General features: G+C 45.0%; 81 protein-coding genes and 1 pseudogene (2 of these 82 running past the window's edge). 50 read left to right on the top strand and 32 right to left on the bottom strand.

What is annotated here, in order from left to right; all coding sequences use genetic code 11:
- From dgoD to HUW51_RS08700, 9 genes are all read left to right on the top strand, one after another.
- Nucleotides 1-991 carry the 3' portion of a galactonate dehydratase gene (gene dgoD / locus HUW51_RS08740; RefSeq protein ID WP_185273590.1) on the top strand. Its footprint begins 248 nt before the window's first position, so 991 of the gene's 1,239 nt are visible here — the last part of the coding sequence; its start codon lies beyond the left edge, outside the window; its stop codon occupies nt 989-991.
- A gap of 648 nt (nt 992-1,639) precedes the next feature.
- Complete coding sequence (locus tag HUW51_RS08735; RefSeq protein WP_185273589.1) at nt 1,640-4,774, top strand: SusC/RagA family TonB-linked outer membrane protein; 3,135 nt, start codon at nt 1,640-1,642, stop codon at nt 4,772-4,774.
- 45 nt (nt 4,775-4,819) lie between these two features.
- Nucleotides 4,820-6,379, top strand: a complete 1,560-nt coding sequence (locus HUW51_RS08730; RefSeq protein WP_185273588.1) for a SusD/RagB family nutrient-binding outer membrane lipoprotein — start codon at nt 4,820-4,822, stop codon at nt 6,377-6,379.
- Nucleotides 6,380-6,455: 76 nt separating this feature from the next.
- Nucleotides 6,456-7,817: an enolase C-terminal domain-like protein gene (locus tag HUW51_RS08725; RefSeq protein WP_185273587.1), complete on the top strand. Its 1,362-nt coding sequence runs from the start codon at nt 6,456-6,458 to the stop codon at nt 7,815-7,817.
- Between the two features lie 162 nt (nt 7,818-7,979).
- Entirely contained in the window at nt 7,980-11,072 is a 3,093-nt protein-coding gene (locus HUW51_RS08720; RefSeq protein WP_185273586.1) for a SusC/RagA family TonB-linked outer membrane protein, read from the top strand.
- A gap of 21 nt (nt 11,073-11,093) precedes the next feature.
- Nucleotides 11,094-12,566 (top strand): RagB/SusD family nutrient uptake outer membrane protein, encoded by a 1,473-nt coding sequence (locus tag HUW51_RS08715; protein ID WP_185273585.1) that lies wholly within the window; start codon nt 11,094-11,096, stop codon nt 12,564-12,566.
- Nucleotides 12,567-12,668: 102 nt separating this feature from the next.
- Nucleotides 12,669-14,129: a glycoside hydrolase family 140 protein gene (locus HUW51_RS08710; protein WP_185273584.1), complete on the top strand. Its 1,461-nt coding sequence runs from the start codon at nt 12,669-12,671 to the stop codon at nt 14,127-14,129.
- Between the two features lie 580 nt (nt 14,130-14,709).
- Nucleotides 14,710-15,696 (top strand): hypothetical protein, encoded by a 987-nt coding sequence (locus HUW51_RS08705; protein WP_185273583.1) that lies wholly within the window; start codon nt 14,710-14,712, stop codon nt 15,694-15,696.
- A 3-nt stretch (nt 15,697-15,699) separates the two neighbouring features.
- Nucleotides 15,700-17,934 carry an outer membrane protein assembly factor BamB family protein gene (locus HUW51_RS08700; RefSeq protein ID WP_185273582.1) on the top strand — a complete coding sequence of 745 codons (2,235 nt, stop codon included), beginning with the start codon at nt 15,700-15,702 and terminating at the stop codon, nt 17,932-17,934.
- Between the two features lie 413 nt (nt 17,935-18,347).
- Here HUW51_RS08700 and HUW51_RS08695 read toward each other — a convergent pair whose 3' ends face one another.
- Both HUW51_RS08695 and HUW51_RS08690 read right to left on the bottom strand, forming a co-directional pair.
- Entirely contained in the window at nt 18,348-18,785 is a 438-nt protein-coding gene (locus tag HUW51_RS08695) for a nuclear transport factor 2 family protein (RefSeq protein WP_185273581.1), read from the bottom strand.
- A gap of 186 nt (nt 18,786-18,971) precedes the next feature.
- Nucleotides 18,972-19,748, bottom strand: coding sequence for a toast rack family protein (locus HUW51_RS08690; RefSeq protein ID WP_185273580.1), 777 nt, complete (start codon nt 19,746-19,748; stop codon nt 18,972-18,974).
- A 585-nt stretch (nt 19,749-20,333) separates the two neighbouring features.
- Here HUW51_RS08690 and HUW51_RS08685 point away from each other — a divergent pair.
- Nucleotides 20,334-21,068: a membrane or secreted protein gene (locus HUW51_RS08685; protein ID WP_185273579.1), complete on the top strand. Its 735-nt coding sequence runs from the start codon at nt 20,334-20,336 to the stop codon at nt 21,066-21,068.
- Nucleotides 21,069-21,532: 464 nt separating this feature from the next.
- On the opposite strand, the gene HUW51_RS08680 is transcribed toward HUW51_RS08685, so the two are convergent.
- From HUW51_RS08680 to HUW51_RS08660, 5 genes are all read right to left on the bottom strand, one after another.
- Complete coding sequence (locus tag HUW51_RS08680) at nt 21,533-23,905, bottom strand: ABC transporter permease (protein WP_185273578.1); 2,373 nt, start codon at nt 23,903-23,905, stop codon at nt 21,533-21,535.
- Between the two features lie 211 nt (nt 23,906-24,116).
- Nucleotides 24,117-26,519 (bottom strand): ABC transporter permease, encoded by a 2,403-nt coding sequence (locus HUW51_RS08675; protein WP_185273577.1) that lies wholly within the window; start codon nt 26,517-26,519, stop codon nt 24,117-24,119.
- Between the two features lie 55 nt (nt 26,520-26,574).
- Nucleotides 26,575-28,971, bottom strand: coding sequence for an ABC transporter permease (locus tag HUW51_RS08670; protein WP_185273576.1), 2,397 nt, complete (start codon nt 28,969-28,971; stop codon nt 26,575-26,577).
- A gap of 31 nt (nt 28,972-29,002) precedes the next feature.
- A complete protein-coding gene (locus HUW51_RS08665; protein ID WP_185273575.1) occupies nt 29,003-31,408 on the bottom strand; it encodes an ABC transporter permease in 2,406 nt (801 codons plus the stop codon).
- Between the two features lie 683 nt (nt 31,409-32,091).
- The gene (locus HUW51_RS08660; protein WP_185273574.1) at nt 32,092-32,382 is read right to left on the bottom strand and encodes a hypothetical protein; all 291 of its coding nucleotides are present in this window, start codon (nt 32,380-32,382) and stop codon (nt 32,092-32,094) included.
- 132 nt (nt 32,383-32,514) lie between these two features.
- On the opposite strand from HUW51_RS08660, the gene crtD reads away from it, so the two are divergent.
- The 9 genes from crtD (at nt 32,515) to chrA (ending at nt 46,332) form a co-directional block, all read left to right on the top strand.
- A complete protein-coding gene (gene crtD / locus HUW51_RS08655; protein WP_185273573.1) occupies nt 32,515-33,990 on the top strand; it encodes a 1-hydroxycarotenoid 3,4-desaturase CrtD in 1,476 nt (491 codons plus the stop codon).
- Nucleotides 33,991-34,137: 147 nt separating this feature from the next.
- Nucleotides 34,138-34,788, top strand: coding sequence for a carotenoid biosynthesis protein (locus tag HUW51_RS08650; protein WP_228466974.1), 651 nt, complete (start codon nt 34,138-34,140; stop codon nt 34,786-34,788).
- Between the two features lie 475 nt (nt 34,789-35,263).
- Entirely contained in the window at nt 35,264-38,656 is a 3,393-nt protein-coding gene (locus tag HUW51_RS08645; protein WP_185273572.1) for a SusC/RagA family TonB-linked outer membrane protein, read from the top strand.
- Between the two features lie 115 nt (nt 38,657-38,771).
- The gene (locus tag HUW51_RS08640) at nt 38,772-40,232 is read left to right on the top strand and encodes a RagB/SusD family nutrient uptake outer membrane protein (RefSeq protein ID WP_185273571.1); all 1,461 of its coding nucleotides are present in this window, start codon (nt 38,772-38,774) and stop codon (nt 40,230-40,232) included.
- Nucleotides 40,233-40,259: 27 nt separating this feature from the next.
- Nucleotides 40,260-41,144: a zinc-binding metallopeptidase gene (locus tag HUW51_RS08635; protein ID WP_185273570.1), complete on the top strand. Its 885-nt coding sequence runs from the start codon at nt 40,260-40,262 to the stop codon at nt 41,142-41,144.
- Between the two features lie 48 nt (nt 41,145-41,192).
- Nucleotides 41,193-42,527: a DUF4302 domain-containing protein gene (locus HUW51_RS08630; protein WP_185273569.1), complete on the top strand. Its 1,335-nt coding sequence runs from the start codon at nt 41,193-41,195 to the stop codon at nt 42,525-42,527.
- A 355-nt stretch (nt 42,528-42,882) separates the two neighbouring features.
- The gene (locus HUW51_RS08625) at nt 42,883-43,584 is read left to right on the top strand and encodes a superoxide dismutase (RefSeq protein WP_185273568.1); all 702 of its coding nucleotides are present in this window, start codon (nt 42,883-42,885) and stop codon (nt 43,582-43,584) included.
- 293 nt (nt 43,585-43,877) lie between these two features.
- Nucleotides 43,878-44,852 carry an isopenicillin N synthase family dioxygenase gene (locus HUW51_RS08620; protein WP_185274470.1) on the top strand — a complete coding sequence of 325 codons (975 nt, stop codon included), beginning with the start codon at nt 43,878-43,880 and terminating at the stop codon, nt 44,850-44,852.
- Nucleotides 44,853-45,126: 274 nt separating this feature from the next.
- The gene (gene chrA, locus HUW51_RS08615) at nt 45,127-46,332 is read left to right on the top strand and encodes a chromate efflux transporter (protein WP_185274469.1); all 1,206 of its coding nucleotides are present in this window, start codon (nt 45,127-45,129) and stop codon (nt 46,330-46,332) included.
- Between the two features lie 29 nt (nt 46,333-46,361).
- Here the strand turns inward: chrA and HUW51_RS08610 are convergent, their stop codons facing one another.
- The 3 genes from HUW51_RS08610 to prfA all read right to left on the bottom strand — a co-directional run bounded on the left by HUW51_RS08610 (nt 46,362) and on the right by prfA (nt 49,804).
- Nucleotides 46,362-46,784 carry a secondary thiamine-phosphate synthase enzyme YjbQ gene (locus HUW51_RS08610; RefSeq protein ID WP_185273567.1) on the bottom strand — a complete coding sequence of 141 codons (423 nt, stop codon included), beginning with the start codon at nt 46,782-46,784 and terminating at the stop codon, nt 46,362-46,364.
- On the bottom strand, nt 46,781-48,262 hold the full coding sequence (locus HUW51_RS08605; RefSeq protein ID WP_185273566.1) for a hypothetical protein: 1,482 nt from the start codon (nt 48,260-48,262) through the stop codon (nt 46,781-46,783). The genes HUW51_RS08610 and HUW51_RS08605 overlap by 4 nt, the downstream gene beginning before the upstream one ends.
- A gap of 471 nt (nt 48,263-48,733) precedes the next feature.
- On the bottom strand, nt 48,734-49,804 hold the full coding sequence (prfA, locus tag HUW51_RS08600; RefSeq protein ID WP_185273565.1) for a peptide chain release factor 1: 1,071 nt from the start codon (nt 49,802-49,804) through the stop codon (nt 48,734-48,736).
- A gap of 189 nt (nt 49,805-49,993) precedes the next feature.
- Here prfA and HUW51_RS08595 point away from each other — a divergent pair, with 189 nt between their 5' ends.
- Nucleotides 49,994-50,746, top strand: coding sequence for a c-type heme family protein (locus tag HUW51_RS08595; RefSeq protein WP_185273564.1), 753 nt, complete (start codon nt 49,994-49,996; stop codon nt 50,744-50,746).
- A gap of 96 nt (nt 50,747-50,842) precedes the next feature.
- Here HUW51_RS08595 and HUW51_RS08590 read toward each other — a convergent pair whose 3' ends face one another.
- The 8 genes from HUW51_RS08590 to gpmI all read right to left on the bottom strand — a co-directional run bounded on the left by HUW51_RS08590 (nt 50,843) and on the right by gpmI (nt 62,998).
- A complete protein-coding gene (locus HUW51_RS08590; RefSeq protein ID WP_185273563.1) occupies nt 50,843-51,748 on the bottom strand; it encodes a PhzF family phenazine biosynthesis protein in 906 nt (301 codons plus the stop codon).
- On the bottom strand, nt 51,745-52,917 hold the full coding sequence (locus tag HUW51_RS08585; RefSeq protein WP_185273562.1) for an O-succinylhomoserine sulfhydrylase: 1,173 nt from the start codon (nt 52,915-52,917) through the stop codon (nt 51,745-51,747). Before HUW51_RS08585 ends, HUW51_RS08590 begins: the two co-directional genes overlap by 4 nt.
- 268 nt (nt 52,918-53,185) lie before the next feature.
- On the bottom strand, nt 53,186-54,733 hold the full coding sequence (locus HUW51_RS24865) for a TSUP family transporter (protein ID WP_185273561.1): 1,548 nt from the start codon (nt 54,731-54,733) through the stop codon (nt 53,186-53,188).
- Between the two features lie 223 nt (nt 54,734-54,956).
- Nucleotides 54,957-57,089, bottom strand: coding sequence for a HEPN domain-containing protein (locus HUW51_RS08575; RefSeq protein WP_185273560.1), 2,133 nt, complete (start codon nt 57,087-57,089; stop codon nt 54,957-54,959).
- Nucleotides 57,090-57,650: 561 nt separating this feature from the next.
- Nucleotides 57,651-59,156 carry a M43 family zinc metalloprotease gene (locus HUW51_RS08570; RefSeq protein ID WP_185273559.1) on the bottom strand — a complete coding sequence of 502 codons (1,506 nt, stop codon included), beginning with the start codon at nt 59,154-59,156 and terminating at the stop codon, nt 57,651-57,653.
- A gap of 200 nt (nt 59,157-59,356) precedes the next feature.
- On the bottom strand, nt 59,357-60,652 hold the full coding sequence (locus HUW51_RS08565) for a sugar MFS transporter (protein WP_185273558.1): 1,296 nt from the start codon (nt 60,650-60,652) through the stop codon (nt 59,357-59,359).
- A gap of 210 nt (nt 60,653-60,862) precedes the next feature.
- Entirely contained in the window at nt 60,863-61,459 is a 597-nt protein-coding gene (locus HUW51_RS08560; protein WP_185273557.1) for a hypothetical protein, read from the bottom strand.
- An 18-nt stretch (nt 61,460-61,477) separates the two neighbouring features.
- Entirely contained in the window at nt 61,478-62,998 is a 1,521-nt protein-coding gene (gene gpmI, locus HUW51_RS08555; RefSeq protein ID WP_185273556.1) for a 2,3-bisphosphoglycerate-independent phosphoglycerate mutase, read from the bottom strand.
- A 138-nt stretch (nt 62,999-63,136) separates the two neighbouring features.
- Between gpmI and HUW51_RS08550 the strand changes: the two genes are divergently transcribed.
- The 7 genes from HUW51_RS08550 (at nt 63,137) to HUW51_RS08520 (ending at nt 67,820) form a co-directional block, all read left to right on the top strand.
- Nucleotides 63,137-63,544 (top strand): DUF4783 domain-containing protein, encoded by a 408-nt coding sequence (locus HUW51_RS08550; protein ID WP_185273555.1) that lies wholly within the window; start codon nt 63,137-63,139, stop codon nt 63,542-63,544.
- A gap of 249 nt (nt 63,545-63,793) precedes the next feature.
- Complete coding sequence (gene nadC, locus HUW51_RS08545; protein WP_185273554.1) at nt 63,794-64,654, top strand: carboxylating nicotinate-nucleotide diphosphorylase; 861 nt, start codon at nt 63,794-63,796, stop codon at nt 64,652-64,654.
- Between the two features lie 164 nt (nt 64,655-64,818).
- Nucleotides 64,819-65,292, top strand: a complete 474-nt coding sequence (locus tag HUW51_RS08540) for a YcxB family protein (protein ID WP_185273553.1) — start codon at nt 64,819-64,821, stop codon at nt 65,290-65,292.
- A 117-nt stretch (nt 65,293-65,409) separates the two neighbouring features.
- Nucleotides 65,410-65,709, top strand: coding sequence for a hypothetical protein (locus tag HUW51_RS08535; protein WP_185273552.1), 300 nt, complete (start codon nt 65,410-65,412; stop codon nt 65,707-65,709).
- Between the two features lie 56 nt (nt 65,710-65,765).
- Nucleotides 65,766-66,053 carry a heavy metal-binding domain-containing protein gene (locus HUW51_RS08530; RefSeq protein WP_185274669.1) on the top strand — a complete coding sequence of 96 codons (288 nt, stop codon included), beginning with the start codon at nt 65,766-65,768 and terminating at the stop codon, nt 66,051-66,053.
- Between the two features lie 263 nt (nt 66,054-66,316).
- The gene (locus HUW51_RS08525) at nt 66,317-67,054 is read left to right on the top strand and encodes a class I SAM-dependent methyltransferase (protein ID WP_185273551.1); all 738 of its coding nucleotides are present in this window, start codon (nt 66,317-66,319) and stop codon (nt 67,052-67,054) included.
- 13 nt (nt 67,055-67,067) lie between these two features.
- A complete protein-coding gene (locus tag HUW51_RS08520) occupies nt 67,068-67,820 on the top strand; it encodes a ZIP family metal transporter (RefSeq protein WP_185273550.1) in 753 nt (250 codons plus the stop codon).
- Between the two features lie 170 nt (nt 67,821-67,990).
- Here the strand turns inward: HUW51_RS08520 and HUW51_RS08515 are convergent, their stop codons facing one another.
- From HUW51_RS08515 to HUW51_RS08495, 5 genes are all read right to left on the bottom strand, one after another.
- Nucleotides 67,991-71,773, bottom strand: a complete 3,783-nt coding sequence (locus HUW51_RS08515; RefSeq protein ID WP_185273549.1) for a DUF7948 domain-containing protein — start codon at nt 71,771-71,773, stop codon at nt 67,991-67,993.
- Between the two features lie 250 nt (nt 71,774-72,023).
- Entirely contained in the window at nt 72,024-72,425 is a 402-nt protein-coding gene (locus HUW51_RS08510) for a septal ring lytic transglycosylase RlpA family protein (RefSeq protein ID WP_185273548.1), read from the bottom strand.
- A gap of 8 nt (nt 72,426-72,433) precedes the next feature.
- Nucleotides 72,434-72,868, bottom strand: a complete 435-nt coding sequence (locus tag HUW51_RS08505; RefSeq protein ID WP_185273547.1) for a nucleoside deaminase — start codon at nt 72,866-72,868, stop codon at nt 72,434-72,436.
- A 163-nt stretch (nt 72,869-73,031) separates the two neighbouring features.
- Nucleotides 73,032-73,793, bottom strand: a complete 762-nt coding sequence (locus HUW51_RS08500) for a hypothetical protein (RefSeq protein WP_185273546.1) — start codon at nt 73,791-73,793, stop codon at nt 73,032-73,034.
- A gap of 184 nt (nt 73,794-73,977) precedes the next feature.
- On the bottom strand, nt 73,978-74,367 hold the full coding sequence (locus HUW51_RS08495; protein ID WP_185273545.1) for an Hsp20/alpha crystallin family protein: 390 nt from the start codon (nt 74,365-74,367) through the stop codon (nt 73,978-73,980).
- Nucleotides 74,368-74,782: 415 nt separating this feature from the next.
- On the opposite strand from HUW51_RS08495, the gene msrA reads away from it, so the two are divergent.
- Together msrA and HUW51_RS08485 are read left to right on the top strand one after the other, a co-directional pair.
- Nucleotides 74,783-75,469, top strand: coding sequence for a peptide-methionine (S)-S-oxide reductase MsrA (msrA, locus tag HUW51_RS08490; protein WP_185273544.1), 687 nt, complete (start codon nt 74,783-74,785; stop codon nt 75,467-75,469).
- 186 nt (nt 75,470-75,655) lie between these two features.
- Nucleotides 75,656-76,000, top strand: coding sequence for a hypothetical protein (locus tag HUW51_RS08485; RefSeq protein ID WP_185273543.1), 345 nt, complete (start codon nt 75,656-75,658; stop codon nt 75,998-76,000).
- A 44-nt stretch (nt 76,001-76,044) separates the two neighbouring features.
- Here HUW51_RS08485 and HUW51_RS08480 read toward each other — a convergent pair whose 3' ends face one another.
- Both HUW51_RS08480 and HUW51_RS08475 read right to left on the bottom strand, forming a co-directional pair.
- The gene (locus HUW51_RS08480) at nt 76,045-77,085 is read right to left on the bottom strand and encodes a ferredoxin--NADP reductase (RefSeq protein ID WP_228466973.1); all 1,041 of its coding nucleotides are present in this window, start codon (nt 77,083-77,085) and stop codon (nt 76,045-76,047) included.
- A 225-nt stretch (nt 77,086-77,310) separates the two neighbouring features.
- Nucleotides 77,311-78,711 (bottom strand): PQQ-dependent sugar dehydrogenase, encoded by a 1,401-nt coding sequence (locus HUW51_RS08475; protein WP_228466972.1) that lies wholly within the window; start codon nt 78,709-78,711, stop codon nt 77,311-77,313.
- A gap of 842 nt (nt 78,712-79,553) precedes the next feature.
- On the opposite strand from HUW51_RS08475, the gene HUW51_RS08470 reads away from it, so the two are divergent.
- The 4 genes from HUW51_RS08470 (at nt 79,554) to HUW51_RS08455 (ending at nt 81,551) form a co-directional block, all read left to right on the top strand.
- Nucleotides 79,554-79,748 carry a YwbE family protein gene (locus tag HUW51_RS08470; protein ID WP_185273540.1) on the top strand — a complete coding sequence of 65 codons (195 nt, stop codon included), beginning with the start codon at nt 79,554-79,556 and terminating at the stop codon, nt 79,746-79,748.
- Nucleotides 79,749-79,978: 230 nt separating this feature from the next.
- The gene (locus tag HUW51_RS08465; RefSeq protein ID WP_228466971.1) at nt 79,979-80,374 is read left to right on the top strand and encodes a DUF983 domain-containing protein; all 396 of its coding nucleotides are present in this window, start codon (nt 79,979-79,981) and stop codon (nt 80,372-80,374) included.
- Nucleotides 80,375-80,587: 213 nt separating this feature from the next.
- A complete protein-coding gene (locus HUW51_RS08460; RefSeq protein ID WP_228466970.1) occupies nt 80,588-81,031 on the top strand; it encodes an Hsp20/alpha crystallin family protein in 444 nt (147 codons plus the stop codon).
- Nucleotides 81,032-81,257: 226 nt separating this feature from the next.
- A complete protein-coding gene (locus HUW51_RS08455; protein WP_185273538.1) occupies nt 81,258-81,551 on the top strand; it encodes a hypothetical protein in 294 nt (97 codons plus the stop codon).
- Between the two features lie 260 nt (nt 81,552-81,811).
- On the opposite strand, the gene HUW51_RS08450 is transcribed toward HUW51_RS08455, so the two are convergent.
- The 4 genes from HUW51_RS08450 to HUW51_RS08435 form a co-directional block, all read right to left on the bottom strand.
- Nucleotides 81,812-82,342 (bottom strand): REP-associated tyrosine transposase, encoded by a 531-nt coding sequence (locus HUW51_RS08450; RefSeq protein ID WP_185273537.1) that lies wholly within the window; start codon nt 82,340-82,342, stop codon nt 81,812-81,814.
- A gap of 210 nt (nt 82,343-82,552) precedes the next feature.
- Nucleotides 82,553-84,718, bottom strand: a complete 2,166-nt coding sequence (locus HUW51_RS08445; RefSeq protein WP_185273536.1) for an RNA-directed DNA polymerase — start codon at nt 84,716-84,718, stop codon at nt 82,553-82,555.
- A 115-nt stretch (nt 84,719-84,833) separates the two neighbouring features.
- Entirely contained in the window at nt 84,834-87,212 is a 2,379-nt protein-coding gene (locus tag HUW51_RS08440) for a ribonucleoside-diphosphate reductase subunit alpha (RefSeq protein WP_185273535.1), read from the bottom strand.
- Between the two features lie 196 nt (nt 87,213-87,408).
- Nucleotides 87,409-88,368, bottom strand: a complete 960-nt coding sequence (locus tag HUW51_RS08435) for a ribonucleoside-diphosphate reductase small subunit (protein WP_185273534.1) — start codon at nt 88,366-88,368, stop codon at nt 87,409-87,411.
- A 378-nt stretch (nt 88,369-88,746) separates the two neighbouring features.
- Between HUW51_RS08435 and rplU the strand changes: the two genes are divergently transcribed.
- The 3 genes from rplU (at nt 88,747) to HUW51_RS08420 (ending at nt 91,304) form a co-directional block, all read left to right on the top strand.
- Complete coding sequence (rplU, locus tag HUW51_RS08430; protein WP_185273533.1) at nt 88,747-89,055, top strand: 50S ribosomal protein L21; 309 nt, start codon at nt 88,747-88,749, stop codon at nt 89,053-89,055.
- 77 nt (nt 89,056-89,132) lie between these two features.
- Nucleotides 89,133-89,417 carry a 50S ribosomal protein L27 gene (gene rpmA / locus HUW51_RS08425; RefSeq protein ID WP_185273532.1) on the top strand — a complete coding sequence of 95 codons (285 nt, stop codon included), beginning with the start codon at nt 89,133-89,135 and terminating at the stop codon, nt 89,415-89,417.
- 786 nt (nt 89,418-90,203) lie between these two features.
- A complete protein-coding gene (locus tag HUW51_RS08420; protein WP_185273531.1) occupies nt 90,204-91,304 on the top strand; it encodes an amidohydrolase family protein in 1,101 nt (366 codons plus the stop codon).
- A gap of 167 nt (nt 91,305-91,471) precedes the next feature.
- Here HUW51_RS08420 and HUW51_RS08415 read toward each other — a convergent pair whose 3' ends face one another.
- On the bottom strand, nt 91,472-91,720 hold the full coding sequence (locus HUW51_RS08415) for a 4a-hydroxytetrahydrobiopterin dehydratase (RefSeq protein WP_185273530.1): 249 nt from the start codon (nt 91,718-91,720) through the stop codon (nt 91,472-91,474).
- A 308-nt stretch (nt 91,721-92,028) separates the two neighbouring features.
- Between HUW51_RS08415 and HUW51_RS08410 the strand changes: the two genes are divergently transcribed.
- The 4 genes from HUW51_RS08410 to HUW51_RS08395 all read left to right on the top strand — a co-directional run bounded on the left by HUW51_RS08410 (nt 92,029) and on the right by HUW51_RS08395 (nt 94,684).
- Complete coding sequence (locus tag HUW51_RS08410; RefSeq protein ID WP_185273529.1) at nt 92,029-92,886, top strand: SDR family oxidoreductase; 858 nt, start codon at nt 92,029-92,031, stop codon at nt 92,884-92,886.
- A 114-nt stretch (nt 92,887-93,000) separates the two neighbouring features.
- Nucleotides 93,001-93,480, top strand: coding sequence for a hypothetical protein (locus HUW51_RS08405; protein ID WP_185273528.1), 480 nt, complete (start codon nt 93,001-93,003; stop codon nt 93,478-93,480).
- Nucleotides 93,481-93,677: 197 nt separating this feature from the next.
- Nucleotides 93,678-93,914, top strand: coding sequence for a hypothetical protein (locus HUW51_RS08400; protein WP_185273527.1), 237 nt, complete (start codon nt 93,678-93,680; stop codon nt 93,912-93,914).
- Between the two features lie 287 nt (nt 93,915-94,201).
- On the top strand, nt 94,202-94,684 hold the full coding sequence (locus HUW51_RS08395) for a hypothetical protein (RefSeq protein ID WP_185273526.1): 483 nt from the start codon (nt 94,202-94,204) through the stop codon (nt 94,682-94,684).
- 78 nt (nt 94,685-94,762) lie between these two features.
- On the opposite strand, the gene HUW51_RS08390 is transcribed toward HUW51_RS08395, so the two are convergent.
- The gene (locus tag HUW51_RS08390) at nt 94,763-95,188 is read right to left on the bottom strand and encodes a hypothetical protein (protein WP_185273525.1); all 426 of its coding nucleotides are present in this window, start codon (nt 95,186-95,188) and stop codon (nt 94,763-94,765) included.
- A 361-nt stretch (nt 95,189-95,549) separates the two neighbouring features.
- Between HUW51_RS08390 and HUW51_RS08385 the strand changes: the two genes are divergently transcribed.
- On the top strand, nt 95,550-96,476 hold the full coding sequence (locus HUW51_RS08385) for a hypothetical protein (protein ID WP_185273524.1): 927 nt from the start codon (nt 95,550-95,552) through the stop codon (nt 96,474-96,476).
- Nucleotides 96,477-96,491: 15 nt separating this feature from the next.
- Here the strand turns inward: HUW51_RS08385 and HUW51_RS08380 are convergent, their stop codons facing one another.
- The gene (locus tag HUW51_RS08380; RefSeq protein ID WP_185273523.1) at nt 96,492-97,388 is read right to left on the bottom strand and encodes an AraC family transcriptional regulator; all 897 of its coding nucleotides are present in this window, start codon (nt 97,386-97,388) and stop codon (nt 96,492-96,494) included.
- Nucleotides 97,389-97,792: 404 nt separating this feature from the next.
- On the opposite strand from HUW51_RS08380, the gene HUW51_RS08375 reads away from it, so the two are divergent.
- From HUW51_RS08375 to HUW51_RS08335, 9 genes and pseudogenes are all read left to right on the top strand, one after another.
- Nucleotides 97,793-101,290, top strand: coding sequence for a PVC-type heme-binding CxxCH protein (locus HUW51_RS08375; RefSeq protein WP_185273522.1), 3,498 nt, complete (start codon nt 97,793-97,795; stop codon nt 101,288-101,290).
- A gap of 79 nt (nt 101,291-101,369) precedes the next feature.
- Nucleotides 101,370-102,281, top strand: a complete 912-nt coding sequence (locus HUW51_RS08370) for a sugar phosphate isomerase/epimerase family protein (protein WP_185273521.1) — start codon at nt 101,370-101,372, stop codon at nt 102,279-102,281.
- Nucleotides 102,282-102,975: 694 nt separating this feature from the next.
- Nucleotides 102,976-104,088 (top strand): Gfo/Idh/MocA family protein, encoded by a 1,113-nt coding sequence (locus tag HUW51_RS08365; RefSeq protein ID WP_185273520.1) that lies wholly within the window; start codon nt 102,976-102,978, stop codon nt 104,086-104,088.
- 249 nt (nt 104,089-104,337) lie between these two features.
- Nucleotides 104,338-105,588: a helix-turn-helix domain-containing protein gene (locus HUW51_RS08360; protein WP_185273519.1), complete on the top strand. Its 1,251-nt coding sequence runs from the start codon at nt 104,338-104,340 to the stop codon at nt 105,586-105,588.
- Between the two features lie 95 nt (nt 105,589-105,683).
- Complete coding sequence (locus HUW51_RS08355) at nt 105,684-107,201, top strand: S41 family peptidase (protein WP_185273518.1); 1,518 nt, start codon at nt 105,684-105,686, stop codon at nt 107,199-107,201.
- 107 nt (nt 107,202-107,308) lie between these two features.
- The gene (locus HUW51_RS08350) at nt 107,309-108,142 is read left to right on the top strand and encodes a hypothetical protein (protein WP_185273517.1); all 834 of its coding nucleotides are present in this window, start codon (nt 107,309-107,311) and stop codon (nt 108,140-108,142) included.
- 17 nt (nt 108,143-108,159) lie between these two features.
- The gene (locus HUW51_RS08345) at nt 108,160-109,191 is read left to right on the top strand and encodes a S41 family peptidase (protein ID WP_185273516.1); all 1,032 of its coding nucleotides are present in this window, start codon (nt 108,160-108,162) and stop codon (nt 109,189-109,191) included.
- A gap of 408 nt (nt 109,192-109,599) precedes the next feature.
- Nucleotides 109,600-114,333, top strand: coding sequence for a DUF3320 domain-containing protein (locus HUW51_RS08340; RefSeq protein ID WP_185273515.1), 4,734 nt, complete (start codon nt 109,600-109,602; stop codon nt 114,331-114,333).
- Nucleotides 114,334-114,359: 26 nt separating this feature from the next.
- A pseudogene (locus HUW51_RS08335) lies at nt 114,360-115,343 on the top strand (sigma-54-dependent transcriptional regulator) (it continues 360 nt past the right edge of the window).

Here is a 115,343-nt window from a genome sequence, read left to right as displayed (position 1 = left end):
TACCATTCAAACGGCCATCAAAGAGATTGAACCTTACTTAATTGGCAAAGACCCGCGGCAGGTGGTGCACCATTGGCAAGCCATTTACCGTCACGCATTTTACCGCGGTGGTCCTATTTTAACCAGCGCTTTAAGCGGCATTGACCATGCTTTGTGGGATATTAAAGGCAAACTACTCAATGTGCCGGTGTACGAACTGTTTGGCGGCCCTACCCGCGACCGGGTGCGGGTTTACGGCCGCGCCAGCAACGCCGACGACATGAAGAAAAGAGTAGCAGAAGGGTATAAAACCATTAAAACCGGGGTAGCCAAAGAAAACCCCGCTCGTATGGTCGAAAACCCCAAATTTATTCAGTACGCTGCCGATAATTTTGCCTCTTTGCGCCAGGCCGGCGGCAAAGACATGGACATTGCCATTGACTTCCACGGAGCCATTTCGCCGCAAACCGCCAAGGTTTTAATTAAAGAACTGGAGCCGTATCAGCCGATGTTCGTGGAGGAGCCTTGCCAGGCGCAAAATGTAGATACTTTAGCCGAGATTGCTCACGGTACGCATTTGCCCATTGCGGCCGGCGAACGAATATTTACTAAATGGGGCTTCCGCGAAATCCTGGAGAAAAAAGCCGCCAGCATTTTACAACCCGATTTATGTCACGCCGGCGGTATTACCGAAGGCCGCATTATTGCCGGGATGGCCGAAGCCTACTACATTCCGATTGCGCCGCATAACCCCATGGGCCCGATTTCTTTAGCCGCTGGTTTGCAGTTGGCCGCCAGCATTCCTAATTTTTTGGTGCAGGAGCAGGTTTCGTTGGGCGAAGGCTATTTAAAAAAACCTTTTAAGCTGGAAAAAGACGGTAACGTGCTCATCCCCACCGGGCCCGGTTTAGGAGTTGAACTCGACGAAGACAAGATAAAAGATAAAATTGGCCACGACTGGAAAAACCCCGAATCGTACGATCCGCGCGACGGCTCGGTAGTAGATTGGTAAAAGCCCGGCCTGGATTTTAAAAATTTAAAAAATTGCCTAGAGCTGTTGATTGGGTTTTCTTCTCTGGCTGTAGGCTCCCAAAGTATAAATTTTTAAAAATTGAGGGCTTACAACAAATCTAAAAATGGCGCACCAATCTACGTCAGGTAGCCGAAACAGGCTTTCGTGAAAGAAAAACAGGATCATTCAACGAAAATTTTAAATTTTTAACCTGAATAGAATTTAAACTCCAGGTAAAATCAATGAAGAATTTTAATGAATCCTGCGCTTTTGTAGTGAATTAGCAAATTGAAGTAGTACTGACGTACTGGTGAAGTAATAAAGCGATACCTGAATTTATTTTTTATCCGATTCTTAAGCCTATCCTTGATTAAGATCTGGTGCTTTTATATAAATGAAGTACCGGTTCATTGCTCCTTCCGGGGGTCTTACAGGGTAGCTTAATCTGGATTTATCGAATTAAGAAATGAAAGCAATGACACCCTTACACGCCCCACGATGGAGCTTTTTGTAGCTGGTACCAGCCCGGAATATTTTAAAAATTTAAAAAATTGATATTCTAAAACTGGTTATTCTGTCCATCCTGCCTCTTACGAGGAGAAATTACTGCTTGTTTTGAATTTGTATTACTTTTTAACGAAGCCATTTATGTTGAAAAAAGCTTTACAATTAATTCTCCTGCTTCTGATTTTATGTCAGGTGCCGGTATTAGCACAGGATGACCGGATTACCGGAAAAGTGACCGGTTCGGAAAATGAAGGCCTTCCGGGAGTAAGCATCCAGGTTAGCGGCACCAACCAAGGTACCGTTACTGATGCGGAAGGTAACTTTACTATAAATGCTCCCGGCAATGCCACGCTTATTTTTTCTTACATTGGGTATACCAACCAAACCGTAAACGTCAACAACCGCTCCGTAATTAATGTTACTATGTCCACGGATACCAAAGCCCTGGACGAGGTAGTAGTTACCGCGCTGGGTATTAAACGGGAAGCCAAAACTTTGGGCTATGCCACCGCCACCGTTAACGCCGACCAGATTGCCGTAAACCGCACACCTAACGTGATGAGTGGCTTGCAAGGTAAAATGGCGGGCGTTAATATTTCTACCATGGCCACCGGTCCGGGTGGTTCGAGTAAAATCCGGATTCGGGGTCAATCTTCTTTTGCCGGCCAGAACAGTCCGCTTATTGTAATTAACGGCGTGCCAGTAGATAACTCTAACTACGCTTTAGGTGGCAACTACGGCAACCGGGTAGCCAACAACTCCGACGGCGGCGACGGTCTGCAAAGCATTAACCCCGATGATATTGAATCTATGACCGTGTTGAAAGGCGCTACGGCGGCGGCTCTTTACGGCTCCCGGGCTAAAGACGGAGTGGTCATGATTACTACTAAAAGCCGGGGCGAAGGAAAAGGTTTAGGCGTAGAATACAACACCAACTTAACCACCGAAACACCATTAGATTTCTCCGATTTCCAATACGAGTACGGCCAAGGCGAAGGCGGTGTACGGCCACAAGCTCCCAATCCTTTATCGGGCGTGTGGAGTTTCGGCGAAAAATTTCAGCCCGGCATGACGCAGATTTTATTCGATGGTGAAACCTGGCCCTACGAACCGGTACGCAACCGCATCCGCAAGTTTTACAACGTGGGCACCAACTTTACCAACACCGTGCGGGTATCCAATAACGGCGAAAACGGCGGTTTTAGCCTTTCTTTTGCCAACCTCGACAGCAAAAGCATTGTGCCGAATTCCAAGTTCAACCGCAAAACCATCAACTTAGGCTTCAACCAAAATATTTCTAAAAAACTTTCTACTTCGGGTAATTTAAACTACTCCAACGAGTACAATAAAAATCCGCCCCAAATTAACGGACAAGAGTTTGCTACACCAACCGTGGTAATGACTTTGGCCAACTCCATGCCTTTTGAAGCGCTGGAACAAAACCAGTTATTGCCCAACGGTTACGAGTTTCCGTTTGCCCGCTTTTTGGTACGCAACAACCCGTATTACGCCGTTAACCAGCATTTCGAGAATATCCGCCGCGACCGGCTGTTCGGAAACATTGCCTTAAAATACCAGTTCACCGATTGGCTGTACTTGCAAGGCCGCATTGCTCAGGATTTTTACACCCGCGACCAGGATTATAACGTGCCCAATGGTTACGCTGCTATTGCCCCGGCTCCGGTTGGCTTTATTAACGGCAGCTACACCCAGGATGTACGCCGGTTCCGGGAACGCAACTACGACTTTATCTTGGGCGCGAACCGCACTTTCGGCGATTTTGGCGTGGATGTAACGCTGGGCGGTAATACCCGCTACGTGCGCATGGATTATAACAGCGTAACCGTGCAGGACTTTATTCAGCCGGGCTTGTACACCGTAATGAACGGCCGGGTGAAAAACCCATTCTACAGCTTATCCGAACGCAAAGTAAATTCTTTGTACGGCGCCGCTACCTTGTCTTTCCGGGAGTATTTGTACCTGAACGTTACCGCCCGCAACGACTGGTTCTCGACCTTAGCGCCGCAAAACCGCAGCATTTTGTACCCATCAGTTACTGGTAGCTTTGTGTTCTCGCAAGCGTTTGAGAGTATGCCGGCCTGGCTTTCTTTTGGTAAGTTACGGGCCGCTTACGCCGAGGTGGGTGACGATAATGTAGCGCCGTATTCCAACGCCTTATATTACAGCGTAAACAACAACTTATTCCCGAACCCATCGGGCCAGGTAGTACCGGTAGGTGGTATTAACGCCTCTACCATCCCGAACCCGAATTTAAAACCCTTGCGCGTTGCCGAAGCCGAAGTAGGTTTAGAATTAAAGTTGTTTAACAATTTCTTAGGGTTTGATATTGCTTACTACCGCAAAATAACCAACGACCAGATTCTGGCGGCTCAGGTTTCCGATGCTTCGTCGTACACCAACCGCTTAATTAACGTGGGTAAAAGCATGAACAAAGGCGTGGAAATGTTAATCTCCGCGGCGCCAGTGAACACGCCTGCTTTCCGGTGGGATGTAAGCTTTAACGCTTCTTACAATACTTCGGAAGTACTTACCCTGGGCTTAAACGCCGCCGATACCATGATTGTAGTGGGAGGTTCCGGCGGAACGACGCTGCGCCAGGTTGTTGGTCAGCCAATTGGCCAGTTATACACCTTTAGCTACCTCCGCGACGACCAGGGTCGGCAAGTATTTAATAAAACCAGCGGTACGCCTTTGCGGGGTGGTTTAGTAAACGTAGGCAGCGCTTTACCAAGGTACTTTGGCGGTATTACCAACACGTTTACTTATAAAGGAGTGAGCCTTTCTACCCTCATCGACTTTAAACTAGGTCATAAAATGATTGGCGGCTCCAACATGAACTACCTGCGCCATGGCTTGCACAAAAGAACCTTGGTGGGCCGCGAAGAAGGTTACGTGATTGGCCAGGGCGTAAACCCCGACGGCGAAGTAAATACCACCCGGGCACCCGTGCAGCCTTTTTACGAGTGGCCCAACGCCAACGGCGTGTTCGAAGATTTTGTGTACAACGCCGGTTTCTGGAAGTTACGCCAGATTACCCTGAGCTACGACTTTACCAAGATGTTGCCCCAGAAGTTTTTCATTAAAGGTTTGAAATTTAGTGCGGTAGCCAACAACGTGGCCGTGCTGAAGAAATGGACCGAAAACATGGACCCCGAGCAGGTAAATAATGCCTCCGATAACCAGACCGGTTTAGATTTCTGGCCGAGTTTGCCTTTAACCCGCAGCTTAGGATTTAACCTGAATGTTAAATTTTAAAATTTTAGGCTAAAAAGATTAATGAACAGCAAAATATCTGGAATCATGAAAAATTTTAAAATTTATATAATGGGAATGCTCCTGGTTTTCGGGAGCCTTACCAGTTGCGACGAAGGGTTTGATGAACTCAACACGAACAAAGTAGACCCTACTACCCTCACGCCTTCTTTCCTGATGAACAACGCTATTATTAATACGTCGTTTCAGGATGGTTTTGGCACGCTGGTGCACTTGTCGTATACCTTCCCGATTGTGCAGCAGATTGTAACGCCTTTCGGCAGCTCGCTTTCCGGGGGTAATTACAACCAGAACAACGTAGATAATACGGCCCGCATCTGGACTACTTATTACCGCACCGTAGTGCGCGATATTGTGGATGTGGTGCAGAAAACCAAAGACGTAGAAGCCAGTGTTAACACCTATCACTCTGCCCGCATCTGGAAAGCCTACGTTTTTCAAATGTTAACCGATACGTACGGCGATATCCCGTATTTCGAGGCTGGTAAAGGTTTTTCGGAAAATATAATTACTCCGAAATACGATGCGCAGGAAGTTGTTTATAAAGATATTTTAAAAGAACTCGACGAAGCTACCGCCGCCCTGGATGCAAGCAAGGCTGCCGACCCAACCGATATTTTGTATGGCGGCAACGTAGTTAAATGGAAACGTTTTGGCTACTCGCTAATGCTGCGGGCTGCCATGCGCTTAACCAAAGTAGACCCCACGCTGGCCCAAACCTACGTAGCCAAAGCCGTAGCCGGCGGCGTGATGCAATCCAATGCCGATAATGCCGCTACCCGCCACACTGCCCTGTACGTAAACTGGCTCGCCGACCATTTAGGCGCCCGCGAGAAAGCCAATTATTACCTGGCCGCTCCTTTTATCAATTATTTAAGAGAAAACAGCGACCCGCGGTTAAAAGCCATAGCCGTGCGCTACGTAGGCGCCAAAAGTGGTTCAGAACAGGTAAACGACCGCGCTACCACCGACCCGGCTAAGCAAGTTGGTATGCCTATGGGCTACGATAACGTAACCATTGCCCAAACTTTTGCCGAATTGGGCGTAGCCAGTTTGTGGGATTTTTCGCAGGTAAATATTAATACGGTGCTTAACCGCACGGCTGCCCCCACTTACCACGTAACGCACTCGCAAACGCAATTGCTTTTGGCCGAAGCCGCGGTTAGAGGTTGGATTACCGGCGACCCGGCTACTTACTTTACCAACGGCATTACCGCCCACATGGAGCAATTTGCCGAGTACGGCCCTAATGCGGCCATTCCATCGGCAGATATTCAGGCGTATGTGCAGGCGCACCCGCTGGATGTTAGTACTCCCGAAAAAGCCCTGGAAGGGATAAACACGCAATACTGGGTTTCTTCTTTCTTAAATGGCTCCGAGTTGTTTGCCAATTTCCGGCGCAGCGGTTATCCGGCCTTAACGCCTAATCCTTATCCGGGCAAAGAAATCACCGAAGAAGATTTTATCCGGCGCTTAAATTACCCCGATAGCGAAATCGTGGTGAACCAGGCCAATATAAACGAAGCACTTACCCGGCAAGGCCCTAACAAGCTAGACACCCGCGTGTGGTGGGATAAGAAACTATAATGGAACCTCTTTCCGGAGCTTAGCTGCTAAGCTCCGGCTTTGATTTTTTAAATTTTTTAAAATAAACACCCTCTTAATGGAAAAATTAAACAAAGACGTACTGGAAAGCCGCCGCGATCATTTAAGAAAATTAGGTCTGGGAGCATCTGCTGGCCTATTAGGTTTATTTGGTACCCCGGAAAGCCGCGCCGAACAACGGGTTACGCCGGCTTACGCCAAAGGTATGAAGCCCGTTAAAATAAAAAGTGTAAAAGCCATTGGCACCGCACCGCAAGGCTCTAATTTAATTGTAGTAAAAGTAGAAACCACCGAACCGGGCTTATATGGCTACGGCTGCGCCACATTTACGCAGCGTGCCGAAGTAGTGGTTACCGCCATTAACAACTACCTGGACCCTTTATGCGCCGGCAAAGACGTAGATAATATCGAAGACGCCTGGCAATCGGCGTACGTGAGTTCATATTGGCGCAACGGGCCGGTATTAAACAATGCTTTAAGCGGATTAGACCAGGCTTTGTGGGATATTAAAGGCAAAAGAGCCGGTATGCCGGTGTACCAGTTATTGGGCGGCAAAGTACGTTTCGCGGTGCCCTGCTACACTCACGCTAACGGTAAAACCCCCGAAGAAACCGCTAATGATGCCAAACGCATCATGGACAGCGGCTTTAAATACGTGCGGGTGCAGCAAGGCGGCTACGGGGCTACCGCTATTTCGTCTAAACCTGATTTTAAAGATGCAGGTTTTGGGGGCGCCAACGACCAATACATGAATCAAACCGCCTACATGAAATCGGTGCCCAAATTATTCGAAGCTACCCGTAAAGTGTGCGGCGAAGAAGTAGAACTGCTACACGATATTCACGAGCGGCTGGACCCCATGGATTCCATTAACATGATTAAAGCGCTGGAAGATTACCGGCCTTTCTTCATCGAAGACCCTTTCTCCCCGGAAAACCCCAAGTGGTTCAAAATGCTCCGCCAAAGCACTACCGTACCCATTGCTATGGGCGAGTTGTTTAACAACCAAAACGAGTGGAAAGAAGCCATGATTAACCAATGGTTCGATTACATCCGGATTCACGTGTCGCAGATTGGCGGTATTACCCCAGCCATGAAGGTAGCCCGTTTAGGTGAGTGGTTCAACGTAAAAACCGCCTGGCACGGCCCCGGCGACGTGTCGCCGGTAGGTCATGCGGCCCAGTGCCACATGGACTTAGCTATCTGGAATTTTGGTATTCAGGAAGCCGTGAGCTTTAACGATAAAACCTTAGAAGTATTCCAGGGCTGCCCCACCATGAACAAAGGCTACATGTCGGTGAACGAAGCGCCGGGCATTGGCGTGGAAGTAAACGAAAAAGCGGCCGCCAAATACCCGATCTCCAACAAAGCCGGCAACTGGCAGGTGCGCAAATTCGACGGTACCATTATCCGGCCTTAGTAAATTTTAAATTTTTAAAAAATAAACTTCCGGCTACCACTGCTGTAACCACAAAGTTAAATTTTACCCTAGCGATTAACGTCTGCGGCAATTTTTGGCTTTGTGGTTCTTCTGTCAATCAAAATATTTTAAAATTTCACCCATAACAATGAAGTAAACTTTATGAAAATCCCTTACAATTTAGGAGCGGGCCGACCCTTGTTTTCGCGCTTGGCTTTAGTGCCCGCCTTAGTCCTGGCTTTAGCCCTGGACGCCAACGCTACACCAGAAAAAGTAGCGGCGGCAACTACCAAAAACATAGTAGCCGAAACCCTAACCGGTTCGGTGAAAGACACCAAAGGTGTAGCCCTGCCGGGAGTAACCGTTTTACTAAAAGGCTCCAGCACCGGTACTACTACTGATGCCAACGGTAACTTTACGTTACAAGTACCTTCTTTATCGGGAACTTTAGTTTTCTCTTTTATCGGCTATTCGGCCAAAGAAGTAGCCATTACGGGCACTGGTCCGTTTAATGTAACCTTAGAAGACAATGCCAAATCGCTGGAAGAAGTAGTGGTGGTGGGTTACGGTACGCAACGCAAAACCGACGTTACCGGCGCTTTAACCTCTATTTCCACGAAAGAATTTGCCCAGCAACCCGTTACCCGCGTAGACCAGGTTTTACAAGGCCGCGCGGCCGGCGTACAAGTAACCCAGGCCGGTGGCGCTCCGGGCGGTGAAGCCCGCGTACGTATCCGGGGAGCCAACTCCGTGTTGGGTAACAACGACCCTTTGTACGTGGTAGATGGTTTTGTAGGAGCCGATTTTACCACCGTTAACCCCAACGATATTGAGTCTATACAGGTATTGAAAGATGCGGCTTCTACGTCTATTTACGGTAGCCGGGGTGCCAACGGGGTAGTTATTATTACTACTAAAAAAGGCACCAAAGGCGGCTTTAACGTAACCTACGAAGGCCAGGCTTCTACCTCGGAAGTAATTAAAAAATGGGATGTGCTGGGAGCGGCTGATTTTGCCGAAATTACCAACCAGCGTTCCGCGGCTTTAGGCTCTTCGCCTATTTTCACGCAGGCCCAAATTGATGAGTACCGCGCGAATGGCGGCACCGACTGGCAAGACCTGGTATTCCGGCGCTCCTGGGGGCAACAACACCAATTAAGCGTATCGGGGGGTAACGATAAAACTACCTTCCTGTTATCTGCCAACTACCTGAACCAGGATGGCATTATTGAAAACACCGGCTACAAACGCTATATCGTTCGTTCCAACATCAACTCGCAACTAAATGACAAAATCTCATTACGCTTAAACATATCGGGTACCCGCATCCAGAACCACAATACCGGCTTAACCGGTGGTACCGCCAACCCGGTAGTACAAGCGCTGGCCTGGTCGCCGACAACCAAGCCGTACGACGCTAACGGTAAAATAATTGCTTCGGATCCGGTAGGTTCGGTGGCTACCAACCCGGTGGCTTTACTCTACGACCGGAACTCTGACGTAGACCGCAACATTGCCAATATTGTAGGCGGTGTTAATTTTAAATTACCGGTAAATGGTTTGGCTTTAGACCTGCAATACGCGGTTAATTACGCCAATACCCAAGGCAAATACTTTAACGGGGTAGATGTAACCCGGGGAAACCCCAATGCCAACCGTACTTCTAACGAGCAAATTAATTTACAAAGCACCAACTCGCTGACGTATACACGCAGCTTCAACGAAGTACATAACATTAATGCGGTAGCCGTATTTGAAGCGCAGCAATTTTCCGACAACGGTTTTTCTGCTACCGGTAACACCTTAACCTTCCCAACTTTAGGCTATTACAATCTGCCTTTAGCTAACTCGTACACCGTAGGCTCTGGCTTTACCAAATGGACTTTGCTCTCTTACCTGGGCCGGGTAAATTATTCTTTTAAAGATAAATACCTGTTGACTGCCTCCGTACGGCGCGATGGTTCTTCTAAGTTTGCGGAAAATAACCGGTACAGTGTATTCCCGTCGGTAGCTGTTGGTTATAATCTGGCCGAAGAAGATTTTTTAAAAAATACCAATTTGTTCAGCACCTTAAAAGTAAGAGGAAGCTGGGGTATGACGGGTAGCCAGGCGATTAACCCCTACGCTACTTTATCAACCTATAATACCAACGCCCCGGTTGCGTTTAATAATGGCAGGGTAGTTAGTGGTATTCAGTTAGGTAACCCCGGTAACTTAAACCTGAAATGGGAAACTACCAAGCAAACCGATGTGGGCGTGGAAATGGGCTTCCTGAATGGCCGGATTACTTTAGAAGCGGATTATTTTGTGAAGCATACCACTGATTTGTTGCTGAACCGGTCTTTGCCGGCCTACGTGGGTGGCGGAACCCAAACCATTAACGTGGGTGAAATAGAAAACAAAGGTTTCGAGTTTTCGTTGGGTGCTACCGTGCTGGAATCTGAAGGCTTAAACTGGACCAGTAACCTGAACATGTCGCTGGTTAAAAACCGGGTAGTTAGCTTGGGCGGAATTGCCGAACGCATTCCGCAGGGTACAGGCGTTGGAGCCGGTATGTCTACTACCAGTGAATTTATGTTAGTTCCGGGCCGTTCTTTAGGTTCTTACTGGGGTTATAAATACCTGGGCACCTGGAAACCAAACGAAGCCGAGGAAGCGAAGAGATACAAAGCCAATCCCGGCGATTCGCGGTACGAAGACGTAGATAACGATGGAGCCATTAACGCCAACGATTTCCAGATTATTGGTAGAGGTATTCCTACCACTACTGCCGGCTGGAACAACACCTTCACTTACAAGAATCTAACTTTAAACTTATTCTTCCAGGGCGTATTTGGCATTGATAAGTTAAACTATACCCGCGCAGCAGCCATGTCGGGTAGCGGCGATGCCCGCCAGTACATCTTGTCAGAAATTAAAGACCGTTACATTCCTGGGGTAAACGAAACTTCCGATATTCCGGCCTTTAGCTCTACCAACGTGGTGTTTACGCAATCGAGCCGGTTCATAGAAAACGGAAATTACATTCGCTTAAAGAACGTGAGTTTATCGTATAATCTGCCGGCTTCGGTAATTGGCAAAGGCAACATTAAAGTATTTGCCAGCGGCGTTAACTTATTAACGTTTACCAAATACAAAGGCATCGACCCGGAATCCAGCAACATTGGCGCTTCTACCGACACGGCCCAGGGCATCGACTACGGCGCTTATCCTAATTCCAAAACCTACACTGTGGGTTTAAACCTGTCTTTTTAATTATTAATCCATCAGAAGAAAATGAAAAAATTAAATATATTATTACTGGCGGCGATGCTGGCAACCGGCACCGGCTGTAAAGATTACCTCGATGAGGAAACTAACGGCGCCTTATTGGGTGCCCAGGCTTTAAGTTCGCAACAAGGCCTGGAAGCGGCTTTAACCGGCGCTTACAAAGGTTGGGCCAATACCTGGGGAACTGGTTTTATTCATGCTACGGCAGTAGCGGCCACCATGGGCGGCGACGATATTACCACGCACAAAGCCAGTAACAAAGCCGACTTCCGGGAGTTCGACCAATTTAACGTACCGGCTACCAACCAAAGAACCCAGGCGCTTTACAGCGGTTGCTATAAAGCCATTCAGGGAGCCAACAACGTTATTGCCAATTACAAAAACACCACCGGTGATGCCGCCATTATCAGTTCTATTGCCGGCGAAGCGCATTTTATCCGGGCAGTATCTTACTACTGGCTCACCCGCTTGTACGGCAGCATTCCGTTAATTACGCAAGCCGAGTTTTCGGATGATTTGTTAACCGTGGGCAAAACCGCTCCGGCGGAGATTTATAAATTAATTGAAGCCGATTTACTCGAAGCAGAAAAGTTAGTACCCGATGCCCGGCGTAACGGCGAACCAGGCCGGCCGAATAAAGGCACCGTAAAAGCTTATTTAGCCGATGTATACCTCACCGAAGCGGGCTACCCTCTAAAGCAAACCGAGAAATACGCCCTGGCCGCTGCGAAAGCCAAAGAAGTAATTGATAATAAAGCCACTTACGGCTTTGATTTATTACCAACTTACGCGGCCGTTTTCGAAAATGATCCGCTGAAAAACGGTAACGCCGAAACCGTATTCCAGATTTCAACTTTCCAAGGTAATGGTTCTACTACCAATGCCAATTACGGCTGGTCGGCCATGCCGGGTGAGGAAAGCGGTTGGGATGATTTCTTCGCCGAAATCAACTTTTTTAATAATTTCCCGGAAGGCCCCCGCAAAGACGTTACTTTCCGGACTACTTTTAAGAAAGCCGATGGCACTACCATTCCGTGGCAGCAAAGCCAAACCCAGCACCCGTATTATCAGAAATACTACATCAAAGGCGAAGTGAAAAACTGGGCCTCGTCGGTACCGGAATCTATGATGCGCTACGCCCACGTGCTCACCATTTACGCCGAAGCGCAAGCCCGCGCCACCGGCACTCCTGATGACTTGGCTTATACTTCCATTAACGCCATCCGTACGCGGGCAGGCTTAGAGCCTTTGCAAGGTTTATCCGGTGAGGCATTTGCCGCGGCAGTGGTGCAGGAACGCGCCTGGGAATTTGCCGCCGAAAGAACCCGCTGGTTTGACTTGGTACGTCTGGAAATGGTTGAAGCCGCTAACGCCAACAAACACCCCAACGATTTGCAACCTATCGGAAGCATCGCCAAGGAAGATTACGTATTCCCGCTGCCATTCTCCGAAACATCGGTTAACCCTAACTTAAAGTAATTCCGGGTTTGCCACTACTTTTTTAAAAAACATAGCTATCTTGCTGGGTTTATACCTGGTTGGGTAGCTATGTTTTCCTAATTTTTACTGCTACTTTTTATTATGAAGCAAAAGTTTCTTTTCATTGCTTTTATAAGCTGTTTTATTGCCAGCGCCATCCAGGCGCAAATTAAAGTAAGCCCGACTAATCAGTATTTAACTACCCGGGATGGGAAACCTTTCTTTTGGCTAGGCGATACCGATTGGGAAATATTTCACCGGCTCACCCGAGAAGAAGCCGAACAAGTATTAGAAACCCGCAAACAACAAGGTTTTAACGTAATCCAAGCCGTGGCTTTAGCCGAATTTAACGGCGTACGGGAACCTAACCGCTACGGCGATACCCCTTTACTAAACGACGACCCAACGAAACTAGCCATAACACCGGGCACCAACCCGAACAATCCCGACCAATACGATTACTGGGATAATGTAGATTTTGTAATTAAAAAAGCTGCCGAAAAAGGCATGTACATTGGTTTATTACCCACTTGGGGCGATAAAGTTACCCCGAAATGGGGCGACGGCCCGGTAATTTTCAATCCGGAAAACGCCGAAACCTACGGTAGCATCCTGGCCAATCGCTACAAAAACCAATGGAATATTATCTGGATTTTAGGCGGTGACCGCCCGGCAAAATATAAATCAGACCGAGAAGGTCAAATGAAAGAGTACGACCAGGTGCCTATTTGGCGGGCCATGGCCCGAGGCATTGAAAGTGTTATGGGGAAAGATGTTTTTATCACCTATCACCCGGGCGGCGGCCCCAATTCTACTTCGCAGCAAATTCATCAGGAAGATTGGCTCGACATGAATTCGTTTCAATCGGGTCACGGCAACCGCGAAGCCGAAGCCTGGGATTATGTAACCCGCGATTTAGCGCTTACACCCAAAAAGCCTACCCTGGACATGGAGCCTTGCTACGAAGAACACCCGGTAAACCCCTGGGACGGCAAATGGACTCGCCAAAGCCGCGGTTACTTTACCGCTTACGATGTTCGGGCGCGCATTTACCGGGGCGTATTTGCCGGCGCTTGCGGCGTTACTTACGGGCACCACAGTATCTGGCAATTTGTTAACCCCAAGCTGTACAAAACCATTAACCTCGGCGACACTTTAGTAACCTGGCAACAAGCCTTAAAAGCGCCGGCGGCCGGGCAAATGCAATTTTTAAAAAATCTGATGTTATCGCGGCCGTATTTAACCCGCGTGGCCGACCAAAGCCTGATTGTTTCGGATAAAGGCAGCACCTACGTAGATGTAATAACCGCCACCCGCGATGAGCAAAGCGCTTATGCTTTTATTTATTTACCGCAAAACAAACCCGTAACGGTTGATGTGGCTAAAATTACCGGTAAGACTAAAAATATTTGGTGGTATAATCCAAGCACCGGAAAAGCAACTGCCGAAAAAACGATCCAAGCAAATGATAAACAAACGTTTACTCCGCCATCCGAAGGCAAAGATTGGGTATTGGTCATTGATGATGCTTCTAAAAAATTCAAAATGCCGGGTAAATTGTGAGGATGAATGATAATTGGAGAAGAAATTTTTAAATTTTCACCGCTTCTGTTCCTCCCCCTACCCCCTCCAAAGGGGGACTTTTTACCTGCTATAAAGCAGATTTGGTAAGGAGGGATTTTATTAAATGAACCTATTCTGCTGTGTAGTTAAATAGGTTCCTCCTGAATGACACCGATGTATTGAATAGATGAAACTGTGAAAAAAATTTAAATTTTTTAAAATCTTGCTAGCCAGCGATGCAACAAGTAGTCGTTCCAGGTGCAGAAAACGACGCTAAACTGTTCGAGCGTTCAGCGAGTTTTTAGCGTCTTGACTTTTTTGGTTCTTTTTGTGTCAAGACAAAAAGAACAAGACCTAAACTATGAAACAGCTTCACTTAGAAATAAAGCTACTCAGCTAGCTATACGAACGAGAATAAACTTGCTTTAACTGGTAGGCATGGAAGTAAATCCGCGCCATAGTAGGGCGAACGATAATTAGTAGATTTTAGCTAAAGCATCAGCCCGGCCAGAGGCCTCCTAAATAGGTAAACACGAGCGAAGACGCTCGCGCCATAAATAACAAAACAAACAAGTAACGCATGAAGAAATTACTCTTATTAACCTGTACATTAATCAGCTTATCCAGTGCCATCTGGGTAGCCAATTTCCCGCAGGCCGACATTAAAAACGAATCCGTGAAAGCTACGCTGTATTTACCCGATGCGCAGCAAGGCTTTTACCAGGGCACCCGTTTTGATTGGTCGGGTGTGATTGCCAGCCTGGAGTACCAGGGGCACCAGTATTTTAGCCAGTGGTTCGAAAAATACGATCCTAAAGTGCACGAATCGGCCACTGGGCCGGTAGAAGAATTTACTGTATTGGGCTACGACGAAGCCAAACCCGGCGATACTTTTTTAAAAATTGGCGTGGGCGCTTTGCGCAAAGCCGACGACTCGAAATACGCCTTCGCGAAATACTACGACATCGTGGACCCTGGCAAATGGACGGTAAGCAAAAAAGCCGACCGCGTAGAATTTACTCATGAACTGAAAGATGCCGCTGGCTATTCCTACATCTACCGGAAAACAGTGCGGTTAATGAAAGACAAACCGCAACTGGTACTGGAACATAGCTTAAAAAACACCGGCAAAAAAGCCATAGCCACCAGCGTATACAATCACAACTTTTTCACCATCGATAATGAGCCTACCGGCCCCGGCATCGAAGTAAAGTTCCCGTTTAACGTGCAAGCCCAAGGCAAAGGCTTTGGCGACATTGTGCTGGCCGGCAACAATAAGCTCACTTACACCCGCCCTTTAAACAAAGGCGAGAGTGTATTTAGCAGCGGCTTAGAAGGCTTTGGCACCAGCGCTAAAGATTATGATTTTAGAATTGAGAATAAAAAAACCGGTGCCGGTGTGCGGATGACGAGCGACCAACCGATTTTAAAAATTGTGTATTGGGCCTGCGCCACTACCTCTTGCCCCGAACCTTACATTTCCATAAATGCTGCCCCCGGGCAAGAAATGAAATGGAAAATTAACTACGACTTTTACACTTTTCCTAAAACTGCATCAACGAATTAATAAATGAATCACCGATTAAAATTCCTGGCAGCGGGTCTGCTGCTTTTGGGAAGCTGCGTACAATCCGGACCCGAAAAAAACAAAACCAGCTTAGCCACCAATAACGAAGATTGGCGGGAATACGGCGGCAACAAAGCCGGTAACCGCTACTCGCCCTTAACCCAGATTAACACCGAAAATGTTAAAAATTTAACATTAGCCTGGTCCTACGACACCGGCGAAAACAACAACCCCAACGAGCGCGGCGGCGAAATTCAATGCCAGCCCATTGTGGTAAACGGCATTTTATACGGCACTACACCTCGCCTTAAACTTTTTGCCGTGCGGGCCGCTACTGGCGAGCAGCTTTGGAAATTCGATCCTTTTGCCGAACCCGGTAAAAAGCCCCGGTTTCACCCAATCCGGGGCGTATCTTACTGGGAAGACGGCAACGATAAACGCATTTTGTATGCGGCCGGGCCGTTTTTGTACGCTATTAATGCCTTAACCGGCGAGAAAGTAGCCAGCTTTGGAAATAACGGCGAAGTAGATTTACACGAAGGCCTCGGTGACCGCGAAACCTTTGACCACGATGTGAATAGTTTGTCCGTGGATATGACGACGCCCGGCGTAGTGTACAAAGATTTTTTAATTGTGGGCTCACGCGTATCGGAATACGGCGATGCCGCGCCGGGTTACATCCGGGCTTTTAACATCCGTTCGGGTAAACTCAAGTGGGTGTTCCATACCATCCCAAGGCCCGGCGAGTACGGCTACGAAACCTGGCCCAAAGATGCTTACAAAAATATGGGCGGCGCCAACGCCTGGAGCGGTTTAGTAGTCGACGAAAAGCGGGGAATTGTGTATACCGGAACCGGTTCGGCGGCGGTAGATTTTTACGGCGGTGCCCGCAAAGGCGACAATTTATTCGCGAACTCGGTACTGGCCTTAGATGCGCAAACCGGGAAACGGGTGTGGCATTTCCAAACGCAGCACCACGACCTTTGGGACCGCGACTTGCCTTGCCCACCGAACCTCGTAACGGTAAAACATAACGGGAAACTGGTAGATGCGGTGGTACAGGCCACCAAAGACGGGTTAATTTTTGTTTTCGACCGCGATACGGGTACGCCTTTGTTTCCGGTAAAAGAAGTGCCGGTACCTACCAGCCCGGCTTTGCCCGGCGAGCATCCCTCACCTACGCAACCTATTCCTACCAAGCCGGCGCCGTTTGCCCGGCAGGAACTCACCGAAGCCGACATTACCGACCGCACGCCGCAAGCCCGAGCTTACGTGCTGGATCGTTTCCAAAACAGCTTGCGCGGCAGCAAATACATGCCGCCCAGCATAGAAGGATCGTTGTTTTTTGGTTTTGGTGGAGGCGCCGAATGGGGCGGCAATGCGGCCGATCCGGATGGTATTTTGTATCAGAACTCCAACGAAATGCTGTGGTGGCTGAAAATGCGTGACATGCGTAACCAGGACCAAGGGGTTGTTTCTAAAGGAAAATCACTGTTTAACAGTACCTGTGCGGTTTGCCACGGCGTAGACGGTAAAGGCAGCGGCGGCGGCGACCAGGCTCAGGCTTACCCGGTATTAACTGACGTGGGCAAACGGCTAACCCGCGAGCAAATTGCCGCTACCATTCGGACCGGTCGCGGCCGCATGCCGTCGTTCCAGCATATTCCGGAGCAGGACCGCGAAGCCATCGTTAACTTTTTACTGAATACCGAAGCGAAACCTAATCCGGGCGCTACGGCTTCGGTGGCCACTGATTTTCATAATGCGGGACAAAATTTAAAAGCCGGCGAGAACAGCAATTTTCCGTACGTGCCGCCTTTTTTAAACAACGGCTACACGCAATTCCGGGATCAGGATAATTATCCGGCCATAAAACCGCCTTGGGGCACCATGAACGCCATTGACTTAAATACCGGCGAATATCTGTGGCGCGTACCACTGGGCGAATACCCCGAGTTAACCAAGAAAGGCATTCCGCCTACCGGCACCGAAAACCACGGTGGCCCCGTAGTAACTGCCGGTGGCTTGGTATTTATTGCTGCCACTTACGACGAAAAATTACGGGCTTTTGATAAAAAAACCGGTAAAGTAGTATGGGAATATCAATTACCAGCCGGTGGTTTTGCCACGCCCATTACCTATATGGTAGACGGGAAACAATACGTAGTAATCGCGGCCGGTGGTACCCGTTACCGATTAAAACCCGGAGGAACTTACGTGGCTTTCGCATTACCGTAAATTTTTAAATTTTTTATTTTTAAGAGAAATTACCATAGCAAAGCCCGGTAGAATCAACTACCGGGCTTTGCTATTAATATTTGCTGATGATCTATCAAACAAAAGTATTTCACCCAAGAGCACTTTAGCTATGCGTAGAGTTCGCGTTAGCGGTCTATACGCATTTTCCGGATAGCCAATCCCCTGATTGGCGTAACTATGCATTCAGATAAACACCAATCAGAGATTGGCCGCACAAAAGTACTTAGAGCGCTATGCTAACTCTAAGCACAACATAGGACAACTAGGAAAATCAAAACCATCTACTTAAAAGTTTGTTTTTCGTGTAAACAAAATAGCCTGGCCGTGAAGAACAGCCAGGCTATTTTGTTTAGTTATAATCCAAGGTACTATTTACCTGATTTTTTCAGATTTTAGGTTAGTTTAAAAGCTTGGCGGGCTACTAATTTCCATTTGCCTTGTTGCTTTTGCCACACTAACAATACCCCTAGCTTGGTGCTGCCGGGCGTACCGCCGTTATTAGTCTGAGCCGAAAAGTTATGGCGTACAATAGCGGTATTGCCTAATATTTTAATGGTTTGGTCGGTTACATCCATGGTCACAAAATCGTTTTCGCCGCTGGCTAACACGCTGATAAAAGTGGCTTTATCTTCTAGCTTGCCGTTAGAGTGACCGTAGGTTAAATCCGCAGACGTAACTTGGTCCAGCGCATTTTTGTCGCCATCGAGCATGCCTTGGCGCAGCTTCGCTACGGCAGCAGCTACTTCTTTTTCATCTTTCGATTGGGTTTGCGCCTGCGTGTTCAGGGCTAATACAAATAAGGTAAAAATTAAAAAAAAGCCTTTTTTCATGTGATTTAAAAGTAAGAATAAAGTGGTTTGCTAGAAATATCCGGATGATAAAGATAGGTTTTATTTCTATTTTCAGCCAACTCCATCTCTTAAAATTTACCGAAAAATAACCGGTTTTGGCTCGCACCTTAAACGTACTAACTTATAGTTCCGGCACCCAAAAATATTATTTTCCTGCCTGGAGGCTTAGTTTTCCAGGGCTAAGTCTACGCTGCCCAGGCCACCGTTAATGGTTATTTCCAGCGTATGTGGGGTTTTGCCGTAAGCTTCGTTTACGTAATAGCCGCCTTGTTTTTTAAGGCCGTTGCTATCGAGGCCACCCAAGCCGTTTACTTTTACCCGCACACCGGTTTGCCGCGGCAATATCAGGTTTAAGCTGCCGATACCGCCATTAATGCTGGCTTTTAAATCCGTGTTGCGTTTGCCCGATAAGTCCAGGTTTACTTCGCCTACGCCGGCGTTCACGTCTAGCTCACTTACCGAGGTATTAGCCAGGTTCACGTTAAATTCACCGGCTCCGGCATCCATTACTACCCGGGTCAGTCTGGCACCGCGCAGGTCTACGTTGCTTTCGCCGGCTCCCATGCGTAATTTCAGGCTGGTAGCTACACCTTGCGGTAAGATAATATTCCATTCATTCCGGTCTTTATCTTTCATGTTAGTGTTTTTCTCTTCGGGCTGTTTAATCGACAGTGAGCCTTTATCGGGTTCCCCGTTGTATTTTACCTGGGGTTTCCAGGCGTCTTTGCTGTAGGTAAACCGGGCATCAGCTTTAGAAGTATTTTGCGCCGTAAGTTTTAAAGTACCAGCATTAATCTGGATATCGGCTTGCAGCGTTTTTACATTTTTTAAATCCAAGCTCTGCGAAGTAGTATGCTGGGCCTGCACCGGGGAACAATCCGTAAGCATAAGCACTCCCGCGCCAAATAAAGATAAAATCGTAAGTGGAATAAAGTTTTTCATGATAATTAAAGGTAGTAGTTATTTACTTGTAAAGGCACGATGCACCCGTTATTCGTATTACACACGGCTACTTGTATTTTTAAAAACACTGGTTATAAATTACTAAAATAGATGTAATAAAAGTGCCAGAACGGCATATAACTTACTACCAGCATTTTACGCTGCGCCAGCAGATTCTGATGGGTAATAATTGTTCGTTTCCGATACAACTTTTGTCTGATTTTGGAACAAGCTTCTATTACCCGCGCGGCCTACAAACCTGTTTGCGCTGGCAAATTCTGAAGAAGATTATCCACGGGATATGTTGGGGGAAATTTTTAAAATTTAAAATGAACGTGCGTTAGAGTTCAGATAAGCATCTTAAAAAATGAGATAATCTTTTACTCTTTAAAATAACAAGTTTCACTGAAGCAAGTTACCTTTTTCAGATTCATCTACCAGGCACCGGCCAGCCTTGCTATTTGCAAAACCGGATACTGGCTACTAAGTGGCTAGCTTTTTTTAAAATTTTTCCGGAACTTCCAATAACACGATCGGCATCTCAACCTTTTAGTATGTTTGTAATTTTTTAATATACAAAGCGCTATGAACCTGAAACTTTGGAAATACAGCCCTTGGGGCGTAGCTATTTTTTTATGGTTAGTAACTTTGCCCGTTCACGCCATTACTACCCCGGAGCTGGTAGGGGCCTGGTCTTACGGGCCGGCTACGGCGCGTACGGTTATCATTCTTACCGACAACGTTATGGCGGTAGCTACTTATGACCTGCCCGGCAAGAAATTTATCAGTTCGTACGGCGGCACCTGGCGGATAGCGGGCAATACGCTGCATCTGAAACAAGAATGGAATTCGGCCCAGCCCGAGCAGGTAGGACAAGAAATGAGCCACCCGGTGCAACTGATTAAAAATAAATTAGTGCTGAAAAACCAAACCTGGAACCGCTTAGACGACGGCAAGCCCGGGGCTTTAAGGGGCGCCTGGGTAATTACGGGTAATTACAAGGATGACCAGGTAAGCAAACGGCCCAACCCGTTTTATCCCCGCCGAACCATGAAAGTACTATCGGGCACGCAGTTCCATTGGATTGCGTATAACGTAGAAACCAAACAATTTTTAAACGCTGGTGGCGGCACCTATACCACCGACCCTAACACTTATACCGAAACCATCGAATTCTTCACGAAAACGCCCGAAAGCGTGGGTAAAAAGGTTTCCTTCAACTACTCTTTCGTTAACGGCGACTGGCGGCACCGAGGCGAAAAATCCACGGGTGGCCCCCTGGACGAATGCTGGTCCAAACGGGAAACATTGGAACAATAACGGTTAATCCCGCGTCCACAATAAAAAGCAATCTAAATGTTGCTAGTAGTAGTGGAGAACTTCCTTCAAACCCTGGTCATCCAGAAACCTTGTTCTGTTTTAAGCGGCTTTTTTCCTCTCTTGCTTTATCCAACTATTAACACATGGTATTACTGGTTGGCTTATTAGTAAAGGTGCCTTTTGGTTGGGCGTAGATCGCTGAGCAGAACAAGGGGCCTGCTTGTTTCATGCCCTAAAAACAACCAAGATCCGCCTTTTAATTCCTTAGCCTAACGGCTATATGGCACTTAATCCAAGTCGGTGGATGATCAAAAATTTAAAAAAGTAAAACCACCCCGTTTCTGTTTTAAATTTCGAGTTTTGGTTAAAGGTAGCCGGGCCGCCGTTTGTGTCTTCACAAACGGCTTTATAGGTATTTTAGCAAAATTTTAAATTTTCAGGTAAAAGCGGAACGCGCTACTTTCTTACTCTTCTTTCAGGCAATGTACCGGGTTGATCCGGGCAGCTCGGGCGGCTTGCGCCGCTACGGTTAACCAGGCAACTACTAAAGCTAATAACCCGGCACCAATAAAGTACCAGGGGCTTAAGTTAATCTGGTAAGCAAATGTAGTTAGCCAGTGTTTTACGATTAAATAACTTGCCGGTAGCGCTATACAAATGGCGATAAGCACCAGTTTAGAAAACTCGCCCGATAACAGGTAGATAATATGCATTTCACTGGCGCCTAAAACTTTGCGCACGCCAATTTCTTTGCGCCGGCGTTCGGCGGTAAAACTTGCCAGGCCAAACAAGCCCAAACAGGATATCAGAATGGCTAAACCGGCAAAATACTGCGACAGCGCCGCTACCCGTTGCTCGGCTACGTACTGCGCCTGGTAATCGGTATCTAAAAATTGGTAATCGAAAACAAAGCCGGGGTTAAAGGTTTTATAAAATTGTTGCAGGCGGGCCAGCGTTTCTTGTTGCTGCGCAGCTTGTATCTTCACCAGAATAGTAGTGGCGGCTTCGGGTTCCAGGGTAAATACCAATGGCCTTACCGCTTCGTGCAGCGATTTATAATGAAAGTTTTTGATTACTCCCACAATTTCTATTTTCCGGTTTTTGCCCGATAGTACTTTCCCGATAGGTTCCTGCAAACCGAAAGCCTCGACAAAGGCTTGGTTCACTACTTTTTTATCGGGGTTGGGGCTAAATGCTTTCGTGAAAGTCCGGCCGGCCACTAAAGGTACTCCCATAGTTTCGATCAGGTTGTAATTTACCCGGATCTCATCTGCCGCAACTTGTTTACCTTCTAAAACCAGCGGTGCAACGCCCGAATCATTAAAACCGCCAATAAACTTATCTAACTTACTCGAAGCATTTACTACGCCTGGTATTTTTTTAATTTCGTTCAGAAAAGGCTCCAGGCTTTTTTCTACTTTTCCTTCTATCTCGAACGTGATAATCTGGTCTTTGTCGTAGCCTAAATTTTTATGTTGCACATACGCCATTTGTTTATACACCACCAGCACCGCCACTATAAATACCACCGATAAGGCAAACTGAAACACCACCAACCCCTTACGCGCCCAGGCCGCTCCGGCCGACCAATGCAGTTTACCTTTAAGTATGGCTACCGGGTTAAAACCCGACAGGTATAATGCCGGATAACTCCCCGCCAGCAACCCGGTAAATAAGGTAATACCCAACAAACTTAAAACCAGCGGACCATTAAACGAGAAAGTAAGGTGTTTGCCGGTGATCTGGTTAAATGCAGGGAGCAACCACACCACCAAAACCACTGCCAGCACCAGCGAAACACTCGCCAAAAAAAAGGCTTCGCCTAAATACTGAAAAATTAAAATTTTGCGGCTGGCGCCCAACGTTTTTTGAATACCTACTTCTTTCAGTCGTCGCGAGGCTCTGGCCGTGGCTAAATTCATGAAATTAATGCAGGCAATTACCAAAATAAACACCGCGATTAACGAAAACAGTTTTACGTACTCCAGACGCGTTGGAACAGGCACGCCGGTTTCGTACTTACTGTATAAATAATGGCGGGAGTAGGGCTCCAGAAACAAGGTGCGGTGTTGCGCTTTGATACTTTTAGTTTTTAAAAAATCAGCAATTTTCTGGTTAAATAATTCGGGGTTAGTGCCTTTTTTTAAAACGACGTAGGTGTTAAAAGGCTCCGGCATGTCCCAGTTTACGCCCATGTGCATTATATCTTGCTCAAATGCCTCGAACGACAAAATAAAATCAAATTCTTCGGATGAATTGGGCGGAATATTTTTAAAAATACCCGCAACCACTACGGTTTTCTTCGTGCCCATGGTTTCCCATTCTACCGTTTTGCCTAGCACATTTTTAGTAGTGCCAAACAGCCGTTGTGCCATTGCCTCCGAAATGACCAGCGCATTTTTATCAGTTAAAACCTGGTTTTTATTTCCTTGGGTAAGCGGAAAAGAAAAAATTTTAAAAAAATCTTTTCCGGCAAATTTACCGGTTGCCCGGAGGTGCTGGTTGTTATAGGTTAAAGTAAATTTCGGGAAGAAAGCCGGTGGAGTAACGGTAGTGGCGTATTCTACTTCGGGCATTTCGGCGACCAGGGCAGCGGCCAGTTGGTGCGGCGTTTCGGGCTTGGTAGTGATGCCGTTGCCATCGTGCCAGTTCTCCATTACCCGGAAAAGTTGCTTGTCCTTCTCGTGAAATTTATCGAAATGCAGTTCATCGTACACCCACAAATAAATAACAATAGCCCCAGCTAAACCCGTGGATAGCCCAACTAGGTTAATGAAGAAAGTACCCTTAAACCGAAGAAAATGGCGATAAATAAGGAGGAAGGTGTGCCGGATCATACGCGTAGCGTTTCGCTGAAAATAAGTACAGAAATCCCGATAAAGATTAGATGCACTTAGCCCCTACTTTCCATAATCTGAACCTGGATTTTGCGGATTGTAGGATTGCCTTGATGACACTTTAGAATAGTTTATGCGATTATTGATCATACAAAAGGATAAATTCTTAAATCCGGAAAATCCTGTTAATCCAACAAATCCTGGTTCTGACTTACTCACTCCGCAATGCATCAACCGGGTTGGCCACAGCGGCTTTAATGGCTTGAAAGCTGATGGTGGCTAAAGAAATAAGTATAGCCAAGGCGCCGCCGATGCCAAAAATCCACCAGGTAATGGAAGTGCGGTACTCAAAATTTTGCAGCCAGGTTTGCATGCCCCACCAAGCTACGGGCCAGGCAATTACATTGGCCCACAATACTAATTTTAAAAAATCACGGGATAGCAACGATACAATGCTGGTTACGGTAGCGCCCAGCACTTTGCGCACTCCAATTTCTTTGGTGCGTTGCTGCGCGGTAAAAGCCATTAAACCAAACAAACCCAAACAACTTATAAAAATAGCTACACCGGCAAAAGCTTTAAACAAACGCAGCATTTTTTCGTCTTGCTCGTAATACTGTGCTAATTTTTCGTCTACGAATTGGTAATCAAATACTTTGTCGGGGAAGGTTTGCTGCCATTGCTGTTTAATTAAATTAAGCGTTTGGGTAATATTTTGGGTGCTGATTTTTAAACTTAAGGTTTGGTACCTTTCCGTAAAAGTACTCATCACGATAGGCGAAATTTCGCTGTGCAGCGATTGATTATTAAAATCTTTAACCACGCCCACAATGGGTAAAGCAGGACCATCATAGAAACGAAGTGTTTTGCCAATGGCTTGCTCCGGGCTTTGAATACCCACTTTCCGCAGAAACGTTTCGTTTACTACTACTTCCCGCAGCGTATCGGCAGCTTGGTATTTTCGGCCGGCGAGTAATTGCAGGCCGTAAGTCCGGAAGTAAGCGGTATCGGCTAGTTTTACCTGGGGTTCCAGGTACGCCGGCAAGCTTTTGTTATCAACCTGTTGGATGCCCCAGCTCGAATTAAAATCGATATCCGAAGGTAAAGCCCGGCTATAACTTGCCTGCTGAATTTGTGGATTTTGCAGTAATTGTTCTTTAAAAGCCCGGTGTTTTAATCGGCTTAAACTGTCGGTGTCCATGCGCAGAAAAACCAAGGCGTCTTTTTGAAAACCTAAATCCTGGTTCTGTACAAAATTCATCTGATTAATAACCAGAATAGTCCCGACAATAAGTACTTGTGAAATACTAAACTGCACCACCACCAAAGCCTTACGCAACGAAACACCGCCCACCGTTTGCGTAATGCCTTTGCTTTTTAAAGCCAATACCGGCTGAAAACCCGATAATACCAGGGCCGGGTAAGTACCAGCCAGTAAGGTAACCAATGCCATCACGCCCAGCACAACAAACAATAACTCCCCGGAAAAAAGCGGCAAGCTTTCGGGTAATTTTAGCAATTGCTTTAACCACGGGAAGCTTTGGGAAGCCAGCCCAATGGCCAGTACCATGGCTACCAGAACCACTAAGCCCGTTTCGGTTAATAGTTGTCGGAACAATTGCCAACGGCTGCCTCCCAGCACTTTGCGCACGCCAATTTCTTTCGAACGCTTCGCGGCCAAAGCAGTAGCTAAGTTCACGAAGTTAACGCAGGCCATAATAATGAGAAAAACGCCAATGCCCGTAAATAACCACAAAGTCTGATGGGAAATATTGGTCCCGGTAAAAGAATCGTAATCCTGGTTAAAGTGAATATCCGTTAAGGGTTGAAGCTTAGGAAATGTAATTTTAGGAGGAGCTACGTTTTTATCATGCGCAGCCGTGAGTAGTTGCTGGAACCGGCTGACCAATAAGTTTTCCGGTAAAGCTACATACCCCTGAAAATCGCTGTCGATGCCATCCCAGCCTTTTTCTTTTAAGAAAGACTCCAGCGTAGTTAGCGACACCAGCACTTTTAAAGGGAAATTGGTATTAGCGGGTGGGTTTTGCAGAATGCCCGTTACCTGTAAGGTTTTATCATCTATTTGAATAAACTTACCCACGGCCGTTTGCCAGTTGCCGAAATATTGCTCGGCTGCTTTTTGGGTAAGCACTACTTGGTTAGGAGCCGAAAGAGTGGTTTTAGGGCTGCCCTGTAAAAACGAAAAATTAAAAATTTTAAAAAATTCCGGTTCCAGAAAAAATACACCCACCTCTTCCCGGAACATTTTAGGAGTAGCGTTCTTTTGCTCGTCCAGCACGGTTACCTGGCTACCCGCATAATGCGATAACTGCGTTACTTTTACTTCAGGAAAATCGGTGCGCAACACTTCCGGAAAAGGCACGTGCACGCCCGATTGATGGCCTATATGATCCTCGAACCGCAGTTCCGTTACTACCCGGTAAATACGCTCCGGATGAACATGAAACAAATCAAAGCTGCTTTCGAACCGCACGAAAACCCAAATGAGTAAGGCACACGCTAAACCTACGGCCAATCCTACCACGTTGAGCAAGGTATAATACCGGTGGCGAAGCAAGTTGCGGATTCCGACAAGAAAAGAGGTACTCAGCATATCTTTAACAATTACAAGGGTATAAGTTTATTTTTATTGCCAGATCGTTTTTATATTATTCCGTTCGTAAAGCTTTCACCGGATTAGCTACTGCGGCTTTTATCGCCTGGAAACTCACGGTAAGCAGAGCAATACAAACTGCCGTTAACCCGGCAATGGCAAATATCCACCAGCTTATTGTAATCCGGTAGGCAAAATCCTGTAACCACTGGTTCATAAAATACCAGGCTACCGGAGACGCGATAAGGAAGGCAATTAATACCAGTTTAATAAAGTCTTTCGATAGCAGAAAAGTGATTTCGTTCATACTGGCACCCAGTACCTTCCGGATACCAATTTCTTTCCGGCGGCGTTCGGCGGCGTAAGTGGCTAAACCAAACAAACCCAGGCAAGCCACAAAAATGGTAACCGAGGTAAAAATCCAAAGCAGCGATTTCAGGTTATCTTCTGCCTTGTACATGGTGGTAAAACTTTGATCCAGAAAGTTGTATTCTATCGGGTAATCCGGAGAAAACCGATTCCACACTGCTTCTATTTGGCTCACCGTGGTTCCGATAGCACTCGTTTTTATTTTTACAGCTACTTTCCAGTAAGCTTCCGGGTAAATCTGTAAGGCAGCCGGTTCTACTTTCTCGTATAAGCTTTTATAATGAAAATCTTTAACTACGCCTATAATCTGGCCTTTCTTGATAAGTTCGGGATTTCGCCAGGTAGGCCATTCAACGGTGTGCCCTAAGGCTTGCTCAGGAGTTTTAAAGCCTAATTGAGCAATGGCCGTTTCGTTGAGAATGTAGGCATCCTTATCGGTTTTAAATTTTTTAGAAAAATTCCGGCCAGCAATTAATTGCAATCCTAAGGTTTTTAGGTAATCATAATCTACCATTAGCTGCGTTGCTTTCAACGACTGCTGTTCTCCGTTGCGCTGCACCGTAATCATGCCATCACCAAACATATCGCCCGGGAAACCATAACCAATGGCAACCGCCGATACGCCGGGTACTTGTTGTAACTCCTGCTTAAAGGCTTCATAGTTTTTGGTCAGGTTATCGCCCCGCATCGGGAAGAACATAATTTCTTCTTTGTTAAAACCAAGGTCTTTCTGGTGGAGGTAGTTTACCTGGTTGATAACTACAATGGCACTGATTATTAACAAAACCGATAAGGCAAACTGAACTACTACCAATCCGTGCCGCAACCAGGGAATTTTGCCCGGCATACCAGCCGGCACGGCTACGCCTTTTAAAACCTTTACCGGCTGAAAACCAGCTAAAACCAAAGCCGGGTAAAAGCCCGCCAGAATACCTACTACCAAGGTTAAACACAATAAAAAGAGCAGAATTACCGGATTAGCAAAAAGATTAAACGAAATCTGCTTATGGGTGAAATCGTTGAGCCAGGGCAAGGCTAAAAAAGTAAAAAAGCCGGAGATAATAAGGCTAATAAAACTAAGCAGTAGCGCTTCGCCAATAAACTGACTTATCAACTGCCAGCGGCTAGCGCCAATGGTTTTACGTATTCCCACTTCTTTTGCCCGCCGCAACGATTTAGCAGTAGCCAGGTTAACAAAATTAAAGCAAGCAATAAGCAAAATGAAAATAGCAATAATAGTTAGTGCCTTTACGTAAGTGCTATTTCCTCTTTGAGCCATATCGTACTGAAAGGAAGAGGAATACAAATGGATAGCCTGCAAAGGTTGAAATTGGGGCAGGTAGGTTAAATGCGCGTCTTTTATAAACGGTTGCGTGTGTTTCTGAAATTTGGTTTCCAGTGAAGCTACATTTGTCTCTTTTTTGAGTTTTATATAATTATTATAACTATACACCTCCCAGGTTTGCAAATCCGCTTCGGAAACACCGGCAGTTAAAGGCAATATATAATTAATGGATAAATGAAATTTAGGGCTTGTTTGAAAAACCCCCGTTACCTGAAAAAGCGTTTTCTCTATTTTTATTTCTTTACCCAACGGGTTTTGCCCCTTAAAATATTTTTGAGCCAAGGACTGGGAAATAACAATAGATGTAGGGGATTCTAACGCCTTAGCGGCAGAACCATACAGAAGGGTAAGCGGGAAAAAATCAAAAAAACTTGGTTCTGCAAAAATACCTTCTTCTTCGTATAGGTGTTTATCGCCAACTTCAAAGAGGGTTTTGGATGGACTATTCAGAATTCGTAAAGTTTGTTCTACTTCCGGGAATTGTTGTAAAATCGTAGTAAACGTGGGCGGGGTAGTAGCAATATAGTTGGTTCCTTCCTTACCCGTAACTTGGTAGTAAATCCGGTACACCCGGTCGCCGGCAGGAATAAATTTATCAAACTGATTTTCATCCCACACGAATAAACCAATTAGTAAACAAGCTGTTAGGCCAAGAGTTAAACCGGCAATATTGATAAAGGAGAATCCTTTGTGGCGGATCAGGTTCCGAATGGAAGTCTTAAGATAGTTGCGGAACATAAGGATTGCATTTTTTTAGATAAAAATCTTTTTACTCGCTGCGCAACGCTTTCACCGGGTTAGATACTGCCGCTTTTAATGAATGCACGCTGATGGTAGCCAAAGCAATTGCTAAGGCGGCACCGGCCGCAGTACCAAAAATCCACCACGAAATATCAGTGCGGTACTCAAAATCTTGTAGCCACTGGCTCATGCCGTACCAGGCTACCGGCCAGGCTATCAGGTTAGCCAGCAATACCAGTTTCACGAAATCACGGGATAGCATTACCATAATATTGCTCACCGAAGCACCTAAAACTTTTCGGATACCAATTTCTTTGGTGCGCTGCTCGGTAGTAAAAGAAGCTAAGCCAAACAAACCTAAACAAGCAATAAAAATAGCCAAACCGGCAAACACCGCGAAGATACGGCCCAAGCGCAGTTCGGCCTGGTACTGGCTTTGCAAGCGCTCGTTCATAAATGTAAAATCAAAGGGATGTTTTGGATCGAAAGTGTTCCATTTTTGCTCCAGTTTGGCCAGCGTACCGGGCAAATCGGCGCTTTGTACTTTTACCACCAGAAACGTAGCGCGATTAGAGCTGGCATTAAATATCAAAGGCTCTACCTTTTGGTGCAACGACTGAAAATTAAAATTTTTGAGTACACCCACTACCACGCTGCCAATAGAATCCTGACCGCCATAACTAACCCGCTGCCCCAGAGCGTCTTCGGGTTTTTGCCAGCCAAAGCCTGCTACAGCCGCTTCGTTGAGCATAATAGCCCGGGCGGTGTCGGTAGCAAAACTTTTATCCAGAAAACGGCCCGCTTTTAATTCTAAATTAAACGTTTTTGCAAAATCAAAGTCGGCCGGTAATACAAACCCGATAATCGAATTTTCTTCGGAATTGCCTTTACCAATGGGACGCATGGGGGTACGCCACCAATTATCGTCGGCGGGAATAGAACCGGTAAGCGTGGCTTGTTTTACATCTGGTAATTGCAGCAAATCTTCTTTCAAAACCCGGGATTTTTTTAAATCCAGGTTGCCCGGTATGTTCACTACCAGCATCTGCTCCTGGTCAAAACCCAGACGCTTGTTCTGCACGTACTGCATTTGGTTATATACCACCGCCGTACCCACAATCATGGCAATAGAAATAGCAAACTGCAACACTACCAACCCTTTGCGCAAAGAAGCACCGTTGGTATTACCCCCAAACCTACCTTTTAAAACCTGCACCGGCCGGAACCCCGACAAGTAAAAGGCTGGGTATAAACCAGCTACTATACCGGCGAAAAATGTTAGGCCAATTAAACCCAGCCATAAACCGCCGTTTGCGCAGAAATTGATCGTAATAAATTTGCCGGATAACTGATTAAATAAAGGTATCGCCAGGTACACCATCGCAATGGCTAACACCAGCGCAAAACCCGAAATAATCAGCGATTCGCTTAAAAACTGCCGGATTAATTGCCCTCTGGTAGCGCCCACTACTTTCCGCACGCCTACTTCTTTGGAGCGGTTCTGCGAACGAGCCGTAGCCAGGTTCATGAAGTTAATGCAGGCCAGTAAAATAATAAACAGCGCTAATGCCGAGAACAAATACACATTCTTTATATCGCTTACCGGGGCTATTTGCCCCCCGTACTCCGCATTTAAGTGTACATCCAATAAAGGCTGAATGTGCAGCGATGGTGGGGGCGGATTACCGGGTTGGTTGGGTTGGTATTTTTTAGTAAAAGCGGGCAATTTTTGTTCAAAAGCAGCGGCATTAAAATGATCGTTTACCAGAATATAAGAGGCAAACCCATAAGCGTACCATTGGCTTAAAAAGCCGCTGCCTACCAAACGTATAGGCACCAGAAAATCCGGACGCACCTGGGTAGTACGAGGTATTTCGGCCAGAATACCGGTTACTTTTAAAGTGTTAGCCGATTGGGTTTCCAGTTCTATAATTTTACCCATCGGGTCTTCGGCACCGAAATACTTTTTGGCAAGTTCCTGGCTCAGTACAATGGAGTTGGGTTCGTTTAAAGCAGTTCTGGGGTTACCGGCAATTAAGGGATAATCGAATATTTGAAACACCGTAGAATCTACAAAATAGCCATTGGTTTCGTACAGCGCCTTATCGTTGTAGCGAATCAGAGCCTGATTACCGGTACTCAGGAAACGGACAAATTGCTTTACTTCCGGGTAGTCTTGTTTGAGTTGCGGCGCAATGGCAGGCGAAGTTATAGCGGCTTTTTCGATGGTACCGCTATTATCCACAGTAATCGTGAGCCGGTAGATGTTTTCGGCTTTGTTGTGAATTTTCTCGAAAGAAAGCTCGTCTTGCACAAACAATAAAATAAACGTGCAACAGGCAATACCCACCGCTAAACCGGCAATGTTAATAAAGGAATATCCTTTGTGGCGCAACAAATTGCGTAACGCGATTTTTAGATAATTTTTTAACATATTGCTCTAATTGATTTTTAGAATGGCCACTCTTGTTTGGCAGTACCCGTAAAGGCTGTTATCCCAATTTACCAGCATAACCTCCAGGGTGCCTCTTTCGGTTATAGTTTTCATAAGAAAAATGCCACATTTACAACAATATGACTTACAGCGAGTTGCCCACCACAATCAGGTGATTCCGGAGAAAAGCGTCCGCTTTTGATACAACTTTTTGTTCAGTTTTGTAACAGGTCAAACAGTCTAAAAACCAAGGCTTTCCGGTAAGATTAGACCTATTTAAAAGCATATTCTGGCCTTTTATCAGGCAGCAGAAAAAAGGTGGGAATTCAGACCCGCACACCCAACCAGCGCCAGTATGAAGCGCAACGTTACTGATGCACCAAGAACATAGCTCAGCCTGCCGACTGACGGATAAGATAATGCGGATTTAAAAAGCGGATTGCTTCAGTTGGTTCGGACTGGAAATCGTATTTTTTAAAAATTTCTAAAGCTGGGGCATAAGCGCGTACCCACCAACTGTAAAGTTTCGCCAGTCCGGACATTGGCCTTTGTTTGTAAGGCACAAACCCCGCTCCCCTAAGACTTGCGCCAGTTAGAGCACTCTACACATAGCAAGATGTGCTTCCATCAGTTAAATTTAAAAATTTAGCTGATGGAAGCACATCTTGTAAATTCTCCGGTGATTAAGCTTGTAATAACTCCTGCACGATACTCTCCCATTCTTGCTCCAAGGTAGCTTTGGGCATTTTACGACCGGCGCGTTGATACCAGTAGTTGGCGTTCCATTGATCGCCTTCTTTGCGGTGCAAATACGCGTGAATCCAGCAGTAATTAGGCGTGTTTTTTTCCTGGGCTATTTCGTGCGATTGGTGCCAGTCGCCTTTGCCGTCGTACCACAAAGCTTGGAGTTCCGGGCTTAGTTGGGTGGGTGGAGTATTTTGGGCCAGTGAAGTTTTAAATTCAGAAAAAGTCATTGATTGTGGTTTTTACTTTTTACGTAGCTAATTTACTCGCAATATCCGGATAGAGGCTAAAAACTAGCGAAAACATTTCGGGGTAGAAAGAGTTAAATGTCGGGAGTGTAAAACTAGATCACCGGAAAACACATGAATCAGGCGGTAGTTATTGGGGCTGGTATTGGCGGCATTGCGGCAAGCATTCGGCTGGCTGTGCAAGGATACGCCGTAACGGTGCTGGAAGCCAACGCTACCTTTGGGGGCAAAATGACTCAGTTTACCCTGAATGGTTACCGCTTCGATAAAGGGCCTTCGTTGTTTACCATGCCCCACCTGGTAGATGAGCTATTTACTTTAGCTGGTCGCAACCCGCAGGACTATTTTCGTTATCAGCGCTTAGATATTATTACGCAGTATTTCTTTGCCGATGGTACCCGTTTAACCGCTTACCGCGAACCCGAAAAGTTTGCCCGGGAAGTAGAGCAAAAATTTAAAATTCCGAAGGAAAAAGTAACAGCTTACCTGGCCAAAAGTGCCCGGATGTACGATGCCACGGCCGATACGTTTCTGCATAAATCGTTACACCAACTATCTACTTATTTCAGCGCGGATGTTTTAAAAACCATTCCGGTTTTGCCGGAATTGGGTTTAACCACCACCATGCACGCTGCCAATGCCAAACAGTTTAAAGATAAACGTTTGGTGCAACTCCTCGACCGTTTTGCTACCTACAACGGCTCCGATCCCTACCAGGCGCCGGCTACGCTTAATTTAATTCCGCACCTGGAGCATAATTTAGGCGCTTTTTACCCTGAAGGCGGCATTTACGCCATTGCGCAGAGTTTAGTAAAACTGGCTACGGAGTTGGGTGTAGTTTTTAGGTACCACGAAAAAGTAGAAGAAATTTTAATCCAAAGCAACCAGGTAATTGGCGTACGCACCGCCCAACAAGCCATAGTGCCTGCCGAGGTGGTAGTGAGTAACATGGACGTAGTACCCACTTACCGGAAGTTGTTGCCGCAGTTAAAAGCACCCGAAAAAACCTTACAGCAACCGCGTTCCAGCTCAGCTTTAATTTTTTACTGGGGCATTAACCGCGAGTTTCCGGAGTTGCACCTGCACAATATATTTTTTAGTAAAGATTATAAAAAGGAGTTCGAGCATATCTTTCAGCACAAAACCATTAGCCCCGACCCTACGGTTTACGTGAATATTACGTCTAAATTTTCGCCGGAAGACGCACCGGAAGCCAGCGAGAACTGGTTTGTAATGGTAAACGTGCCGCACAACAGCGGCCAGAATTGGGTTGATTTAGTTGAGGTTACACGTGAAACAGTTATCCGGAAACTAAGCCAAGCGCTGCACACCGACTTAAACGCCTACATTACCTGCGAGCAAGCCTGGGACCCGGTGGGCATCGAAGCCGACACGTCTTCGTTTGCGGGTGCTTTATATGGTAGCAGCTCTAATAACCGGTTAGCCGCCTTTCTGCGGCACCCCAATTTTTCAAGTAAAGTAAAAGGATTGTTTTTCTGCGGGGGCAGCGTGCATCCGGGCGGCGGCATTCCGTTGAGTTTATTGTCGGCGAAGATTGTGAGCAGCTTGGTGCCCCAACCCGGTACATAAAGAAACAAAAGTATTTAGCTATTAGATAGTAGATTTTTTTTACATCCATAATAGAACAGCCATGTATTTAAAATAGAATCCTGGATATCAGGTCTATCGAATTAGCTTCTCCCAAAATTTTAAAATTTTAAAAATTTAGACCAGCACTTGAACGCGACTACTCCAACCCATAAAAAAGAAATATTGGCCATTGTTATTCTCCTGATATTTTATGCCGTTGGTTTTTACGGTTTAATTTACAGTGCCTACCAATCTTATTTTTTAAAATTAGTACCATTTAATCTGCTGCTCACCAATTCTATTTTATTCTTTTTTCACCGCGATTATTCCCGGCCGTTTGGGCTATTTGCCCTGGTGGTATTTCTGGTGGGCTTTTTTGCCGAAGTTATTGGCATTCATACGGCTTTGCTTTTCGGGCATTATTCGTACGGCGCATCGTTGGGCTGGCAGCTATTTCGGGTGCCGGTTATTATTGGTTTAAACTGGTTGATGTTGGTTTATACTTCGGGCCATTTAGTAAATTATTTACCCCAACTTCCGTGGTGGCTTAGGTCTATATTGGCCGCTTTCTTAATGGTTGCCCTGGATTATTTTATCGAACCCGTTGCGGTGGCACTGGATTTCTGGTCGTGGCAATCCGGCGAAATCCCTGTATCTAATTTTACGGGTTGGTTTGGGGTAGCATTATTACTGCAAGGGTACTTTCAGAAATCAGATTTTTTAAAAAATAACACTTTAGCGCCTTTTGTTTTTCTGTTGCAGTTCTTGTTTTTTACGGCGCTTTACGCGGTTATTTGATTTAGTACCTTGGCGAAATAATCTCAAAGCAATGCTATTTTTACAAATGATTCAGAAATTTTCTAAATATCTAAACGAAAATTTAAGTAAAGTTTACCTGTAGCCCACACATGTAATTAAGCATTTATAATAGAGCCGTAAAGATTAATTTTTAAATTTCTGCTTCACCGGAAAACCGCCATATTTAATTTTAGCGTACCTCAAGAAAAAAGCTGTTTGTGTTCTTAATTTTCTACAATATTTAAACTCACTACGCGTATTTAGTAAGTATTCTATAATTATTCCGGTTTGATTATACGTCTTCTCCCCTTTTTACTATATTTTGCTTCTCTGCTTTACGCGGCGTTTATTAGCCCAAAATATAGCGTACCGGCATGCTTAGAAATCTACTTTAATTCTGTAAATTATAATTTGTAAAGACGCTATTAGGAACTGAAGAGAAACCACTACTTTTTGTTTACCAAAATTGGTTTATATGCATCAAAATAATTACTCAAAAAAGGCACGACGACTTTCTTTTTTATTCATTCTAAGTGCTTTAAGTTATTCAACTTTACCAGCCGCAGCGGCATCCCGCGAACGAATAGAAACGGTTTGGGAAGTTCCGGTTAGTGGTACCGTAAAAGTACAAAGCGCGCAAGGTACCGAAAACGGCGCCGGTATAACCGTAGTAGAACGCGGTACCAACAACGGCACCACTACCGATGCCAACGGCGATTTTAGATTAACAGTGAAAGACAACGCTGCGGTGCTGGTATTTTCGATGGTTGGTTATAAAAGCCAGGAAATACCGGTTGCGGGCAAAAGCACCTTTAACGTTACCTTAGTCGAAGATATTAGTACCTTAAACGAGGTAGTAGTTACGGGTTACCAAACCATCGATCGCAAGCTATTTACCGGCTCAGCGGCCTTGCTCAAAGCCGATGACTCGAAGCGTGAAGGCGTAAACGACGTGAGCCGCATGCTGGAAGGCCGGGTAGCCGGGGTATCGGTGCAGAACGTGTCGGGTACCTTTGGTGCTGCACCTAAAATACGCGTACGAGGCGCTACATCTATTACTGGCGAAAACAAACCGCTGTGGGTAGTAGATGGCATTCCCTTGGAAGATATCGTAAACGTGTCGAACGAGCAATTATCTACCGGCGACCCGTCTACGTTGGTGGGTTCTTCGGTAGCGGGCCTTAACCCCAACGACATTGAAAGTTTTCAGATTTTAAAAGATGCCTCGGCTACGGCTTTGTACGGCGCCCGCGCCATGAACGGCGTAATTGTTATTACCACCAAAAAAGGAAAAATTGGCAAACCCATTGTGTCGTATACCGGCAATTTTACTACTTACTTAAAGCCCACCTACAATAATTTTAACATTATGAACTCCGCCGATCAAATGTCGGTGTACACGGAGCTGGAGCGCAAAGGCTGGCTAAACCATTCGGACGCTTCGCGGCGGCAAGATGGGGGCGTATTTACTAAAATGTACGACGAAATAAACCGGTTCGATCCGGCAACGGGCCAGTTTGGTTTACAAAATACGCCGGAGGCGAGAGCTGCTTTCTTAGAGCCCTATGCCCGCGCCAATACCGATTGGTTTGATATTTTGTTCCGCAATTCGTTTATGCAGGAGCATTCCTTAAGCGTATCTTCGGGTACCGAAAAATCGCAGTTTTATATATCTACCAGTTATTTACAAGACAACGGCTGGACCGTAGCCGACCAGGTAAAACGTTTTACCGGTAACGTGCGGGCAAATTTTAATGTGTCGGATAAGATTTCGTTTGGCTTAATCACGCAAGGCTCTATCCGCGACCAACAGGCACCGGGCACTATTGGCCGGGTGAGCAACCCGGTAAGCGGCCAGTTTGACCGCGATTTTGATATTAATCCGTACAGCTACGCCCTGAACACCAGCCGTACGCTGCGGGCCTACGATGCTAATGGCAACCGGGAGTATTTCCGCCGCAACTTTGCCCCTTTTAATATCCTGGACGAGCTCGAAAATAATACCCTCGATATTTCTTTACTGGACTTAAAGCTGCAAGGCGAATTTTCTTATAAAATCCTGCCTAATTTGAAATACAGCTTTTTAGGGGCTTTGCGCTACGCCAGAACCGGCCAGGAACATAAAGTGCGCGAAAACTCCAATATGGCCAACGCTTACCGCGCAGCCGGTGATGCTACTATTCGGGGCCGAAATAAATTTTTGTACCGCGACCCGGATAACCCCGAAGCAGAACCGGTGGTGGTTTTACCGTACGGTGGCTTTTACAACACCAACGACGATAACCTGGTTAATTACAACTTCCGGAACCAGTTAGAGTGGGACAAAACTTTTAACGAAATCCATACGGTGCGGCTGTTTACCTCACAGGAGTTGCGCTACACCGACCGGCAGAATAAAACTTTTAACGGCTATGGCTACCAGTACGATAAAGGCGGCGTACCCTACGTAGATTACCGCTTAATTAAACAAAATATAGAAGGTAATTTTAATTACTACGGCATGACCATGCGGTACGAGCGTTTTCTGGCCTTTATGGCCAATGGTGCTTACTCATTCCGGGGCAAATACAACTTAAATGGCACCGTGCGTTACGATGGTTCTAATTTGCTGGGCCAGGCGCGCACCGCCCGCTGGCTGCCTACCTGGAACGTGAGCGGCTCCTGGAATGTAGATACCGAGCCTTTTATGCAGTCTTTCTTAGATAAAGTTAACCGTTTAACCTTGCGTGCTACCTACGGCCTAACCGCCAGCATGGGTAATGCCACCAACTCCAGCTTAGTTTTAAATAATATCAGTACCCGGCGGCCTTATTTATCCGAAGTAGAATCGGCGATTGGCATTCAGTACCTCGAAAACTCCGAACTTACCTGGGAAAAGCAATACGAAACCAATGTGGGGATGGACATTGGCTTGTTTAACGAGAAGTTGTCATTAACCATAGATGCTTATAAACGCAATGGGTTTGACCTGATTGGCAGCATCCGGACTTCGGGCATTGGCGGCGAAGAATATAAAGTAGCCAACTACGCCGATATGGAATCTAAAGGCTTGGAATTAACTTTGAGCAGCAACCTTATAAACGAAAAAGATTATGGTTTCCGGACGCAGCTTACCGGGGCTTACAACAAAGGCAAAATTACGGAGTTAAGAAACGACCCGGATATTTGGTCGTTGGTGGGCCCGAATGGGGGCGCACTGCAAGGTTATCCGTATAGGGGCTTGTTTTCCATCGATTTTCAGGGCCTCGACCCGCAAAATGGCTCCCCTGTCTTTATCAACGAAGACGGCGAAAAAAGTGGCGACGTATACCTGCAAAGCGACAAAATACAGCACTTAAAGTACGAAGGCTCCGTCGATCCGATTGTTACGGGTGGCTGGTTTAATTCGTTCCGCTATAAAAATTTCTCTTTATCTGCTTTGGTTACGTACAGCGCCGGCAATGTAATCCGCCTGAACCCCGCCTTTAAATCGAGCTATACGGATTTGGATGCGATGCCCAAGGAGTTCTTAAACCGCTGGACTTTGCCCGGCGACGAGAATACAACCACGATTCCATCTATTTTAGATCGCATCGAAGAATCGCAGTTAACGGGTTACCCTTATAACAATTACAACTACTCTACTGCCCGCGTAGCCGATGGCGATTTTGTACGCCTGAAACAAGCCACTCTTACTTATAACTTACCGGCAGCCCGTTTAAGTGGCATTGGATTTAATATGGTTTCGCTGAGTTTGGTAGCCAACAATATCTGGCTGATTTACGCCGATAAAAAATTAAATGGCCAGGATCCGGAATTCTTTGGCGCCGGCGGAGTAGCTACTCCTATTCCGCGCCAGTTTACTTTATCGCTGAAAGCCGGGTTTTGATTAGTTGAAAGATTGGAAATTTAAAAAGTTGATAAATTAATTTTTTAAAAAATCTCCTCTTTTAAACGCAGCAGGAATGATTTACGGACAACGCGCCAATTTTTAAAAATTTAAAATGAAGAATATATTTAAATATACCTTAATAGGAAGTATGGTGGCGCTTTCGGCTTGCCAGGATGATTACCTGGAACAGGCTGTAGACCAGCGTACGCAATTAAATACCGTAGAAAAAGTAAGTGAATTATTGGTGACGGCTTACCCCCAGGCCGATTACGCTACTTTTACAGAAGCCATGTCGGACCTGGCGGAAGATAAAGGCATTAATTCTGTTGTAACGGAAGATGTTAACCGCGACCCTTACTTTTTCCGTGATGTGGAGAGCAAGGCGCAAGGTTCTGCTGATAACTACTGGAATGCTAGCTACGCCGCTATTGCGGCGGCCAACCACGCCCTGGAAACCATTGCCAACGCCCCCAACCCGAATGATTACAGCGCTCAAAAAGGTGAAGCCTTAGTGGCCCGGGCTTATGCCCATTTTATGTTAGTAACCCTTTATTCCAAAGTTTACGATCCGGCCACGGCAGCTTCAGACCCCGGTATTCCGTACGTAACGGCTCCGGAAAAAGTAGTTTTGGGCAAGTACGAGCGCAAAACCGTAGCCTACGTGTACGAGCAAATAGAAAAAGACTTAACCGAAGGCTTACCCTTAATAGTTAATACCGCTTACCGGGTTCCCAAATACCACTTTAACACCGCCGCCGCTCACGCCTTTGCCACCCGTTTTTACTTATTTAAACAAGATTACCAGAAAGTAGTTGAGCATGCCAACCAGGTATTTCCGGGCGGGAATATTGGCGATAATTTGCGGCCCTGGGTAAATGTTTACAGTAATTTAACCGCTAACGAGGGGCTGGCTATATACACGCAAGCCACCGAAAATGCCAATCTGCTATTAGTAGAAACCCCATCTAACTGGGCCCGGAACAATGCGCGGTACCGTTACGGGTTATCTACTAACCTGGTTAACCAATTATTCCGGCAACCCAATGTAACCGGCGATACCTGGGTTTACCCCTTGTACACGCAAGGCGCCGATAACTGGCTGATTCTTAAATTCCGGGAGCATTTTGTCCGTACCGATTTAAATGCCACTACGGGGGTGCCATACACTATTTTCCCGTTGTTTACCGCCGAAGAAGTATTATTTAATCGTGCCGAAGCAAATCTGTTTTTGGGTAACGTAGAAGCTACCCGCGCCGATTTAAATTTATACGCCAGTACCCGCATTGCAGATTATAACCGGAGCACGCACAATATCAGCAATGCTAAACTTGCCAATTATTACGGCACGGGTTCTAACGTACGGCTAGGCATGCTCTATACCATTCTGGATTTTAAAGCCGCCGAGTTTGTGCAGCAAGGAATGCGCTGGTTCGATATTTTAAGACACCGGATTCCGGTAACGCATTATACTATCGATAGGCAGCCATTCCAGCTAAGTCCGGAAGATCCGCGCCGGTTGCTCCAATTGCCCCAGGAAGTTACCCTGGCCGGCGTAGAACGAAATCCCCGCTAAAGAAAAAATACTTATTAACGAGATAGTATGAAAACGCATTTTTTTAAAATTTTTCTATTTTTCTTCGCTCTCCCCTTTTTATCGGCCTGCTCCGAAGATGATGATCCGGATACGGTACTAACCGGATTAGGCGGGGAAACCTGGACCAAAGGCCCCCTGGACAGCTGGCTGCTCGACAACTTTGTAACGCCTTATAACATTGAAGTAAAATATCGCTTCGACCGCTACGAGCTTGCCCTGAATAAAACGTTGGTACCGCCCCAGGAAGATAAAATTACCCCGGTAATGGAAACCATTAAAAAAACCTGGATTACTCCTTACGAGCAAGCAGCCGGCCCTAACTTTATAAAACGGTTATCGCCCAAACAATTTGTGCTGGTAGGTAGCCCCGAGTATAATACCAACGGCACCATAACCCTGGGTACCGCTGAAGGTGGTCGCAAGATAGTATTGTACTTGATTAATTATTTTGAAAAGACCAACAAGCCCGTGGTAAAAGAAATGCTCCATACCATTCATCATGAGTTTGGCCATATTCTGCACCAGAACATTTTGTACCCCGAAGAATTTAAACGGATTACGACCAGCTACACAGCCAGCTGGAACGATTTTAGTTTAGCCGATGCGCGCTCCCGGGGGTTCATTACCGAATACGCCCGCAGTAACCCGGATGATGATTTCGTGGAAATGATTTCGATTATGCTGATAGAAGGCCGTACTAATTTTAATACCCTGGTTAATGGTATTGTGGTACGTGATCCGGCTGACCCTAGCAAAACAATCCCGAATACTACGGCGCAAGCGGCTTTACGGCAAAAAGAGCAAATAATCGTGCGTTATTTTAAAGAAGCCTGGAATATCGATTTTTATACCTTACAGGCCAATGCCGAAAATGCGATTAATTCTTTATAAATATTAAATCACTTTACCGCGCCCCGGTGCGGTAACTGCTACATCTACATGAAGAAAATATACCTTTTGGGCTTATTGCTGCTTACCCTGCTATCGGCCTGCCAGAAAGACGAAAACGACCCAGCTCCCGGCCAACGTCCGGATGAGCGCTTAGCCAAAGCCCTGGCTGATTATAAAACCCAGTTAACGGGAGCGCCTTACGGCTGGAAAGCTACGCTTACTACCGGCGAAAACCGCAAATACAGCTTTTTTTTAAAATTTAGCGAAAACGACCGGGTAAGTATGTCAGCGGACGTAAGCTCCAGTTCGGCGGGCGCACCTACCGAAAGTTCTTACCGCTTAAAAGCCATGCAACAACCCGCCTTAATTTTTGATACTTACTCGCCCCTGCATCTTCTGGCCGACCCTGATCCGGAGGTGTTATTTAATTTAAACGGGCAGGAAGGTACGGTGGGCCAAGGCATGTTTTCGGATTTTGAGTTTACCCTCGACTCGGTAAATGCCGCAACTATTCGCTTAACCGGCAATATGCAGCAAAGCAAAATGCTACTGGTACAAGCCACCCAGGAAGAATTTAACGCGTATACGGCGGGCAAACTTAAAACCATTATCGACGAAACTACGGCTTACTCCAAAGCCAATCCTTTTCTTTTTCTGCCAGCTGCCAATGGCAACAAACTGCAAGTAGATATTAACCCCACCAACCGAACCTTCTCGTTGGTTTCGCTGGAGAACGGCAATGTGCAAATAATTTCTACCACGTTTACGTATACCCTCCGCGGCTTACTATTCGACCCGCCTTTGGTTTTAAACAACACCGCTATTACCGAACTTTTATGGGACAGCGAGCAGCAAGTATATTACGCCGACATTAATGGCACCCGGGTAGTGGTGCAATCATCACCAACCGCCATTATTCCTTTGCATAACTTTGTGGGAGCTACTTTTAATACGGTAGCCGTGCCGCCGCAAGCATTGCCTGGCTGGTCGCCGGATTTTACCAGTGCCCAGCAACAGATTGCCGCCGCTTTGCTAAACGGTAACTATGGGTTACAGCTGGACTATATGTTATTTTTATTTAATCCGCAAAGCCGGTCCATGCAATTATACGTGGTGATATACCAGAATAATGTTCAATACTTTGCGATTTATCCTTATACGTACACTAAAACGGCCGCTGGTGTTTATAAATTTACTGCGCAAGCACCCAATGGCAACGGGCAGGCCATTGCGCCGGATATGGCCCCTATCTTAAACCATTTAAATACCGAAAGCTTTACCCTGGATTATTTCCGGGACCCTACCGAAGGCACTTTGGGCCAGATAAAAAGCCTGGAAAGCCCAGAATTTTATTTTACCGGTACTTTAGAAACGTTACAATAACAATAGCCAATCAGGTCTTCTGTTTTTAAAATTTAAGCTGTTGCGCCATTTATTATAAAGTAAAAAACTCCTGGCTGATGGTGTTATTATCACCAGCCGGGAGCTTGCCAAAAACTAATTAAATGCGAAACAGCTTAGATAAAATTTAATTTATTTTAAAATAAGTTTCCTTTTTTCTTACTTTCCGTTTATTAACCTGGCTAACGGAAGTACGTAATCAGGGTAGTTTAACAAGTGGCGTAAGCTTGCATTTTCTAAAACTCCGGGGGGCTTAAGGCAAACAACCTCCCGTTAAAGTTTATACTTTTGCCCGTGGTTCATCGTTTTGTACTCATTAAATTAAAATAAACCTGTTATGGATAAAAGAACTTTTCTTAAATCGGCGGCACTGCTCGGAATAGCAGGGTTGGTAAAGCCCTTAAACTTACTGGCTAAGCCCGTAGCCGATACTTTTACGCTTCCTAAGTTGCCTTACGAGTTTAATGCGCTGGAGCCGCACATCGATAAGCAAACCATGGAAATCCATTATACCAAGCACCACCAGGCCTATGTTACTAATTTAAATAAAGCGGTAACGGGCACTGCCTTGGCCAACATGAAACTGGAAGATATTTTAAAAGATATCAGCAAACACCCGGTAGCGGTACGCAATAACGGCGGCGGCCACTGGAACCATACTTTCTTCTGGAATATCTTATCGGCGCAAGGTGGTAAACCAACCGGCAAACTGGCGGCTGCCATCCAAAGCGATTTAGGCGGCATGGATAAATTTAAGGAAACCTTTAACCAGGCGGCTACTACCCGCTTTGGTTCGGGCTGGGCCTGGTTAATTGTGGAGCCTTCGGGTAAGCTGGCTGTTACTTCTACCCCTAACCAAGATAACCCTTTAATGGATGTTGCCGAGAAAAAAGGCAAGCCCGTAATTGGTTTGGATGTGTGGGAACACGCCTATTATTTAAAATACCAAAACCGCCGGCCCGATTACATCGCGGCTTTCTGGAACGTAATTAACTGGGCCAACGCCGAGAAAAACTACGTTGCTGCCCTGCAGAAATAATTATTTTTAAAAATTTTAGAAATAGCTTTTAGTAAAGATACCTAACTATCCTTGCTAAAAGCTATTTTGTTTTTAAGCCTAATAGAAGTTCTGATTTTTTAAAATTCAGGCAACGGCACTGCAATAAAAACTTCCGCCATTAGTAAAGTAGATTTACCAATAGCGTTTACCGAAAGAGTTTTATTGCGTATTTTTGCTAACAGTTGGCGGGCTATTACCAGGAGAGTTTACCCAGATGAGTTCGGCCAATTTTTTAAATTTTTATCTTTTACAGATTATAAAATATGGATACTATAACCGAGAAATTAGTTGATAAGATTCCGTCGTTAGACTTAGCTGATTTTACTTCCGGTAGCCCGGAGCGTAAACAGCAATTTGTACAGGACCTGGGGGAGGCATTTCAAAGTATTGGCTTTGTGGCTATCCGTAACCATGGCTTAAGCGAGGAGCTTTCGAAACAATTATACGCGGCGGTGCAAAAGTTTTTCAGCTTGCCCGACGATGTAAAACAAAAATACGAAAACCCCACTTTAGCAGGCCAGCGTGGCTATGTGGGCAAAGGGAAAGAACACGCCAAAGGCCGCAACACCGGCGATTTAAAAGAATTTTACCACGTGGGCCAGGATTTACCGGCCGCCGAATTAGAAGCCGAAAATTATCCGGCTAACATCTGGCCCGACGAAGTACCGGAATTTAAAGAAATGACTTTGGTCGCTTACCGTGCCTTAGAACAAGCCGGAACCCACATGCTGCGCGCCATTGCATTGTACCTGGGCTTAAGCGAAGATTACTTTGATGCCCGCGTACACCACGGCAACAGCATTTTACGGGCCATCCATTATTTCCCAATTGAAAATCCGGACAGCGTGCCGGCCGATGCCGTACGGGCCGCCGAACACGGCGATATTAACTTAATTACTTTATTAATGGGTGCCAGCGCCGATGGGTTACAAGTGTTGCGGCGCGACGGCAAATGGATTCCGATTACGGCTTTGCCCGAGCAAATTGTGGTAAATGTTGGCGATATGCTGTCGCGGCACACCAATAACAAATTAAAATCTACCATTCATCGGGTAGTCAATCCGCCGCGCGAACTCATGCATACCTCCCGCTATTCAATTCCGTTTTTCATGCACCCACGCCCCGAAATGGACCTTACTTGCCTGGATGGTTGCATCGACGCCGAAAACCCCAAAGCTTACCCCGATACTACAGCCGGTGAGTTTTTAACAGAACGTTTGATAGAACTGGGTTTATTGAAGAAATAGTCCACAGACCACAGACTATAGTCGATAGTTGGTCGTCCTTAGTCGGCAGATTATAGCGTATAGTTGGTAGATTTAGTTGCATGTGTAAAAGCGCTGTTTATTTAAACCACTTGATTTATTTTTCCCAGTTTATTCTACCAGCTAAAATGTTTTTTAATCGTGAACTATGATCTGTCGACTATCGACTATAGCCTGTGGACTATCGACTATCAGCTATTAACTAATTATAATTTTGTTGCCTGTGGACCATGGACTAATAAAAGATCCTAAACCAGTGGACTCTCAGCCGTGGTCCAAAGGTCAAAAAGTTTTAAGCCCCAGAAACTACATTTTTCTGAAAGATGTACTTTGGTTGGCGCTTACTGCTTTCGGGGGGCCACAGGCACACATTTCCATGATGTTTAAAATTCTCGTGGAAAAACGCCGCTATCTTACCGAAGCCGAGCTGATTGAGTTAAATGCCCTTTGCCAGATTCTACCCGGGCCAACATCTACCCAAACCATTACAGCTATTGGCTTTCGCATGGGTGGCCCTAATTTAGCTTATCTTACCCTCCTCGTCTGGATTGCGCCAGCTACCCTTATCATGACCTTGATGGGGTTAACCATGTCGTATTTGCAGGCTAATAACATTTCGCTACGATTTACGCGGTTTATATTACCGATGGCGGTGGGCTTTGTATCGTTTGCGGCTTACCGCATTAGCTCCAAGGTAGTAAATACCAAAACCGGCATTGGCATGATGGTGATTTCGGCTAACATTTCTTATTTTTTTAACATGCCTTGGGTTTACCCGATACTTTTGATAGCTGGCGGCGCCATTACGGCCTTGCGGTATAAGGCACAACCCATTGAGCCGGATAAGAAAATACGCATTAACTGGAGCAATTTTATTTTATACACGGCGGTATTTATAGCGGCAGCAGTACTAGGGGGCACTACCCAATTACGCGGTTTTAAGCTGTTTGAAAACTTTTACCGGAATGGCAGTTTAATTTTTGGCGGCGGACAAGTACTCATTCCGTTAATGTACTCGCAATTTGTAGAATTTAAGCAATACTTAACTTCCGAAGAATTTTTATCGGGTTTTGCGATGGTGCAGGCTTTACCCGGGCCGGTGTTTGCCTTTTGTTCGTACCTGGGGGCTTTAGCCATGCGCGATTACGGCATTGGCGGGCAGCTATTAGGTTCATTTATCGGTACAGTGGGTATATTTTTACCCGGTACTTTCCTGATCTTTTTTGTAATCCGGTTTTGGGGCGAACTCCGCAAGTACCGGGTAATTAAAGCTTCACTGGAAGGAATTAACGCCGTGAGTTCGGGCATGGTAGCCGCAGCCGCCATTTTGCTGTACCATCCCATTGACACGAATCTGGCAAACATTGCTATTGTAGTGGGCACCTTCTGCCTTCTGCTCTGGACTGAAGTCCCCCCACCTTACATTATCTTAACGGGTTTATTAACCGGCCTTTTATTTTGAAAATTTAAAATTTTTAAAATTTTAAATTTTTACTCGCCTTGCAGGGTAACTACCAACCACCGACGGGTAGCGTGGTCGCGGTGCTCACCCAGGTAAATGCCTTGCCAGGTTCCTAAATTAAACGCCCCATCGGTAATGGGTATCGAAACGGAACTACCCAGCAACGAAGCTTTGATGTGCGCGGGCATATCGTCGGGACCTTCGAGGGTGTGGCGGTAATACGGCGCATTTTCGGGTACCATCTTGTTAAAATGGCTTTCAAAATCCTGCCGTACCGTGAAATCAGCGTTTTCGTTAATGGTTAAGCTGGCCGAAGTATGTTTAATAAATATGTGCGCCAAACCAACTTTTATGCCTTCTAGTTCGGGTAATTCGGCGGTGAGCAAATCCGTAATTAAATGATAACCGCGTTTAAGCGCGGGCAAGCGAATACTTTTCTGATACCATTTCATTCCTTTGTACGTTCGTAAGCGCCCGGATCGGGCGTGGTTGCGTGGCGATTTATATTATCCAGGTCTTTAGTTATTTCGGGCAGCGCCATGGCCTTATTACTAACCGGCGATAAAGTATCTAGCCGGAAATCCGGCGTATCTACCTCTAGCCTACCTGTGGGTGCTTTAAATTTGGGGTCGATGTTTAATAAATTACTACAACAATTAAAGGCGGGATGCTCCGCCAAAGTAACAGTTTGCAGTACCGAATTCCGCAGTTCTAACTGGGGCGTTGTACCCGCCTCATTGTTAATCCGGATTTGATCCGGAAAGGTGGAGTTAGATCGTTTACCCGACCAGATAATGGAATTTTGCACGAGTAGTTTAACGCGGTAATCTTGATTAGGTTGATCGGCTTCTTTTAACCGGTCCGAGAAATGCATTGTAAGCGTTTCGGGCCGGAAGCCTACCGTGTAATTGGCAAGCGTGCAATAAATAAACTGGTAATTACCGCCACCTAAACCCAACACAGCGCTTTGGCCGCAATTGGTTATTAACGAATTTATCGCCCGCACATCGGCCCCGTGGCTCCGGATACCGGTTTCGAACATGTTTTGAATAACCGTTTGGTTTATTTCCAGATCATAATCTGTTTCATCGCGGTCTGGGTTAGCGGCCCACAGGCCATAGGTTGCATTTTTAATATCGGCAAAGTGAATGCTGTTATTCTGGCTGGTAGCTTCAAACTTAATGCCCTGCCATTGCCCCGGAACACTGGCGTAAAAAAGCTCCCGCCGGATTCCTTTAAAAGCGACCCGCTGGTTGTGGGTACCATTTACCTGCAAACTCCCGTGAATAAATAAAGCGGCATCTTTGCCAAAATAAATTTTCGCGCCTTTTTCAATAGCTAGCTTTACACCCGTTTTTACCCGGACAAAGTTATTTACTACGTGGGGCTTATCGGCTTTCCAAATAGCATTTGTTGTAATTTCGGCTTTGGTATGGAAGTAGGCATTTTGCCCGTAACTGACTACCGGTATTTGCTGGCGATTAGCATTCGTTAAAAAAGTAATGGCATCTGTCAGAATAAAGGCTGTGGTATCGGTAGTTGTTGGTATTTTTGCTTTGACTAACACCAACAAGCTATCGCGGCCGCGTACCAGCACATTGCTGGCGTGATTGGTTTCCTGCCCATCAATGGTTAACTGATAAGCGTTATTGCCTTGAGCAAGCTTTATTTCACTAATTTTTACGGCTTTGTTCTGGCGGTTATATACCCAAACAGCCCGGCTCGCGCTGCTGGTATTGACAAAAACGGTATCAAACTTAACAGAATCGGTAGAAAACTCCAGCTTCGCAGCCGGATCGGTAGTAATAATATCTTCTTTGGGTTCGCAAGCGGTTAAGCTGTATAATGTCCAACTGATGAAAAAGCAAAGTACCAGTAATCTCCCGGATGTTTTAGTTTTAAAAGTTTGTATTGTTTTTTGAAATAACACTGCTGTATTAAATAACCTGGGATTTTTGATGACTTTCCTTATTTGATAATGGATTCGATTTGCTGCTGTTTGTTTTTTGGAGCCTTTTCAAGCCTCCAGACTCAGGTTCTATCGTATTTGAAACGGCTGAGTTTGCCTCATGGCCGGCAGGCCTCGTTTGGCTCTTTCGGGCTGGTCTAAGCTTCCTTTCCTCCTATCGTCGGAATTCTGCTGCGCAGAACCAGAACCTTAGAAGGCCCTCTAGAGCCAAACTGGTATCTTTACACTTAGCTACTGCTTATCGTTCATCCTAGTAACCTATAGAGCAAATTATGTTACGTTAATTGCAGAATAAAATAAGCTTATGGTAAGCAAAAGTACACGCCAAGAGCAAATTTTTAAAGTTTAACTACTTTTATAAAACGAAAGTAGCGGACATTACTGCCCGCTACTTTCGTTTTTAAATTTTTATCAATTTGCAACCTGCAACCCTTAAGCTACCCCTTCTTTCAAGCGTTCGGCGTTTTCGGCTATGCGTAGTTCTTCGATAAAGTCGTCAATCTGGCCGTCCATTACGTTGGGCAGGTTGTACACGGTATAACCAATACGGTGATCCGTTACCCGGCCTTGCGGGTAGTTATACGTCCGGATTTTATCGGAACGGTCGCCGCCGCCTACCATGCTTTTGCGCTGGGCTCCCATTTCTTCATTTTTCTTGGCGAGCTCTACTTCGTAAATCCGGGAACGCAATACTTTTAACGCTTTATCATAGTTCTTCAACTGCGATTTCTGGTCCTGGCACTGTGCCATAATACCGGTAGGTAAGTGCGTTAAACGAACTGCGGAGTAGGTAGTGTTTACCGACTGACCACCTGGTCCGGAGGCACAGAACAAGTCTTTCCGGATATCGTTCATGTCCAACTCAATGTCAAATTCTTCAACTTCCGGTAGTACCACCACGCTGGCCACCGACGTATGAATACGGCCTTGCGTTTCAGTAGCGGGTACGCGTTGCACGCGGTGCACGCCCGACTCGTACTTCATTTTACCGTACACGTCTTCGCCGGAAATGCTGCTGATAATCTCTTTGTAACCACCCGAAGTACCTTCCTGGGCATCGATTAACTCCATGCGCCAGCCTTGTTTTTCGGCAAAGCGGGAATACATGCGGTGCAAGTCGCCGGCAAAAATAGATGCTTCGTCGCCCCCGGCACCCGCCCGGATTTCAATGATAATATCTTTACTGTCGTTCGGGTCTTTCGGGATAAGCAAATCTTTAATTAAGGCTTCCATCTCGTCTACCTGCGGATACAGCTCGTCGAGCTCTTCCTTGGCCATTTCCCGGAATTCTTCGTCTTTTTCGGTAGCAATTACTTGCTTGGCATTTTCGATATTGCCGAGCAGGTTTTGGTATTTTCTGTATTCAATAACAATTTTTTCGAGGTCTTTGTATTCTTTATTAAGCGACTTGTACTTTTTCATATCGCTCATACTTTCGGGCTGTTGTAAAAGCAGATTTACTTCGTCAAAACGCTCTTTAATGGCCTCTAACTTATCTAACATGGCTGCAACTATCTATATTAAAACGCAAAGTTAATAAAATTTACCGGTTGATGGTGATGGGTTTAAGTAAATTGCCCAGAACAGCGAGTACGCTATTTTTGTTGTTTATCTTTTACCTAACGCAGATATTTGTTCTTATTTAAACGCTTTTATCAGCCGGTAAGTATTACCTCTATAAAACCCATTTTTATGCTGATTTGTTCTCTTCCCCGGAAACTGTTACTTGTAATATCGTTCTTTTTACAATTGGGCAGTTTAATACTTATTGGTGGTTGCGAGCCGAAGAAGCTACCAAACGGCAAAGAAATGGCCGCTGAAGTAGAACGCCACCAGGTTAAACGCATTACCGGCCCTATGATTATACAGGAAACCCACCGGGTAGGCGATAGTATTTTGCGAAAGGCGGACCAGCAAATGCTGCAATTTTTAAAAAATAAACTCGACTCAGGTAACTTTGAACAAGCCCTGCAATACCGCCAAAAGATGCAGGACTCCGCAGTAAACCAAATGGCTAAAAAATACCAGGCACAGGTGGGCCGTACGGGCAAAACCTGGCCAAATGCTGCTACCGACCCCGCCAGTTTGTTGCTACAAGAGCAGTTGCAACAATACCAAGCTTTTCAGAAGCAAAAACAACCTTTAAAACCTCAGGTAATCCGGGTGGGCACTACCGAACTTTTGTATACCAAACCCATTTTTATGGCCAACCCCTTGTGCTTGCAATGCCACGGCCAACCCGGAAAAACGCTTTCGCCGGAAGAGCAAAAATTATTACCAAAAGATTTTGCTTCCACGCACGCTGGTTACCAAACGGGGGATTGGGCCGGGATGTGGTACGTACGGTTTAAAAGCAAAGGCATTCTGGAGAGCCTTACGCAGAAAAGAAAAAGATCACGCATCGCACAAGCGCTCTTCGGCAAGCAGGATTCTGTGAAGAAGTAAATAGGTACTATAGTAGAATAGCTCTTTAAATAAAAAAGGCAACTAACTCCTTAGCTGCCTTTTTTATAAAATTTTAAAATTATAAAAATTTAAAATTTACAAATAAAAGTATCCCTCACCTACCAGTACGCTCGTCCCACCTACTTTTACTTGGGTAATGCTATTATTTTCTTGCTCAATAGTTAAGTATAACAAACTTGGTCGTTCCATTTCATAACCTTGTTCGCAGATAATATGCGCAATGGGTTGCTCCAGTACTAACTTATGTTGCACTAAATAACAGCCTAATGGGCCACAGGCACTACCCGTTGCTGGGTCTTCAACAATTCCAAATGCGGGGGCAAACATGCGGCCATGCACGGTATTAGCCGGATCTTCGGTTTCCATAGCAAACAAGAACACACTTTGGCTCCCAACGTGGCTTAGTTGGTTTTCTAACACATCGCTGCGTAAACGGGCTTTTTTTACCGCGGCCAGGTTCTTTAGAGGTACGTACAGGTAAGGTACCCCGCATGATACTACCTGGGCGGCAGGCTCTGACAAAATATCATCCGGGCTCAGCGAAAGCAAATCCGCCAGAACTTGGATGTCCGTAACGGTTTGGCCGAACTTTGGCAAAGGCTGCGTCATGGTAATCTGCCCCAGAACTTCGCCAGATTTTTCAAAAGCTACGGCTATATCCCCTACACCCTCTTCGAAAATTAACTGGTTACGGTCTTCCGCAGCAAGCAATTTTTGTTGCAGCAACACGTAGGCCGTACCAATAGTAGGATGCCCGGCCATGGGCAGTTCCTGAGCCGGCGTGAAGATGCGCAGTTTAATATCGTTCTGCGGGTTAACTGGCGGTAACACAAACGTAGTTTCCGAAAGGTTTAGCTCTTTCGCAATTTGCTGCATGAGATGCTCCGGCACTTCCTCTCCGTTCGGAAATACCGCTAACTGATTGCCGCCAAAAGCGCTATCTGTAAAAACATCTACCAGGTAATAAAGTGCTTTTTTCATGCTTGCGTAGCAGCCAAAGCCTGGTCGATATCGGCAATTAAATCATTGACGTTTTCCAGGCCTACCGAAATCCGGATCAGACCCGCGGATATACCAACGGCCTCCCGTTCGGCATCGGTTAGCTTAGAATGCGTCGTAGAAGCCGGGTGCGTAATGGTAGTGCGAGAATCGCCGAGGTTAGCGGTTTTAGAAGCTATTTTTAAGGCATCCATAAATTTGTGCGCGCGGGCGTAACCGCCTTTTACCACAAATGTTACAATGCCACCGCCTTGTTTCATTTGTTTTTTGGCCAGTTCGTACTGCGGGTGCGACGGTAAAAACGGATATAAAACACTTTCCAGTTCCGCGTGCTGATCCAGGTGTTGCGCTAAGGCTAAAGCATTATCGCAGTGCCGGTCCATGCGCACGGGTAAGGTTTCGAGGCTTTTGCTTAAAACCCAGGCATTGAACGGCGATAAGGCCGGCCCGGTGTGGCGCGCAAAAAACCGGATTTCGTCGATTAAATCCTGCCGACCCACGATGATACCACCTAAAACCCGGCCCTGGCCATCCATAAACTTGGTAGCTGAATGAATTACCAAATCGGCCCCGTATGAAATGGGCGTTTGCAGGTAAGGAGTAGCAAAGCAGTTATCGACGCTTAAAATTAAATTATGCTTCTTTTTTAAATTCCCGAGCCACTCCAGGTCGATTAACTCTAACTGCGGATTAGAAGGCGTTTCGATGTAAATGAGCTTAGTGTTCGGTTGAATCAAAGCCTCCCATTCTTCGGGGCGATCGGCATCGGCGTAGGTAGCGGTAATGCCCCATTTGGGTAATACTTTGGTTAACAACTGGTGCGTAGAACCAAATACCGACCGCGAAGCCAGAATATGATCGCCGGATTGCAACAAAGCGCCAAAACCGGAAAACACCGCTGACATACCTGTGGCAAAAGCAAAGCCATCTTCGGCGCCTTCCATCACGCACACTTTCTCGATAAATTCGCTGGTATTGGGGTTAGAGAACCGGGAATAAATGTTGCCTTCTACTTCGTCGGCAAACAAAGCCCGGCCTTGCTCCGCGGTTTCAAAAGTGAAACTGGACGTAAGATACAACGGCGTAGAATGCTCGCGGAACTCGCTGCGTTTCGGGTAAGTGCGGATTACTTGGGTTTCTTTATCTTTCACGGGTTTGAATCGGGTTACAGGTTACAAGTTGCAGGTTGCAAGTTATGGGTTGAAAAGTTAAAAAGTTAAAAAGTTGGAAAGTTGAAAGGTTATTAAATTAGTTGCAGGTTACAAGTTGCAAGTTTCAAGTTATTAGAAGTGCCTAAATAAAAATATAGTCATTCAGTGCGGAACTTGTTGGCTACGCAGCTAATCAGTTTCCGGCTATAAGCAATTTTAAGTTCTACCAAAATGGTTGTTGATTAACTAATACCGGATATACTAAATTTTAAAAAATCATGGTTATGATGTTGCGCAAACTTACCAGAATCACGATTAATCCTACTAAAATCATCATGGCTTTTATGGGAAGTTTACGCGCCAGTACCGCGGCTATAGGAGCAGCTACTACCCCACCCAGCACTAAACCGGCTACTACCTGCCAGTGATTAAAGCCCAGCAGCGTAATAAAAGTGATAGAACTCGCCAACGATACAAAGAACTCCGCCAAGTTTACGGAGCCAATGGTGTACAAAGGGCTGCGGCCACTAGCAATAAGTGACGAAGATACAATTGGCCCCCAGCCACCACCACCCACCGAATCAAGGAAACCGCCAAAGGTAGCGAGAATGCCTAGTTTGCGAACCGGTTTACGTTTGGTAGTTTTCTTTATCGCTTTTTTAATGATCACGCCCCCCAGAAACAAAGTGTAACAAGCCACCAGCGGCTTAATGATGTATAAGTAATCTTCGGCAGAAGAAAGAATGTAAGCTCCCAGAATAGCGCCTAAAACGCCGGGCAAGAGTAAATTTTTAAATAATTTGCTATTTACGTTCCTGAAACGCAGGTGCATTAAACCCGAAACGCCACTAGTAAATATTTCGGAAGCGTGTACGCTGGCGCTGGCCACCGCCGGCGGAATACCCACCGTGAGCAAGAAGGTGCTGGCGCTTACCCCGTAAGCCATACCCAGAGCCCCATCAATCATTTGCGCCACAAAACCCGCCAGCATAAACCACAGAATCTGAGAATCAATATCGTCGGCTAATTGCAAAGCGTAGCCACCAATGGTATCCAGCGGTAAAAAGCTGAACAGCAAGTGTCCGGAAATCATCAGACCTAAACAAGAAAAGGCAATAATTACCCGATACCGCCAGGAATGTTTAATGTGTTGCACCAAAGGCACCGGCGCCGGTTTAGGCGCTTCAGTGATAGTAGGAGTAACTGGTTTATCCACCAGTACTGCGGTTATGGTATTTAGTTGTTTTACTTTTTCGGCAAAGTCGCCCTTTAAACTGTTCCGAATTTGCTGCAGGTTATCCAGTACGGCTTCCAGTTCGTTCGGAAATGTGTCGTTTAAAACTTCTTTTACCCGTTTGGCCACCGTGGGCGATTTGCCGTTGGTAGAAATAGCAATTTTTAAATTTCCTTTCTGGACGATAGAACTCAGGTAAAAATCGCATTCATCCGGCGTATCGGCTACGTTGGCGAGTAACTTTTGGGCTTTGGCCTGTTGTTTTATTTGCCGGTTTAAGGCTTTATCATCGGTAGCCACAATAACCAGGTCTTTCTCTTCCAGGTCGGTAGCGGCGTAAGGTCTTTCGATTAAAGTAACTTGCGGGTAAGATGCGACGAATTCCCGGATTTGAGGCAAAATTTGAGTGGCTACCAGCGTTACCCGGGCTTCCGGACTATTGCGCAGCACCGCCGTAATTTTTTCTTCTCCCACCAAGCCACCACCTACTATTAAAGTATGCAGTTCGTGCAACTTCAGGAAAACCGGAAATAAATAGTTCTCCTGGTTAGTGGCGGTAAGAGTTTTAGGTTCAGTTAACACAGAATTTTAATAATATATGTATTAAATAAAACAGATTTTCACCGGCTGGCTTTAAAATCTGAACTGTTGCAAAATAAACTGATTCTGTAGACTAAATAACGACTTTAAAACAAAAAATGCAGAAGTCACCTTTATAATTGATTGTTTATCAAGTATAAAAAAGCAACTTCTGCCTGGTTATAAATACCAAATTTTTAAAAAATCTGTCGTGCAGAATAAAGAATTAAGCGTTTAGCAAATCTGCCAATACTTCGGGCCGTTTTACTTCGTCGCCGCGGTAGGTTTTAGCGGCCGCCAAGAAGGTTTCGGCTTCGGTTAAATACTGCAGGGCAAACTCCTGAGTAGGTTCATTTTGATTGATTTGCAGCACGTGGGTTTTAAAATCCGGCGCGAAAGTAAAAGTACCATCGGCTACAAAGTGGGTATTAAAATCGTTGATAATACCAATTTGTGTGTTGCAGGACACGCCTTTGCTTAATAACAAAGCTTTGGCAGTACCCACAAATATGCTGTAACTATGGTAAATAGAATCGGCGTATTGACCATTTTTTAAAGCTTCTATTGCCCACTCCAGTTTTTCTTCTACCTCAAACAACAAAGTTGCTACTAGGTCAATCATAACGCCGGCGCACTCTCCTACCCCAATGGCAGTAGCGTATTCTTCTACGTGGCCCCAGTCTTTGTAATCATCGGGAGCCATGGTGCTTAAATCGGCCAGTGGCTTTAATAACTGGTAGAAGTAGTTTTTGCCCTGGCGGTCGTAGTACGAGTTGAAATATTCGCCGTCCTGAGCGTTAGCTTCAAAGTCGTTGAATAAAAAGCGTAAGATATGCGGACCGCGCTTGGTAGGCACTTTAATTACCCGGTCGGCTACCCGGCCTTCGCCGTTGCCCAGAGTACCACCACCCAACATTACCTGTAAAGCTGGTACTACGGCGTTACCGTGTTTAATAGAACTGCCGTGGAAACCAATATTGGCCAAACCATGCTGCCCGCAGGAGTTCATGCAACCACTAATTTTAATTTTAATGTCGTGGTTATAGATTAAATCCGGGAACTCTTCTTTAATCATGTCTTCCAGCACTTCGGCAATACCCATGCTGTTGGTAATACCTAAGTTACAGGTGTCGGTGCCGGGGCAGGTTGTAATATCGGCGGTGCTATCGAAACCCGGTTTGGCTAAACCTAATTTATTCAGTTCCTGGAAAAAGTAAGGTAAAGCTTCGGGACGAATGTATTTAAACAGCAAGCCCTGGTTAGCGGTTACCCGAATATCGTCGGCGGCAAAATCCTGTACCAAAGCAGCCAGTTTACGCGCTTCGGCAGTTTTAATATCGCCCATTAACACGCGGGCTTTTACAGAGTAGAATCCTTTTTGCTTTTGCTCGGTAACGTTAGTTTTTAACCAGGCCTCGTAATGGTTCTGGTTTAAAATTTCAACGGCCGGAATCTCGCGCGCAGGCGCTGGCTCGGGTTGTGGCACGCTGTTGCGGTCGATGGTATAGGTCTTGCTCTTAATAGCGGTGCGTTCTATGGCCACTAAGTCCATGAAGGCTTCAAAACCAATCTTAGCGATCAGATATTTTAAACGGGCTTTGTTGCGACTAACGCGTTCGCCGTGGCGGTCGAATACCCGTAAAACAGCTTCGATTAACGGAATTACCTGGTCTTCGGGCAGAAACTCGTAACCTAACTTAGCCAGCATGGGTTGCGCGCCTAACCCCCCGCCCATTACTACCCGGAAACCCCGGATTTCTTCGCCGTTTTCTATTTTTACTTTCGGCACAAAACCAATATCGTGCATGTAGGCCATGGCGGTATCGGCTTCGCTGGCTGAGAACGCAATTTTAAATTTCCGGCCCATGTCCTGGCAAATAGGATTGCGTAAAAAGTACCGGAAGGTTTCGTAAGCGTACGGTGAAACATCAAACGGTTCTTCAGGGTTAATACCCGCATCAAACGAAGCAGTTACGTTACGTACCGTGTTCCCGCAAGCTTCGCGTAAGGTAATATCATCTTCGGCTAGTTTGGCCCATAGTTCCGGCGTGCGGTCCAGGCTTACAAAGTGAATCTGAATATCCTGGCGGGTGGTTAAGTGCAGGTTTTTGCTGGCGTACTCATCCGATACATCAGAAATGGTGAGTAATTGCTTTACCGTTAAACGGCCAAATGGCAACTTAATGCGCACCATTTGCACGCCAGGCTGGCGCTGGCCGTAAATACCGCGGGTTAAACGCAGACTCCGGAATTTTTCGTCGGGAATTTGGCCACCCCGGAACTGGCGTATTTTTTTGTCGAGTTCAATAATTTCTTTTGAAACCAACGGATTTTCAAATTCGGTCCGAAAACTTAACATGTTCTATTTTTAAATTTTTTATTTTTTCTAAATTAAAAAGGCCTTCTCTTACCGAAGAAAGGCCCAACGCAAAACTAATAACTCCGCAGAATGTAATAGTTTATACCGGCCAATCTGTTAGCGGGGCAAAACAACACATACAACAACAAGAAGCGGCTACATATAACATATTATCTATATCGTTTTAATAGAATTAGTACAGAATTAAAAAGGCCTTTCCTGGTAGCAGAAAAGGCCTTTTTGATAATTATATAAACTTACAATTAAGCCTTTCCCGCCATAGCCATACAACAGAAACCACAGCATGCCGCAGGTATCTGAAATTGAGCCGAAGAAAAAGCGTTTGTTTTCATATTCTTATTTGGTGCCGTAAATATATAAGTATGTTACGAACTTTCAGCAGCTTAGATGTATTTTTTTAAAAAACCACCTAAATTTTGCAAGTTATGCAAGCAAATAACATTTTTATTGCCAGATTGTTCCGTTAAGTTTTAAAATAAGGCGCCTATAATTCTAAATTTTTAAATTTTTAGATTTACCAGTCCTTTAAAATAAAATCAGCTACCGGGCAATTACTACTTTTTTAACGTCAGTGCGGCCATCTTTGTACCACAAACGGCAAGTGTATAAGCCATTCGCCATAGCCGGTAAGTTAATAGTTATAAAGTTAGCCGTAGCTTGCCGCGTAAGTATTACCTGCCCCACGCTGTTTATTAGCTCAATTCGCTGCAGTTCTTTATTGGCGGGCACTTCAATATTTAATTTATCGGGTGCGGGATTAGGGTAAATAATGGCTTCGGTACCAGTTACCCGAATGTATTGTGTTTTAGTAACTGCATCCGAAACAGAGTTAAAGCTGGCCGTAAGCGACACCGTGTAGGTACCCGGCTGATCGTACCGCACCACCGGGTTTTGCTGACTTGAAGTAGCGGTACTGGCTCCTTCAAAAGTCCAGCTCCACTGATTGGCTTTTACCCCCACGCTGGCATCGTTAAACTGCACGGTGGTACCCGCCACAATAATAGTATCAGACACTACAAAGTCGGCTGTTAAAGGTACGGCACACACTACGGCAGTAGTTAATATATCCTGCCGGACCGTATTTAAAATGCTTTGCATATATTCTGCCTGCCCCTGGGTAAATAAATTCATACAGGCGTCGTCGGTGTAGTCCATAAAGTTTTGATACATATTGCCGCCTTGCAAACTATTATTACAAGAAACTACGGTGCCGGTAGGGCAACCGGAAGAAGCCTTGTCCTGATTTGGGGTATCGGCAATATCGTCGGAGTCGCTGCAGCTTCCGTCATCAATATCGCCCCAAATATGTTGCAGTCCCAGCCAATGGCCTATTTCGTGGGTGCCGGTACGGCCCAGATTATAATTAGAGGCAAACGGGTTTACGGGTGGTTGCCCAATGGTGGTATAATCCAGCACAACGCCGTCGGTTTCGGTGGGCCCACCGGGGTATTGCGAGTAGCCCAGGGTTTCGCCGGACAAATTACACACCCAAATATTTAAGTAACGTTCCGCATCCCAGGCATCCTGGCCGGAGTAGCTGGAAAACTTCACGGCATCATCCAGGTCGAAACTGGTGGCGGTAGTTCTTTTGCGGGTTATACCTGTAGTTGGCTGTCCGTTGGGGTCGCGGGTGGCTAAGCAAAACTGGATGCGCGTATCAGCGGCCCGGTTTTTAAATTGAGGCAAAGTTTTAGCAGAATCCGCGTTCATACGACGATAATCGGTATTTAATACGTCTAATTGCGATAATATTTGCTCCGTAGATATATTTTCGCGGCTAGTACGGTACACTACATGAAACACCACCGGCACCACAATAACTGGTTGCTGCAAGCGGGCTAACTTTTTTTGCTGCTGAAACACCTGGGCCTGGCGCTTTGCTCTTTGCTGTTGGGCAGCTATACCCGGCAAGCGTTGCGCGAGTTGTTGTGTTACTTGGTTGGTAGCACAACGCCGGGACGGAGCAGTTTGCTGCGCTAAAGCGGCATTATTAATAAGAAAGAAGCTGATAATAAAAACGAGAAATTTATTTGCCCGCAACTGCATGCACTATTATTTAAAAGAAGAAGAATTTACCAAGCAACATAAACCAGCTTAGAGATACCAGGAGCCTTAGTTCTGTAATCGGTAACTGTTACGTTTTGTTTTTAGTATTTGATTTTTAAAAATACTTTAATTTACGATATCCCCTATCATGAAAAAGCCCGGCACAAGGCCAGGCTTTTAAAATTTTTAAAAATCTGTATTTACGCGCGGGCTTTGTGGCCAATAGCGGCATAATACCAGATAAATAAATAACAAGGTACCATAATCCAATAAGCTTGTTGCAGGTTAAGCACATCGGCCAGGCGCCCATAAGCCAGCGGAATTAACGCACCCCCAGCCAGCGCCATAATCAGGAACGACGAACCAATTTTGGTAAACCGGCCTAAATCCGCAATAGCCAATGGCCAGATAGCCGGGAATACCAAAGCGTTTGCTAAACCTAACAAAGAAACGCAAAGCACTGAAACGTACCCGTCGGTTAAAATAGCTACTACCGACAAAATAACCCCCAGAATAGCAGATATCTGCAAGGCTTTTTCTTGTTTAATGTATTTCGGGATAGTTAAAATACCAATAACGTAGCCCACAATCATGGCCACCAAGGTGCAGGATGTAAAGAATTTAGCGGTATCTAAAGAAATACCTTGTGCGTTGTGCGCATAACTAATAACGGTATCACCCGCCATTACTTCAACCCCAACGTACAAGAACATAGCCAAGGTACCCATAATTAAATGCGGGAATTGCAGAATGCTGGTTTTGTTGGTATTGGCTACCGCTACGGTTTCATCTTCCTGATCGGTATCAATTTCGGGTAAGCCGGAAAAGTAAATAAGTACGGCTAATACCAACAAAATAGCGGTCATGATAATATAGGGCATAATTACCCGGGAAGCTAGCTCATTCAGTTCTGCTGCTTTCTGAACGGCATCCATGCCATTTAAACGGGTTACCAGAGTATCGGCTTCGGATAACACAATGCTACCCAGAATAATAGGAGCAATAGCGCCGGCCACTTTATTACAAATACCCATAATGCTAATGCGTTTGGCGCCACTTTCCCGCGGCCCCAGAATGGTGATATATGGGTTAGAGGCCGTTTGCAGAATAGCTAAACCGGTACCTTGCACAAACAAGCCCAGTAAGAATAAAATGTACGTACGCGAAGTAGCAGCCGGAATAAAAATTAAACAACCTACCGCCATAATAAGTAAGCCCACCGACATGCCTTTTTTAAATCCAGTGGCTTTTAGCACCCACGCCGACGGAATGGCCATCACCAGATATGATATGTAAAAAGCAAATGCCACTAAGTACGATTCAAAGTTATTAAGCTCGCAAGCTATTTTCAGGTAAGGAATTAAAACCGAGTTTAACCAGGTAACAAAACCGAAAATAAAAAATAAGGTGCCTATAATAATGATAGAGCGCATGTAACTGGCATTGGTTGTAGCCGGACTGGTAACGGGCTCGCGAGATACCGAACTGTTGGTCATGAGTTTTTTTAAAGAAAATGTTGTTTGATGATACTAAAGCACCTACGTGCCTGCCGAAAGTAGTAAATTATTTTGAGATAATAACAAGCCCGGCCAATTAAAAAAGTTTAAGCGGCTGAATATAAATTTTAAGGCAAAAAGACAGATTAACCAATAATACTTATAAACCCGGATAAATTTTGATGCTAATTTTTTAAAAATTAGTCTAATTTATTGAATATCTCCTTGTACGGTATACTGCAACGGATCAAAGAAAATGGTTTTTTGAGTACCGCTTATTCGGTATGCTACAATGCGGTTTTTACCATTAACCGGTGCGCACCTCAACGAAAAATTTTTTCCGGATTTTACCAGATAATTGTTTTCCCGGTGCCGGCCCGTAACCGCTACAACCTGCTTATCCGCAGATGTAATTACTTCTAAATATTCGACCGGGGTGTCGCGGTAACCTGCTCGTTGGCGGTAAATGGTTTTAGTTTGACCATTGGTGGTAGGACTGGTGGTTACATCGTAAGCGGCCCGTAGGGCGGGTTTATTAATATCGGCTTGGGTAAAAGTTTCCAGCTCCTGTTCCCAATTTATATTTTGCAACACCTTAGTTTCGGGCGAGTCGGGTAGGGCGGTTATGGTCTTTTTTACTTTTACCTGACTGGCTTGCAGCAGCTCAGCTTGCTCCGAAATAAAGGCGCTTAAATTAAAATATGCCGGAGCAGCAGTTGCCTTCAGATCCGGTTCTACCGGTTCGTTTTGGCAACTGCTCCCCCAGATAAGGTTTAAAATCAGGAAAATTTTAAAAAAATACTTCAAAATAAAATTTTAAGCCGGCTATAATAACGAATGTCCCGTCATGTCGGGTGGTTGAGGTATACCCATTAATTGCAAAATGGTTGGGGCTAAATCGCCTAATTTACCGTTCTGCAAAGTTCCCTGGTAATCGTTAGAAGCCAGAATAAAAGGTACTAAGTTGGTAGTATGCGCTGTATTGGGAGTACCATCCGGATTTACCATCATTTCGGCGTTACCGTGGTCGGCAATAATAATACAGGCGTAATCGCTTGCTAAAGCAGTAGTTACTACAGCTTCGGCGCATTGGTCCACGGTTTCTACGGCTTTTACCGCGGCTTCAAACACGCCGGTGTGGCCTACCATGTCGGGGTTAGCAAAGTTTAAACAAATAAAATCGGCAGTTTTATCGCGTAGCTCCGGCACAATAAGATCGCGCAGTTCAAAGGCACTCATTTCGGGCTTTAAATCGTAAGTAGCTACTTTGGGTGAGGCTGCCATTAAACGTTTTTCGCCGGTAAAAACGGCTTCACGCCCTCCCGAAAAGAAAAACGTAACGTGCGGGTATTTCTCTGTTTCGGCAATTCTAATTTGAGTTTTACCTGCGTTAGCTACTACTTCGCCCAGTGTGTTATTTAAATTATCTTTATCAAAAATTGGCTTTACGCCCACAAAGCTGTCGTCGTAGTTGGTGAGGGTTAAATAATACAAGTTAAGCTTGTGCATATTCTGCTCATGAAAATCGCGCTGGGTTAAGGCTTGCGTAATTTCGCGGCCCCGGTCCGTACGGAAGTTAAAACACAATACCACATCTCCTTCTTCTATTAACGCCACTGGTTTACCGCCTGTATCTATTTTTACAATCGGCTTCACAAATTCGTCGGTTACGCCGGCCAAGTAAGAATCGCGCAACGATTGAATGGGATTAGTAGTAGCCTGGCCAATACCGTGTACCATTAAGTCGTAGGCTTCTTTTACCCGTTCCCAGCGGTTATCGCGGTCCATGGCGTAATAACGGCCCACTACAGAAGCTAACTCCCCGGTAGTTTGGTGCATGTGGTTTTCCAGGTCTTCCAGGTAACCTACGCCGCCTTTCGGGTCAGTGTCGCGCCCATCGGTAAAAGCATGCACAAATACGTGTTTTAAACCTTTGTCGGCAGCAATACTGCAAAGGGCTTTTAAATGATCCAGATGCGAGTGTACCCCACCATCAGATACCAGGCCCATAAAATGCACTTTTTTATTTTGATTTACGGCGTAATCTAAAGCATCGGCCAGTACCGGCATCTTTTCTAGTTCGTGCTCGCGGATAGAAACATTTATTTTAACTAAATCCTGATACACTACCCGGCCGGCACCAATATTCATGTGGCCAACTTCTGAATTTCCCATCTGCCCTTCGGGTAAGCCTACGGCTTCGCCGGATGCTTCTAATTTAGCGTGCGGAAAACGCTGGTAAAGCGAGTCTACAAACGGGGTATTCGCCTGATCTACAGCCGAAACAACCGGATTGGTAGAAATACCCCACCCATCCAGAATGATTAAAATAACTTTTTTATTCATGCTGCAAATATAATATTCTGGCGTAAAATCTATAATTTTTATTAACTTGTCGCTCCCAAATCCTAAGAATATAATAATATTAAGACGCACCTTGGCACAATTTTGGTGGGTGAGTCGGTTGATTACTTTATCATACTTATGAAAAAAATTAAATTAGTCCTGACGATGCTGGCGCTGGTAGCTACCTCTTTGGTGTTTACTGGCCAAACATACGCGCAGGACGATGTGCTGAGCGGCATTCGGGCAGCACTAAGTGGAGGTAATTCGCGAGATTTAGCCCAATATTTTAATACGTCCGTAGAAGTAGGAATAGATGGTAACAAATCTACTTACAGCCAAACCCAAGCCGAATTTGTTCTTCGCGATTTTTTTAGTAAACAAGCTCCAACTGGTTTAGAAAAACTACACAGCGGCGCCTCGGACCAGGGATTAACTTACGAGATTATGAAATATAAGTACAACGGTGGCTCTTACCGCGTAATGGTGTACATTAAGCAATTTAAAGGCGAAAACCTGATTGATACAATTGAGTTTACTAAAGAGTAAAGCATGGGTATATAACTACTTTTTTTAAAATTTCACTTTTCTAGATACCAGAAAGCGCGGCTTTGTTCAAAGTCGCGCTTTTTATTTTCTGAAGTTTTAAGTTGATCAATTACTTTTTTTAAATTTTTAATGGAGGCGGATTAAAAAACCTGCATCATGATTTCGTCGTTTTGTTAGTTCAGGTAATTATAAATCGGCAACTTGCCATTTGTAACGTATAACTTGCCACCTGCATTTAAGAATTAGCCCGTGAGACCACCCTATATACCCGACGAAAGTTTACAGCATTTTATAAAGCAAGCTTTAGCTGAAGACATCGGCGACGGCGACCATTCTTCGCTGGCATCTATTCCGGATAGCGCCAAAAACGAAGCCAAGCTGCTCGTAAAAGGCACCGGCATTCTGGCCGGAGTAGAACTAGCCCAGGAAATAATCCGGGTAGTAGATGCAAGCCTTACTTTAGAAGTATTTTTAACGGATGGCACACCCGTAAAACCAGGCGATATTGCGTTTCACGTAGCCGGTAAAGCCCAGTCTATTTTAACCGCAGAAAGGCTAGTTTTAAATTGCATGCAGCGCATGAGCGGCATTGCCACGTATACTCACCGGCTAAACCAACTAATTGCCGGCACCAACGCCCGCTTACTGGATACCCGCAAAACCACGCCTAACTTTAGAATGATGGAGAAATGGGCAGTATTAATAGGAGGGGGCGTAAACCACCGTTACGGCTTGTTTGATATGATTATTTTAAAAGATAATCACGTAGATTATGCTGGGGGCATTAAACAAGCCATTGCGGCTACCCACGACTATTTACAACGCACCAACCGGCAGTTAAGAATTGTAGTGGAAACCCGCAACTTATCGGAAGTACAGCAAGTGCTGGATACCGGCGGGATAGATCGCATTATGCTCGACAACATGAACCCAGACCAGTTACGCGAAGCCGTGCAACTCATAAATGGCCGTTTCCCCACCGAAGCGTCGGGGGGCATCACCGATGAAACCATTGCCGCCATTGCTGCTACCGGGGTAGATTATATTTCGGTGGGAGCCCTTACACATTCTATCCGCAGCCTGGACCTGAGCTTAAAAGCACGCAAATAAAACTTGTTTGTATTAGAAATTAAGTTGTTAAATCTGGTTCAGAACCGGTAAAAATATATGCCTGCTTTTTTTACAAGGCAAATTTTTACCTACTTTTGTACCCGATTGTAGCGCATCTGTTTTACAGTCCCTAATTTCTAATTCATAATTTCTAATTTATTTCCGTGATTATTAAAACCAAAAAGTACAAGCTGGAAACAAGTACGTACATTAAAATGGCTATGCTGGAACTACTGCGAAAACAATGGTGGTTCATTTTTGGCCCGATTGCTTTAGCTTGCCTGGCCTTTATCTGGCCTTCGTGGTGGTTTATTTCTGGGGCTATTTTAATTGTAGTGCTTTATTTGTTATTCTGGGCAGTACAGTTTACTGGCGTTACGCAATTAGAGCAAAACAAAATTATATTCGAGAAAATGGCGTACGAGATTGATGGCCGCCAAATTTTAATGAAAATAAACGAAAAGCAAGGCATGCCCGTAAACTGGGAAATGATTAAAACAGCCAAGAAAACCAAGGATGCGTATTTATTATCGCTATCTAAGGCGCAGTTTATTCATTTGCCTTTCCGGATTTTTAATAATCCCAATGATTTAAAAATGATGGATGCCTACCTGAAACGTAAAAATTTAATTGCTTAACTCCGGAGCTATAGCTTGGCCTTAAAGCAAATAAATAAAACGTTTTAGTATCTATTTTTTAAAAGTTATCGTTTTTACAGATTTATAAACCCGTTAGAATTAATCGATAATAAATAAATGACTACAAAAGCCTTTACCTTAGCCTTGGTTCTGGGCACCGCCTTTATGGTAGCCTGCAGTAGCGAGCCTTCTGATTTACGTCCAGACAAGAAAGTTTCCGTAGATTACGTGCCAGCCGGTACCCGCAACTCGTCTAATCTGGATAATACCAAAGATAATAGCGGTCACGACAATGCGCGGCAAGATGTAAACCTGAACCACGATGAGCACGCAAACAAGGCGCTCGATGATTCTAAAGAACAGGTAAAAGACGCTACAAAAACTAACCAAAGCAGTTCCGTAGAAAACCACGAATAGTTGGTGCAACTATTTACCCGTGCTGTTTAACTGGCTAACTTACTTTTTTATATAAAATGAATTTTAAAAAAATAGCTTTAGGCCTGGCGCTGGTGAGCAGTGGTTATTTAAGCGCCTGCAATAAACCTGCTACCGAAGAAAATACAACTGCAACCGAAGCTGCCGAAACAAGTACGCCGAGCACGGCTGCCGATTCTGCCAGCACGGCGCAGTTTGCCTATATTTGCCCCATGAAATGCGAAGGCAGCGCCAGCCATGAGCCCGGCAAATGTCCGGTTTGCAGCATGGACCTGGTTAAAAACCCGGATTTTAAAGGCACTGCATCCGATTCAACCGCTTTGTAAATAAATTTTATACTAGCGAACCACAGGCCGGTAAGTTTAAACTTACCGGCCTTTTTGCTTTGTTGTATGCTGAACGCGGTAAATTAAATTTATGAAAATGCTATAGGGTTCTCCGGAAAATAAAATTTTTAAAAATTCATATTTCTAAAAGGCCCAAGACCCGGTTTTTGCTATTTTACCCCAGCTATTCTGCTTTAAATAGTTTTCTCTGGCTTTGTTTCATAAATAACTCTTACCTTTGCGGCCACTTAATAAAAACACCCATGTACCAGCAAGAGGAAGAGTGGTTCAGTACCTGGTTTAACTCACCGTATTACCATATTTTGTACCGGAACCAAGATGTTCAGGAAGCCCACGCCTTTATTGACAAATTAATTGCTCATTTAAATACCAAGCTCACTTACCAGCTTTTAGAGATGGGTTGCGGCAACGGACAACACGCCGTTTACCTTAATCAAAAAGGATATACCGTTACCGGCCTTGATTTTTCAGAAAAAAATATTGCCCGCGCCAAACCCTTGGAAAACGAGCAATTACATTTTTACCAGCACGACATGCGGGACATTTTCCGGACCGCTTACTACGATTTAATTTTAAATTTATTTACCCGTTTCGGTTACTTTGGTAGCGAAACCGAAAATGTAGTGGCATTGCGCTCTACGGTGTCGGCCATTAAACCCGGCGGCAAACTGGTTATCGATTTCATGAATACCAATTACGCTATTCAGCACCTAAGCAGTAGCGAAGAAAAAGTAATCGATGGTATTTTATTCCGTATTTCTGAGAAGGTAGAGAAAGGTTTTATTGTAAAAACCATTTCGGTAACCGACCAAGGGCAGGAGCATACTTTTTATGAGAAAGTACGGGCGCTTACCTACGATCAGTTTATGGAATATTTCCGGATGACGAGTTTGCGCCTGGTAAATGTATTTGGTTCGTATGATCTGGAGCCTTATAACCCAGATACCAGCGAGCGGTTAATTTTTGTTCTTAAAAAATAACGCATCGTTCCGTATGCTTTTAGCCAGTATTGTTTTATTTCTAACGGTTATGTTTTCGGGTGCCCTGGTGCGCTTTTTTCCGCAGCATAACCAAAAATGGCTGAAGTTAATACTGGCTTTTAGCGGAGCGTATTTATTTACCTTAACGGTTATTCACGTACTGCCGGACGTATTGGTAGAAGCCCCGGATCCGCATGCCGTTGGTTATTACATTCTGGCGGGGTTCTTTCTGCAACTTATCCTGGAAATATTTTCGCAGGGCATTGAGCACGGGCACATGCACCACCACGAAAAGCAAACCGATGCCATTCCGTACCTGCTTTTGTTTTCCCTGATGGTTCACTCGTTCCTGGAAGGTAGCATTTTAATAAATGGCGAACACCAGGTTTCGGGGCACCACCATCACGCCGGTGCCGGTAACTTTTACCGGATTCTGGCGGGCATTGCCATTCATCACATCCCGGCGGCTTTTGCTTTGATGTCTATTTTGGTATCGCGGTTACAAAATTTTAAAAAAGCCTTTTTTTACCTGGGCTTTTTTGCCATTGCCTCTCCATTAGGCTTGTGGTTCAGTAATTACATATTGCACGACCAGGTGCAAACCGGTAATTTATACGTGGTTTTAACCGGTTTAGTAGCCGGTAACTTCCTGCACATTTCTACTACCATCCTGTTCGAAACCAGCCCCGAACACCATTTTAACCGGCGCAAGCTAATAGCTACCCTGGCGGGCGTGCTGCTTTCTTTACTCACCGATTGGCTGTAGTTGGTAAGCTATAGAAAGCCCTAGCATCCTTTTACCAGTAGATAATCTTTAAGCTTTGCTTAAGCCGCTTTAAAAAGTAAAATTTTTAAAAATTTTGGGTAGACCTCCTGAAAACCCCTAGTCAATAGTCCGTTTCCATGGAGTTAATTAGAAGTTGTCTGGTCGTTTAATTAGCGCACAATTTCTACCCAGCCTTTCCAATTATTGCCTTTGCTATTAGTTAAATGGTAAAAATAAATACCTTCGGGCAAATCTTTACCATCCCAGGTATTCTGGTAATTCTTTTGGTTATAAACCAACTGTCCCCAACGGTTAAATACCTTTAAATCGGTGGGCAGGCAGGTAACACCCGGTACAAAAGTATCGTTTTTACCATCGCCATTGGGTGTAAAAACATTCGGAATCAATTGCTTTTTATCGGTAATTACCCTCGTTATCAAGCTGGTCATTTCGCAGTTACCGCCAAAAAACACGGTAAGCTTTACTTCAAAATTCCCGTCTTGGGTGTACTCATGACTGGGCACAGCTTCGGTGGAAGTGGTACCATCGCCAAAATCCCAGAGATAACCTGTAGCACCGGTAGTAGCATTTAAAAATTTAGCCGTGAAAGGAGCGTACCCGCGTAGTTCCGTAGCAGAACCGCATTCGGTAGGCTCTGCGCTGGCCGCTATTTTGGGCAGTGGGTCTACCGTAATAATTTTGGTGCTGCTACCCCGGCATTCGCCCAGAGTTACCGAATAAGTAAGCACGTTAGTACCAACTACCTGAGGCCCCGGCGTAAACAAGCCATCCGGGGTAACCCCATTGCCCGACCAAGTACCGCCCGGTGGTACTGCATCCGTAATCCGGAAAGGCGCGGCATCGGCGCACACTACCATATCAGGGCTTTGCACAAACTGAATGGCAGAATTTATGGTGATCATTTTAGTAGCAGAAGCGGAGCAATTATTATTAACCACGGTATAGGTAAGCGTGTAGGTACCGGTCATATCGGCGGTAGGGGTAAAGAGCCCACTTGGACTTACGCCCGTGCCCGACCAGGTGCCACCCGCTGGCGAAAAACCCGTTAACTGAATAGGGGAGGAGCCGGAGCAAAACCGTTCGTCGGGTCCCGCAACTACCGCTGGGGTTTGGTTTACCACTACTTGTTGTTTACTAATGGAATTACAGCCGGTAGCATTTGGTAAAGTATAGATAATCGTATGGGTTCCTACGCCCGCTACGGTTGGATCAAATACGTTGCCGACTATTCCAGGGCCGGAAAAAATACCTCCCGGTAAACTGCCCGTTAACGGAATCGGTCCATTTGGTAAACAGATAGATGGAGGTAAAGTAGTAAAAGTAACTTCCGGTCCGCCTTCTACAGTAATGGTTTTGGTTCCGGTACTTACGCAACTGCCATTAGCCACGGTATAATTTATAATTTGCACCCCGATTAAATCGGGGCTGGGAGTAAACACGCCATCCGGAGTTACCCCGGGCCCGGACCAGATACCACCCGCCGGCGAGAACCCGGTGAGCTGAATGGGCTCGGCGGTCGCGCACACCGATTCATTATCGCCAGCGCGGGCGGTTACAATGTTAAAATCAAATTTAAAAGCAGCATTATTGCAGTTTTCCGACCGGTTAGTAGATGACCAGGCATTAGGCGTTGTCGGGAATAAAGAAGTGGCTCCGCAGCCCCCGCATACAGCTTGGTACACAAATCCTCGTTTATCAAACCGGCTGGTACCGCCATCTACGTGTTCTCCCCGGTTTCCGGTACCGCCAAAAAAAGTAGCGTATTCTAAAGCCGAAGCATCGCTGGATAATAACATCAGGTAAAAATCTTGTCCATCGGTGGTTGCTTGGTGCGCATTTGCGGTAACCGGCAGGCCATTGGTAGTGCCATTGGAGTAAGGAGGCCGGGTATTAACGTCGCCGCCCCAGCCGCACACGTAAATGCGGTTGCAATCGTCGACCAGAAAAGCGGTGGGGGATATATTGGTTACTACCGGGTTATCATTACTGCCGAATACCGTGGAAAAAATACTAGCGGTTAAGTTGTTGTTTAGCTTCTGAATGAACTGGCGGCCATTTGCCACGGAATATACGCCTCGGGTAACCGGATAATTACCCCGGGTTTGGCCCAGCAAATACACATTACCGGTTCCATCTAGTTGCACAAAATACGCTTGATCAAAACTGCTGGTACCCAAATACGAAACCCGTTGCAGCGTTTGCCCATCGTTACTGATTTTAGCTACAAAGCCATCGGCCGCACCTCCCAGGTAAACGGGACGGTAAGCGCCGGCAACCCCGGGTAAAGTAGGACTATTGGTACCCCCGCAGATGAAAACGGAATTAGTCGCCGCATCCAATTGAATGGAATAACCCGCATCGGTACCGGGGCCGCCCAAATACGAACTCCACTCTAAGTTACTCAGGTTAGCATTTAATTTAAATATAACAGCATCTGATTCGCCACCACCAGCCTGACTTTGAAAGCCGTTCTTAACCGGAAAATCGCTGGAAGCGGTGGAAGAAACTACGTACACATTATCTGCAGCATCCGTAATAATATCGCTCCGGAACTGGTCGCCGTAATTGTGCGTCAAAGGCGATTCCTGATCTAGCAAGCCTTCGTTCCGCGAACCGCCCATAAACGTGGAGGCCAATAGCGCTGATCCATCGGGACTGAGCCGACTAATTATCAAATCGGACCCTAAACCAAAACCAATGCCCGGTAGGGGATAAGTGGCCACCCGATTGCCATTAACTGTGGTTAAGTCGCCTTTGAAGTTAGGGTTTACGGCACCATCCGTTACCGGATAATCCCCGGAGCTGGTGGTACCCAGCACCATGAGTTCATTTTTACTATTTACCACCAAACTACTGGGCAGATCGGCGCGACTACCGCCTAAATACGTAGCATACACCAACGAAGCTGGTCCGCTAGCGGTTGGGTTATATTTTAAAATGGCAATGTCCCAGCCCCCGTTAACCCCCAGGTCCACATCCGCGGAGCCATTCCAATCTATGTCGTAAGCACCGATTGTGGCCGGAAACCCGACCGCCGTGGTAGCGCCTCCGGAATACATATTACCCTCGTTATCGTACGTAGCCGTAAATCCCCAATTATCGGCAATAGAACCACTAAACGACGAAAAAATTAATTCCGGATCGATAAGCAAAGGTACATTAGGAGCATAGCCCGCCGGGAAATCAAACGAAAGCACTTTGCCCGTTAATTTAAACCGGCATGGCACTTCGCGCAACTGGCCGTTAATGGTTTGAAAAGCAACCGGCTTGCGCTCAATTACGGTAGTAACCGAAGTAGTAATTCGTAAATCGCCGTTGGCCAGCAGGGCTACTGCAGCTCCATCGTAATGTAATTTAATTTGATTGGGATTGGTATTGGGCTGAAGCAGGAATTCGTACTTTAAATGAGCTTCTTTCTGATAAAGACGCATGGCCACTCCATTGTATAAATTCTGGTACTTTACCTCACCGTAACTTTTCACCCCAGAAGCCCATTTGCGCGGATCGTTACCCAGGTAATAGTTCCGGAGGCCGGGCCGCAAATCAGCACCACTTACTTTAACCGTATTTTTTGTAGCATTTAAAAAAGTAACCTTATAAGCGTGCCCTTTCACCTTCATCGGAAGCGCTGCAGTCCGTACGGGAACAGGGCGGTCGCTGTGGTGATTAGGTAACTGGGAGCCATCGAGAAAGGTATAAATAAAACTTGCATCTTGCAGAAAAAGGCGGCCATCGGGTAAATCGGCAGCAAAGCGTACGGAGGCGGGCCACTGGTTTTTGTTTTGGATAAATTGAAGACTCTTATCCCCAACGGGCTGGTTATTCATTCGGGCCGGCATCGCCGATGGCCTCGCGATTTGCGCCTGGGCAACAGAAAAAACAGAAAGACAACCAATAAGCAGTTTGCTGAAGAGAGTTAAAAATTGCTTCATACGCATAAACTTCTGAACTATAAATATATTAAGAAGTTTTGATTCCTTGCTCCTCCGCTAGATTTTCTGTAGCGGTTCCGAATTATCACTACCCCAGCGCTACTATCTGAGCCGGCCCCACTACGGTTGGTAAAAACCCATTTAAAGCTTCGTACACCTCTTGTTAAAACGTATTATTAAGATTGTAATTTTAAGTGCCTATTTCTGAGCTTACGTACATTTTTTTAAAAATTTCTCTTTTCGCTTACCCTTACGAAGAGCTCTTCTTTGGCTTAAGTACTTTTAATTTTACCGGTGCCACGCCAGCCTGAATAATGCCTAACCTGCCGGCGGCAGCCCGCGATAAATCCAAAATGCGGCCGCGGGTATGCGGTCCCCGGTCGGTAATTTTAACTTTTACCGACCGGTGGTTTTTGGGATTCGTAACTTTTACCCGGGTACCCAGCGGCAGTTTTTTATGTGCGGCGGTTAACTTGCCTTTGCGGTAAGGTTGGCCGTTCGCCATTTTTTTACCCTGAAACTTATCGGCGTAGTAAGATGCATTGCCCTGTTCGGTGTAGCCTTTCCAGGAAGTAGCATTACGGACACAACTACTAAATAGGCAAGCAATAACCAGAGCGAAAAACCAACTACGGAATTTAAAAAAAAGCATACTACCCACTAAAGTTCCATAATATCTTCGTTCCAGATTTCGGGCTTGGCCTGAATAAATTGCTGCATCATGGCCACACATTCCGGCAAATTGAGGTCTACTACTTCTACGCCGTGCGATTCCAGAAAAGCCCGGGCACCACTAAAAGTCTGCGACTCGCCCACCACTACTTTCGGAATTTTAAACTGCACAATGGTACCTGCGCACATGTAACAAGGCATTAAAGTAGAGTAAATAACAGTATCGCGATAGCTGCCGATGCGGCCGGCGTTATTTAAGCAATCCATTTCGCCGTGCAGAATGGGGTTATTTTCCTGCACCCGCTTGTTATGGCCGCGCGCTACCAACTTGCCATTTTTAACTAAAACCGAACCAATGGGAATACCACCTTCCGCTAAACCTTGCTGCGCCTCGGCAATCGCCATTTTCATAAATTCGTCCATGTTGTATATTTAAGTAGATACCTAAAAATTTAAAATCGCTTGCCCGTACCCGCTCTTTCTTACTTAATTTTTTAAAATTTTAATATTTAAGCGAAGCTCTATGTACCAGGTTTATTTTATTAAAATCTGAATTTAACTAACCCGGTTTATTTTAAGAACTAAATTACCGTTGTCCGGGCGGTTCTTGGGCCAGATCGTAATTATAAAGTTCAATGGCTTCGTTCAAGTGATCCTTTTGAAACAAATTCATTAGCCACGGAATCGCGGCCAAACCTAAACCCAGGTACAGAGTTGGATCAGCCCGATTTACTACGCTTGGCCCCGTATTTCTGATTGAATTCACCAACCCGTAAACAAACACGCCCGAGCCCAGTACTGTTAAACCTGTTTGCAAGCGCTTACCCCGGCGGTATTTCTCGAGCACCTCTATGCTACCAGCGTTCTCCGAAAGGGCACCTCTCAAGTTCTGGTAATTTAAATCGGCCAGCGGCCCGCCATCTTTAGAGAAATAATACACCCGGCGGGTAGATGGCATGCCATAACCATATCCTCCATAACCATAAGGCCCGTACATGCCCGGGTAATAATTATCGTACGACGTTTTAGAAGTATAAAATTTAGAAATTTTGCCCACCGACACACGCTTGGCAAAATCAGAGCGTTTGCTGTTGCTCACGCGGGTATAAAAACCTTGCTGGTCCTGAAAGTACTGCACTCCAGCCAGGTCGTACTGCGCCGAGTCGTCTATTAAAATAAAACTTTTCTTGAAAACCGGCGACTTTACCTGCAGTTTGCGGGCGTATATGCGCTGGCCATTATTTAAACCAACAAACAAACCGGGCTCCTGCAAGTTAGTAGTACCTGTTTGTCCGTAGGTATTCCAAACAAGCAAACCCAAGAAGAGAAGAAGAAAGTACTTTTTCATGCTAATTAAACGCACCTCCAAGGAGCTAGCGTATCTGGGCAAGATAAGCGATTTAAACATTTTTATAATTGTTCTTGGGTTCATTTATCGCGGCAGCTAGCCTTTATTTATGAAGAAGAGCCGCTAAAACGAAAAAAGGATGCTTTGCGGGCATCCTTTTTTCGTTTTAGCGGCTCCTGGCGGCTTAATCTTTAATATCGATATCTATGTTACGGGTTTTATAAACTGATGTGTGGTAAGGCAAACGCACCTGCAATTCGTGATTTTCGAATACCGCATCAATACGCGATAAATCTATTTGCGGCGGCAGCGTAAACTGCTGGCTAAATAATGGCATAGCAGTTTCAGATTCTTCATCGAAACGGTGAGCCGCCATAACGGTTAATTGATTTTGGTTTAATGCTATATGAAAAGCTTCCGGACTTACTGAAGGAATAAAAACCCGGATAATAGCCCCTTTCTCGAGTTTATCTACTTTTACCTGGGGCAAAGCAATACCCCCACCCAAGGTATTTAATACATCAATCTGGTGGGCAATTTGCTGTAAAAACTCTTTATTTTTAATTAGCTTCATCTCTATCTCCTAGGTAATGTTACCCTTGGATTTATACAAACGCCGTACCACGCGGTTTAAGTAGCCTTACCGTTCATTTAAATAGCCAATTCCAGACATAATGGCTTCTATTTTAATTCTACAGCGACATAATGACCGAATCTATATATATCCTGATTATTATCCAGCCTGGCGGGGAAAGCAGCGGGGTAGAAACGCTAAATTGTACGCCTTACCATCCTCTTCTACAGAAATATTTTTAAAAATTTATCTTTAAAGCCAAAGCAGTAATATATTCGTAGGTATAATTATTGAAGTAAAAATTTACACATCCGTAGAATAATGCAAAGCGCTAAACCAAGACGTACCTTTTGTTTGTTGTGTTTATAAAGCTTACCATTTTGTGTAATTGTACCTGTTTTAATGTATGCCTGATATGAATCGAATGTTTGTTAATTTATTTGCAGTATTACTGATAGCCCTGCAATCCTGCACCGAGGCTAAAACCAAACCAATAACCACGCCTCCGTTGCCTCCACTTTCTGCGGCTGAAGTAAAAGCCCGGGGCTTTGAACTGGCTACTTTTGCGGGTGGCTGTTTTTGGTGCACCGAAGCTGTTTTTGAACGTTTGCGGGGCGTAGACCGGGTAATATCCGGTTATAGTGGCGGCCCTGAGAAAAACCCAACTTACGAGCAAGTAGGTGCCGGCGAAACGGGTCACGCAGAGTCTATTCAAATTTACTACGATCCCAAGCAGGTTACTTACCCCGAGTTACTAGAAGTATTTTTCGTTACCCACGATCCTACTACGTTAAACCGCCAGGGTCCCGACATTGGTAAGCAATACCGCTCGGCTATTTTTTACCACAACGAAGAGCAAAAACAACAAGCTTTGGCTTATGTAAAAGAACTGGAAGCGAAGAAGGCTTTCCGCAACCCGATTGTAACTCAAATCCAGGCTTACAAAATGTTTTATCCGGCTGAAGATTACCACCAGGATTATTACGAACATAACCCGGAGAACCCTTACGTTCAGTCGGTAACGGCCCCTAAAGTGCACAAGTTTGAGAAGCAGTTTCGGGATAAATTAAAAACTACGGCTTTAAAAGCTAGCGCGAAATAATACGTATAAGAACCAGAATAACAAAAACGGCTACCCAGATCAGGTAGCCGTTTTTGTTATCTCAATTTCTAAAAAAATTTATTTACATAGTACCTTGCAATACATAATACTATGTTTATCTTTGTACCGGTAGTCGCAACGAGTGTTACCTACCAACAAATGCATTATTTATAAACAACCGGAACTATGAAACGAGCCACTCTGCCCATTTTCTTTGCTGGTAGTAAGAGATGGGCTACATTCATCATAATACTAATCCTGAATACCGCATGTGCCTTATCCAGTGAAGCGCAGGGTTATTCGGAGGAGGTGAATAGTTATTTAAAAACGCAGGTAAAGGTAACCGCCATTAAAGGAGCCATACTGGTAACCGAAAATATGACGGATTGGTTGAGCCAGGCAAACGTTACTCCCGGCAGCACCAAGAAAGCAGAAAACCCAATTGCTGCGGTAACGCCTGCGCCGCAAGCACAATTAACGCTGAATAAACCTAAAAGCGCCACCACCATTAAACCAGGTAAACGGCCTTAATTTTTAAATTTTTGCGTTTGCCACCGCTTTTTTAACAAAATAAATTAAATGCGCAGGTGCACATCGCCTTTTACCGGATGCCCTACACAGGTAAGGGTTAAGCCCTGCGCTAAATCTTTGTCTGTGAGCACCTCGTTATACGATAACCAAACCTGGCCTTGGGTACATTGCGCAACGCAGTTTCCGCATCGGCCGGCTTCGCAGCTATATGGCAGTAACAAATTAGCTTCTTTTGCCGCTTGCAGAATGGTTTTAGGGTATTGCACCTTTAAGTAGTATTCTTGCTGTCGGTAACGAATTACTATTTCGTGCTCTTCTGTATCCGGAGGTAAGTTACGGACTACGGGCTTATCGGTGCTAAAATTTTCTTTCCGGATATTAGCAGCGGGAATATGGGCCTCGCGAAGCGCGTAGGTACACATGCGCATGTAATTTAACGGGCCACAAATGTAACAAAGTACCTGCTCGGGCTTTGCGGTTACGTGCTGCCCCAAAAAAGCATGCAACAAAGCTTTGTGTAAGCGGGCGCGGCTTAAATTGGCATTATTACTAAATAAAAATTCAATCTGCAACCGCCCTGCGAACTGTTGCGCCAGCAATTCTAAGTTTTTTTTAAAAATTGTTTTTTCCGGCGCGTGGTTGCTGTACAGTAACGTTATAGTTACATGCGGGTGCGCGTATAAAGCTGTTTTAAGCAACGAGTAAATAGGAGTGATGCCACTGCCGGCTGCGCAAAATAAAAGATGTTGATAAGCTGTAATATCCGCAGGTAAAGTAAATAAGCCGGCTGCCCCAATGGTGTATATCTGGTCGCCGGGTTGGGCATAATCTACTAATTGCCGGGAAAAAAGCCCATTCTGGATGCGCTTAACGCCAATGGTTAAAGGCTCCTGTAATTCCGGAGAAGAGGTAATGGAATACGAGCGCCGGATTTCACCGGCATGGGTTTGCCGCACCAGCGTTAAGTATTGCCCTGCCTGGTATTCAATTTTATTTTCTGAATCTTCTGCAAAACGTATTGTTTTTACATCCTCTGCTTCTTGTTGTACTGCCGAAACCGTAAGTATTTTGTATAAAGAATTCATTGCTTTTGATAACCCATTCATCGTAATTCTTTCTCTTACGCAATTAAAACCGTTAAAGCTTTTAACTGCCGCAAATAGAATAATCTTTAAACGATAAATTCTGGATTTGGCCGGTTTTTTATACCAAGGAACCGGAATTTTGCCGGGGTTATTTACAAAGCTGGAAGCCAGGAGAAGGTAGCGCCATGCCCGGGCAGAAGTAAAACCCAGACTTTAAAAATTTACTTACCGGAAAATACTATTAAAACTTAAAATAGGAGCGGGCTCTTTAGAGAGCGGTTTTAGCAAGGTAATTTGCCCGTCGCCGCCGTACTCCGATACGTAAATATTACCTGTATTTAAATCTTCGGTTAAGTCTAAGGGCAGTAAAAAGTCTGAAAAACCAGGAATGGCTCTGCCGGGTGTTTCGCGGTTAATGGTGTTGTTCTTTCCACTGGGGTCCAACACAATAATATCGCGGTTTTCCATTAACCTAACTACTAACAACTTACCTTTTAATTGGCCTTTAAAAGCGCCTCCGCGGTATTCAATAATACCGTTTGGGGAGTGATGCATCGGAAACTCAAAAGCAAAACCCCGGTAATTAGGGTCGGGCTGGATACCCACCGGATATTGATTAAACTGGGCCGGATCGGTATTTACCGTAGGGTTTCCGCCATTTAACACGTACTCGCCCCGACTAGGGTTAGGATGCCCGTAATAGCCCCCTTTTTCTACCCGTAATAAATAATCGTTTTGGGCTTCGGCCACATTGCGGATAGCCGGTATTTTTTGACCTTTATAAACGCTACCATCCGGGCGGCGGGTGCCTTCTACCGAGGCAGGGGTATTGCCACCAGCTCCCGAACCATTGGTAGTAACATACAACTCGCCGTTGCTGTGCCAAACCAAATCGTAGGCATTCCGGATACCCGAAGCATAAATGGTTAACGGAGCCTCCGGCGCCATGGGGTCATAAGTGCCACCATCCGCTGTTTTTACATCCAGGGGCAACTCCAAAGATTTTATTTTTTTTACATCCAGGCGCAAAATAGCGGCCGATAATACATGCTCCTGGCGGTTAGCCCAGGTACTATCCGGCGCCCCCATGGCGGTATTACTGCCCTGGCAAAAGTATAAAGCTTTATCTGGGCCAAAAGCAATGCTGTTGGTTAAATGGTCTTTGGCCGAACGGGGTAAATTAACGAGTACGTCTTGTACTTCTTCTAAATTAGCGCCCGATAAGCGGGTTAATTTGCCATCCCAATCGGGTCCATCGGAGAACATGAACGAACTGTGGCTCACCCAGGCAATTAAATTGGTTGCTGTGGCAGCCGGATCAAAAGCTAAACCAATAGCTAACCGTGGTGTCCGTTTACCCCCCGCATCTTGCAAGGAGTAAATGATTTCCGGATCCATAAGGGTACCATCTGGTTTTATTATAAACCGCTTTATTTTACCATCTACCGTACAAGCATATAATTTCCCATCCGGCCCCATGGTAACACTGGTATGATGGCCCTTGGTATTTTGTAATTCAATTCGGTCGAAGGCAACTTCTTCGTTTACGGCACTTGCCAGGCGTACGTGCGATAGATCCTTTACGTCTTCCAGCAGGTGTTTTATGGCTAACCGGAGCTCTCTCAATTTTTGCTTTTGCTGTGTACAGGAAGTAACTAATCCTGACACGATTAAGAAAGCGGTAATTGCAAGAACTTGGCGTAATTTAACTCTCATTAGAACATTAAACTTCGGGATATAAAGTACCTGCCAGAATTTTCTAACAATAATCTACTTTATAACAAATATATACAAAACTAAATATATTATCTTAACTAAAAACTGATATTTATCATTTATACCTTTTATTTTACAGATTCAAACGAAATAAATGGGTTCCGGCTGCTGTTAAATTGGTAAATGGTTTCTTACAGTTGGATTAGCTAAGTACGTGTTATTAGGTTAAAAGTTGATAAATTTGGATATTTTAAAGGCCTATTGTTATAAATAAAGCATTTTATATCTTTCATTCACTATCCTGCTTAACTACTAACACGTGTTTTTATTGCTAATTCTAATTAAAATTTCAAGTTTAAATAGAAAATTTAAAAGGTATTACCAAAAACCTGGCCGAATTTTCAGTACGGGAGAAAAACAACAATACAGGGCAGTGTTATTCTTTGCAGTAAGCCGGCAAATACCAGATTGGATTACTCAAAGCAGTTAAATGATTTCTAGTTAAACAGCGCCCTAAAAACAAGTTTACCCGATGCCCCAACTATTAAACTTAAGAACAAAGGCATTTAGCTTTTTGTACAAAATTATAACGAAAATAATTAAAAAGCAGCCAACATTACTAATTGATTATCAATAAAATAAATAATTTAGCAATTTTTGATAAAACAAAAAAAGCATATTTGCCTTTTGCTTAACAAAACAGAGCTGATGGGCACCAACCATGCGCACGAAAAAAGAAAAAATTTAAAAAAATGAAAGGAACAAACCGAGCTGATATTTACCCGGGCTTAGAAGTAGCCATTATTTTAAAAAAAGATCAACGCAGCGGCAAACAGACCCAGGGCATCGTAAAAGATTTGCTTACCAGTGCGGCGTACCACTCCCGCGGAATAAAAGTGCGCCTGGAAGATGGCCAGGTAGGCCGGGTAGTAGATATTATCGAATAATATTTTGATATTCCTGGTTACGGGCTTTTGCTCGAATGAAGAAAAGCGGTTTTTACCTGTTTATTTGCCTGATAACGGCAACCCGGTTACGTTAAACAAACTTTTTAAGCTAAAGTATCAGGCTTTTACCTTAATATAAGGTAAGTTTAAGATTACTATTTAGCAGAAAAATAAATTTTGGGTATACTTTTATCCTTTAAAAGGAGTATACCTACCTGAAGACCTAACGTATGAGCAACCAGAAACCATCGTTATTATATACTGTTCTTAGTGCCAAATGCCCCCGGTGCCGCGAAGGCAATATGTTTCCGCCGGGTACTTTATACAGTAGCCGCTTTGCCGACATGTACCCGCAATGCCCTTGCTGCGGCCAAAGCTTTGAACCGGAACCTGGTTTTTATTACGGGGCCATGTACGTGAGTTTTGCTTTTAGTACCGGTATATTTCTGGCGGTGTTATTTATACTAAGCCTTTTGGTAAAAGAAGTTACGCTGGGTATGGTAATGGGCACCATTGCGGTAATTGTAATTGGTTTGCTTCCGGTTATGTTCCGGTTATCGCGGGCAGTATGGATCAACTTTTTTCTTCGCTACGAAGGCCCTTGTAACCAAATCCCGAAAAAGTAAGGTTCGGCCGCAGGCACGGGTTTATAACCTATTTATGGCTCTGTGTACGCTGCAATTTTTTCAGAATCTGGCAGGAATTTATGCCGGCAAATCTGCCAGTTTTTCAGAAAATGGGTTTGGCAAAGCATTTGTTATAAGCTAGTTAAGTTTTTTATTTAAAGGTTTAATCTCAACAAGTTAAATTTTAAGGAGGATTTAATTATGGGAACTTTAATGAAAAATGATCGCAGTTTTTTTCCGGCCATCCCTTCTTTTTTCGACGACATGTTAACCAGGGATTGGTTTAACTGGCCATTAACTCATAACTCCAGCAGTGTTTCGGTGCCAGCCGTTAACATTAAAGAAACCAATGATACTTACGAGCTGGAAGTAGCTGCTCCGGGTATGAGCAAAGAAGATTTTAAAGTAGAGTTAGATAATAACCTGCTGGTAATCTCGGCCCAAAAAGAAAGCCGACACGAAGAGAAAGATGAAAGGGGTAACTTTGCCCGCCGAGAGTTCAACTACCAGTCCTTTAGCCGTAGCTTCAGCCTGCCTGAAAGGTTAGTAAAGGGCGAAGAAATCTCTGCTAAATACAGCGATGGTATCCTTTATATTTCTGTTCCTAAAACAGAAGAAGCCAAAGTAAAACCGGCTAAACAAATTGAGATTCATTAATAACAAGAGGCGGGGCAACCCGCCTTTTTTGTTATAGTGCATTTGCCCCTAAACCTGAAAGGGGTTTAATTTCTAAGGCACCTGTTACTAAAAAGTTATTTTTTTAAAAAATTGCCTTTAATTACAGCGTCAATCAATTATTTAGCTAATTTTATATTGCCAGCCTATGAAATACCTGCGTATGTAAATACCTTTACTTTTACATCTTGCTTAAAGTATCTCTTGTATGAGTTTAAATAACTTAAGTGCTCCTGTTCTGGAAAAGTTGCGCCAGCTAACTTTTTCGGATGATAGTATCTACGACTTTTTTAGTTTAGCCAACCGAGCTTACCTGATGGTATACCTGCACGGCGGCGAGGAAAAAAAAGAGCACCTCGATAAAATAAAGAAAGTAATTGAAACGCAAATCCGCCCTTTAATTGAACAGGAATTAATTCACGAAGAAAAAGTAAATTTGTTTAACACGGCCAAAACTAACCTGGTAACCTACTTTACCGCTTACGTAAAGCAAAAGAAGTAATTAAAGTGGTACTTATCTTTAATAAGTGGAGATGTACTATTGGTCAGTTAAATTTTTAAAATAAATACCCGGAACAACCTGCTTTTGAAGCAAAAATCAGGTTTTGGTAAAAGTTGCCGAAAATTGAATAGCTTGGCCATCCATTTTAAATGAAGCGCTTATCTGCAATTAAAATAAACTGATATTCGCTAAATAAGTTTTGATCCATCCTTAAACATCCTGATAATACCAAAACAGCAAAAAAACAAACGCCCTGCTTTTTAAATTACCTGCATTTGCAACGGACTTAGTGGATTAGCGCTGCTATAAACAAAACTTTGCTCGTTGGTTACGATACCCGCTTGTACCGGATTCTGGTGAATGTAATGGAGTTTCTGCCCGATGAGTTCGTTTGTATTTAAATCAATAGGATGGTTGTGGTGCTGCCAGAACTGGAACTCGATGTTGTAATTATTTTTACGGGCAAAATGCCGGAACAAGTACAGCAACCACTCTCGTCGGCTTTCCTGCGGATTATCCTGAATGAGTTGCAATAGTTGTTTAGCGGTATAGCTTTTAAAATCGCGGAGAATATCGCTGAGGGTACCGGTTTCGGCAGCAGCAATAAGGTGTACATGGCTGCTCATGATGCAATAAGCATAAAGCTGTAAGCCTTTCTGTTCCTGGCAAAATTTTAAATTTTTCACCAAAGTATCGCAGTACGCGCTTCGGGTAAACACATCTATCCAGCCTACTACAGTAAGCGTTACAAAAAACAGCCCGCCTTCGTACGTTTTATATGCCCGCGACATATTCCGGCTTATACGGGTTTAAGCCAGGTGGTGGCAAATTTTAGCAGCAAGAATTAGATAGCTAAAAGCAAAAATTTAAAAAATTTAAAAATATCGCGAGCGTCCACGCTCGTGATGCCCATCGTCCGGCCTCTGGCCGGTAGGAACTTGTTGCTGATTTGCTTTTAGGAAAGGTATATCGGTTCGCCCGGCCAGAGGCCTCCCAAATAGTTAGACACGAGCGAGGACGCTCGCGCCATGAGATTTACTTTGCTCACCCTTTATTGCAAGAGAAACTAATAAAATTGAACTTGCTTTGTCTATGTATTCCGAGTAACCAGCAATTAATTTCTTTCTTATCCTACTCAGCTCAGTGAAAGAAATCCTTTTAGTTCTTTTTCCATTTGCAGATGTATAAGAGTGGGACAACTCACTCTTTAATCTTAGTTCATGAATTAAATTTATAGCTAAAGCAAAATTTGGGTATGCAGCTTTTAATTTAACTGAGTTTTTTATAGAACCAATCTTACCCAAATTATATTTGCCTATTGTATTATCTCTTAAGTATAATGAGTCAAGAAGAAGATCATTGAAGACATCTAACTGATTTACAAAGGCTGTCGCATCAGTTTGAGAATACATCTTACAAATATAGATTTGCGTTTCGGCTTTCAACTTATGCTTTCCTAAAAATTTATTCCAATCTAAATTATTAAAAACATCTCCAAACAAATATTTTAAACTTTCTGGTATTGTGCTCTTACGAAAAGGTCTATCTTTTAATTTACCTAAATTAAATAATGCTATTTGGGCTAAATCATTAATTTCTGCATTATTAGCTTGAATATTTAAATTTTTTACTATACATAAATAGGCTGCATTCAAAGCAGTATCATTATCCCTTCTTTCTAAAAAAGAGTTAATCAGCAGCTCATATGATGGTAGGCCATAATCTTTCTCGCTAATTAAATGCATTATAGATTGTATTACCCACTCTGAAGAATCTTTTAAGAATATTTGTAAGTCATAAAATCTAAAATGAAATCCTTTTAATATCCAACTTATAATTGCGGCTTGTAAATTAGGAGAAGTTACATCTTCAATATTCTTGAATTTATTTAAGCAGTAATCAATTACTTCATTGATATGTTTTTCATGAATATTAGACGATAAGCATACAAGGTATTTTGCTGTTACTTCCTCGTATATATTATCTGTCTTTAACTTTTCTACTAATTTCTTCGAGATCAATTTTGAAAGCTTTGTTCTTCTTTCAAAATACCTTAATATGGTTTTATAAAGATGCGAATGTGAATCTAGAAGCTTGATTAAACGGTTATCAAGTTTAATGCTTGGAATAGCTAAACCTATAATAAACTTCAATGCTGTCTCATTATTTACATTTTTATCTCTCCTTATTATAATATCAATTTTTTCTAAAGCGTCATCTGGTTCAATTAACTTGTCGGTATCTTTAATTTCTGGGTCTAAGCTTATAGATTTTAATTCTTGAGCTAAATCTATTATTTTATGAATGTTAATTTTACTCGATTGGGGAAACAAACCAATTTCTTTGCTTAATAAATCAAGTTTTAAAAGAGAACTCCTTATGCCATACTCATCCAAAGCCATTAATCTAATATCATCTACATATCTTAGATACTTAATTGTAGGTTTTAGTTTTTTAAATCCTTCATCAATGTGAGTCATTACCACTTCTGCTAATATTCCTGATGCCATAGGTCCCTGTGGTATACCATGTCCATGATATATGACTTCATTTTTTTGATCTTTACAGGAATAATGATTATGGCAGGTCCATTTTTCAAGACAACTTATTAATCTGTCATTAAAGTCGTTAGAAATACCTAGTCGTTGAAGAAGCTGTCGTAAGACTTTGTGATCTATGGAATCATAAAAAGCAGTTAAATCAAAGGTAGCTGTTGTTGTAAAACCTGCATTAAAAGCTGTTTCTATACTACTGTTAAACCCTTTGTAACCTTTTTTCCAATCTTTTAAGAAAAACCTTGATTTACTTCCTGCATATTGGTTTCCAAAATTTAATAAATCATAATTTTTACCCGCTACAGAATAAAGTTTTTCAGCTATTACATTTACAAACGACTGATAAACAATTTGGTCTTCTATTGTTAAAATCGTAAAAGGACGTAATATTCCACTCTTTTTGGGTAAATATATCTTTACTGGTGGGGATGGGGTATATATATTTTGTTTTAATCTCTTACGAAGACTTTCTAAATTCTCTTTAGAAGAAACTGCATAAGCATTATAGTGATGTCTAAAGTAGTTTTTGTAATCCAGCTTTGCGCTTGAATTCAACCATCTCCAACTTCTGCTTAGATTTTCAATTGCGAATGCTTTATCTAAATCTTTCATGTAAGCCTCTGATAATGCAGTATATAATATTATATGAATTAATTAATTCTTCTAGAATAAGCACTAAAAAAAGAGGCCAATTTATTAGCCTCTCTTTTTTTAGAAATTAAAATTCTTAGCTACCACATGCCTCGCATGCGTCTGGGTTATCCAGGGAGCAGGCCATGTCGCTGCGGTTTTGGTCTGAAACGTTCATGGGTTCCAGGGTTTCAGCGGCTTGTTTTTCTACCGTGAACTTGATCGCGTCGGCGGCGGCTTTGGTACGCAGGTAATACATACCGGTTTTCAGGCCGCGTTTCCACGCGTGGAAGTGCATCGAAGTCAGTTTACCGAAGTTCGGGTTCTGTACGTGCAGGTTCAGGCTTTGGCTTTGGCAGATGTACGCTCCACGGTCAGCGCTCAGGTCAATAATGGTTTTCTGCTTAATTTCCCAAACGGTTTTGTACAGGTCTTTAATGTTCTGCGGAATGTTCGGGATATTCTGGATAGAACCGTTGGCCGCGATAATCTGGTTTTTCATGCTGTCGTTCCAGATACCGAGTTTAATCAGGTCTTTCAGCAGGTGTTTGTTTACCACCATAAACTCACCGCTTAGTACGCGCCGTACATATATATTAGAGGTATACGGCTCAAAGCTTTCGTTATTACCTAAAATCTGCGCAGTAGAGGCGGTTGGCATTGGCGCTACTAACAAGGAGTTACGCACCCCGTGTTCTACTACTTCGTTGCGCAAAGCTTCCCAATCCCAACGGCCCGACTCGGGGGTAACGTCCCACATATCGAACTGGAAGATACCGCGGGAAATAGGCGAACCTTCGAAAGTAGAGTACGGGCCATCTTTCTTCGCCAAATCTTTCGAAGCCGTCATGGCCGCAAAGTAAATAGTTTCGAAAATATCTTTGTTTAAGCGGGCGGCTTCTTCGCTTTCGAACGGCATGCGCAGCGCAATAAACGTATCGGCTAAGCCCTGAATACCTAAACCAATGGGCCGGTGGCGCAGGTTAGAGTTCCGGGCTTCTTCTACGGGGTAGTAGTTAATATCAATTACCTTGTTCAGGTTTTTGGTTACGTGGTAAGTTACCTCATACAGTTTCTGGTGATCAAACTGCTTAATTTCACCTTCGCCGGTTACAAAACGCGGCAACGCCAACGAAGCCAGGTTACATACCGCAATCTCGTCCGGAGCAGTGTACTCAATAATTTCGGTACATAAGTTACTAGACTTAATAGTACCTAAGTTCTGCTGGTTCGATTTGTTGTTAGCGTGGTCTTTAAAGAGCATGTACGGCGTACCGGTTTCGGTTTGGCTTTCCAGAATGGCAAACCACAACTCCTGCGCTTTAATGGTTTTGCGGGCGCGGCCTTCTTTCTCGTATTTTTCGTACAAGCGTTCAAACTCTTTGCCGTAGCAATCCGGTAAACCAGGAGCTTCGTTCGGGCAGAACAAACTCCAGTCGCCGTTGCTTTCCACACGTTTCATAAACAAATCCGGAATCCAGAGGGCGTAGAATAAATCGCGGGCGCGCATTTCTTCTTTCCCGTGGTTCTTACGCAAATCCAGGAATTCAAAAACATCGGCGTGCCAGGGCTCCAGGTAAATCGCGAACGCTCCTTTGCGCTTGCCACCGCCCTGGTCTACGTAACGGGCCGTATCGTTAAACACCTTTAACATAGGTACCAAACCGTTAGAAGTACCGTTAGTGCCTTTAATATAAGAACCTGTAGCCCGGATGTTGTGCGCGCTTAAGCCAATACCACCAGCGCTCTGCGAAATCATGGCGCAGCTTTTCAGGGTATCGTAAATGCCCGGAATGCTGTCTTCTTTCATGGTAAGCAAGAAGCAGCTCGATAATTGCGGCTTAGGCGTACCGGCATTAAACAGGGTAGGCGTAGCGTGGGTAAACCATTTCTCCGACATTAAATTATAAGTCTCGATGGCCGAATCAATGTCGTTTTTGTGGATACCGATAGCTACCCGCATGAGCATGTGCTGCGGCCGCTCCACTACTTTGCCATCCAGGCGCAGCAAATACGAACGCTCCAGGGTTTTGTAACCGAAATAATCGTAGTTGTAATCGCGGTCGTAGATAATGCTGGAGTCCAATAGAGCGGCATTTTTCCGGATAATTTCGTACACGTCTTTTGCCAGCAACGAGGCATTTTCGCCGGTTTTCGGATCTTCGTAAGTATACAGCCGCTTCATGGTGCTGCTGAACGACTTAGCCGTAACCTTATGCAAGTTCGAAATGGCAATCCGGGCCGCCAGAATAGCGTAGTCCGGGTGCTTGGTAGTCATGGAAGCCGAGATTTCGGCGGCCAGGTTATCGAGTTCTACGGTGGTTACCCCATCGTAAATCCCGTCGATTACCTTTTTAGCCACTTCAATCGGCGACACGTAAATCATGTTCAGGCCGTAGCAGAGCTTCTCTATTCGGGCCGTAATTTTGTCAAACTTGACGGACTCACGCCGGCCGTCTCTTTTTATAACTAACATAGTTTTGTAAAAATATAGGTTAAGGGAATCCGGCCGAGCGCAGAACGCCCGGTAATAGATAACAGCCTGATTGCCAAAGCCCCTTCAGGCGAGGTTTTAAAGATATATTTCTGAAATTTTAGGGAGACGAAGAGGCCGGAATTTTTTGGAAAGTGATTCGCTATTTTTTCCGTTGGCCTCATTCGTTGTTTCTGGATTAAAAATCTTCGTCGAGCGAGAACACGTTATCCGTGCGGTCGCTCATCACGCCCGCCTTCTGGTATTCGCCCACGCGTTTTTCGAAGAAATTAGTTTTACCCTGCAGCGAAATCATTTCCATGAAATCGAAAGGATTGGTAGAATTATAAATTTTAGAACAACCCAGGGCCACGAGTAACCGGTCGGCTACAAATTCGATGTATTGGCTCATGAGTTTGGCGTTCATTCCGATTAAGTCTACGGGTAGTGCGTCGGTTACAAATTCTTGCTCAATGGCAACCGCATCGCGAATGATGGTATGTACGCGTTCTTCGGGCAGCGGGTTTTCCAACATCGAGTACAACAAGCAGGCAAAATCACAGTGGAGTCCTTCGTCACGGGAAATCAACTCATTCGAAAACGTTAAGCCCGGCATCAGGCCTCGTTTTTTGAGCCAGAAGATAGAGCAGAATGAGCCGGAGAAAAAGATACCTTCTACGGCGGCAAACGCGATTAAGCGCTCGGTAAAGTTCTCGGAATTAATCCAGCGCAAGGCCCACTCGCCTTTTTTCTTTACGCAGTCTACCGTTTCGAGCGCATTAAACAAGCGGTCTTTCTCGGCCGGATCTTTAATATAGGTGTCAATCAATAAGGAATACGTTTCGGAGTGTATGTTTTCCATCATAATCTGGAAACCATAAAAACAGCGGGCTTCGGGCATTTGCACTTCCTGCATGAAATTAATAGCCAGGTTTTCGTTCACGATACCATCGGAGGCCGCAAAGAAGGCTAAAACGTGCGAAATAAAGTGCCGTTCGCCATCATTCAGACGCTCCCAGTCTTTAATATCCGCCGATAAATCAATCTCTTCGGCCGTCCAGAAGCTGGCTTCGGCTTTCTTGTACATTTGCCAAACGGCGTCGTTCTGAATTGGGAATAGAACGAATCTATTCGGGTTCTCTTGCAATATGGGCTCCATAGATACTAATTAAAGGTAAACGAAATAGGTATTATTAGATCACGTTGATAACCAGCGGGATAACCGGTTTGTACTTTCCGCTGGGCCTTTCTACAGGTGAATCTGATTCAAATATACGGAAGAACCCTGCGGATATTCCTTATAAAATCATTTATTTCTCCACTATTTCTCCACAGATGTTCACACTTAGAATGTGTATAAATAAACCAATTTATGCACAGTAAGTTTTTTAAGACAAGCAAAAAACTAGTTAACGTTTTGTAAATGAGATAAGTAAATAGGAAATTTATTAAATAAATTAAAATAGCGCATATTTGGTAATTACCATAACAAATACTACCTTTGCCCCCTAATTATAAAACCACAAAAGTAAGCTTCATGTACGCAATAGTTGATATCGCAGGTCGTCAGACCAAGGTAGAAGGCGGTAAATTCGTCTATACCAACAAGCTTTCCGGCAATGAGGGTGACGCCGTAGAGTTCGCCAATGTATTATTAACCGAAGACAACGGCACTATTAACGTAGGTGCGCCGTTTGTGGAAAACATTAAAGTTACCGGTAAAATACTTGGCCATGTTAAAGGAGATAAAGTTATTATCTTCAAGAAAAAACGCCGTAAAGGTTACAAAAAGAAAAATGGTCACCGCCAGGATTATACGAAAGTATTAATCGAAAGCATTGCTTAATTAGTAAGAGCAGGTATTTTACAAGTAAATTAATTTAGTAAAATTTTCGGGTTCCCGAATTAAAAGTATAGAAGAAAATGGCACACAAAAAAGGAGCCGGCTCGTCGAACAACGGTCGCGAGTCGCATAGCAAACGACTGGGTGTAAAAATTTACGGAGGCCAGACTATCACCGCTGGTAACATTATCGTGCGTCAGCGCGGTACCGCGCACCATCCAGGCACCAACGTAGGTATTGGTAAAGACCATACCTTATTTGCCTTAACCGATGGTATTGTACAATTTAAAAAAGGCCGCAAAGACCGTTCTTTCGTATCGGTTCTTCCGGTAGATGCTCCTGTAGCTGCTGAAGTTGCTGAGTAATTTTTAAAAATTTTGATTTTAGAAAAGGCTGCCTTAGGGTAGCCTTTTTTCGTTTTAGCTAATTCTGTTTCCGTAGGTTCTTTTGCATTTGAGTTTGTTTAGCAAGGTCTCATTAAAGCAGTTACTTTCTAATAGCATAGTGGCCTTATTTACCCCTCCGCCTGCGGCACCTCCCCTAAAAACAGGGGAGGAGATGTGGCTACTACTTTTTTATTTCTTTCCTTGCTGTGATGTGGAATGCCTCGTTCCTCGGCACCGGAAGCCTACAAGGCGCTCTAGAGCCAAACTGGTGTCTGTTGCTTTTAGCTACTGCTTTTCCTAGTTGAAAGAAATTTCAATTCAAAGTAGTTGCAAAACGCATATAATCTTCTCTTGAATATCAAAGATTTTACTCACTCAAAGTAGAGCTAATAAAGCAAATAATTTAAAGCTCCCCTCCTTAGATAAGGAGGGGCAGGGGTGGTTGACTTCTATTTAAACCACTAAATAATTTACCTTGCATCATACATAAAACTACGAAGCAGATATCTTAAGAAGAGAACAATACCAGTTTTTGTTTTGAGGGCCTTTTAGCGATTCGGTGTGGCGGAGCCACATTCCGCAGCGGAGCGAGGAAAGATTCGCTAAACCGCCCGAAAAGCAAAAACGGGGCCCGCCGGCCATGAGGCCACCAAGCTGATAGAAAGTAGTTACTTTAGTGAGACTTTGCAATGTAAGTTCAGAAACAGAAGGTCAAAAAATTAATAACTCTTTCTTATCTTTAAACCACACTCCACCACTCACCCTATGATCCGCAACAAACTAATACTTCTGTTTCTGGGAAGCATTGTTTCTCCATTCTGCTTAAGTGTTCAAGCGCAGGAAATGAGCTTTGAAGAATACGAGCCTAAATCTACGCTGGTGGTACCCGAGCACCCGGTAACCAAAGCCAAGTACCCGTTTATTGATGTGCACAGTCACCAAAACTCCAATATGAGCAAAGAGGCTATGGCCAAAATAGTGCAAGAGATGGATGCTTTAAACATGCGTACTATGGTTAATTTAAGCGGCGGTAGCGGTGCTACGCTTAAAAGCGGAGTCGCTAATTTAAAAGGCAATTATCCCAACCGGTTTGTAGTATTTGCGAACGTAGATTTTGATAAAATTGATGATCCGGATTTTGGCCGGAAAGCCGCTGCCCAATTAGAACAAGACGTGAAAAACGGCGCTCAAGGATTGAAAATTTTTAAAAATCTGGGCTTGACCGTGAAAGATAAAAACGGCAAAAGAATCCCAACCGACGATCCACGGCTCAATCCTATCTGGCAAAAGTGTGCCGAACTAAAAATTCCTGTACTTATTCATACCGGCGAGCCGCGTTCTTTCTTCGACCCGATCGATAAAAACAACGAGCGCTGGTTGGAGTTGAAACAATTTCCAAACCGCGCCCGTCCCAGCAGCGAATATCCTGGGTGGGAGCAAGTAATGCAGGAGCAGCACAATTTGTTTGCGAACAATCCTAAAACCATATTTATTAATGCCCACCTTGGCTGGCTCGGCGGCGATTTAGCCAGACTGGGTAAGTTATTAGATAAGTTACCAAATGTGTACACCGAGATTGGTGCCGTACTCGCGGAAATAGGCCGCCAGCCGCACTTTGCCCGCGAGTGGTTTATTAAATACCAGGACCGGGTGTTATTTGGGAAAGATATTTACGCTCCCACCGAATACTACACCTACTTCCGGGTACTCGAAACCGACGACGAGTACTTCGACTATTACCGCAAACGCCACGCTTTCTGGAAAATGTATGGTTTAAACCTGCCGGACGAGGTATTGAAAAAGTTGTATTACAAAAATGCATTAAAAATTATTCCCCGCTTAGATACCAGCGGTTTTCCAAAATAAAGGGGGGAAAGCTTACTATGATCTAAAAATTTAATTCTTGTGCGCATAGCGGCGATTGATGCTTTAGTTTCTTACTGAAGTTGTTTTATATCACTAAGGCGCGGATTTACTTCCATGCCTTACTCAAAATGCTAGTCAGCCGCTGCCATGCAAATTTTTTAATATTATTAATTACTGGCATACGTACCCGCCAGTTCATCAATGCGCTGCGCTAATTTGCGATCGCGGTTAGTAACGGTATTGCCGGCATCAAAGGTATATAACTCAAAATAGACTACATTATACACATTCCGCCAGTCCGGATGGTGATCCATTTCCTCGGCGAGCGCGGCTACTTGGGTCATAAATGCGAATGCCGTTTTAAAATCCGGGAACCGGAAAGTTTTCTTCAACCGGTTGTCTGTTTCTGTCCACATAAGGGTAATTTTTTAAAAAATTTAGATACAATACAAATTAATGTAGCCCAGGCCGTTACCGTAGCAGTTGCGTAGCCTAACCTGTAAACTTCAGATTATTATTTATATACAGAGCTATTTTGTTCCCACGTTAGCTAGTACAGCCTACCCTTTAATTATTCAGGTTCAAAAATATAGTACTATTCTCCTTTAGATTACGAGTTTTTAATTTTTTAACTTAAATAATAGCAATCGAATGGAAATTTGTAGAACTGCAATAAATGCCTTTCGTATAGAATGGCTCTCGTGCGAATATTAACTTTTAAACTATGGAAAATAAACCTACGTCGCAGCCAGATCAGCACCAGGCTGACCAACCCGGCGATGAATATAAAATGACTCCCAAGCCCGAAATTATCCGGGATAATTATAAAGGAAGCGATAAACTAGCCGGTAAAGTGGCTTTTATTACAGGGGGCGATAGTGGCATTGGGCGCGCCGTGGCGGTGCATTTTGCCCGCGAAGGCGCTGATATTGCCATTGTATACCTCGACGAAAACGAAGATGCCCGCGAAACCAAACGCTTAATAGAAGCCGAAGGCCGTAAATGTTTGCTTATTCAGGGCGACTTGCGCGAAGAAGGTTTTTGTAAAAATGCGGTGCAGCAAGCCGTGGATGAGTTTGGCGGAAAAATAAACATTGTAGTTAACAATGCGGCCGAGCAACACGAACAAAAAGAGTTGGAAAGCATTAGCCAGGAGCAGTTAGAAGCTACTTTCCGGACTAATATTTTTGCTTATTTTTATGTGGCACAAGCAGCTTTGCCGCACCTGCAAAAAGGCGATAGTATTATAAATACCACGTCGGTTACGTCTTTCCGGGGCAGCAGCCATTTAATAGATTATTCGGCTACCAAAGGCGCCATTACAACTTTTACCCGTTCGCTGTCGCAGAACCTGGCCGAAAAAGGAATCCGGGTAAATGCCGTAGCGCCAGGCCCCATCTGGACGCCGCTAATACCGGCTACGTTAGAAAATGTGGCTGATTTTGGCTCCGATGTACCTCTGGGCCGGGCGGGGCAACCCTCCGAAGTGGCACCCGCTTACGTTTTTCTGGCTTCGGAAGATGGCTCGTACATTACCGGCCAAATAATACATGTAAACGGCGGCGAAGTAGTTGCGGGTTAATTTTTAAACCTACTCTTGTAAAAAACAGTAAAAGAAGGCATTTAGTAAAAGGTATTTTCTAATTGTAAAAACTAAAATAAAATTTAAAAAATGGCAACTGTAATGTATAAAGTTATGAGCGAAGAAACGACCAATCGGGCCGGGAAGGTTAGAGTTTTAGATTCCGATACCGATTTTGAAGAAATGAATGCCGGGCACATAATCCCGAACGCTGATCCACCAAAGAATGAGCACGCCCGGGGTGGGTTCGGCGACCGCGATGGCCGTAATGGTTACGGCACCGACTCTCCAAACGGAGATACTGCTTTATCGATGAACGAAGATTCCGAAGACCCCAATGCCCATTATGATGGTTTGCAAATTGGCGAGCAATTAAACTCCGGATCTTCTATTGTGGCTCTGGACGAGGACGAAGACGATGAAGATTTTGACGATGTAGATACCGACGATGATTTCGACGATGACGATGTAGATATCAGCGAAATACCAGATGATGATTTTGATTCAGACTTGGACGACGATTTTGATGATGACGTAGATGATCTGGACTTAGACGATGACGAAGACATCGACGACGACGAAGATCGCTTCTAGTAGCTTGCGGCTACATTTACTATAAACCTATTGCAACTCAACAAGCGCGGGCAGTAACTTAAGCATACCTGTATGGATTACTGGCGTTGTCAGGGGTATATATGGGATTTGCTGGCGTAATAGTATTAATTGCTGTTGAGCGATCTTGAAAATTAAATTAAAAGAAAGTATCATTCATTTTAAAGAAGGAGGTAATTATGCCGTATAAAAGTAATAATACCAGTAAGCAGTCTAAAAGACCAATGGGCGATCCGGCTGGTGAAGGTGTAGGAGGCATGAAAGATATTAATGCGGAAAGTTCATTGAAGGCCATGGATGAATTAGGGGAAAAATACACCGACGACAACGGCGAACCAGATATTCCTACTACACCGGGCAGTCATCCAAACCGCAACACAAACAAACCAAATATTGATAAACCCGCTTACGGGTAATAAATAAATGGTAACTATTACAAAAAAGCACTGTGGCAACATAGTGCTTTTTTGTTTGTAAGCAGGTAATTCATAAAATTGATAATATCAGGCTTGCCGGCCGGAGTTATATAGCATATAAATTATAGTGGGTACCTTTTAAATTTTAAAAATTTACCAATACTCCTATATTTAAAAGGTTCAAAAGTTTATTTCCGATACGCTTAACTCAACTTGTAAGACGGTAAACGCGTAAACTTTAAAACATGCAAACGCATGGCTAGAGTTTTTAAACAGTAAACGATAGAATGATGGCAACAAAAGATAGTGGAAATAGTCAGGGACAAGCAACACCAAATGCGCCTCAGATTGATAATATAGATGAGGTAACCAATGTGGATGAAAACAACCGCAACCTGGACGATGTAAACGATGTGGGCGGAGAAGTAGATAAAGGCCAGGCGCACGATGATTTTAACGGTGGCGGCGATGTATTAGGCCGGCGGGGCGGTGGCCCCGGCGAAAAAAGCGGCTTAGGCAAAGAACCTACCCCACACGGCAAGCAGCCCCACACCATTAGCGATAAAGATACCGGCCACGGCACACACCGGGGCGGCATGGGACCTGGCCACAGCGGCCAAAAAGGCAACCATCAAGGTCATGATACCCAGAGCCCCGGACAAAATACCCCGGGCAAGAACCGGAAAGAAGAATTAAACACCGGTAGCCTCGAGAACCAGGCCGGTTTAAAAGAAGAAGGCGAGGGGGGGCAACAACCCAGAAAGCGGTAAATAACTATAAAGAACAAAATACTAAAAAGGCTGCTCGTAAATAAACAGCCTTTTTAGTATTTATTTAAGCTCTTTTTCTTATTCTGATTTGCGGGCAATTTCGTTTAAAACGCATTGTTGGGCAAACGAGATATTAGCACAAATTTCATACTCTTCGAGCTCCGCAAAAATCAATTCCTGAAAACGTAAGTTTAACAGAATTTCGTGTAAATCTTTGGGCAGCGCAAAAAATACCAATTGGTTTATAGGAGTATGGGTTGCGGGCTCTGCAGTAAACAATACATTATAATTAAATACCAAACTGCACATGCTATCCAGGTACAGGCATAATTTTTCTAAATATTGTTCGTCGTAATTCTTTTTAATGCCACTTTCAAAAAACAAGTGTAAAAAGCGCATACGGGCAAATAAAAGTTTGTCATCTTCAGTGCGGTACATTTGTACTGCATCACCTACTAAGTATCCTTTGTCTTCAAAGAATTGCTTGCTCTCTGGAATGGTCATGACGTGAAATAAAAAACGATTATTCTGGTAAGTTACAGGTATCTCAGAAATTTCAAAAAAAAGGAATTATAATTTTTTCAATTTCTTATAAATGCCCAAAACAAACTTGAATAGAGAATATACTCGTTAAATATTATCTAAAAATAGGAATAAATATAGCGGAAGCCTATATAAAAACAGGTGAATACAGCGAGTTTTAGTCTTAGGTTTATCTCTTTGTTGGCAGCCAGCAACACCCCAAACCAGGAATTTAAAAGAGAAGTATGCCTAAACATCAACCCTATACTTTCGTCTTCGTAGAAAATGGGGATCACGCTCTGTAACTAAGGAGCGTACAGTCATTTACCTTAATTGAAAAAACATGCAAGATTATCAAAATAATAGAAGACAAGATGATCGGGACGATCGTTTGGAAGAAAATCAACGGATAGGCAAACGCATAGCCGAAGATAACCGCAACCAGAATTCTAACAATCAGTACCGGAACAATTACGATTACCGCAATAATGCGGATTTTAATAACCGCGGCAACCAACATTACGGTGCCGACCCTAACAGCGCTTACCGGAATGCTGATATAAATTTTGGGGATAATCGGGACCATCGCCGGAATTCTAACCAGAACTACGACCAAAACCAAGCATTCGGGCAAAACAATTCGCGGAACCAGCAAAACTGGCCGGTAGATAGAGGTCAGGAAAATTATCGCCACGAAGAACGCGTGAACGATAACCAGTTTAACCAAAATAACCGGAACCAAAATAATTATAACCAGGATTACCGGTACAACCAAGGCAATCGGTACCAGCAAAATAACCAGTACCAGAATAACCGCTACGATAACAACGACAACCGCGGTTACGACCGATACACCGAGAGTGATAACCGCTTTTACGCTGGCGAAGAACCCCGTATGTTTGATGACCGAAAGCAATTTGCCGCCGAAGACTATCGCTACGGCAGCGGTAACCGGCACTGGGAAACTCCGGGCCAAGATAACGACCATGATCATGACCAGAACCGGAACCACGACAACCGGGGCTTTTTTGGCCGTATTGTAGACCAGGTGCGCGAAGACTGGCGTACGTTTACGCATCCGGACGATATACAGAACGAACGGGATACTAACCGGAATAATCAACAAAATCAGAATTGGCGCAACGAGCCGCGTAATTTTAACCGGGGCTACGAATCAGGGCCACGTTGGGCCGACGAGGATGACTCCCGCCGCCGGACCAACGACCGTTGGCGCGATCGCAATAACGACGATGATAACCGCCGTTGGTAACAGAAAAGCCGGATTTTATCCGGCTTTTTTATTTTCGGGCAGGTTACTGCTCAGGTATTGCTTTTGGTACTGCAAAGGACTTAAACCCGTAATGGCTTTAAATTGGGTATTAAAGTTAGATAAGGTTTTGTACCCGCTTTCGTAACAAATCTGGGTAACGGTCCATTTTTCTTCGATGAGTAATTTACAGGCATAACCAATCCGGATTTCGCTCACAAAATCGTAAAAAGTTTTATTAGCCCTGGCTTTAAAATACCGGCAAAAAGCCGAGGGACTCATATTGGCCACTTCGGCCACGGATTCCAGCGAAATCGAATTTTTAAAATTAGTTAATACGTAATCGTGTACTTGCTGCATCCGGGGGGTATCCGAAGGTTTAAAGGTGTTGGTAAAACCGTTGCTGGATAGTAGGTTGTACTCCGTAGAGCGGGCCAGCGTATGTAATATCTCCAGCAAAACCAGAATCCGGTCGAAGCCGGTTAATTGCTCCAATGCTTTTATTTGGTGCGTTAAAATATCGCGGGTATACCCCAGTATTTCTAAACCCCGTTCCGATTGTTGCAGCAGGTGTTTTAGAGCGAACATTTCGGGCTTATGAAAAAAATCAGTTCCTAAAAAGTGCGCATCAAAATAAACCACGATGCCTTGTACCTGGCAATCCGGGTTGCCTTTAAAATAAACCGTATCGCTTCGCCACAAATGGGGCAAATTTGGCCCGGTAAAAACCAAATCACCCGCTTCAAAATGCTGGATAGAATCCCCGATAAATCGGGTGCCCGTACCCTCCAGCACCAAAAATAACTGATACTCCGGATGAAAATGCCAGTTCGGGTCGAAATGCGGATCATGCAGTTTCTTTACGGTAAAAGACCCCGTGGTTTGATTAGCTGACTTCCGGATAACAGGTTTCATACGGGCAAGGAGAATAGATAATTTTTAAAAATAACAAAATTTTAAAAATTTTTGAAATCAGAAATTCAGTACCAAGACAAAGTGATGTGTGTAATCTTACCCCGTCTGAATAAATGCTAATCTTTAACTTGCACTGGACTTCACACACCAATCCGCAAATCAGCTAAATCTTAAAAAGCCCATTGCTTCGTCTGGTATTTACAACCCGCTTATAAGCCCTCTCCTTTTATTGTACCTAAATTTCTTTAAACCCGACTTAAACTAGTCAATATACAGTAAATTTCAGTTAAAAAACAGGCAGTTTTGGATTTAGTAATAGAGTAAACTTGTAAATGCGTCCTAATTTTAGTAAGCTTATTTAATTGTATTATAAGTTCTTGCACCATAAAAAGTAATATTAGTATATGCAACGAAGTATTTTTATCATTTTTTTGATGGCGTTATTGGTAGGTAGTTGTGTGAAAAACCCCAACTCCAGCCAAAACACCAGTCAGGCTCCCCGGCGGGTCGAAGTTTTGTTTTTGGGCCATGAAAGCGAACATCACAATTCGAATAAGTATGCGCCAACACTGGCTACGGCCTTGTTCAGCCGAGGCATTAATATCACGTACACCACTAGCCCTGCTGATTTAAATTCAGAAAATTTAAAAAAATACGATGGTTTAATTATTTATGCAAACCACGAAAAAATTGCGCCGGAGCAGGACCAAGCTTTAACCGAGTTTGTAGAAAGCGGCAAAGGCTTTATTCCTATTCACTGCGCCTCGTTCTGTTTCCAGAACTCCGAGAACTACATCAAAATGGTAGGTGGTCAGTTTAAAACCCACAAAACCGGCGACTTCACCGCTAAAATCATAGATGCCAAGCACCCTACCATGCAGGACATCACCGAGTTCTCTACCTGGGACGAAACCTACGTGCACGATAAGTTAAATCCAGATAATAAAGTACTCATGACCCGCGACGAAGGCGGCCGACCAGAGCCCTGGACCTGGGTACGGGAGCAAGGCAAAGGCCGCGTATTTTATACCGCTTACGGCCACGACGAACGTACCTGGAACAACCCTGGCTTTCAGAAATTAATTGGCAATGGCGTATTATGGGCCGTGGGCGATAAAGTAAGTAAACAAGTAGAAAAACTGGCTTTACCCACTTTAACCTACGTAGATGCTGCCGTACCTAACTACGAAAAACGCGATCCGGCCCCGAAATTTCAAAATCCATTAAGCCCCGCCGAGTCACAGAAATTAATTCAGGTACCCGTTGACTTTGATTTGCAATTATTCGCCGCCGAACCAGACATTATCAACCCGATCTCCATGGCCTGGGACGAACGCGGCCGTTTATGGGTAATTGAAACCGTAGACTACCCGAACGAAGTGCGCGAAGAAGATGGCGTGGGCGATGACCGCATTAAAATTTGCGAAGACACTAATGGCGATGGCAAAGCTGATAAGTTTACTATTTTCGCCGATAAACTCAACATCCCCACCAGCCTTGTTTTTGCTAATGGCGGCGTTATTATTTCACAAGCTCCGGTATTTATGTTCTTAAAAGATACCAACGGCGACGATAAAGCCGACGTGCGCGAAGTTATTATAGATGGCTGGGGAAAATTCGATACCCACGCCGGGCCTTCTAATTTAAAATATGGCCTGGATAATAAAATCTGGGGCACGGTAGGTTACTCGGCTTTTAAAGGTACCGGCGAAAACCAGAACCTTGCTTTCAGCCAGGGCTTGTACCGCTTTAACCCCGATGGTAAAAACCTGGAATATTTAGCTAAAACCAGTAACAACACCTGGGGCTTAGGCTTCAACGAAAACTTTGACGTGTTTCTGTCTACGGCTAATAATACGCACAGCGCTTATTATTACATGCCCGATAAAAATTTAAAAAGAGTGCTGGTAGGTGGCAGCGGTGCTCAGGGAATTAAAAAAATCGACGGCCACTACGACATGCACACCATGACGCCGAACCTGCGCCAGGTAGACGTGCACGGCGGTTTTACCGCGGCGGCTGGTCATAACTTATACACCGCCAGAAACTTCCCGAAAGAATACTGGAACCGCATTGCTTTTGTGTGTGAACCCACCGGACGCGTAGTGCATAACGCTATTATGGAGCCGAGCGGCGCCGGTTACGTAGAAAAAGACGGCTGGAACTTTATGGCTTCTTCTGATGAATGGATGGGCCCGGTGCACGCCGAAGTTGGTCCGGATGGTGCCGTTTGGGTAGCCGATTGGTACGACTTTATTATTCAGCACAACCCTACGCCAACTCCGGATCGGGGTGGTTACCAGGCCGAAAATGGGAAAGGTAACGCCTACATTAACCCTTTACGCGACCACGACAAAGGTCGGATTTACCGCGTAGTTTACAAAAATGCGAAACCTTACGACCCGGTTAAACTGGATAAAAACAAACCCGAAACTTTAGTAGCGGCTTTAAACAACGATAACATGTTCTGGCGCACTACGGCCCAGCGTTTAATCGTAGAAGGTAAACACCAATCGGTATTACCGGAGCTGTACAAAATAGCGGCAAACCAAAGTGTAGACGAAATTGGCGTAAATGCCCCGGCGGTGCACGCCCTCTGGACCATGCACGGTTTAGGCGCCCTAGATGAATCTAACCAAGAAGCTTTGCAGGTCGCCATTAAGGCTTTGTCGCACCCGGCGGCTGGCGTTCGCAAAACAGCTATTCAGGTATTACCTAAAAACGCGGAGGTTAAACAAGCTTTATTAAAATCTAACCTGATTAATGACTCCGCCCTGCCTACTCGTTTAACGGCTATTCTGGCCCTTGCCGAAATGCCTACTTCCGACGACATTGGTCAGGCTATTTACACTGCTAGTTTATCACCCGATAACGATAAAGATCCGGCTTTAGCGCAAGCTTTATTTGTAGCTACCACAAAACACCAGGCGGGTTTTAAAAGCGCCATGCAAAAAGACACTAAAAAATCGGAATCCGCATCTGCTGGTTTAGTACCCCGGATAGCCCAAAGCTTAGATAAAGATGTGCGTTTGCTGGAAAGATGGTCGCGGATGCCGGCCGCCGAAGCACCGAACGTAGTGGGTAAAGAAATTACCATTAAATCAGCCGTTATTAAACCCAGAAGTGGCCAGCCCAGCGGCGTTATTATGACCCACGGCGACACCAACCAAGGTTATGGCTTGTACATCAACGAGGATAAAGTAACCCTACTCGTAAAACAAAAAGGTAAACCGTACTCTATTTCGGCTCCGGTACCGCAGGAAAACCGCTTCGAAGTGGTAGCCCAATTAGCCCAAAATGGGAAAATGGCTTTGCAGCTCGATGGCAAAACGGTAGCCGAAGGCAAAGCGCCCGGGTTATTTAAACAAGCACTTACTTCTGATTTGGCCATTGGCGTAGGAGGAAAAGACGACAAGAAGTTTGGCCCGTACAAAGACGATTTTAACTTCGATGGTAACTTATCCAACACGTTCCTGGAAGTAGGTTCCATTGTAGTTACTGCAGTGCCTACCACTGAAAAGGCCGATGTTACCATTAACCTGAAAGTGGTAAAAGACCAGATGCAGTTCGATAAAAAATCGTTCACGGTAAAAGCCGGTCAGGTAGTAGAACTGGTACTGGAGAACCCGGACTTTATGCAGCACAACTGGGTACTCGTAATGACCGGCATGACCGATAAAGTAGGCGCTGCCGCCGATAAATTGGCCGCCGACCCCAAAGGTGCCGAAAAGAATTACGTGCCTAAAATGAACGAGGTAATTGCTGCCACCGACCTGGTAAATCCCGAAGGCCGGACGGTAATCCGGTTTAAAGTACCGCAAAAAACCGGCGATTACCCTTACGTGTGTACCTTCCCGGGCCACTGGCGCATCATGAACGGGGTCATGAAAGTAACCAACTAAGGCGGAAATCTTAAAATTTAAAAAACGCGGCAGCATGAAAAAGCTACCGCGTTTACTTCTCACAAATTTTTTAATTTTTATGGCATTAAACGTAAAATTTGGCGTAAGCACCTGGCTCTGGACCTCTCCGTTCGATTCAACTACGCTAGCGTTATTTCCTAAAATCAAAGCAATGGGTTACGACGTCGTAGAGATTCCCGTAGAAGATCCCGGCCTGATAGATGCGCCCAAGTTAAAAGAAGCCTTAGAGACTAATGGCCTAGAGGGTTTGGTTTGCGGCGCCTTTGGTACTACCCGCGATTTAACCCACGACGACGAACAATACCACCGCAACAGCATCGAGTACATTACCCAGTGTTTTCAGATTGCCGAAGCTATTGGCTGCTCCTTTGTATCGGGCCCCATGTATTCAGCGGTAGGCAAAGCCCGGCTGGTATCGCTGGAACAAAAGAAAATTGAATGGGACCGGGCCGTTACCAACTTACAGAAAGTATGCACTATCGCCGAGCAATACGGCCAGGCCATTGCGCTGGAACCTATCAACCGCTTCGAAACCGACTTAATTAATAATGCCAGCGATGTCATGCAATTAATCCGTGACATCAACCATCCGGCGGCCCAGGTTTCCCTGGATGGCTTCCACATGAACATTGAAGAACCAGATATTGAGCAAGCCATTTTACTAGTAGGCGATAAACTGCGGCACGTGCAAGTATCCGAAAATTACCGCGGTACACCGGGCACTGGCCAAACCCGCTGGGATGCTTTCTATCGCGGCTTATCCGCCATTAATTACCAAGGAGCCGTCGCCATCGAAAGTTTTACGCCCAACGTGAAAGAGCTAGCCGGAGCCGTATGCATCTGGCGCCCCTTAGCCGAAAGCCAGGATGGTTTTGCTTCGGAAGGTATTCAATTTTTAAAAAAATGGGCCAGAGGGGAAGAAAAGGTTAAGCATGAAGATGGTATAGCAAGTGCTTTGGTTGGGAGATGATATTTTGTTCACATAACGGTAGCATCCTATGGCGCGGAAGTTACTTCCGTGACTTGCTATTCTAGCAGTAGATTCTTGTTCGCATAGCCACTTTATAACTATGATTTCAGAGTGAAGCTGTTTCATTGCTAGTGTATTTGTTCTTTTTGTCTTGACACAAAAAGAACCAAAAAAGTCAAGACGCTAAAAACTCGCTGAACGCTCGAACAGTTTAGCGTCAAACTCTTGCACCTGACTAATGCTACTTGTTGCATCGTTAATTGGCAAAATTTAAAAAATTTAAAAATACTATTTCCGATGTCATTCAGGAGGAACCTATTTTACTACGAAGCCAAATAGATTTCTCCTGAATGACGGAATAAATTAAAAGGTTTTAAGAGCAATATCTTAATTCGCAGCAATATAGGAAGGTTCGTTCTTTCTTTTTGATCAGAAAAGCCGGAGCTAAAAGCAAAGACGCCAGTTCGGCTATTGAGGACCTTCTAAGGTTCTGGTTCTGCGTAGCAGAATTCCGCAGCGGAGCGAGGAAAGGAAGCTTAGACAGCCCGAAAGAGTCAAACGAGGCCCGCCGGCCATGAGGCAAACTCAGCCCGTTCAATCAAGATGGAACCTGTGCCTGGAGGCTGGAACAGACTCCAGGCACAGCCAAAAGAACTTAATCAAAAACGTACTAATTTCAAAAATTATAAAAACTATGACCCAACAAAAAATCAAAGTAGCCATAGTCGGATTGGGCTTCGGTGCCGAATTTATTCCGATTTACCAGAAGCATCCGAACGCCATTATGTACGCCATTTGCCAGCGGAACGAAGAAAAGCTGAACGAAATAGGCGACGCCTTTGGCATAGAAAAACGCTACACCGATTACGCCGAGTTGTTAAAAGACACGGAAGTAGATGCTATACATATTAACACCCCTATTCAAAGCCACGCAGAGCAATCGCTGGCAGCTTTACGGGCCGGCAAGCACGTAGCTTGTACCGTACCCATGGCCACTACCGTAGAAGAATGCCGCCAGATTGTAGAAGCCGTAAAAGAAACCGGCAAAACCTACATGATGATGGAAACGGTGATCTACAGCCGCGAATTTTTGTTCGTGAAAGAAATGTACGAAAAAGGTGAATTAGGTAAACTGCAATTCATCCGGGCTTCGCACCAACAGGAAATGGCCGGTTGGCCGGGGTACTGGGAAGGCTTGCCACCCATGCACTACGCTACCCATTGCGTGGGTCCGGTATTGGCTTTGCCGAAAGCCCAGGCCGAATACGTATCGTGCTTTGGTTCCGGCCGCATCGACGAAAACTTAATTTCGAAATACGGTTCTCCGTTTGCCATCGAGTCCTGCCACATCAAGTTAAAAGATTCCGATTTAAGCGCTGAAGTAACCCGTTCTTTGTTTAATACGGCTCGCCAATACCGCGAAAGCTTTGACGTGTACGGTTCGAAGAAAACGTTTGAATGGACCTTAATTGAACACGAAGACAACGTAATCCATACTGGCGAAACCCCCGAAAGAGTAAAAACCCCGGATTACGCACATTTACTGCCAGCAGAAATTCAGTCGTTCACCCAGCAAGGTGTGTACGACTCCGGCGACAACCAGCATTTGTCTTTTATTCAAGGTTCCGGCCACGGTGGCTCGCACCCGCACCTGGTACACGAGTTCTTAACCGCCTTAGTCGAAAACCGCGAGCCTTACCCCAATGCGCAGCAATCCGCTAACATTACCTGCGTGGGTATTCTGGCCCACGAATCCGCCATGAAAGGTGGCGAAATAATTCCTTTGCCGGATTTTACGCTGGCTTAAATTTAAGATAATTCCTTTTGATAATCCCATTGGCTGTTTACATGCACAGCCGATGGGATTTTTCTTTTAAACTCTGGTAAATCAACTTCTTTAAAGTTTATCGAAACAAAGCGACGACCAGCTAAACAAAGACTTGTAAAATGTAAAAATTTAAAAAATCAGCTTTGTATTGGCTTTATATTTCTAAGTTAATTCAACTGCTACCTGCCGGAATTACTTATTTTTGTTGATACGTTTAGTGTTTGGCTTATGTCTGTTCAGGCGGTTCAATATATCTTGGTGGGAGGTGCGCTGCAAGGCGTTTGCCTCGCCTTTTTATTAGCTACCCGGAAGGCCAACCAATTAGCTAATAAGTTATTAGCGGCGCTTATCTTGCTTATTTCGGCACAATCGGTGTTAGTGGCTTTTGATACCCGCGAGTTTTTTCTGGCATTTCCGCATTTAAGCAAAGTAGGGTGGTTGCTGCCTACGCTGTTCGCCCCGCTCATTTACTTGTTCATTCAAAAACTAACGGCTAAACGCCCAAGGATTAAACCGGTAGATGGCGTTCATTTTCTCCCGTTTTTATTAACGTTTGTTTACTTATTGCCCTATTTTCTAAAATCTACCGCCGAAAAAATAGCATATCTCAGCAATTTTGAACTGGCCCGCAAAGACGACTTTGGCTTTTTAGGGCAAATTACCTTGTTCCTGATCTTGCTCTACCTGGCGCTGTCGTTATGGGAATTAAAAAAATACCGGCACAAAATAGAAAATACCTTTTCGGAAGTGGAGCAAATCCGGTTACAATGGCTGCGGCAGTTTATCTATGCCTTACTCAGCATTCTGTTTGTGGCATCGGTGGCTTTTTACGCGCAGAAATGGGGTTTGCCGGTTTTAACCATTATCTATAAATACCACCTGCACTACTTCGGCGTAGTCTTCCTGATTTACTGGGTGGGTTACAAAACCTTGTCGCAGCCGCGCATTTTTTTAGATAAGCCCAGTGCTAAACCAAAAAACGCAGCTATTCTGCTGGAAACCGCCCCAGTGCTAGCTGCTCCGATGAAGGAAAAAGAGCCAATAATAATACAAGCTTCAGAAACGCCCGCACCAGCGAATTCAAAATACCAGAAATCGGTGTTAAAGCCCGAGGATAGCCAGTTGTACCTCAATCAATTATTGGAATATATGGAGCAGGAAAAGCCTTACCGGCAAAGTAACCTAACCATTCAGGAACTGGCTGATACCATGCAGATGCCGAAGCACCATTTATCGCAAGTAATTAATGAGCGGCTGGGCAAAAATTTTTACGACTTTATCAACCAATACCGGGTAGCCGAAGCGCAATTGTTATTGGTAGATCCCAAATACCGGCACCTCACCAACCTGGCCGTGGCCGAAGAAGCCGGGTTTAATTCTAAAGCTACTTTTAACGCCGTTTTTAAAAAACAGACCGGCCAAACACCTTCGGAATACGTGAAAAACCAGCATCAGAACCGTCCGAACTTAGCGGATTAGGCCTGTAATTACCAAAAAAAGCGTCTGAACTTAGCGGGTAAGACGACTCGCCTTGCCGGAGCATATAGTTTTGCAGCGTTCAATCAATCCAAACTATGAAACTTTTAACCTACTTGAAACGCTGTTTATTCTCTTCGCTGTTTGCCCTGGGCTCGTACCAAGGCCTGAGCCAGACCACCCACTCCACCCCGGTACCGGACCCGACGAAACAATTTACCCCCGCGCAATTGCAGGCCGATTTAAAACTCATGCGCACCATACTGGATGAGTCGCACCCGGGCTTTTACCGCTATACCTCCAAAGAACGGTTCGATGTACTCTTCGATAGCATCGGTAATACCCTGAACCGGCCCATGACCCAGCAGGAATTTTATGTTGCGGCTACGCCCATTATTGCGGCTATCAAAGAAGGCCACATTAAGTACATGCCCCACGAGCGCCAACACTGGCAATATTATTACAATCTGGATCAGCTTTTCCCCCTGGACCTGTACTTTACCGGCAAACAAGCGCACCTGGTCCGGAATAATGCTGGCCTGAATAACATTCCTTTGGGAGCCGAAATCGTTGCTATCAACGGCCAACCCATAGCCGATCTCATAACTAAGCTGTTGCCCACCGTGTATTTTGCCGACGGGAATAGCCAGGCGATTAAGTACCAATCCTTAACCAACTTTTTCCCTTTTTACTACGGTACTTACATTGGGGCATCTGCCCGTTATACCATTACTTACCGGGAACGAAACTCTACTGGCGAAGTAAAAACGGCGGAGGTGCCCGCCATTACTTTGGCTACCATTCAGCAACTCGAAAAAGAAAAAGAAAGCCAGAAGCCGAAGCAATTGCCCATGCGTTTGGCGTACAAAGACCATAGCACCGCCGTCCTGCGCATCGATAATTTTAATATTTACAAAGACCAGATGGATGTAAAAAAGTTTTACCGCGATGCTTTCTGGCAGATAAATGCAAAGAACATTCAAAACCTGATTATCGATGTGCGGGGCAACGAAGGGGGGATTGATCGTTGGGGTTCTTTGCTGTATTCGTATCTCACGCCAAAGCCGTTCCGGTATTACAATAAGGTGCGGGTAGCTCAAAAGAAGAAATTCAGCTTTGCCGAACACATTGCCTGGGTGCCTAAGATGTTCTCGCTTTACCGCCGCTTTTTTATTACCAAAAGCAAAGACGGGCATTATACCTTTTCCTTCAAGAAAACTTTAAAAGAGCAAAAGCCCCAGCGTAATCCGTTTAAAGGCGACGTGTACGTGTTAACGGATGGCTACAGCTTTTCAGTAACTTCGGAATTTGCCGCTATTGCCCATTATAATAAGCGCGCTACGTTTGTGGGCCGCGAAACCGGCGGGGGGTATTACGGTAATACCAGCGGTTTTTTTGTGGTGGCGGTGTTACCGAACACCGGTATAGAAGTAGCCACGCCGCAATGGGATTACCACATGGCGGTATCGGGTTATCCTTACAAAGATCGGGGCGTATTACCCGACCACGAAGTGATTCCTACCATCGACGATGTTCTGCAACAGCGCGATGCCGAAATGGATTTTACCCTGGATTTAATCCGTAAAAAAAAGTTAAGCTCGGCCGCTAACAAATAAACCTCCCAGCCTGGGTTCTCCAGGCTAAATCAACTCTCATTTTTTAAAATTTTTAAAAATCTGGCTTCCAGCCAGGCTGGTATCTTATTGCCTAATCATTAACCTACATGAAACAAATTTATATTACTGCTTTTGCCGCCCTAGTATGGTTGTGCTGCAGCGTAAAAACTCAGGCTCAGGACCTGAAATTATCGAAACTTACCTTGGCTTATAAACGCAGCAGTTTCCACTTCCTGGATAAGCAAGCCTCCCCTAATATCTACCAGGCCAATTTAAACGGGGTAAGCATTGGTTATGAACACGCTGGTATCAAATCCCGGTCGTTTGTAAATGTGCAGGCGCAAACCGGAACTGCCTTGCCGAAAGGATTGGGTGCCCGTACGTACACTTTTACCAGCACCAACTTCTCCGGCGAAACTACGTCGAGCCAGTTTGTGCATGCTCCTACCCTGTACCTCGGACAATTAGAAGCGGGGTACTTACGAAAGCTCCGGACTGGCGGCACCAAAGAAATGTTTGCGGGTATTGTCTTGCAAGAATGGTTGGGTTACTCCGACAACATTGGCATGTGGAGTACCTGGGCCAACAGTTTTGCTACCCTGAATGCTGCTGTTCAATACGAAAAAAAGCTCAACGCCAAACAGCAAATTCAGTTTAAAGGAGCCATGCCGGTAGTAGCCCTGGTTTCGCGGTTGCCTTACAGCAACGTTATTTCGGACCCGGAGCACAGCAATTTCCGCGCTTTTTTTAAAGAAGGCACGAACCTGGCTTTTATCCATGAATTTCAAAAAATTTCATTAGGAGCAGCTTATCAGTACCGGTTGGGCCGCCATTGGCAAACAGGAGTTGCTTACGACTTTCAATGGCTGCACGCCCAGAATCCGCAAGCTATTACGGCTTATTCCCATGCCGCCCATCTACAATGCAATTACCTGTTTTAAGTCACTATCTGTTAAACATGAAAAATTTAATCATAAAACCGCTGCTATTTTTAATTCTGCTTCTCAATCTAACCGCTTGCGAAGAAACGCTGGTGGGACCAACTACCCCTAATAACCCGGAGCAAAATTTTGAAACTTTGTGGCACGAGTACGACCGCTTATCGGCTTTTATCTCGGTTAAAAACGTAGACTGGAACGCACTTTATCAACAGTACCGCCCGCAGGTAAAACCCACTACCACCGATGCCGAATTATTTAAAATTTTCTCGGATATGTTGGCGCATTTTAACGACGGCCATCTTACCATAATGGCGCCGGGCCCAAACCCCATGCGCTACGATGGGGGCATTGTAAGCCAATTACAGCACGACGATTTCTCGTTGCAGGTAGTAAAAGATCAGTATCTCACCGAAGTAAAAGATTACAGCCAATCCATTACTTACGGCAAACTCTCCCCCGAGCTAGGTTATATCCATTTGCGTGATTCCGGGTTAGATGAAAAGTACTACGCTAAAGCCATGGATACCCTATTAGATTATATGAAAAATACCGACGGTTTAGTACTGGATCTGCGCGATTTTGAGGGCGGTTACGATAAAAGTAGTGCCTATATTGCCGGCCGGTTTGCTACCTCAAAAAACTTTTTTATGACCTCGCGCAAACGCAACGGCCCTAATCATACCGACTTTACAGCTCCGGTAAAATGGTACGTACAACCCGAAGGCAAAAGCCAGTACACCAAGCCACTAGTAGTATTAACCAACCGCTGGACAGCCAGTTCCGGAGAAATTCTGCTGTGGGCTTTAAAAGCCGGAAAACCCTTTGTGCAAATTGGCGATACTACCTTGGGTTGCTACTCCGACCAAGCCCGCCGCGAGCTACCGAACGGCTGGTACTACACCATCAGTGTAAACGACATTAGGCCCGCCGATGGTAAAAGCTACGAAGGAATCGGTATTGCTCCGGATGTCCTGGTAAAAAACACCAAAGCCGAAGTACTTGGCGGCAAGGACCGGGTATTGGAAAGAGCCCTAGCAACCATTCACTAAACCGCGACTTCATTTAATCTAGTAAACCAACCTGCGTTATATACCTGAGGTGTTAATTTCTTTTTATGTTGCAAGCGTCCACACTCGTGATGCTTATCGTCTGGTCTATAGCCGGTTGGGAATAGTTGCTGATTAACTTTTAATTTAAGTTTATTTGTTCGCCCGGCCAGAGGCTTACCACTGGTTAGACACAAGTGAGGGCGCTCGCGCTGGCCTTAAGTTTATAATCGTAAATGAATTAAATATTTTTAGCCTTTTAGGGGCGCAGATTTTTAAAAAATTAAAAAATATGCGCCCCTAAAAACTTGGCTGTTTAGCCAAAAAGAAAACCAGGAGGGCTGCTCCGGAAAAATACCGGTTTTGTTGCCGGAAAACGTTTAGATTCGCATAGAATCTGAAATGTTGCCCATGACTGCCGTATCCCAAGTAAGTACCCGTTTGGAAGCTTCGCGCCGCGATTTACTCGATTTAAGTTTACGTAATCCCCTCCTGAACTACCGGCCCTTGCAAGCCAAAGGAGTAGAAATTGTAAACGAAGTACCCGCCGAAGTGTACCGCTTGCTGGTGACCGAAGGCAAAGCCATGACCTTCCTGGCTCTGGATAGCAAAACGGCCAACAGCATCCTGGATACCATCCAAAACCCATTGGCAGATAGAAAAAGCCCCGGCGAAACGATAACCATTACCCCGGCCCAAACCGACAATAAGCTGCAAACCCGCGAAACCACGGCCAAACTGGAAAACCGCCTATTGCAGACCTATCATGCCTCCCGGCTGTTTGTGGAAGAACAAGGCATAAATATACTGTACCTGGCCCTAGGCACGCTTACTTGGTACGAAGCCAGCAACACCGAGGATGCAAGACAGGCGCCGCTCTTATTAATACCCGTTGAACTAGTGCGATCCTCGGCGCGGGAGCGGTTTCAATTGCGGTATACCGGCGGCGAAGTAGGCGAAAATTTATCATTGATTGCCAAGATGAAAGCCGATTTTGACCTTCATATTCCGGAACTGCCTGATACCGAAGAAGTAGATGTTACCGGTTATTTTGATGAAGTCTGGAAAGAAATTGTGGGGCGTAAAGGTTGGCTGATTAATTCTACGGCAATTGCGCTGGGCTTCTTCTCTTTCGGGAAATTTATGATGTACAACGACCTGGATGCCGCTAATTGGTCTGATGAAAAAGGTCCTGCGCGGCACCCTTTGCTGCAAGCCTTGCTGCACGAAAACGGCTTTCAGGAACCAGCTCCGCTCATCTCCGACGAAGACCACCTCGACCCGCATTTAAACCCCACCGAAGTACGTCAGGTTGTAGATGCCGATTCGTCGCAAACGCTGGCCATTCTGGATGTAAACCAAGGTCGCAATTTAATTATTCAAGGCCCTCCTGGTACCGGTAAATCGCAAACCATTACTAATCTTATTTCGGAAGCCATCGGGCAAGGCAAAACGGTGTTGTTCGTGGCCGAAAAAATGGCGGCTTTGGAAGTGGTAAAACGCCGATTGGATAAAGTTGGCTTGGGTGAAGCCTGTCTGGAATTGCACAGCCATAAAACAAATAAAAAAGAAGTAACCAAAGAACTCGCCCGTACCCTGAACTTAGGAAAGCCCAAGGTGAAAGAACAGGAAAGCGAACTAAACTTACTCTTGCAATTGCGCGAACGCCTGAACAGCTACTGCGAAGCCGTAAACAAACCCATTGCCCAAAGCGATTTAACCACGTACGATGTATATGGCGAATTGCTGCAATTGCGGCAACAGTACCCGCAGACAGACTTACCCCGATTTGCTTTACCAACCCTATTGAACTGGTCGCGCGATGAATTTCGCCGGCGCGATGCGTTGGTTCAGGAATTACAGGCCCGCTTAAAACAAACAGGCGAACCTACTAAACTATTATTCTGGGGAAGCCAGCGCCAGCAATTACTGCCCGCCGAAGAAAACCAAATAGCGCAGGCTTTAACTGCAGCCCGCCAGGCAATAATGGTGCTGCAGCCAACCGCGCAACAATTAGCTTTAATTATTTCGGTAGAATTGCCCACTAACCGCTCCGAAACCACGGCTTTAAGTGCCCTGGTAAATCGTTTGCTAAATAGCCCTGATTACGCTGGGGTAGCGGTAAAATCAAGTAGCTGGTTGCACCAACAAGCTGAGCTGGAACAATTACTAACTGCCGGAAAAGCCTACGCCACTATCCAGGATCAATTCCAGGATAAGCTGCTGCCCGAAGCCTGGGACGCTACTACCGAAGCGCTGGAAGTGCGGGAGAACTTAATGACCTACGGGGAGAAATGGTGGCGTTTCTTATCTAGTGCTTACCGCCGGAGCAAAAAAAAGCTAGCTGGTTGGAGCAAAACCGTTTTGCCCGAGAGTACCAATGAACAATTAAAATTAATCGATGCCATACTGGAAGCTAACCGGCAGCAAAAAGTTATCCAGCAATATCAGGAATTTGGGCAAACCATTTTCGGGAAACAATGGCGGGCGGAACGCTCCGATTGGCCGCATCTAAATATTTTAAAAAACTGGCTTACCGATTGGCATCAGGATGTAACCAACCAGACAGTACCGGCAACCCTACTCGATTATTTGGCCGGGGAGCCTAATTTAGCTTCTCTCCAACCACACGCCCGGCAACTGGAGCAACATTTGTTAAACCATCGCGCCCGCCTAGCCGAAGTAAAACAGTTGCTGGTACTGGATGAAATTCTCCGTTTTGGTGAAGAAAATTATCTGGATGCCTTACCATTCACCAATCAGGTTTCTTTACTGGAACAATGGCAAACTCATTTACCCGAGTTGCACCAGCTGGTAAGCTGGAATAATTTAACAACTCGCTTACAACAAGAAGGCCTGCAAGAAATAGTAAACCAGACCTTAACCTGGCCGGAAGCTGGCGCTTACCTGTACCCCGCTTTCCGACAAACCTGGCTCGAAGCGTTGCTGGAAAAAGCCTACGCCGAACGCCCGGCTTTGCAGCAGTTTCAACGGGCTGGCCACGAAGAGGTAATCTTAAAATTTAACGAACTAGATGCTTTAATGCTGGCGTATAACCGGGCTAAGCTCGCGCTAGCGCATTGGCAAAGATTGCCCCAGCACCAAGCCGGGGGCCAGTTAGGTATTCTGCGTCGCGAATTTGAGAAAAAAGCGCGTCATTTACCTATCCGGCAACTAATGACTAAAGCCGGGAACGCCATTCAGGCGATAAAACCGGTATTTATGATGGGACCGCTTTCCATTGCTAACTTTCTTCCGCCCGAGTGCTTGCAATTTGATTTGGTTATTTTCGACGAAGCCAGTCAGGTAAAGCCCGTAGATGCGTTTGGGGCTATTATGCGCGCTAAACAAGCCGTGGTAGTGGGCGATAGCAAACAAATGCCGCCCACCAGTTTCTTTGATTCGCTGGTAAACGAGGAAGAAGTAGAAGAAGAAAATATTACTACGGATGTAGAAAGTATTCTGGGTTTGTTCGCGGCCCAGGGCGCTCCGCAGCGCATGTTGCGCTGGCATTACCGCAGCCGCCACGAATCGCTGATTGCCGTATCTAACCAGGAATTTTACGAAAACCGCTTGGTTATTTTCCCGAGCCCGGATGCGGGCCGCCAGGAAATTGGTTTAATTTACCATCACCTGCCCCATACCTTTTACGACCGCGGCAAAACGCGCACCAATCCGCAGGAAGCCGAAACCGTAGCTCAAGCTATTATGCAGCACGCCCGCACCATGCCCGAACTAACCTTAGGCGTGGCTGCTTTCAGCATGGCGCAGATGCAGGCCATTATCAACCAACTCGAAACCTTACGCAAAACCGATCCGGAAGCCGAAGCCTATTTTCAGGCCCACCCCAACGAACCGTTTTTTGTAAAAAATTTAGAAAACGTGCAGGGCGATGAGCGCGATGTAATTTTTATCAGTACCGGCTACGGCCGCACCGCCGAAGGTAACTTAACCATGAACTTTGGCCCTTTAAACAGCACCGGTGGCGAACGTCGTTTAAACGTACTTATTACCCGCGCCCGCCTGCGCTGTGAAATATTTACCAACCTATCTCCCGACGATATTGACTTAAACCGCACGCCTGCGCGCGGGGTGCAAGCCTTTAAAACTTTTTTAACCTACGCACAGAACGGCCATTTAACAACCGGGGAAAACATTATTGCATCAGAAGATGAGGCGGCGCCCTTCGAAGAAATCGTTTACCAGGCCTTGACGAAATTAGGTTATCAATTAAAACCAAAAGTAGGCTCCGCCGGATTTTACGTGGATTTTGCCGTGGTTGACCCGCAGGAACCGGGCAGATATGTACTCGGCATTGAATGCGACGGCGCTACGTATTACAGTGCCCGCTCGGCCCGCGACCGGGACCGCTTACGTCAGTCGGTGCTGGAAAGTTTGGGCTGGAATCTGTACCACGTCTGGAGCACTGATTGGTTCCGGAACCCCGAAGCTGAACTAAACCGACTAGTAGCTGCCATAGAACAAGCTATGGGTAAATCTTCCGCGTCTAAAACGCCTGGTTCGTCGGCCAAATTAAAGCCAGAAGATGCCTTGGTTAGCCGGCATACGGCTGCAAGCCCGGAGCAAAAAACGGGTTTGCCCCTGTACCAGGTAGCTAACCTTCCGATTAAAAATATAAATATGCCCTTACCCGAAGTACCTGTAGCTACTTTGGCCCAGTGGGTGTGGCAGGTAGTGCAGGTAGAAAGTCCGGTACACGTAACGGAAGTAAGCCGGCGGATAACCGAAGCCGCCGAAGTACCTAAAGTTGGTCCCCGGATAAAAGCCGCCCTGGAAGCTGCCATCAATTTTGGCTTGCAACAAAATGCTTACCAGCGACAAGGTGATTTTTTATGGCTTCCCTCCATGAAGCAACCGGAACCACGCGACCGCAGCCAATTACCCGCGTCTGCCCGGGACCTGGATGTAATTGCCCCGGAAGAAATAAAGCTGGTCATTCAAAAAGTAATTACCGAATCGTACGGCATCAACGCTGAAGACATTGCGCCTGCTACCAGTAAGCTGTTCGGCTTTCCCCGGCTCACCGATGAGTTCCGGGAACAGATAGATTTGCTGGTGGAAGACTCACTCCGAACCGGCACCTTAATCCGCCAGGAAAGGCATATTGTACGACCGCGCCGGTAAGCAACAAATGGGCAAAAATTTAAAAAATGACCAACGGAAATATATTAATTATCGACGACGAAGATAAGCTGCGCGGTTTACTGGCCCGCATTATTGGCTTAGAAGGCTACCAGGTTTTTGAAGCTCCCACGGGCAAAGCCGGTTTGCGTTTACTCGAAAAAGAACCCATTCAATTGGTCCTCAGCGACGTAAAACTGCCGGATAGCAACGGCATAGAACTTACCGCCAAAATAAAAGCACTTTACCCAGCCATCGAAATTATTGTACTCACCGCGTATGGTACTATTGCAGATGGGGTAACTGCCATGAAAAACGGGGCTTTTGATTATTTAATTAAAGGCGACGATAACGATAAAATTATTCCGCTGGTTAGCCGAGCCATGGAAAAAGCCGCTTTGCAGCAACGCGTATTAGAGCTGGAAAAGCAGGTGAGCCGACAATACAGTTTTGAGGCCATTTTGGGGCATTCGGCGGCCATTAAACAAGCTAAAGACCTGGCCGGCCGGGTAGCGCCTACCAATTCCACGGTTTTATTAGAGGGCGAAACCGGCTCCGGGAAAGAATTATTTGCCCAGGCCATCCATGGCGGCAGTAGCCGTAATACAAAACCCTTTGTGGCGGTAAACTGCAGCGCTTTCCCGAAAGATTTACTCGAATCCGAAATATTTGGCTACCGCAAAGGCGCTTTTTCCGGTGCGCTCACCGATAAAAAAGGCTTGTTTGAAGAAGCCCACGGGGGCACATTGTTTTTAGACGAAATCGGCTAACTGCCTTTAGAATTGCAGGCGAAGTTTCTGCGGGTACTGGAATCCCAGACTTTTACCAAGATCGGCGATACCAAGCCGGTGCAAGTAAATGTGCGCATTATCGCGGCCACTAACCGGAACCTGCAACAAGAAGCCGAAGCCGGGCATTTTCGCCTGGATTTATACTACCGCCTGTCTAGTTTTAAAATTACAGTACCCCCACTCCGCGACCGGAAAGCCGATATTCCGGACATTGCTACTTTT

Origin of the sequence: Adhaeribacter swui, assembly GCF_014217805.1 — a bacterium.
In the GTDB taxonomy this organism is placed as follows: domain Bacteria; phylum Bacteroidota; class Bacteroidia; order Cytophagales; family Hymenobacteraceae; genus Adhaeribacter; species Adhaeribacter swui.
Note: the sequence above shows the minus strand (reverse complement) of the source record. Positions and strands in the feature narration are given on the sequence as shown.

Coding starts and splice junctions, on each gene's coding strand:
- HUW51_RS08665 (WP_185273575.1), bottom strand. CDS start 31,408: ATGTTAAAAAATTATCTAAAAATCGCGTTACGCAATTTGTTGCGCCAC.
- HUW51_RS08520 (WP_185273550.1), top strand. CDS start 67,068: ATGCTTTTAGCCAGTATTGTTTTATTTCTAACGGTTATGTTTTCGGGT.
- HUW51_RS08380 (WP_185273523.1), bottom strand. CDS start 97,388: ATGAAACCTGTTATCCGGAAGTCAGCTAATCAAACCACGGGGTCTTTT.
- HUW51_RS08680 (WP_185273578.1), bottom strand. CDS start 23,905: ATGATCCGGCACACCTTCCTCCTTATTTATCGCCATTTTCTTCGGTTT.
- HUW51_RS08625 (WP_185273568.1), top strand. CDS start 42,883: ATGGATAAAAGAACTTTTCTTAAATCGGCGGCACTGCTCGGAATAGCA.
- HUW51_RS08685 (WP_185273579.1), top strand. CDS start 20,334: ATGAACCTGAAACTTTGGAAATACAGCCCTTGGGGCGTAGCTATTTTT.
- prfA (WP_185273565.1), bottom strand. CDS start 49,804: ATGTTAGATAAGTTAGAGGCCATTAAAGAGCGTTTTGACGAAGTAAAT.
- HUW51_RS08510 (WP_185273548.1), bottom strand. CDS start 72,425: ATGCTTTTTTTTAAATTCCGTAGTTGGTTTTTCGCTCTGGTTATTGCT.
- HUW51_RS08400 (WP_185273527.1), top strand. CDS start 93,678: ATGCCGTATAAAAGTAATAATACCAGTAAGCAGTCTAAAAGACCAATG.
- HUW51_RS08525 (WP_185273551.1), top strand. CDS start 66,317: ATGTACCAGCAAGAGGAAGAGTGGTTCAGTACCTGGTTTAACTCACCG.
- msrA (WP_185273544.1), top strand. CDS start 74,783: ATGAATCGAATGTTTGTTAATTTATTTGCAGTATTACTGATAGCCCTG.
- HUW51_RS08370 (WP_185273521.1), top strand. CDS start 101,370: ATGGCATTAAACGTAAAATTTGGCGTAAGCACCTGGCTCTGGACCTCT.
- HUW51_RS08440 (WP_185273535.1), bottom strand. CDS start 87,212: ATGTTAGTTATAAAAAGAGACGGCCGGCGTGAGTCCGTCAAGTTTGAC.
- HUW51_RS08660 (WP_185273574.1), bottom strand. CDS start 32,382: ATGACTTTTTCTGAATTTAAAACTTCACTGGCCCAAAATACTCCACCC.
- HUW51_RS08700 (WP_185273582.1), top strand. CDS start 15,700: ATGAATCACCGATTAAAATTCCTGGCAGCGGGTCTGCTGCTTTTGGGA.
- HUW51_RS08350 (WP_185273517.1), top strand. CDS start 107,309: ATGAAACAAATTTATATTACTGCTTTTGCCGCCCTAGTATGGTTGTGC.
- HUW51_RS08695 (WP_185273581.1), bottom strand. CDS start 18,785: ATGAAAAAAGGCTTTTTTTTAATTTTTACCTTATTTGTATTAGCCCTG.
- HUW51_RS08565 (WP_185273558.1), bottom strand. CDS start 60,652: ATGACCAACAGTTCGGTATCTCGCGAGCCCGTTACCAGTCCGGCTACA.
- HUW51_RS08375 (WP_185273522.1), top strand. CDS start 97,793: ATGCAACGAAGTATTTTTATCATTTTTTTGATGGCGTTATTGGTAGGT.
- HUW51_RS08420 (WP_185273531.1), top strand. CDS start 90,204: ATGATCCGCAACAAACTAATACTTCTGTTTCTGGGAAGCATTGTTTCT.
- HUW51_RS08450 (WP_185273537.1), bottom strand. CDS start 82,342: ATGTCGCGGGCATATAAAACGTACGAAGGCGGGCTGTTTTTTGTAACG.
- HUW51_RS08515 (WP_185273549.1), bottom strand. CDS start 71,773: ATGAAGCAATTTTTAACTCTCTTCAGCAAACTGCTTATTGGTTGTCTT.
- gpmI (WP_185273556.1), bottom strand. CDS start 62,998: ATGAATAAAAAAGTTATTTTAATCATTCTGGATGGGTGGGGTATTTCT.
- HUW51_RS08435 (WP_185273534.1), bottom strand. CDS start 88,368: ATGGAGCCCATATTGCAAGAGAACCCGAATAGATTCGTTCTATTCCCA.
- HUW51_RS08340 (WP_185273515.1), top strand. CDS start 109,600: ATGACTGCCGTATCCCAAGTAAGTACCCGTTTGGAAGCTTCGCGCCGC.
- HUW51_RS08345 (WP_185273516.1), top strand. CDS start 108,160: ATGAAAAATTTAATCATAAAACCGCTGCTATTTTTAATTCTGCTTCTC.
- HUW51_RS08460 (WP_228466970.1), top strand. CDS start 80,588: ATGAAAAATGATCGCAGTTTTTTTCCGGCCATCCCTTCTTTTTTCGAC.
- HUW51_RS08445 (WP_185273536.1), bottom strand. CDS start 84,718: ATGAAAGATTTAGATAAAGCATTCGCAATTGAAAATCTAAGCAGAAGT.
- HUW51_RS08670 (WP_185273576.1), bottom strand. CDS start 28,971: ATGTTCCGCAACTATCTTAAGACTTCCATTCGGAACCTGATCCGCCAC.
- HUW51_RS08365 (WP_185273520.1), top strand. CDS start 102,976: ATGACCCAACAAAAAATCAAAGTAGCCATAGTCGGATTGGGCTTCGGT.
- HUW51_RS08725 (WP_185273587.1), top strand. CDS start 6,456: ATGGAAAAATTAAACAAAGACGTACTGGAAAGCCGCCGCGATCATTTA.
- HUW51_RS08455 (WP_185273538.1), top strand. CDS start 81,258: ATGAGTTTAAATAACTTAAGTGCTCCTGTTCTGGAAAAGTTGCGCCAG.
- HUW51_RS08630 (WP_185273569.1), top strand. CDS start 41,193: ATGAAGAAAATATACCTTTTGGGCTTATTGCTGCTTACCCTGCTATCG.
- HUW51_RS08710 (WP_185273584.1), top strand. CDS start 12,669: ATGAAGCAAAAGTTTCTTTTCATTGCTTTTATAAGCTGTTTTATTGCC.
- HUW51_RS08415 (WP_185273530.1), bottom strand. CDS start 91,720: ATGTGGACAGAAACAGACAACCGGTTGAAGAAAACTTTCCGGTTCCCG.
- crtD (WP_185273573.1), top strand. CDS start 32,515: ATGAATCAGGCGGTAGTTATTGGGGCTGGTATTGGCGGCATTGCGGCA.
- HUW51_RS08410 (WP_185273529.1), top strand. CDS start 92,029: ATGGAAAATAAACCTACGTCGCAGCCAGATCAGCACCAGGCTGACCAA.
- HUW51_RS08730 (WP_185273588.1), top strand. CDS start 4,820: ATGAAAAATTTTAAAATTTATATAATGGGAATGCTCCTGGTTTTCGGG.
- HUW51_RS08735 (WP_185273589.1), top strand. CDS start 1,640: ATGTTGAAAAAAGCTTTACAATTAATTCTCCTGCTTCTGATTTTATGT.
- HUW51_RS08675 (WP_185273577.1), bottom strand. CDS start 26,519: ATGCTGAGTACCTCTTTTCTTGTCGGAATCCGCAACTTGCTTCGCCAC.
- HUW51_RS08575 (WP_185273560.1), bottom strand. CDS start 57,089: ATGTTAAGTTTTCGGACCGAATTTGAAAATCCGTTGGTTTCAAAAGAA.
- HUW51_RS08715 (WP_185273585.1), top strand. CDS start 11,094: ATGAAAAAATTAAATATATTATTACTGGCGGCGATGCTGGCAACCGGC.
- HUW51_RS08485 (WP_185273543.1), top strand. CDS start 75,656: ATGAAACGAGCCACTCTGCCCATTTTCTTTGCTGGTAGTAAGAGATGG.
- HUW51_RS08465 (WP_228466971.1), top strand. CDS start 79,979: ATGAGCAACCAGAAACCATCGTTATTATATACTGTTCTTAGTGCCAAA.
- HUW51_RS08405 (WP_185273528.1), top strand. CDS start 93,001: ATGAGCGAAGAAACGACCAATCGGGCCGGGAAGGTTAGAGTTTTAGAT.
- HUW51_RS08535 (WP_185273552.1), top strand. CDS start 65,410: ATGACTACAAAAGCCTTTACCTTAGCCTTGGTTCTGGGCACCGCCTTT.
- HUW51_RS08355 (WP_185273518.1), top strand. CDS start 105,684: ATGAAACTTTTAACCTACTTGAAACGCTGTTTATTCTCTTCGCTGTTT.
- HUW51_RS08720 (WP_185273586.1), top strand. CDS start 7,980: ATGAAAATCCCTTACAATTTAGGAGCGGGCCGACCCTTGTTTTCGCGC.
- HUW51_RS08635 (WP_185273570.1), top strand. CDS start 40,260: ATGAAAACGCATTTTTTTAAAATTTTTCTATTTTTCTTCGCTCTCCCC.
- HUW51_RS08570 (WP_185273559.1), bottom strand. CDS start 59,156: ATGCAGTTGCGGGCAAATAAATTTCTCGTTTTTATTATCAGCTTCTTT.
- HUW51_RS08500 (WP_185273546.1), bottom strand. CDS start 73,793: ATGAAAAAGTACTTTCTTCTTCTCTTCTTGGGTTTGCTTGTTTGGAAT.
- HUW51_RS08690 (WP_185273580.1), bottom strand. CDS start 19,748: ATGAAAAACTTTATTCCACTTACGATTTTATCTTTATTTGGCGCGGGA.
- HUW51_RS08470 (WP_185273540.1), top strand. CDS start 79,554: ATGAAAGGAACAAACCGAGCTGATATTTACCCGGGCTTAGAAGTAGCC.
- HUW51_RS08595 (WP_185273564.1), top strand. CDS start 49,994: ATGCTGATTTGTTCTCTTCCCCGGAAACTGTTACTTGTAATATCGTTC.
- HUW51_RS08385 (WP_185273524.1), top strand. CDS start 95,550: ATGCAAGATTATCAAAATAATAGAAGACAAGATGATCGGGACGATCGT.
- HUW51_RS08590 (WP_185273563.1), bottom strand. CDS start 51,748: ATGAAAAAAGCACTTTATTACCTGGTAGATGTTTTTACAGATAGCGCT.
- HUW51_RS08645 (WP_185273572.1), top strand. CDS start 35,264: ATGCATCAAAATAATTACTCAAAAAAGGCACGACGACTTTCTTTTTTA.
- HUW51_RS08360 (WP_185273519.1), top strand. CDS start 104,338: ATGTCTGTTCAGGCGGTTCAATATATCTTGGTGGGAGGTGCGCTGCAA.
- rpmA (WP_185273532.1), top strand. CDS start 89,133: ATGGCACACAAAAAAGGAGCCGGCTCGTCGAACAACGGTCGCGAGTCG.
- HUW51_RS08480 (WP_228466973.1), bottom strand. CDS start 77,085: ATGAATTCTTTATACAAAATACTTACGGTTTCGGCAGTACAACAAGAA.
- HUW51_RS08395 (WP_185273526.1), top strand. CDS start 94,202: ATGATGGCAACAAAAGATAGTGGAAATAGTCAGGGACAAGCAACACCA.
- HUW51_RS08550 (WP_185273555.1), top strand. CDS start 63,137: ATGAAAAAAATTAAATTAGTCCTGACGATGCTGGCGCTGGTAGCTACC.
- HUW51_RS08505 (WP_185273547.1), bottom strand. CDS start 72,868: ATGGACGAATTTATGAAAATGGCGATTGCCGAGGCGCAGCAAGGTTTA.
- HUW51_RS08610 (WP_185273567.1), bottom strand. CDS start 46,784: ATGAAATGGTATCAGAAAAGTATTCGCTTGCCCGCGCTTAAACGCGGT.
- HUW51_RS08495 (WP_185273545.1), bottom strand. CDS start 74,367: ATGAAGCTAATTAAAAATAAAGAGTTTTTACAGCAAATTGCCCACCAG.
- HUW51_RS08390 (WP_185273525.1), bottom strand. CDS start 95,188: ATGACCATTCCAGAGAGCAAGCAATTCTTTGAAGACAAAGGATACTTA.
- rplU (WP_185273533.1), top strand. CDS start 88,747: ATGTACGCAATAGTTGATATCGCAGGTCGTCAGACCAAGGTAGAAGGC.
- HUW51_RS08640 (WP_185273571.1), top strand. CDS start 38,772: ATGAAGAATATATTTAAATATACCTTAATAGGAAGTATGGTGGCGCTT.
- HUW51_RS08705 (WP_185273583.1), top strand. CDS start 14,710: ATGAAGAAATTACTCTTATTAACCTGTACATTAATCAGCTTATCCAGT.
- HUW51_RS08530 (WP_185274669.1), top strand. CDS start 65,766: ATGAATTTTAAAAAAATAGCTTTAGGCCTGGCGCTGGTGAGCAGTGGT.